This is a genomic window from Enterococcus sp. ZQ21, from assembly GCF_030053755.1.
In the GTDB taxonomy this organism is placed as follows: Bacteria; Bacillota; Bacilli; order Lactobacillales; family Enterococcaceae; genus Enterococcus_B; species Enterococcus_B lactis.
In genome coordinates, this window is record NZ_CP125658.1 from 2,162,844 (window position 1) to 2,278,186 (window position 115,343).

Below are 115,343 nucleotides of genomic sequence, written 5' to 3' on the forward strand. Positions count from 1 at the left end.
ATCAATCAAGAAAAACGTACCTGTATAACCAGTATGAAAAAGAATCGCATGACCGTCTCCTACATCTTTTTTTAGATCCCACCCTAGAGAACGATAGCCATTTCTTTCTGGAGTTTGATCTTGTAGCAAAGAATCAATCGTTTCTTCTTCTAAAAACCGACCATTACTGATTTTTCCCTTGTTCAAATACATTTGGACAAAAGTAATGCTGTCGTTCAAATCGATAAAGAGCCCAGCATTTCCTGCATGTTCAGCTAAAACTCTTGCTTTCGGATCATGAGTTTGTCCACACAAAACCTCACCCGAAGGCAGTTGTTCTGTGGGAACGATTTTTTTGGAAGGAAAAGGAAGAAATAAGCTGTTCATCATTCCTAATGGTTCCAATACTTGTTCTTGAAAGATTTCCACTGCAGTTTCTTGGTAAATTTTTTCCAGCATCAATCCAAGAAGAATCGTTCCGGCATCTGTATATTTCACTTCTTTTCCTAGTTGCTCACCTGGTTCTAGCTTCAAATAAGCGGCAATCAATTCTTCCTGAGATAGCTCATCTCTGTTTGGTATCCATGTTTTGATATCAGAAGTATGTGTCAGTAAATGACGCAAAGTGATTGTCTGATTTTCAAATTCAGAAAGATATTTATGCAGTGGTTGATCGAGTTCTATTTTTCCATCTTCTAATAGACGCAAAACTAATGAAGTGGTTGCAACGACTTTCGTCAGTGATGCTGCATCAAACAACAGATCTTCTGTCATCGGCTGTTTTTCAGGAACGACTTGGGCAAAGCCAGCTGTAAATGATTCTACTTGATTTTCTTTGATGAAGGCGGCTGCTACACCTGGATAAAATCCTTCTTCCATTTTTTTCAAAATAAGCTGTTTCGTTTGTGGGTACATCTTCTTCTCCTGCTTTTCTGTCAAATTCTTACAGTCCAAGCTTAAAGCTTAATCTATGAGGAATCAACCTTTTTACACAAAAAAAACTGCGCGGAAAACCACGCAGTTTCATTCGGTATACCGTTTGCTCTTTCTATCTCTAGAACAAGTAATAGTATGACCGTTCATAAAATGACGAGACATGCGACAATCGTTAAGAAAGAAAAAGTTAAGCGTCGCATCGAATGTCAGTTTTATTCTTTTCTTTTGGCTCACTGACGAACCACCATTCGATTCCTATGGCATCATAGATTGTGAGTACTGTATGCTTTTTGTCCAAGAAGAAATTGACTGATAATTGCTGCAAGTGAGCAATCAGTCCTTCCATGCTTTCAGTATCAATCATGAATTTCAGAAAATCAAGGCCAATCACTTCATCTGTAGGCAAATCGATGGCACCACCACTTGCTTCTGTCAATCCAACATGGAAGTCTCCTTCATTCAATACATGGATGCCCTCTTCTTCATTATGTACCTTCAAACCAAGGACACGATTAAGAAATTGGCGTTCTTTTGCTAAATCAGTAACATTTAAATGGATTTTCTCAAAAAAAGATCCTGCTGATAGTTTACTGAATTTTTCTTCAGATTTTCTTAACAACGCTTCTTGATCCATCGTCTCTGGAACTTCTCTTTGGTCACTCTTATTCTCTTCATGGTAAATTTCTAATTCATTCTCTTCTGGGTCTACGAGTAAAATCCCCATACGACCATGATCTTCTAAAGCTTCTTTGATTGGATAATTCATTTTACGAATACGGCAAAGAATATCTGCCATTTCTTCTGTGCTAGGGATAATCAATGAGAAACGGTTCAGCTTTTTGATCTCCCCCATGTGATCATTCGCTCTAGGACTTTCTTCCAGCAGCAACATTTCACTTCCAGCTTCTTCTGTTCCTAAAATGGCTAATTCGTTTTCTTCTCTTTTCAAATCAAAGCCAACAACGTTCTTGTAAAAATCAATCATTTTATCTCGGTCTTTCACCCGAATGGCTACACTTTTTAAATAGGTGGCAGCCCCCAATTGAAAATCTCTCATATTTCTTGCTCCCCTCTACGTCAAGCTTTATTTTAACGATGGATTCTTCTTCTTTCAAGCAATAACTTTGATTTTGTTAAAAAAAGTGTGAGAAACTTCGCATTTTACTTGTTTTTTATAAATAAATGAGTAAAAAACCACATGAAACTCATTTTCTTGAAATGTGCTTCATGCGGTAAAGAAAAATAATAAATTTGTACGTTTCTATGAAGCTTCTTCTTCAGAAAACTGACTGTTATAAAGATCTGCATAGAATCCGTCTTTTTCCATCAATGTATCGTGGTTTCCAGTTTCTACGATCGAACCATGATTCATCACAATAATGTTGTCTGCATCGCGTATTGTAGACAAGCGGTGAGCGACAACAAAACTTGTTCGGTTTTCCAATAGGCGATTCATCGCTTTTTGAATCAGTATTTCTGTTCGTGTATCTACACTAGATGTTGCTTCATCAAGGATCAGGACATCCGGATTTGCTAAGAATGCTCGCGCAATAGTGATCAGCTGACGCTGCCCTTGCGAAATATTGCTTGCATCCTCGTTTAATACAGTGTTATATCCTTCTGGCAATTTACGAACAAAATCATCTACGTGAGCGGCTTTAGCAGCTTCAATGACTTGTTCATCTGTTGCATCGTCGTTCCCATATTTGATATTGTCATAGATACTTCCTGTAAACAGCCAAGTATCTTGCAGTACCATTGAAAACTGTGCGCGCAATTCATCACGTGAAAGGTCACGGGTATCTACACCATCGTAACGAATACTGCCTCCAGAAACATCGTAAAACCGTTCAAGAAGGTTGATCAGTGTCGTCTTTCCTGCACCGGTTGGCCCTACAATAGCGACCATCTCACCAGGTTTGACATCCAAGTTGAAATCAGTCATTAGCAAGTTATCTGGTGTGTAGCCGAATTGAACATTTTCAAAACGAACTTTGTATGGTGTATCTTTTTCTTCTGGAAGGCCAGATTTTTCATTGGACATCTCTTCTTCATCCAACACTTCAAATACCCGTTCGGCTGAAGCAACTGTTGATTGGATAGTGTTCATCAAACTTGCAAGTTGAGTGATTGGTTGAGAGAACTGTGTCGTATATTGTAAGAATGCTTGAACATCCCCTAATGTCATGTTCCCATTTGCAACTTTTACTCCGCCTAGTACAGCGACGAACACATAGCCTAGATTTTTAACGAAATTCATCAACGGCATGATGATTGCCGAAATAAATTGAGCTTTCCAACCAGCGGCATACAGATTCTGATTTTCTTTTTCAAATACTTCCTGATCTTTTTCAGTATGATTGAATGTTTTAACAATCGTATGACCACCATATGTTTCTTCTACTTGGTTATTCAATAAACCTAAACTTTTTTGCTGATCTGCGAAAAACACTTGTGATTTTGGCGCAACGACCATAACGATGATCAAGCTTAAAGGAATCATCAATAACGCGACTAACGTTAATTGCCAGCTGATTGAAAGCATCATCACGATGACCCCGATCAATGTGACTGCACTAGTTACAAATTGAGTCAAATTTTGTTGCAGCGTGCTTGCGATGTTATCCATATCATTGATTGCTCGAGACATGATATCGCCATTTGTATGTGTATCATAATAGGAAATCGGTACACGATTCATTTTGGCTTCCAAGTCATGACGCAACTCATAAACTGTCCGCTGTGAAACACGTGTCATAATAAACTGCTGTAAAAAGTTGAATACAGCTGAGATCAAATACATCACGATTACTGTTGCAATGATTTGCGCAATTTTATCAAAATCTATCGGAAATTTTGTTACTTGTTGCCCTTGTTGCATCTGTTGCGCGCCAGCCATTACACCTTTGAATATTTCTGTAGTTGCTTTCCCCAAAACTTTTGGTGTTTGGATTTGGAAAATCACGGCTGCTATTGCTAGTACAAATACAGCGATGATTGCAACCATACGTTTAGACATATAGCCAAACAATCGGCGTACTGTTCCCCAGAAATTTTTAGGCTTTTCCCCTTTTACACCGAGATTCCTGCCAGGTCCGCCGTGTCCTGGACCGCCTGCTGGTCCGTGAGAGGGACGTGTGTTTGTTTTACTCATGCTAAGTCCTCCTCTCTTAGTTGTGAATGAACGATTTCTTGATAAGTTTCATTTGTTGCCAATAGTTCTTCATGTGTTCCTTTGCCAACTAGTTTTCCTTCATCTAGTACAAGGATCATATCTGCATCCATTACTGTACTTACTCGTTGAGCAACTAAAACCGTGATACTTTCTTTCATATTCGTTTTCAACGCTTGGCGAAGATTGGCATCCGTTTTGAAATCCAATGCTGAGAAGGAATCATCAAACACATAAATGTCTGCTGTTTTGACTAATGCCCGTGCAATTGCTAGACGCTGTCTTTGTCCGCCGGAGAAGTTTCCTCCTCCTTGTTCCACATGGCTGTCTAAGCCATCTTCCATCTCTGAAACAAAATCTTTAGCTTGTGCGATTTCTAATGCTTCCCAAATCATTTCATCTGTTGCATCCGGCTTACCATACTGCATATTGTCTCGGATCGTTCCAGAGAAAAGAACTGCTTTTTGAGGAACAAAGCCCATTAGCTCCCGCAAATTATATTGAGTCATTTCACTGACGTCCGTTCCGTTTATTTGGATCGAACCAGATTCGATGTCATATAATCGGGGGATCAAATTGACTAAGGTCGTTTTACCTGAACCAGTTCCTCCTATGATTGCGACAATCTCGCCCGACTTAGCTTGAAAATCAATATCTTCCAATGCAAGTTTTTCTGCTCCATGATATCGATAATTGACATGATTGAAGGCCAATGTTGCTTCTTTTCCAGCAAAAGAAACGGTTTTAGGATTTTCAGGGTCATGGATACCGATTTTTTCATCCAACACCTCATTGATACGGTCAGCTGAAGCTTGTGCACGAGGTACCATGATGAAAATAGCGGAAAGCATCATAAAGCTGATCAAGATCTGCATCGCATAAGTCATAAATGCAATCAGATTACCGACTTCTAAGGTCATATCTGCTATGTAGTGTCCACCAAACCAAGTGATTGCTACGTTTGTACCGCTCATGATCAATGTCATCATCGGCATCATCAATGCGACGATCGTATTCACTTTGATTGCCGTATTTGTATAGTCTTTATTCACTAAATCAAAACGATTTTCTTCAAAGCGCGTCTTATCGAATGCGCGGATGACTCTGACACCTGTCAACCCTTCTCGAAATACCAGGTTCAAACGGTCAGTTTTCTTTTGCATGCTTTTGAATAATGGAACAGCAAAATACATGATTCCGCCAATCAAAATAATCATTACTGGGATGACGACTAAGAAGATTTTTGTCAACTGATGATCTTTTTGATAAGCAAGTATACTCGCGCCAATCAACGTGATTGGTGCATTGATCATCATACGTAAAAACATTTGTGTGACCATTTGGATTTGAGTCACATCATTGGTTGTTCTTGTGATCAAAGAGGCCGTTCCGTATTTGTCAAACGCATCTTTTGTCAGGCTCTCTGATTTTTTATAGACATCCGTACGCAATTGCTTACCCAGTTTCTGTGATTCTCGAGTAGCAAAAAATGTATTTGCAATAGCGGCTAAGATACTGATCAAAGAAAAACCGATCATCACAAAACCTGTATGCCAAATATAATCGACATCTCCTTGCGCTACCCCTTTATCAATGATATTGGAGGTAAGTGTCGGCAAATATAAATCTGCCAGTACTTGGATCACCATGAAAACTGCAGCTGCAATTGCTGAAGTCAAGGAGATCCGTTTTACGATTTTTAGCATCTAGTTCCCTTCTTTCTATTTATATACTCCGTTTTTCAGCCAAGAAAGTTTCAAATTGAATTCACTGATTGCTTGCTCTGCTGAGTAATCTTCGGATGTTGAAAATAAGCGATACGAATGCGCAATTGTTGTAAATACAGTATTCATGACTAATTGGATCAGTAACTCCAATTCATGATCATTTTTTACTTTCAACTTCGTCCGATCAATCAATTCAAGCAACTCTTTTGCATCTTGTTTGTGTTCTTTATGTGGATCATGAGGCGTTTTTTGGCGACTCGTATGAGGAGCGACTTTTCTTGAGGCACGGTAATCCATGTTCATAAACAAGTTACGATAAAAAGAAGCATTCTCACCTTCCAAAATCTCATAAATCATTTTAGAAAAATAGGATTCGAATCCTTTGAATAGATCACCATCGGATTCTTTTATTAGTTGCAACATATCTTTAGAGCTGTCACGTCTCATTGTCTCAAAGTAATAAAAATAAAGATCCTCTTTATCTTCAAAATACTGATAGAAACTGCCTCTAGGGATATCCGCTAATTTGACGATATTAGCAATCGAGGCTTCTTTCAAAGGTACTCTAGAAAACTCGATTCTCGCCGCTTCAATTAACCTTTTTTGTTTTTCTTTCGGCAAATGGAAAAATGTCTGTGTCGGCATATGGTTCCTCCTTTCTTCTAAGATGACACATTGTCATATGACGCTATGTCATTATAACACCTCCCACCTGTTTTGCAAGACATTTGCATAGTTTTTTTCATTATTATCCGATACATAAAAAAAATGATAAGAGGAATCCTTCCATTTGAATTAATGAGAGCTGCCCATTAAAATAGCCACATACTAAACAAAGGATGAGATAAATGGCCCAATCAATTAGTGTCCAAGACTTCAATAAATTGCCTCTCGATGCTGACAGCATCGTTTTAGATACAAGAAATACTTTAGATTACACAAAAAAACACTTAAGCCACTCGCTTTCTATCCCCGCTGCTATCTTGCCAAGACAATTAAAAAATCTAGATCCAAAAAAACTTTATTATATTCTAAGCTACACAGGCAGACGATCAGAAGCATTAGCCGATCAACTTACTGCTAGCGGATTTCGTGCTGTTTATATCATTGGTGGGATGGAAGCTCTTCAGTCAAGCGTTGCTTGAACATTGCTTGTTAGATTCAAAGGGGGCTGTGACAAAAATCGTGTCACAGCTTCTTTTATATCCTGTCTTTTTTTAGTTATTTATTTTTCAACCTTATCAATATGACTTGATAGCCTTTTCTTTTTCGAGTAAACTGATTTTGTTAGTCATAGTTATAACAATCATAGCAAAAAAAGGAGAAGGTAAGCATATGGCATCTGTTTTAGTAGTCAAAGGTCATCCCCTAACTGCAGAAGAATCACGTACAGTTAAGGCATTGACGTCTTTTTTAACAAGTTATAAAGAAAATCATCCAGATGATGAAGTGACTGTTTTGGAACTTTATCGCGATGATATTCCAGAAATCGATGAAGAATTATTATCAGGTTGGGAGGCATTACGTGCTGGTGCAGAATTCACTTCCTTATCAGAAAGTCAACAACAAAAAATCGCTCGTTTCAATGAATTGACTGAGCAGTTCCTTGCTGCTGATAAAATCGTTATCGCAAACGCCTTATGGAATCTAAATATCCCAACAAAATTAAAAGCTTGGTTCGATACTGTCAATGTAGCTGGAAAAACGTTCCGCTATACAGAAAACGGGCCAGAAGGATTAGTGACAGGTAAAAAAGCACTGCACATCCAATCTAATGGCGGTGTATACAACGGACAAGACTTTGCCTCTCAATATGTAAAAGGTATTTTGAACTTTGTAGGCATCGATCAAGTAGAACAGCTATTCATCGAAGGAATCGATTATGACCCTGACCGTGCAGATGAGTTGATGCAAAATGCATTAGATAAAGCTACTGCTTTAGGTAAATCATTTTAAAATTGAGGTAAATGTATATAAAAGAGACAGAGGGAAAAATCTTCAAAGTAACATTTGTGCTTTGGATATTTTCCTCTGTCTCTTTTTGTTATTCTTTCTGCTTTTTCAACGGATTTTCTTCATAAAGAGAAGAAATCGTTGTATACCATTCAAAAACATGAGTGATCACTACTTTAGCTGCTGCATAAACAGGAATCCCCAAGATCACACCAACGATCCCGAACAATTTCCCTGACGTCAGCAGCACTAATAAGATCGTTACTGGATGAATTGCTAACTGATTTCCCAATACTAACGGAGAGATCAAGCGTCCTTCTATTGTCTGTTCTACTGCAAAAACGATCAGTACCTTGATGATCATGAATGGACCTGCCACAATAGCTAAAAAGATGGCTGGAATCATTGCTAAAAATGAGCCTAAGTATGGGATCAGATTCAAGAACCCTGCAATGATTCCCAACGTGACAGCATATTCTAAACCAATGATTGCAAAACCAATCATAAACATGATTGCCACAGCAAAAGCCACAGTTAATTGCCCTCTTATATATGAGGAAACTTGACTATTCATTTCACTCAGCACATTCAACGTCGGTTTTTGCATGCGTGTTGGTAAAAACTTGACGAAATAAGGGGCTAATCGCTTACCATCTTTCAATAAATAAAATAAGATAAACGGCATCGTCAGCAAAGCTACTAAAATAGTCGCTACCGCACCAACAAAACTCCCAAGACTCTGAACTGTACTCTTAGATATGTCTTGGATCATATCACCTGCTGAATTCATGAACTTATCACCTGCTGTTTCCAACTGTTCTCGAAATTGGTTGAACAGCGGGTCTCTCAAGATCTCGGTCAATTTATTATCGATCGTATCAACGTATTGAGGAAAGTTACTGATAAAGCTGACTGTTTGTTCCTGGATCTTAGGTATGATCACTACGCTTCCCCATACGATTAATGCAACGACCAAAACAAACAGCCCAATGATACTATAGAGCCTTGGTACTTTTCGCTTCTCAAAGTAATCAACTACTGGATTCATCAAGTAATACAAGATGCCTGCTAGAATGATAGGTAGTCCTACGATTGCTAAAAATTGCCAGATCGGTGCAAACAAATAAGAAACTTTTGTAAATAAAAAGACGATCAGCAATATTAACAATACAACAAGTAAAGCTGTGACCACTTGATTATTTAAAAACCAGCGCCAAAACCAAGACACCGGTCTGTTCTTCTTATTTTTCCCTTCCATAAGTCCTCCCGTTAGTTATAAATAATTTGGCTTCCCAAACCAATAGCAGGCAGTTCATGCGGATGGAGATAGATTCCGTTTGCAATTTGTCCTTCTTCTGGACAGGTATCAAAAATCAATGATACGTGAGCTACCGTCTCTAAATTTCCATTGGCCATCGGACCGACATAATCGATCGTATACGACTGATCATCAAAAGTAATCGTTCCGCCTGCTTTCAAAGAAAAAGGTTCATCTTTCGACACCTCTTGAATCACCGAATATTTTCGCAAGGCAGCTGTTGCTGTTTTATCGAACAAAATCAGCATCGGTTCTTCCTTGTTTATTGCTTCTGTTCCAATTTCTGTAATCGTTGCCTGAATCATCGCACTCTCTCCTTTACTTGCTTTCAAAAACAGTATAACACATTCTCATTCTTTAGCCGTGGGGAATAATTATGTGATAGAATAAAAACGAAAACTATTTCATTACCATTAGGAGGAATCAGCTCATATGATCGAAAAGATAATTTTAGGAACCTATACGCGTCGCGAAAGCAAAGGAATCTATACGATCGATCTTGATACAGAAAAAGAAGAATTATCCAGTCTTTCATTGGCTGTTGAAGAGAACAGCCCTACCTACCTAGCAAAAAGCAAAGCTGGCAATCTTTACACGGTTACCAGTGTAGACGGATTAGGTGGTGCCGGTGCGTACGATAAGGATTTTCATTTTTTGAATGCGGTAACAGAGTCTGGGGCTCCTTTATGTTATGTAGCGGTTGATGAAACACGGCAATTGCTCTATGGGGCCAACTACCATAAAGGCGAAGTAAATGTCTATCACATATTAGGAGATGGCGAGCTGAAAGCAGCGGATTCAGTATTCCATCAAGAAGCGACAGGCCCTCATAAAAACCAAGATCATGCGCATGTCCATTATACGGATCTGACTCCTGACCAACGATTAGTCGTATGTGATCTTGGTACAGATCGTGTGTATACTTATGATGTGTCCGAAAACGGCAAATTGAATCTTGTAACTACCTTCACTGCAGAGCCAGGAACAGGCCCTCGCCATCTCGTCTTTCATCCGAATGGACAATTCGCCTATTTATTTGGTGAATTAGACAGCACAGTCCGAGTGCTTTCTTATGATAAAGAAACAGGTGATTTTGAAGAATTACAGAAAATATCGACCTTGCCAGAAGAATTCGACGGTGAAAATGGAGGGGCTGCTATTCGCATTTCCAATGATGGCAAGTTCCTTTACGCTTCTAATCGGGGACACAACTCGATTGCCGTATTCGCAGTTTCCGAAGATGGTTCTTACATCCAAAATAAACAAATCATCTCAACAGAAGGCGATTTTCCTCGCGATTTCGCACTAGATCCAAGCAATGATTTTGTCGTATGTGCTAATCAGAATACCGATAATCTGACATTATACCGCCGTCATCCTGAAACAGGATTACTGGAATTATTGCAAAAAGATGTCTATGCACCAGAATGTGTCTGTGTTTATTTTGATCGTTAGCAAGAAAAGGAGAATAAAATGAATCAGCAAGACGTATTAGACAGGCTGCGGGAAGAACTGAATATTCCTTTCTTTGATGGAAAAACCGAAGATAAAGAGTATAGCGAAGAGGAATATCAGAAACTCAAAGCCGATTTACAGAACTACTTTGAACAATATGTACGGAATGTAGAAAACTAATCAACCTTCCATACTATCTGAAAAGGACATCAGCGCAAGACTTTTTCATCTGTTCTGATGTCCTTTTCTATAAATAAAAAAACCGCCGAGTTGGTTAGACTCTGCGGAAAAGGAGTATTTACTCAATTTTGAGTAAGTACAAGGTTGTTGGTTATAGGTATGTTCTTATCATAAAGGATTTTGTTCACTCTATCATAAAGACAATATTACATTTATATTAGATAACTCTAGTTTTTATTATCATCAAATTTTTCTTTTATTTTTTCAATAACAAATTAGTCATTTTTTGGATGGCAGCTGTCAATTGGTCAGTCGCTTGGTCTTGTTTTGCTTCAGATGTATTGAATAAATCTTTATCTACTCCTGACTCAAGATCAATACTTTGAATCATTTCTTCACAGCCTGCTACATATGAAAGATAAGCTTTTTCAAAATTTTTATGAATGCCCATTGCTTTTGCTGGTGGGCGCAATGTACTGACTTTCTTAAGCATTGCCCGATATTTTTTTGTTCCTTCTTCAAATAACTGTACGGTCTCTTCAAGGATCGATCTGTCCAGTTCACTTGTTTTTCCTTCATCGATTGCGTTTCTGATCACTTCATATTTCGGATGCATTCCTTCTCCGATTGCTTCGGTTTCCTTGACGATTTGATCGATGGACTGCACATAATAGCCAATATTCGGTAACATGTTTGTTTTCCTACTTTCTCCATTATTGTTATTATTTATTCTACTTGTTTTTATCCTCAAATGACAAGTACTTGAAAAAATTTAATGGTTTCTATACAGCTCGCCATTTTTATTCGTGCTCAAAGAAACCATCTGCTAAACTATATTGTTTCCCTGCGACAATGTCATATTGAATCAATTGATATTCGTCGTAAATCTCTTGTTGCGAGCGATTGAATTGCGCTTCTTTATACCACTGTCCGTTTTGATAGTACAGTTCTCGTTCAAACGCCGGAAGTTCTTGTTCTAATGATAAAAGCAGCTGATAAAAACCATTCGTTGTCTGATTCGTCTGTTCCATTAGATTCGCTGCAAAATAAAAAGGACTGGTGATTGCATCTTGAGTCGTTTGCTTTTCTAATTTCCCTTTACTGTCGAACATCAAGAATTGTGTTTCATGTAATGTTTGTTTATCATTTTTGGCTTGGATGGTATCTGAATAGATTCCTGGCAGATGATCCCCCCAAAAAACAACTAGAGTCCTTCTAGAAAGATTCTTCAATTCTTCCGTGAACTGCTTCAGTGCCGCGCTGCTATAGGAAATATCTTGCAGATAATTCTCTAAGTCAAGCGTCCCACTTCCATCTGAAATTTCTGCAGAATAGCCCAGTCTATCATACTTTCCATTGTAAGGCATATGTGTCTGCATCGTGACTAAATGAATGAACTGAGGTGCTTTTTCTTCCTTGAGAAGTGTCATTACTTCTTTGTAAGCTGACTCATCAGAAATATATGGATTATTCTCTATCGTATCCGTATAGGTCATCGTACGCTCGCTGATGAACTGGTCAAATCCTAATGTCTGATAAACATCCTCTCTTTTATACATCGAAGTATTGTATGGATGGATCGCTGTCGTCTGGTATGATTGTGCGTTTAACGCTGAAACGATAGAAGGAAGCTGATCCATTTTTGGTACAAGCATCGTGTAAGGGGTGGTGAGTTGCGCATTAAATAACGCCATAGAAAAACCAGTCAATGCTTCGAATTCGATATTTGCTGTTCCACCGCCATAGTTTTGAGAAAGCATATTGCCACTATATGTTTGATCAGCTACTTCATAATAATCTGCCAATGGCTCACCAGATACTTCTACGCCGTTTAATCGACTAGGATCTGAGAAACTTTCACTCATCACGAACACGATGTTCGGCGACTCTTCCTCTACAGCTTTATTTTTTTCATCTGCTAGCTTCTGGTATTTTTCAGTGATTTCTTTGATCTTTGCTTTCGAATATCCTTCAGGTTCATCCATTGGTTCTACCTTCAGATTGTACAAAAACCCACCGATAAAACCAGTGTTATAGTAGTTCATTTTCTGACTGTAAGGTATCCATAGTGCCGTTTTATTATATGCTTTTCGCAACAAATTATCGGGATTGTTGAAATTACTGATATATCCTAGTAGTCCAATTGCCACAAGCAGTGTCGTTAATCGGATCAATTGGAATCGCCTTCCTTTTTTCAGGCTTCGAAACATGTACCAGCAAAACAATCCTAGCACTGTTCCTGCGGCAGCTAAGATCACTGTAAACAGCATAGTGCCGGTCATATCTTTCAGCAATCCGATTTCAGTGATCATCTTCAAATCGTCTGGATAAATCGGTTCTTGCCGATAACTCATTTTCATATAATTTGCAAAACCTAACACACCGATGGTTACGACATACGTAAGGGAACCTAAAGGGACAGATCCTGCTAGTGCAATCAGAAAAATAAGAATGATCAGCAAGACGAGACAGGCTAAGAAGAATTTTTCCGTATGCCAAGAAAAAGCAAATTTCAACGCAAGGTCTACGGATAGATCATTTTGACACCATTGCAAAAACAAATTACTAAAAACAACAAGAAAAAAGATACTGATGATCGTTGCTGTTCCTTTTAAAATCTTTTTCTGTTTGGTTGAAAGTCTGCTTATATATCTTTTCAAATGCTTGCTCCTTCATTTCTATCAACAAAAGAATGTTGTTTCTCTTATTTTAGTTGTACGAAATTCGAAAGTAAAGAACGGAAAGAAGAATTAATGAAATCCAAATATTCTCTTGCTTTATGACCTTTCTGGTTTCTTTAATAAGCGGACTTTTCGTACTCCAGAAATTTTTTCTAGCTGTTGTTTCACTTGATTGAGCTGTTCAAAATCAGTACTGTCTATGTCAATCAATATGTAGACATGCTCATTCTTATGGTTACGCGATATATCTGCGATCGCTAGCTCGTTCTCATTCAGCAGAGAAAATATCTCTGCTAATATATTGGTTTTCTTTTGATAAAATATAGTGAATCGAAACGGCGCTTGGAAAAACATTCGTGCGGATGGATAATTGACCGCTTCTCTAACCGTACCGAACAAAAGATAATCTTTTAAGGCTTCAACTGCCAAACGTCCGCTGTCTGCCAAAGCTTCCTGAGTCGATCCCCCTAGATGAGGCAACATAAGTATACGGTCATTTTCTAAGAACTCTTCTTCTGGGAAATCAGTCACGTATTTGGCCAGATGTTGTTTTTCCAATGCTTGCATAACAGCATATTTATCAACGATTTCACTTCTTCCTACATTGATAAGTACAGCATCTTTTTTCATTTTTTCTATATTCACCTGATCGATCAATCCTTTTGTATCTTCTGTCAATGGCAGCATGACTACGATGTAATCCGAGGCAGAAAGAACTGTTTCTAAATCTGCTTGCCGAACATAATCCAACTGGGCATCGCGGATAGAATAACCCAAGACATCCATCCCTAAGCCATAGCAACTTAGCGCTACTTTTGTACCTACCGCGCCAAGACCAAGAAGGCCAATGGTTTTGCCTTGCAACTCTCGTCCCACATAAGCACTTCTTTTGTTTTCTGCCTGTTCTAAAATATTAGGACCTGTTAGTGTTTGTACCATACGACTTGCTTCGATTATCGGACGGGAAGATAAGAGCAAACAGCACAAAACAAGCTCTTTTACTGCATTAGCATTTACACCTGGTGTATTCATGACGATCGTTCCGTTTTCAGAAGCTTTTTCAACGTTGATCGTGTTCACCCCAACACCAGCTCTTGAAATTGCTAGCAAATCTGGTGTAAGCCATTCGTCTTTCACTTTCGTACTACGAATGACTATTCCTTCGGCTGGCAAATCATCTATTATTTTGAAATATTCCCCTTGTAACTTTTCTATCTCTTGTTCTGGAATAGCATCAATCAAATGAACGTGATACATAAAACCCCCTCCTTACTAACAAGTATCTCGAAATTTTTGCAATTAGACAACTGTTTACCATTTGACTTCCTAGAAGCAAAAATAGCAGTTAGAGCAGAGTAGGCTTAGTGATAAAAATAAGGCCATGACAAGTTACTGCCATAAGCCTTATTTTTGAGAGCAAAATATTGTGGGTGAGATTTCTTGATAAATGGTGTTCAGTTAGCTGACATTGATGATAAGCCAAAATTTCAAAAATAGTTGAAAAGCAAATTTCGTCAATCTCTACTTATTTCTTAAAACTAAGTGGCTTTTTCACAACCTCTTTTTATCTAATAACAACTGTTTCCAACTCAACTAATTTTGCCCATGTTTCAATTTGATCTGTTGTTAGATTTAGCGAGACAACGGTATGATGACCGCCACCTGCCTGAATCCATGAATGGACACCTTCATGGAAATTCGGTTTAGTTTTCCATAACACACGTGCAACAGGCAAATTAGGTGCTTCAGTCGTTGGTTCAAAGGCTTCTACTTCATTGATCAGCAGTTTATAATGCGTACCGAAATCTGCCATTGATACGACTACCCCTTCTCCTGCTTTCCCATCAAATACAAGACGCGCCGGATCTTCTCTATCTCCCATTGATAAAGGAGAAACAACGATTCTTGGTTTCGTCGCAGCAAGCGTCGGATCTACTTCCATCATATGGGATTCCAAGATTGCTTCTTGGCCACTAGCTAGCTCGTAAGTATAATCTTCCATGAATCCTGTATCTTTTCCTCGAGCCATGATTTTCAGCAACCGATCAATCGCTGCAGTTTTCCAGTCGCCTTCCCCAGCAAAACCGTATCCTTCTGCCATCAAACGTTGTACAGCTAGTCCAGGCAGTTGTTTCATTCCATAAAGGTCTTCAAAATTAGTCGTAAAAGCGTTATAGCCTCCTTCTTCTAAGAAACGGCGAATACCGATTTCCTGCTGAGCTTGTACTTTTACATGTTCTTCCCATGTCTTTTCTTCATAATCACCATAGTCGAAGGTATACAATTCCTTGTACTCTTCAAATAATTGTTCGACTTCTTCGTCTGACACGCGATCGATTACTTGTACAAGATCTCCGATACCAAAATAATCAACAGTCCAACCAAATTGAATCTGTGCTTCCACTTTGTCTCCTTCTGTGACACCCACGTTTCTCATGTTGTCACCAAAACGAGCCACTTTTATTCCAAAACTTTCATTATAGGCTACTGCAACATCCATCCAATCAGCAATCTCTTTTTGGATCTCAGGTCGTTTCCAGTAGCCAACGACGATTTTATTTTGTTTATTTAATCGAGCATTGATGAACCCATATTCGCGGTCGCCATGAGCGGATTGATTTAAATTCATGAAATCCATATCGATCGTTTTCCAAGGAATGCTTTCGTTATATTGCGTAGCTAAATGAAGCAATGGTTTTTGTAGAAGCTTTGTCCCACGGATCCACATTTTTGCTGGTGAGAAAGTATGCATCCAAGTGATCACACCTGCTACTTCTTCTCGATAATTGACCTCTTTCATGATTTTTGTGATCGTATCAGCAGTAACTGCTAATTCTTGAAGGCGGATAGGATAAGGCAATTGGCCATTTTCATTCAGTTCATCGACCATTTCTTGTGCATGTTTCTTTACTTCTCGCAGTGCTTCTTCCCCATATAAATGCTGTGATCCTACAACAAACCAAAATTCTTTTTCTCCAATATTCAACATAATTAGCCACTCCTTTTATTTGTTTTGTCCGTAATACGCATTTTTTCCGTGTTTTCGTAAATAATGTTTATCTAAAATCCGTTGAGGCAGCTCTTCTGAAAATGAATTGAGCTGTCTGGTAAATAAATTCATCTTGCATACTTCATCTAGTACGACTGCGTTCATTACCGCACTTTGCGCATCTTTCCCCCAAGTAAATGGACCGTGTCCGTGTAAAAGTACCCCTGGAATTGCTAAGGGATCAATTTTGCGTTCTTTGAATGTTTCTATGATAACTTTTCCTGTTTCATATTCGTATCCGCTGTCGATTTCCTGTTGTGTCAAAAATCGAGCACAAGGTACCGATCCATAAAAAGTATCTGCATGCGTCGTCCCCATCGCAGGAACATCCAATCCTGCTTGTGCCCAGATCGTCGCCCATGTCGAGTGAGTATGGACGATTCCTCCGATTTGAGGAAATGAACGATATAAAACAGCATGAGTAGGCGTATCCGAAGAGGGATTGAGTTTGCCTTCAATGATATGATTGTCCAAGTCCACAACGACCATGTCGTCTGCTGTCATCTCTTCATAGCTGACCCCGCTAGGTTTGATAACGAAATATTGTGTATCAGGATCAAAAGCGCTCACATTTCCCCATGTATATTTGACAAGTCCGTGTTTAGGCAAGTCAAGATTTGCTTGATACACTTCTTCTTTCAGTTGTTCCAGCATTTTCTATCACTCCTTTTTCTTGCAATTGATGAATCGCTGTTTTTTCAATGTCGATCCCCTCACGGTAACGACTCATAAATATCTGATAGCCTGCTATTTCTTCTGCTGAAGGTGTGATGGTGATTCCTTGGTCTTGTCCAAACACGTCTTCTGCCAAGAAGTTTTCTAAAGATTTCCCATGTCGATCCATCATATAGGCTGCTAATAACGCGATCCCCCACGCTCCACCTTCTCCGGCTGTGTCCATCACTGTAACTGGCGCCTCCATAGCAGATGCTAGAATCCGCTGGCCAACTTCTGGTGTTTTAAAAATCCCCCCATGCCCCACTAAACGATCAATTTGGACATCCTCAGATTTCAATATATCCATTCCGATTCTCATTGCGCCAAAAGCACTGGCTAAATGGATCCGCATGAAATTCGCTAAATCAAAACGGCTACCTGGTGTACGTACAAATAATGGCCTTCCTTCATTTACTCCTGTAATGTTTTCACCGGAAAAATAACCATAAGAAAGTAATCCCCCGCAATCCGTATCGCCTTCTAGCGCTTTGTTGAATAATACCGTGAATAATTTATCTCTGCTTATCTCCATACCCAAAGAATTGGTAAATTCTTCAAAAATATTGACCCAAGCATTGATATCCGAAGAGCAGTTATTCGTATGAACCATACCTACTAGTTCTCCTGAAGGTGTAGTGACCATGTCGATTTCCGGATGGACATTTTCTAGTTCTTTTTCTAATACGATCATAGCGAAGGCGGAAGTACCAGCCGAAATGTTCCCTGTCCGTTTGGCTACACTGTTCGTAGCGACCATACCGGTTCCTGCATCTCCTTCTGGCGGACAAATCGGGATTCCTGGCTTCAGGTTTCCCGTAGGGTCGATCAGATAAGCCCCTGATTCGCTCAACTTGCCAGCTTCTTCTCCTGCTACTAGAACTTTAGGCAAAATGTGATCCAAATCAATCGCTATACGCTCTTTTTCGATTAATTGACCAAAAATATTTTTCATTTCTTGATGGTAGGTTTTCGTTGAAGGATCGATAGGAAACATGCCTGATGCATCTCCTACGCCTAGTACTTTCTCACCAGTAAGCTGCCAATGAACATACCCTGCAAGCGTTGTCAAAAAATCAATTTCTCTCACATGTTCTTCTTTATTCAAGATAGCTTGATACAAATGAGCGATACTCCATCTCTGCGGAATATTGTATTGAAATTTTTCCGTTAATATTCGTTCTGCTTCTTCAGTGATTGTATTTCGCCAAGTACGAAATGGTACTAGTAACTGTTCCTTGCTATCAAATGCTAGATAACCGTGCATCATTGCACTGAACCCAATCGACCCGATCGTTGTAAGATTCTCGCCATAGATTTCGAATACTTCTGCTGCCATTTTTCGGTAACTGACGCGCAGTCCTTTCCAAATATCTTCTAATGAATAGGTCCAGATACCATTTTCTAGTTTGTTTTCCCACTCATAACTACCAGCGGCAATAGGAGTAAAAGATGAATCAATCAATACAGCTTTGATCCTAGTTGATCCAAACTCAATTCCTAAAGATGTACGACCATCTATGACATCTAACATACTTTGCGCATTTACTTCCTTCATAATGATCTAACTCCCTCCTTCTCGTCAAACCTGATCAAACCGTCTTTTTTAGTAGCGCTTACAATGATTATTGTATACTTTTGTACGTACATGTCAAGCGGTTATTTTCAAGAATATAATAAAAAACACTTGTTTTGTACGTACATAAGTTATAGAATGAAATTGCTTACAAAATCTGATCAACCGCCTTCTCGAAATTCTAGAAGGAGAGAATACTTATGAAAAAAGAAAAAAAAGTTTCCTCATCGTTTATTTATTTTTTTGGCGCATTTGGCGGCATTCTATTTGGATATGATATTGGTGTTATGACCGGCGCTTTACCTTTTTTACAACATGATTGGGGTTTGGCAGGTAAGGCTTCTTTGATAGGATGGATCACGTCTTCGGTCATGTTAGGTGCGATCCTTGGTGGCTCTTTATCTGGTCTTCTTTCTGATAAGCTTGGACGACGAAAAATGATTCTTCTTTCTGCACTTATTTTTATGGCTGGTTCTGTCCTTTCTGCATCTGCCCCTCACAATGGTTCTTATTTTCTGATTGCAGCAAGGATTCTTCTAGGTTTAGCTGTTGGCGCTGCATCTGCCCTAGTTCCTGCTTATATGTCTGAAATGGCTCCTGCTAGACTAAGGGGAAGATTGTCAGGGATCAATCAAGTGATGATTGCTTCTGGCATGCTCCTTTCCTATGTTGCAGATTATTTGCTAAAAGGGTTACCTGAAACGATGGCTTGGCGCGTGATGTTAGGACTCGCTGCTGTCCCTGCACTGATTTTATTTTTCGGCGTTTTAGCTCTACCAGAGTCACCGCGTTTTCTTGTGCAATCTGGTCGCTTGGAAGAGGCAAAAAGAGTATTGAACTATATTCGGACACCAAACGAAGCTGAACAGGAATTTGAACAAATCCAGCTGAATGTCAAACAAGAAAAGACAACCGTAACTTCTTGGCATACTTTATTTTTAGAAAAGTATCGTTCGTTAGTTATTGCCGGTATTGGTGTAGCAGTATTCCAGCAATTTCAAGGAGCTAATGCTATTTTTTACTATATTCCACTGATCGTAGAAAAAGCGACTGGGCATGCAGCGAGCGATGCATTGATGTGGCCGATCATCCAAGGAATCATTTTAGTTGCTGGTTCTTTGCTCTTTTTGGTTATTGCAGACAAGTTCAATCGGCGAACTTTATTGAAAATAGGCGGTAGCGTGATGGGACTTTCTTTCATCCTACCAGCTGTTTTAGGAACTGTACTGGATGCTCATACAAATTCGTTGTTGATTCTCTTGTTTTTATGTCTTTATGTCGCATTTTATTCTTGCACATGGGCTCCACTGACATGGGTAATCGTAGGCGAAATATTCCCACTAGCTGTCCGCGGGCGAGCATCTGGCCTGGCCTCTTCTTTCAATTGGATTGGTTCTTTCCTAGTCGGCTTGCTTTTTCCTGTGATGACTGCTTCTATGTCTCAAGAAATCGTTTTCGGTATTTTTGGGATCATCTGCTTTTTAGGGGTTTTATTTATTCAAGAGATCGTACCAGAGACTCGTGGGAAATCTTTAGAGGAAATCGAACAAAGTGCATCTAAAAAAACTTATCCTAAACGTATTTCTATCCATCATTCTTAAAGAGGTTGTGACAGAAGTAGGCAACTTCAAGAAACAAGAGGAGCCGCTTAGTTCCGAGTCACAAGGAACAAGTTCAAAACACAGTTTCTCATGTTTGATGATTTTTGCCACAGTCTCAAATTGATATAAAAAATAAGAGGCGGTAAAAACCCGTCTCTTATTTTTCGTTTTCTTTTACTGTTTCCCGTTCAACTAGTACAGGCTCATAAAGAATATTCGGCTGTGCCTGTCCTTTTTCAATCGTTGTGACGATCCACCGTGCGGCATCTTGTCCCAACTTTTCTTTTGGATGCGTCAATGTTGTCAATTTTTTATTTCCTAAATGGCTTAAAGAAGAATCGTCTGTTCCTACGATCGATAGGTCATCTGGAATTTGATAGCCATTTTCTGTCAGCTTATCTAGCAATAAACTAGCTATTTGATCGTTATAGCAAATGATGCCATCTAAAGCTTGTTCTTCTTTCAACCGTTGTACTGTTTTTTCAGCAATCGTTTCTCGTGTTTCCGTGGTGAAAGTAATGATATCTTCTGTCAAAAATCGCACATTATACTGTTCACACGCGCTGATAAAACCTTTCATCCTGTATTTTCCTTGAAGATCGTCGATTTTTGTAATGAACAACAGACGCTGATGTCCTTTTTTTATCAAATATTCTGCTGCCATAAAACCGACTTTCACATCATCTAAACAAATATAAGAGGCATTTAACTCTTCATAAGCAGCATTGATCATCACCATCGGAATACCTTGTTCTCTTAAAGCAACATAAAGTGCTAAGTTTGGATTATACTGATTACTTTTCGTAGGCTCAACGATCAAACCATCTACCCCATAAGCAATCATTTTCTTCAAACACTCTTTCTCCAATTCGTGATCGTTATTCGTACTGGCTAAAAGCAATGAATACCCAGATTTTCGTAATTCATTTTCGATTCCTCGGATAATCGACGGAAAAATATAATCAGAGAGATATGTGGTGATGACACCGATCGTTTTTGTTCTGTTCAATGGTGCTTTTTCTGTCTTATAGCTGTCATCTACATATGTGCCCGATCCTTTTTCTTTACGCAGATAGCCCTCATTTACCAACACAGCGATTGCTTGCCGAATCGTATGTCTGCTGACGTCATATATTTCTTGCAGCTTGAATTCTGAGGGAATGGTTGTATTTACTTCGTATTCCTCATGAAGGATCTTTTGTTTTATCTCTTCTGCAATATCTTGATATTTTGCCATTTACCTTGCCCCTTTTTATTTGTACGTACATATGTATCCATTATACACAAGAAAGAGACAACTTGGAAATATCCAGTTGTCTCTTTCTAATTATTTCTTTCTCCTGTTTTTAGGAAACTATATTCCTTTTTCTAAACCAACTGGTGTTATTCTTTTATCTGGATTCTTTAGTCCAATCGCACCAACAACCGTCACTACGAGCACCAATACTGCTAGAAAAATATATGTTTCTTTAAATCCTATGCTATCATACATTTTTCCAGCAATAGTAGAGAATGCAAAAACTGAGATTTGCTTGGAGAAATTAAACCCTAGAAGATAAACAGTTGCTGACAATCGCCAATCGAATGCGCCAGAAATATATTTCATAACGGAAACAAGAAGCAGTGGCATTTCTACGGCTGCAATCAATCGGGCACCTGACAATACGATCCAGTTGGGAGCCAATGCACTAAGCATCACTCTTATAAAAATCAAACAGCCAAACAGGATCATCCCTTTTTTCGCACCGATTTTATTGATAAGGCTCGGCATTGGGATCATGATCATCGCCTCCAATGCTACTTGGATTGAAAGCAATCGACTGTAGATGATTGTTCCCTGAGATACCTCATGGAAAAAAGTCCGATAGTAGATAGCAAATTGCTGATCTACTACATCATAGATAGCGGCTGTCCCAACAAAGAATAGACACAAGAGCCAAAAGTTTTTATTTTTAAACAAAGTGAAAATCTCTTTTCTGGTCACTTCATTTTTTTCCTCTACTGGTACTTCACTGCTTTTAAGATTTACTTTATCTCCAAAAATCACTAATCCAGTTAAGATTGTCGCCATAAATGAGCAAAGCCAAAAAATAGAATTAGGATTTTGCGTAAAGATAATTCCGCCTACGAATGCCGCAACAGCGCCAGCAATCGAACCGCCTAAACGCGAATGTCCGTATTCGAATTTATTCACTAAACTTGCCCGTTCAACGTAAGTCTCAACTACTCCTACGCCACCATTTAAAACAAAAGCTAGATAAATACTGCCGATGATCGCTCCAAAAAAAGTATTGATTGATAAAAGAGGAATAAAGAGCCATTGGAAAAATGGGCCAATGAACATTCCAGCTATCGTGATAGTTATCAATAGATTCTTTTTGAATGCTAATTTATCCGACAATATCCCAAATATCGGCTGGTAAAACAAAGAAACGAATGCCATGAACGAAAAGATGATACCTGCTTGCGTTCCGTCAAGATCTGCTACTTGCTGCAGCCATAACGACAAAAATCCGAAAACTGTTGCCCAGATAAAGAAATACGTAAAATGGGTTCCCGCAAAGCTCCAAAAATGATTCGATTCGTTTTTCATGATTCTCCCTCTTTCTCTTAGTCATTCAAATATGGAAGCGGCTTGCCAAAAATTGGGAAACCATCGTTACCCCAACCAAAAGCTTGTACTTTTGTGTGTCTGTTCGGGTCGTATAGCGGATCACCTTTGATTTCCGTATAGTCCCGACAGTGATAAACCAGGATATCTGTTTCTCCATCTTCTGCAATAGTAAAAGAATTATGTCCAGGTCCGTATTGTTGTGTAGAAAGGTCGCTCTGGAAAACAGGTTCTGTCACCTTTGTCCAATTTTCTCTTTTCAATAAGTCAGATTCCAAATCAGCATAAATCATTCCCATACAATAATTTTCGTCGGTAGCGCTTGCAGAATAAGTGATGAAAATTTTTCCATTCCGCATCAATACTGCAGGCCCCTCATTCACTTTAAAGCCCTTACATTCCCACGCAAATTCTGGTTTTGTCAGCATAACTGGTTCTGTTTTCAATGTCCACGGATTAGTCATTTCTGCTATATATAAATTAGAATTTCCTTCAATAGCATTGTCTTTTTGTGCCCAAACATAATATAAATGATTATTATGTTCAAACACTGTGGCATCTAAACAAAAAGTATCTAAGTGCGACACCACTTGACCCTTTTCGTGCCAATTTTCGTCTACCATCGGATCTTGCGCTTCACACTCTAAACAATACATTCGATGAGTGAACAATCCATCAATAATCTCTTCTGTATGCGTTGCAGCAAAATAGATATACCATTTTCCAGCAATATAATGGATCTCTGGAGCCCAGATTAGTTTGCTCATCTCGCCCGTCTCATGTTTTCGCCAGATTGTACGGGGTGTTGCATAAGCTAGACCAGCAATCGTTCTTGAACGGCGTAATTCAATACGATCGTATGAAGGTACAGAAGCAATGAAATAATAATATCCGTCCTCATGTTTATAGATAAATGGATCTGCCCTTTGAATAATCAGCGGTTTTCGATAATTCTCATTCATCTCTTTGATTTTTACTTCTTCTTGTACTTCAACTGTCATTGTGTCTCCTCCTTAATTAATTTATAAATGAATGTTAACTCTTTGAGAAAGCGTTGTCAATAATATTTTTGTTAATTAAAAAATAAAAATTAGATATAATTAATATAAAAGTTAATAATAAAAGCTTTAATTTATAAAACGATTGACTATATTAATGTTAGTGTTAATATATAGTTAACAGAAAAATAAGCGAGGAAAATTATGCAACTACAAATAAACGAGGAATCCTTACCGGTATATGAAGCATTAGCTAGCAAGACAAGAATCAGGATCATTCAGCTGCTTTCCAAAAAGAAGATGAATGTCAAAGATTTGGCAAAAGAACTTGGAGTAAGCAGCGCGATCACGACGATGCACGTGAAAAAGTTAGAAGAAGCGAACATCATCAAAACAGAGAAAATAGGACAACAAAAAATTTCGAGCCTTCGTGTCGATAAAATAGATATCAGTTTCCCAGAAAAAATATTCAATGCTTTTGACACGAAAGAAACATCGATACCTATTGGTCACTATACGAATTATGCAATTGAACCGACATGTGGTTTAGCGACGATCCATGACTTTATTGGAAAAGTGGATGAACCACGCTATTTTGTGGATCCTCGAAGGATGGATGCTCGTATCCTCTGGTTTACCAGCGGGTTTGTCGAGTATCAGTCACCTAATTTTTTGAATGCAGAGGATACATTAGAAATGTTGGAAGTTTCTGTGGAAATTTCTTCTGAATTTCCTTTTTCAAATGACAATTGGCCTTCCGATATCACTTTCAGCCTAAATGGCGTAGAGCTAGGAACATGGACGAGCCCTGGAGATTTTGCTGATATCCGCGGGAAATATACGCCTGATTGGTATCCAGATAATCTTAATCAATACGGCTTGCTGAAGACGATCCGAATCACCAAACATTTGACAAATATGAATGGGGAACCTTTGTCAAACATCACGATCAACGACATTCCTAAAGATCAAGACACTTGGCATTTGCGAATTGAAGTAAAAGAAGATGCCGAACATGTAGGTGGCTGTACTTTATTTGGTAAAGGATTCGGTAATTACGACCAGGATATCAAATTAAAAGTTTACTACAGCTGATAGTTTTCTTTTCTATTTTATAAAGAAAAAACAGCCAATCCCTATGAAGGGACGGCTGTTTTTTTATTTTATTGTTATTTCCAAAAATCATCCAAAACAGAAATTGGCAAATGACGTTTATGCTGCGTCTTGTTCCACCACGCTTCGATTTTTTCTTGTGCTTGAGCGGGAACTTCTTTTCCTTCTAGATAATCATCGATTTCGTTATACGTAACACCTAGTGCGACTTCATCCGCAATCATTGGTTTTCCATCTTCAAGATCTGCAGTCGGAATTTTTGTGTATAGCTTTTCCGGTGCATTCAATGCTTGAAGCAATTGTTTCCCTTGCCGTTTGTTCAAACGGAACAATGGTAAGATATCGGCTCCTCCATCACCAAATTTCGTGAAAAAACCAGTGATGTTTTCTGCAGCATGATCTGTCCCTAATACAGCTCCTGCTCTTTCTCCGGCTACGGCATATTGTGTAATCATTCGTTGTCGTGCTTTGATATTACCTTTGTTAAAATCGCTGATTACCACACCTGCTTCACTTAATACTTGTACTTGTGCATCAACAGCAGGTTTGATATTTACTCGCAGACTGACATCAGGCTGGATAAAGTCAAGGGCAGCTTTTGCATCTTCTTCATCTGCTTGTTCACCATAAGGAAGACGAACAGCGATAAATTGATAGCTTTCATCTTTCGTTTCTTCACGCATTTCTTCCATCGTTAGTTGCGCCAAACGACCGGCTAAAGTAGAATCTTGACCTCCGCTAATACCTAATACGAAGGTTTTAAGAAACGGATATTTTTTCAAATAAGCTTTCATAAAATCAATACTTTTACGAATTTCTTCTGTTGGATCAATTGTTGGTTTGACACCTAATTCATGGATGATTTCTGTTTGCAGGCTCATTTATTCTCCTCCTATGCTTCTGTATGAAGTTCTGCTACGCTTTTTTTCATTCGTTCCATCGTAGCCATTTTATGGTTCCAGCATTCAGTAGATAGATCGACCGGATATTTTTGCGGATTCAAGTCTCGTTTGTACTCTTCCCATAGTGAATCTAGATTTTCTTTTGTATATTCTTTGATTTCGTTTAGCACGGGTAGTTCGTATACTCTTTTTCCTTCGATAAAGATATCTTGTAAAACGGGACGAGCGGTAAAATCCCGAACAGTTTTATTGATAAACGTATGCACTGGATGAAACATAAAGATAGCTTCTTCTTCTCGAGGATCTTCATCCCATAATGTGACATAATCTCCTTCAGATTTCCCATCAGAGTTTCGAGTAATACGCCATACTTGTTTTTTTCCTGGAGTTGTCACTTTTTCCGCATTGCTTGATAACTTGATCGTATCCACCATATTTCCTTCGCTATCTTCAATTGATACTAGTTTGAATACTGCACCAAGGGCTGGCTGATCATAAGCAGTGATCAGTTTTGTTCCGACACCCCATACATCAATTTTAGCTTTTTGCATCTTTAAATTCAAAATCGTTGCTTCATCTAAGTCATTTGAAGCATAGATTTTTGCTTCCGTAAATCCAGCTGCATCTAATTGTTCCCGAACACGCTTAGATATATAGGCCATATCTCCACTGTCGATACGTACGCCTTGGAAGTTGATTTTATCACCTAATTCTTTTGCTACGCGGATTGCACTTGGCACACCTGATTTCAACGTATCATAAGTATCGACTAAGAACACACAGTCTTTATGGGTTTTAGCGTACGCCATAAATGCTTCATAATCATTTCCATAAGATTGGACTAACGAATGCGCATGAGTCCCGCTAGCTGGTATCCCAAATATCTTTCCAGCACGTACATTGCTTGTAGCATCTGCTCCGCCGATATATGCCGCTCTAGTTCCCCAGACTGCCGCATCCAATTCTTGTGCTCGTCTAGTCCCAAATTCCAAGAGCGGATCTTCTCCGATCACAGATTTGATGCGAGCTGCTTTTGTCGCGATCAACGTTTGGAAATTGACCATATTCAACAGTGCTGTTTCTACTAATTGACAATGTGCCAAAGGACCTTCCACTTGGATCAATGGTTCATTTGCAAAAACTAATTCACCTTCACGAGCAGAACGAACCGTTGCTTTAAATTCAAAATTTTGTAAATACTCCAAAAACCCTTCAGGATAGACTTCTAAGCCACGTAAGTAAGCAATATCAGAATCACTAAACGTCAGATTCTCTAAATAATTGACTAACCGTTCCAATCCTGCAAAAACCGCGTACCCGTGGTTAAAAGGCATTTCTCGAAAATAACATTCAAAAACAGCATGTAAATCAGCTCGACCTAATTCCCAGTATGTCTGCATCATATTGATTTGATATAGATCCGTATGCAGCGTCAAACTGTCGTCTGGGTAAGTATTATTCATCTTGTATTACTCCTCTTGGCAAGTTTTCATTTCCTACCTATTATAACAAAAAAAATTGATAGGAAAAGAAATCTTCATTATTTTCTGAAAAAGAGGTTGTGAAAAAGCCGCTTAGTTTCGAGTATTAAGAAAAATTTTGTGAAAATGGCTTTCCACATTTTGCATAAATTGGACTTAATACCGAGAAACTGGCTTTTGAACACCGTTTAAGAAAGAGGTTGTGAAATCAGCGTTTTGACCTGAGTATTAGAGAAACAAACGGAAAAATAGTTCCTCATATTTTGCCGTTTGTTGAGCTAATACCGAAGGACAGCTGATTGAACACCGTTTATCCGGAAAAAAGGGCTGCAACAAGACTTTTGTCACAGCACCTACTCTTATCTTTACTACTTCTTATAAACCAGATTTCACTTAATATTCGATATGAATCACCTTCTGCGGAATTTCTTTCCTCTGCGATATACATAGAAACCACCGACTAAAAGAACTGCTGCTAGGGCCCCGATAATGATATACAACAAAGAATTTGTATTATTTTCTACAGTAAAAACCTCATGATTGACTGAGTTTGCTTGTTCTTTCGTAATCGTAAAGTCTTTTGTCAGCAACCACTTTTGCCCTGTCTCATCTTGTGCTTCGACTAAAAGTTGATAATCCCCCGATTCTAAAGGTTTCGTATTTCCAGCTTCCCCATGATAAATAGGCATAGCAAAAACTGATTCAGGAGCAATACCACCATTTTCGATTTTTCGTGTCATTATCGGTTCTTCCCGTCCTTTTGAATGAACAGTTGCTTCAACGGTCACTCCCTTGATATTGATTGGTTGAGGATTTTCTAGCACAGCAACCACACCAGCATTGTTGGTGATCACTTCGGAACGTACCTCATTCAACTTCAGATCCGGCACAACTTCCTTGTCATTTGCGCTCATCATCAACCCAACCACATAAGCGTATTCGCTAAAAAAAGGCTGATTACTTTCTTCTTTTTCAGCTGAAAAATCTTTTTTCACTTGGATCCCGCCTAATAAGATTCCATCAAAGGAAGTATCAGGTGCTTGTACTTCTAAAGTAACGACTCCTGCTTTATTCCCTGGGATCACTGCTTCTTTTGGATAATCGACCAATGCGCAGATGGGTTGCTGAACGATTGACTCCTCTGGTAATTCATTTTGTCCGTAGTCAATCACTATGTTTCCGTTTGTCTGAGCTGTATTGACATTGATAAAATACGTTTGCTCCTGATCAGAAAAATTATTGATCTGGATCTGTAGTGTCTGTTTTGTTCCAGGTTCTACTCGTAAATCAAAGAATGAACGTCCTTCTCGCTGATTGTCCGGTAAAATAGGATGGACGCTATAGTCTGCTCCATGATTTTCATCAGCAAAAACGACGATTCCAGGAAAAACTAGCGGTATTAACAAAGTTATCAAAACCAATACTAAATGTCGTCTCACTTTTCATCCCTCCATTTTATGTAAAAAGGATGGAGTTAGCTTATCCGCTCCATCCTTTTGCGGTTGTTTTCAAGTAAAACAAATTATTTTACTTGAAATACTGCTGTTAGATCGAATCCACTGCTGTGTAAGTAACTGTCCCAGTATACTCTCCAACCGGTGTATTCGCTTTGATTGTTAGTGTTGGCGCTTCTGATGTGAGTTCATTTATATGATCAAAAGTACCGGAAACATAAGATATCGGAAGAGTTGTTGCAGATTCTAATATATTTTCTCCATTGATCGTAAGAGCAGAAGCAATATCATCTGTTAAGTTTGTTGCACTGACTGTCAATACCCAGTCTCCCGCAACTACAGCATTCTCCCAAGCTGCTGCCAGCTCTGTTGTATCTTCAACACCAGTGTATTCGCTAATCAATTCTAAAGCTTCTGTTTTGCTGGCTTCTAGCGGACGAAAATCGGAAGCTTGCAATGCGCCATCAAAAGTACCATTGACAGTTGTGTTTGCGCTGATTTGCGCAACCGTATGTTCACCAAAATCGATATCAGGAACAGAATCTAGTATAAAAATCCCTGGATAAGTTGGAAGTCCATCCTCTACTAAAAAGTCAGTAATCTCCACTCTGGTCGTTCCATCCATTGGTTCATCAAATTCTGCTGCCATGACTGTTGGTGCAAAACATGTAAATAACATCGCACTTGTACTTAAAACCCCTGCTAATTTTTTCATTTTTTGTCCTCCTTTTTTTCTCATCAAAATTCTGCATTCACAAATCGCCAATAATGTTTCGAGTAGTAATGACCACTAGATGTCCCCTCAGGAAAAGAGAGTGTTGACTGCTCGCCAGGAATCGTATATGTAACGATTCCACGTTCTTTGTTTCCTGTTGACTGGATGATCGTACGATACTCTTTTCCTGCATCTTGGTGATCATATTCGAAAGCTTCCAATCCTTCGACTGCTTCTTCGTTCTTTCCGCTGAACATTCCTCTGCCTAATTGATAATCGGCAGTCAAAAGATGGCCATCTTTTTTACAACGGAAGTCTTCTGTTTTCAGTTGTAGTTGCCATTTTGTGCTCTCTTTTCGAGAATCAAGAAAGGTAATCGATAAATCGTTGCTCTCTCGATGGATTTGATTGTGTTCATCTGTATAGCGCGATACGAACAGTAAATCATCAATGTATAGCATCCGTGGAAATTGTTCATTCAAAGGAACGATTTTCAGAGAAGTCGTGCCCTCGGTCTGTCCGTGAACAGCAGAAGAACAGCTAAACATTCCTATGAATAATGCACTCCATAACGCTAGCGAAAATCTATTTTTCATGTTTTTCGCCTCCACGTATTTGATGACGATAGACTAAAATAACGCCGATAATCAACAGCGTCCCAACAAATGAAATCAATCCTGCCTTTGCTTCATTTGCCTCTGGAAAACTGCTTTTCTGTTTTTCTTCTCCCTTTTCAGTCTGCTTTCCTATCTCCCGTTCATTGATTTCTATGACTGCATGCGTTTCACCAGCTTGGGTAGCAGCATTCACCACTGGCATCGATAACGAGAACAGGAGTAGAAGAAGAACAGAAATCATCCAGTATCGGGTTTTTGATTTCATTGTTTTCTCCTTTCCACTTTTTTTCTAGTATCTAGCCAGCCATACGATCCCCCCTTTCAAAGCTAGCTTCTTGCTATAACACATCTTCAATTTTCCACGTGATCGTTCCAGAATATACGCCTAACGCCTCTTGATTGTTTAGCCGCAGCAATAGCCCTTCTTCCTCCGAAAATTCATACTTTTTGTCAATCTCAAGCGTTAAAGCAGAAAGTGCGATTTCTCCCCATTCATTTTTGAACACAAGATACTCTTCACTAATCGCATGTTGCATATCCACATGATTTAGTTCTTCAGCGGATACGGTCACTCTATATGAATCCGATGTATTCAACGTGTTTCTAGTAACAACACGCATCCCTTCTTCACGAGCTTGTGCTTGTCTGTTCATTGGCAATTGTGATCGAGCATACTTCCAGCTGTATTCTTCTGTCACGAATTCAAATCCGATAAATCCTTCAACAGTGAAGGTTCCATTTAGCTCTAGATAAGTGATCTCATCATTGATAGGTCGATTATCAGTAAGGGTGAGCTTGATTGTATTTTCTCCTAGTTCGAAAACACCTTCTGAATCTTTTAGATCGATTTTGAACCCTCGTGATTGATGCATTTTGAATTCTTCTTCTGCATCTGTGATTATCTGATTTTCAATCAATAACTCATCATTGATCCATACGCTGTAATACAAACGATCTAAGTCTGGATCAAGATAATCAAATGTAAAATGGAACGGATCTTGAAAATCAATAAATGTATTTTTTTCGCCAAACGTTTCATTTGCCGTTCGTAAGTTGTCAATTTCTGGTGGGTGGTTAGGTTCACGCTGGATCTCGTATTCAACTGCATGTTCGACTTGAGCATGATAATACTCACCGGTTGTAGTGCCTGTTCTCCCAATAAACTCTACCCGCTCATAGACGTTATGATATTCAAGCCCTTGAAACTCTGATTTTACTTTTGTTTTGTAATGCAACGTCACTTCTGTTCCTATAGGAATCTCGATAGCTTCCTCTGGATAAAAGCGCTGGGTGGATGAATCATAAAAAGCATTTACATCTATTCTTGTAGCATTTTCACCGTTACTATCTAGTTCTTGATACGTAAAATATGGTTGATAGCCATCTTCTGATAAGATTAATTCAGTAAACTCAAAAGGATTGGATTTGCTTTCTTCTTCATCAGAAGTCAAGATAGTGATGCCATTATCTTCACTAGGATTAAGGAAGATACTACCATCGCCTTCTTCGTTGTAAAATGTAACTGCGTGTTCCAATTCTGTATTGATAGGGATTTTTTTGCCATTCACATTCACCATCACGCCTTGCTCTTGCGTTGTAATTTCATGCACCAATTCCCCTTGGACCTCAAATCGTGGATTGGTTAAAAAGATTGCTGCATCTGCACGAGGACTAAGAAGAGAAAATTCAGCAGTCGCAGTGAATCCCCAGTATAGTTTCTTCGATGGAAGATTGGTAAAATAGTCATTGATATTGATGGTGCCTTCTGTTATGCCATATCCTCCTGTTTGGCGCAGATCCTCCATTGTAAAGGTAAGCATCCCTGCTGGGGTAATGTTGATATCCAATTTCCACCAGCTGTTAGTCGAAAATTCACTGTTTATGCCAAAGTCTTTTTTAAAAGATTTAGTAATCGGACTACCTGAAGGCGCTGCTGCAATATGGGCACCAGAGAATTCTCGATCTCCTAATGCATTGATATTTAGAAGAGGGCCAGTAGAAATTTTATTATCGAATTCAAGAATCATTCCATTCGCTATATACTTATCAATAGGAGCTATACCTGTCAAAAGGTCTGGGTGATAATACGCTCCTAATGACTTAGGTGAATGCCCTGCTGTAGGATCATACATATTGTAGATACCCCGTCTGCTGAAAAACAAATTAGTAGGATTCCCATCATGAAGAAAGAACGTGATTCCCTCTGTATCTTCATCAAAATAGAGATAACTTGTAAATCCGATATCCGTAGACATGTTCGTAAAATCAATCCTATTAGAACTTGTTGAAACCATATGCCCTCTGTTATATAGCAATGAACTCAAATTTGAAGGCGTCATATAACTTAATCGGTAGTCTTGATCTAATGTTGCGACATTAGGTGCAAGTGTGAAAATATGACTTGGTCTTGCAAACAAGTGATTTAAAGGAATAGCATCTGCAAAAGCACCATTCAAATTGGGATCTAATATACTGGGAGCGGCATAGTTTTCAACTTCTTCCGCTTCTGTTTGAGCTTCTTCCACTGGTTCTTCTCTTGATGCTTCTGGCTTATCAGAAATCTCAGTAGGCTCCCCATTTATTTCAGGTACGGCAGTATTTTCCGATAAATCGACTGCGACTACGTACTCTGTCTGGTCACCGATGAATATCTCTTCTAATTCATCTCCTGTTTGTTTCATTAGTCTTGGCGTAATTTTTAGATGGTATTGATTGTATTCTTCTACTATGAGGGTTTTAAAAACGATTTCAATTCTCTCATTCTCTGAAGAAAAATCACCTGCGTAGTACCATTCCTCATCAACTGGTCCTACTTTTCCAAAGGTTCGTTCGATTTCCTGAATGCTTTCTCTCAGTAATAATCCTTCGTGTTCAACTATTTCCAGCTTAAATTGCATTTGATATTCAGCTTCATCTTTTGCATGCTTCTCATATGTCATACTCCATTGTATCTGCTTCAGTTCCTCATCCATTTCGTAATCGATCACAATATTCGCATGTTCATCAGCTACTACTTTTTCAGACTCAGTCTTGGCAAAAGCGATTTGCGACAGTCCCGTAAGTTGCGATAAAAATAGGACAGCAACCATAAAAACTACACTGCCATAATGTGAGACAGTTTTCGTTTTTTTCATTTCCTCTCTTCCCCTTCTTGAATATTAGTGAGATTTTTTCAAAAAGCTCCGATATAGTCGTTCTCATCTTTTATCCGACAACTAAAATTTAACTTAATTAAAATAAGATTGCAGATAGATTAAAAAGAGGTTGTTAAAAAATATAATAACAAAAAAATACCGTAAACAGCCATTAAATCCATAATAAAAGGTAGCAACCAACTTAATAAAAAACATTAACTCATAAAAAATGGAAGTGTTTTCTCAAATAAATTGTATTTATCGATCAAATTTGAGACAATAAAATGGGAATAAAACCAAAAAAATGAGAAAAATATAATTTAAGCGGATATAAAGAAAAATGAAGAGGTATCTAGAAATGATCTAGAGTTGAATAATAGTTTATAAAATATTTGTATTTTTAATTATTTAAAGAAATAAGCAATCAAAAAGGAGGTCCTATGTTTTTCAATATTGTGTTTACCCAGAAAGAACGCCGCAAGTTAGCAATTTTTCATCTATTGGAGGAGCAACATGAATTAACTATCAAAGAAATCAGTAAAAAACTTGATTTATCTTCTAGTGTCGTAAAAAATATATTGAATGAAATGGAGAATGAATTTGATGACTTTTGCTTTTCTGGATTCAAATTATTGTCAAAAAACAAGATCAATCAGAATCTGCCAATCGATTTAAACTATGATTATTATTATTCCTATCTTATCCAGCAGAGCCTCCCTTATCGCGCGATGAAATCTTCTCTTTTCTATCCAGAGAAAAATCTGATGGAATTCTGCCAAGAAAATTTCATTAGTCGTGCTTCTGCTATGCGGCATCTGCAGTCATTAGCCGATTATGTACAGGAATTCGATGTCATTTTTAATCGCAGCCAATTATCTTTCAAAGGAGACGAACGCTTGATTCGCTTGATATTATTCAATATTCTTTGGGCAGCTTCTCGCGGAAATGAAGATTATGCTTTTTACGTCTCAAAATCTGAGTTATTAAAAAAATTGGCTGAACTTACTAAGCATACATCTTTAAATTGGAGTTTCGTAGGAAAAAAAGAAGTTTGTCTTTTTGCTGGGATTACCACTCAGCGGATTGCACAAGGTCACTATGTAGAGGATGACCCTCGCTATAGCGAAGCAGTTTTTAGTAATGATCATCGAATAAAATGCCTTTTTGGTGAACATTTTTCTATTCCCGCCTCTCATCAAGATAGTGAATTTCGTTTTGCACAATTTATGGTGTTTTATGCACCGACCTTTCAATATGAGAATCCTACTCTTAATGAAGCTTTAGACATATTCGACAAAAAAGGACAGCTGCTTTCTTCCTTATTGAAAGAACTTGACAATTATTGGCAAACTGAGATTTTTCCTGATGACCGTGTTTTTCAACACAATCAAATTGTTCACCTCCATTTATTTAATATTCTTTTTTGTTATTATCTTTTTCCAAAGCGTGTACCGACACTCTTCTTTCTAATGAATTACTTTCATAAAAAGAAGTCTTCAAGTTATTACTATTTAAAAGAGCATTTTACCTTTTTCTTGAATAAGTTGGGGCGTCGACATAATTATCAATGGCTTTCTATTTGCTGTAACGATTTAGCTGAAATATTTGCATGGCTGACTTTGCAATGTTGCGAGGACAATGAAAATTCAACTAAGTTACAAGTTTCTTTAGTGATGGAAACAAATTATTTTTTTACCCAAGATATCAAGAATTTTTTAAAAGACTTGTCCTTTATCGAACTGAAGGAATTATCCTATGAAGAAATACAACCCATTGATTTTCTAATCGTCTCTTCTGTACATCTTATGCCCAAAGAAACGGATACAAGTTATTATGTAGTGAATTTTTTGGAAGGAAAGACAGATTATGTCAAGTTATACCTTGAATTGAAAAAAGCTCATGAAAATAAGAAATTTCACTTGCTTTTAAAAAGACCTGAAAGAAAAAAGCTGCCGTCAATTAAACCACAACTGTTCGTATAATTGGACACCAAAAAAAGGGCTGCGACAAAAGTCTGTCACATTCCCTTTTTTCCGAATAAACGGTGTTCTCCTGCCAACTCCTCGGTCACAAGTCACAATATCCATAAAACATAAGAAACTGTTTTTTGAAATTGTTTCTTGTGACTCGGAGCTGAACGGCAGGCTTACGACCTCTTTTTTACTGTATACATCATAAGTATGGAGCGGTTTAGCATAAATTAGGACATCAATCCATCGGATTCTTTTGCTCAACAACTACAATATCTTTATTTGGACGTTTGAATTGTATTCCGGCACGTTCCAGCTCCTGTTTCACTCCTATATGGACTTTGACATCTTCCCGTGTCATTTTTAAAACGTGATGAATCGCATAGTCGATTTCTTGCCTTGTGATTTTTTTCTTCGTATTGATCATCACAACTTGCTTTTTGTCATATGTGTCCACTAGCAGCAACTGTGTCCGATCTAACGAAAATAATTTGTAATAATTAATGGCCGTATTCCCAAAAAAAAATTCTACTACTTTAGGATAAAATGTCTTAATATTTAAATTACTATTCACAGGTGTTTCGATTAGCTTCATCTCATTCCTCTTTTCTATATAGTCGATTTAGATTCAATCCCATATATATTCCCCGTCGTCCCCAACATGAAGGAATCGGTTACAATTGAACCTTAAAAAACAAAAGGATTTACCTTTTATCACTTAATAGTATAACATAATTTTATGAGAAAAAAATACACTTTTTTCTTGACCTTCTCGTTACGTAAAGGATTATGCTTACATTTGTCAGGAGGAAAAATAATGGAATACACAATAAAGAAAATGTCAGAGATATCGGGAGTCAGTCCGAGAACCTTGCGCTTTTATGATGAGATTGGACTGCTAAAGCCAGCTAGGATCAATTCCTCAGGCTATCGGATTTATGGCAAAAAAGAAGTCGATCGTCTGCAACATATCTTATTTTATCGAACGTTGGCATTCAAGTTGGAGGATATTCAAGAAATCTTAGATAATCCGCATTTTGACCACCAGAAAGCTTTAATCGAACATCAGCAGATGCTTCTAGAAAAACGGGCACAAATCGACATCCTCTTGGCAACTGTCCAACAAACACTTGATAGGTACGAAGGAGGAAGAAAAATGAGTGATAAAGAAAAATTTGAAGGGTTCAAACAACAAAAATTGAAAGAAAATGAAGAAACTTATGGACAAGAGATTCGACAAAAATACGGGGAAGAAAAGGTTACAGCATCCAACGAAAAATGGATGAATATGGATAAAGAAACGTATGAAGAAATGCAAACTGTTGAAAAGCATATGTTAGCTGATCTCACTCTTTATTTACAAGCCTCTGCAGATGAAAACTTAGCAGATCGCATCTTTCAAGCTCATAAGAAGTGGTTATCTTACAGCTGGTCTGAATATCAGCCAGAAGCGCATAAAGGATTAGGGATGATGTACGAAGCCGATGAACGATTCACTGCATATTATGACGAACGAAGTGGTCAAGGTGCAGCGAAAGCATTAAATGAAATCATCCAAAAAAAGGCATAATAGTTTACATGATCCGACAAAAACGACCGAACAACAAAACATCAGACACCAAAGTTAGATTTTTTATACTAACATTTGGTGTCTGATTCATTTTTTACAAGTGTTTTGCCAAAATTCAGCGTTGAATAAACGTATAAGGTATTTTCACTTTATCCTTTTTTTCTGTAAGAAACAATTGAAAAGCCATTTCTCCGCAAGCTTCCAGATGGTGATCGATCGTTGGAAAGCCAAGAAGCTCGCTGATCAGCAAATTATCGCGTCCAATCACCACTGGTGTCTTATCTTGCAGATAGCTTTGCAAGATGCCTGCTGCGACCATATCCGAATTTGTAAAGACCCCATCAACTCTATGATCTTTAAAAAAGATACCTGCTTGTTTTCCTTTCTCTGCATCTATGCAATCCCAAAAAACAAGTGACTCATCAAAAAATGGAAAAAGTCGACGACATAGTTGCAAAGTGATCTTTGAATTATAACTCAGCCTGCCACTTCGCCCCAATGTGATGCCCAATCGTTTTACCCCTTGCTGCTTCAAATAAGAAAGACCTTCTGTAATCGATTGTTCTCGATCAATAAAGACGCAACTTGCCTGTTTTTCCTTGATTTCTTCACAAAAAACTAGAGGACCATATTTTTGATAATCCAGCAAATCTTCTAGTGTATTGGCACGAGATGTGATGATCAAACCATCGAACGCTTTAGCTGCAAATTCTTCAAGATAGCTTCGCTCTTTTTCTTTCTGATAACCCGTCGGTAAAAGCGTCACTTTGTAATCATAGTCAAACGCCTCTTCAATGATCCCACTGATCAGCTGATCAAAGTACGGATGGTTGGTATAAGGCAAGATTACTCCGATACTTTTCGTTTTTCCATAACTCAACTGTCTGGCTTTTGCATTAGGGATATAATCGACTTCTTTCATGACCGCAAGTATTTCTTTCCTTTTTTCCTCATCTACATATGGATGTCCATTGATCACACGTGAAATAGTAGAAACTGAATAACCTGTGAGCTTTGCGATATCTCGAATATTTGCCACTGCTGCTTCGCCACCTATACAAAAAGATTTTCTTGTAAATAGTCTACCACAGCTGGACCGCATTCAAAAAACTGATACATTTTTCCATCATGAGAAAAACTGATCCGCTGGCCACCCCAATATATATCTTTTGTCAACGTTTCGATTTCATTCATCGGTATTTCTTTTACTATATTCTTATTCAGCCCTTGAAAACTGTACAACGTTAATATGGAACCCTTAAACTCGACAAACGCATAAAAATAATTGTTCGTTGTGCCATCTGTTATCTCTACATAGGTATTCATTGCAAGCCCTCCTTTTGATACTTTGAGTATAGTGTATGAAACGCGTCTCATATCAAGGAGTTTGTTTTGCAATAGAAAAGTTCTATTCCTCTGGTTCACCTAAATTTAGATCTAAGCGGTTTGCTGCTAAAATAAATGGCGCCCAGATCAAAGCAGCTACTATTAAATTAATGGTTGTTAAAACGATGGCTCGCCAATCTCCCGCAGTAGCTAAAAATCCACTGATGATCGTTGGCATGACCCAGATCACATTTACTACAACCGGACGAACAAGCCCAGCCATCGTGGCAAAATAGGCGATCGTTGCAGTCGCAAGAGGTGCCAAGATGAACGGAATCATCAACAGCGGATTCAACACAACAGGAAGACCAAACATCACTGGTTCATTGATATTGAAGATTCCTGGTGCAAGCCCCAACTTTCCTACCGTTTTATAATCTGCCCGTTTAGATAAAAATAAAATCATAACGATCAACACCAGCGTGACTCCAGCTCCCCCCGGCCAGACAAAAGCTTCAAAAGAACCTGCCACCCATTTGAAAGGAATGGGTTCATTATTTTGAAAGGCATTCGTGTTTTCGACCATCGCGGTACCATATAAGGTCTGCAAAACAGGTGACATGATATTTGTGCCGTGAAGACCAAAAAACCAAAGAACATGCACAAGAAGAACAATGATAAAGACCGCTCCGTAACCTTGTGACAAGTTCATCAAAGGAGATTGGATGGCTTCAGAAATCCAGTCAATCAGCGGCTCACCAGCTGTTTGTCTAAAGATATAATTAATCACTCCAACGACGTATAAAGAAACTAATGCAGGAATAATTGCCGCAAAAGCTCTTGCTACAGCAGGTGGCACAGAATCCGGCATCCGTATGATGATCTTTTTCTTGATCAGAATCGCAAAAATAATGACAGAAATAAATCCAAAGATCATAGCAGTGAACAAACCAGACCCACCCATATATTTACCAAAATTAAAATAGCCCCATGCGCCTACTGATAACGTTTGTCCTCCGTCTGGCGTTCCAGCAATCACACCACCTGCAGAAGTAATCAAATCTGCTGCGTCTTGCGAAAGCTTCTCGGGCAACGTCAACACCGCTGTTGCTGCATCGGGTAAGCCGATAATAAAAGCAACCAGAGAAACAATACTTCCTGAGACAGGATCGACCTCATAGGCTTTCGCTAGATTCGCTCCTAGTGATAAGACAAAGACCACTGCCATAATAGCTAAAGTACCATTCCAGATCAATCCATTTACGCCAATGACTGGGGTAAAAAATGTCGTGATTGCATTCCCTTCACCTAGATACGTATTCGGAAAATCCCGCATAAATGCGTTCAGTAAAACAGCAATTGCTCCTGCCATCGTAGCTGGCATCGTACCAATAAAAGCATCTCTCAATGCAACCAAGTGTTTCTCCGACCCGATTTTCGTTGCAACTGGCAAAATATACTTCTCCATCCAACTCATTAATCCATTCATTTTTTCTCCTCCTGTTTTTATTGTTACCAAAGCTCCTTTTTTGAATACGCATACATTATAATGATATTATAAATATAGCATAGTTATTCCTATCTGGCTATCTGTTTTTATCAGATAAAATAAATAACTATGCGAATGCAAAAAATATGCATAATCCTTTATAAATAGTATAGTTTCCAACTACTCGCAAAAGCAAATGATACCATTTAAATAACACTTATTATGAATAAGTATACAAAAAAAGTAGAAAAGGAAGTATTTCGCTTCCTTTTCTACTTTTTATCTATCTTTCTCAAATAATGGGCTACGCTAGATAAGCAAGGTGCTTTTCTTACATCATACCGCCCATCATTGATGGATCCATTGCAGGAGCTGCTGGTGCTGCTGGTTCTGGTTTATCTGCAACGACTGCTTCTGTTGTTAATAACAAGGCAGAAACGGAAGCGGCATTTTGCAAGGCAGAACGTGTTACTTTAGTTGGGTCTACGATACCTGCTTCAACCATGTTTACCCATTCTCCAGTAGCAGCGTTGAAACCAGTACCTAGTTCTACGTTCTTCAATTTATCAACAATCACTGATCCTTCATAACCAGCGTTTTCAGCGATTTGACGAATTGGTTCTTCTAAGGCACGAACAACAATCTTGATACCTGTTGCCACGTCTCCTTCTGCTTCTACAGCAGAAACTTTGCTGATAACGTTCACTAGAGCTGTACCACCACCTGAGACCATTCCTTCTTCTACTGCGGCACGTGTAGCATTCAATGCATCTTCAATGCGTAATTTCAATTCTTTCAATTCTGTTTCAGTAGCTGCACCGACTTTAACAACAGCTACACCGCCTGCTAATTTAGCTAAGCGTTCTTGTAATTTTTCGCGGTCAAAATCAGAAGTTGTTTCAGCAATTTGGTTTTTGATTAATTGCACACGCGCTTCGATGGCTTCTTTTTCTCCTGAACCTTCTACGATCGTTGTATTGTCTTTATCTACAACGACTTTAGACGCATTTCCTAAGTTTTCGATTGTTGCATCTTTTAATTCTAGACCTAGATCGTCAGTAATTACTGTACCACCTGTCAAAATAGCGATATCTTCAAGCATTGCTTTACGACGATCACCGAAGCCAGGAGCTTTTACAGCTACTACATTGAATGTTCCGCGGATTTTGTTCAAAACAAGCGTTGGTAATGCTTCGCCATCTACATCGTCAGCAATGATCAATAATGGACGTGATTGTTGCAAGATTTGTTCTAACAATGGCAGAATGTCTTGGATGTTAGAGATTTTTTTGTCTGTAATCAAGATATATGGGTTTTCTAGAACAGCTTCCATTTTGTCGTTATCTGTTACCATATATTGTGATAAGTAACCACGATCAAATTGCATACCTTCTACAACATCTAGTTCTGTTTCGATTCCTTTTGATTCTTCAATTGTGATGACACCGTCGTTTCCAACTTTTTCCATTGCATCAGCAATCAAATGTCCAACTTTATCAGAACCTGAAGAAACAGCTGCTACTTGTGCAATGGCTTCTTTTGAATCAACAACAGTTGAGATATTATGCAACTCTTCCACTGCGGCTTTTGTTGCCAATTCGATCCCGCGGCGAATGCCTAGAGGATTAGCACCTGCAGTTACGTTTTTTAAACCTTCGCGAACGATTGCTTGTGTCAAAACAGTTGCTGTCGTTGTTCCGTCACCGGCAATATCATTTGTTTTTGATGCTACTTCTGATACAAGTTTTGCACCCATGTTTTCAAAATGATCTTCTAACTCGATTTCTTTTGCGATCGTCACACCATCATTTGTGATCAATGGAGAGCCGTAAGATTTTTCTAGTACGACATTTCGGCCTTTAGGTCCTAATGTTACTTTCACTGTATCTGCTAATTTATCTACCCCGCGTAACATAGCTGCGCGTGCGTCTTCTGCAAATTTCAATTCTTTTGCCATGATTGATTCACCTCATCGATTATTTTTGATTATTTTTTCTATCTTCAAAATTTACTCAACAATCGCCATGATATCTTTTCCTGCGACGATCAGATATTCTTTTCCTTCGTATTTTACTTCTGTACCGGCGTATTTTTCGAACATAACTTGGTCGCCTGCTTTCACAGCGGCAGGAACTTTTTCACCGTTTTCCAACAAACGGCCCTCACCGACTGCAACAACTGTCCCAGTTTGGGGTTTCTCTTTAGCTGCAGAAGCTAAAACGATTCCTCCGACAGTTTTTTCTTCTTCTTTTGCGACTTCGATAATGACGCGATCACCTAATGGTTTTAACACGATAAATCCCTCCGATAACTCTTTTTTTAATTCGTTAGCACTCTTAACCTTCGAGTGCTAACCTACATTTTTAATAATACTCATTCTCCCTCTTTTTTGCAAGCTTTTAAATCAAAGAAAAGAAATTTTATTCTGACAGTTGCTTATTGAAATTATGATATAATTGAAATCAATCGATAAAAGCTTGCCTTGCATGCTTGTTATCCCTTAAAAGGAGGAATTACATGTCTTTAAAAAAATATAGTTTCCTCAGCATTTTTTGCTATGGTTTAATTTTTATCTCACCCTTGATCCTCGCTTCGATAGGACTTGTAAAATCTACGTCTGAATTGATCACAGCAACTGCAGTCATGTATATATTGGGCGCGGTTGTCCTAGCTATTTTTTATTTTAAGCAACGTGAGCCTTTAGCGATCGAATCAGCAGTAAAAAAAGCTTCTGTTCCAAAGATCGTTATTTATGGATTAGTTGGGATCTTTGTCGCATTGCTTCTGCAAAGCATCGCTGTCATGCTGGAATCTGTATTGTTTGGCGAAGCAACCCCTTCTGAGAATACACAAAATATCATCCAGATGATCATGGAAGCACCTGCTTTTATTTTGGCGACAACTATTGCAGGCCCCATCATGGAAGAGTTCGTATTCCGCCGCAGCATACTGGGGATCATCAGCCGGTATTCAAATTTTTGGGTCGGGGCAGTGATCAGCTCTTTGCTGTTTGCGTTTGCTCATAATGATGGTCATTTGCTGATTTACTTTTTCTTAGGTTTCTTCTTCAGCCTAGAGTACAAAGCTACTGGTCGGATCTGGACATCAATGATCACACACGTAGGAATGAACACATTAGTTGTTCTTGTTCAATTAGCTGTCCAAAAAGGACTGGTATAAACATGATTAGAAATACTCCTGTCATCCTAGATTGGTGATTTTTCCAATCTAAAGCGACAGGAGTATTTTTGTTTTTTTAGTCGATGATCTTTTCTGCTGTTCCAGCATTTTTTGTCTGTCTTTCCTTTTTGAAGTTTGCAGAATCTATTTTTTTCAAAAATGGGAAATAAATAAAAAAACTAATTGCCAGCACGATACCTTGTAAAATCGCTGCAGGCACTCCGCCTACTAAAAAACCCGAGAGGATCGGCGGTGTTGTCCAAGGAACTTGGACCGCTGTAAATAAAGGAACAAATCCAAAATATAAAGCGGAATAGGTAATCAATCCTGAGAGGATCGGCGCGAAAATAAAAGGAACAGCCATCATCGGGTTCATCACAATCGGTGTGGAAAAAATAATCGATTCATTGATATTGAAAAAGGCTGGTAAAAGAGAAAGTTTTCCTAATTCTCGGTATTTCCTCGATTTCGCAAAAAACATCATAAAAAATACAGCCCCTAACGTCAAACCTGCTCCGGTAACAGTCATGAATTGATCAAGAAATTGCTGAGTAACGATATGCCCGCCATTTGCCACAGTCAATTCTTTTCCAGAGGCTAAGATTTCTGCATTTGCTAATGAGTTTGCTTGTAAGATCGGACTAACCAACCCATTGACCATCGCAGATCCATGAAGACCAAATAGCCATAAAAACGGGACAAAAAAACCTAATAAAAGCACACCGAATAACGTGTCTATCAACGATTGGATCGGAAGCTGGACGTACGTCCATATTCCTTGAATAACAGTCATCCCGAACAACTGTTGAAAAACAGCTGAACCTATAAGCGTAAAAATGACTATAGCAAGTATTGGAATCAATGAAGTAAAAGACTGCCAAACATTTTCAGGAATCTTCCCTCTTTGCCTCCACCCTTTCGCAAATCTTGCTAAACGTGCATAGCCCCATCCGATGAGGAGCCCGGTTGCAACTGCTCCTAGTATCCCTTCACCGCCTGTCCAGATATTATCTATCTCTCCCTGAACATTAAGTGGCTGAATAAGTAGTAGGTAAGCAGACAAGGCTGTCATGCCGACTGGCAAGCGATCGATGTTTTCTTCTTTTGCATAAGCATACGCAATAGCAAAAACGATCCAAAAGGCTATCACGTCAAACGTAGCCTGGTATACTTGTGTAAAATACATAGAAAATCCTGTTTTGTCTATCCACTGAGCGATGTAATCTACAGGAAAATGAGCAAATAAGAAAAACAGCGAGCCAGCTATAATTATCGGGATCGTATAAGTCATTCCATTACGCAAAGCAGTTAAGGGTCTAAGATTCACAACAGATGTTATCATTGGTAAAAAGGCACGATCTAACCACTCTTTCATTTCTTATCTCCTTCATCTTCTATTTGATTAACTAGTTTTCTTAATTTAACTATACCTAATGAACACGAACCATGAAAGGAATGCGCACTAAGCTTTTCAAAAAACGGATTCTTTGACGAATATCCAGTAACTGCTTACAATGGACAGGAATAAAAAAGGAGGTTTTTTATGAAAATCGCAATCATTGGCGCTACTGGTCATGCAGGTTCATTTATTTTAGACGAAGCATTGTCCAGAGAGTTAGATGTGACGGCAATCGTGCGTCATCCAGAAAAATTACCATCAGATGTTCCGTTTATACAAAAGGATTTATTTGAGTTGACAGCTACTGACCTTGTATCTTTTGATGTTGTCGTTGATGCTTTCAACGCTCCTAAAGGAAAAGAAGAAATGCATCAAACTTCTTTGTCCCATTTGATTGAGATACTTGAAGGAACCGATACACGCTTAATCGTCGTTGGGGGTGCCTCTTCGTTATTCTTGGATACAGAAAAGACGACTCGTATGATTGACCAAGTACCTAAAAATGCACCCTTCTATCCAACAGCTTTCAATATGTACGAAGGATTGCTAAAATTGAAACAATCTAAAAATCTACAGTGGACTTATATCAGTCCAGCTTCTTTATTTGATCCACACGGCAAGCGTACAGGCACTTATTTATTAAGTGATGATTATCTACAAAGAAACGCTGCTGGCGACAGTACGATCAGCATGGCAGATTACGCGATTGCATTAGTAGATGAGATACTGGATAAACAACATGAAAAACAGCATATCAGTGTAGTCAGCCGATAACACGGTTGTTTTGTCAATGTTCTGAAAAATAAAAACAGAAGATAAAACCAACACTAATTGATTTTATCTTCTGTTTTTATTTTTTTATTGACTGAACTATTTAAATTGAAAATAGCTCAGTTGCTTCATCTGGATCTGTGTCATAGATTTCAAAATCATGTCCAACGCCAAAATCTTTTTCTTTCAAAACATTTTCCATCGTTAAATGAGCAAGTTCTTTCATATTGTTTTCCTTGCTAAGATGACCAAGATAGATCCGTTTGGTCCGATTACCGATCACATCAGTCATGACAAGTGCACCATCTTCGTTGGAAAGATGCCCTCTATCTCCTAAAATACGCTGTTTTAGATTCCACGGATAGGGTCCCATGCGTAACATCTCAAGATCATGGTTACTTTCCATCAAATAACCATCGGCATTTTCAATGACACCTCGCATGTAATCACTGCAGTATCCGGTATCCGTCAACATGACGAATGAACGGTTTTCTTTATGGAAACGATAAAATTGCGGAGCTGCTGCGTCATGGGAGACGCCGAAACTCTCAATATCGATATCGCCGAATGTTCTTACTTTTCCCATCTCAAATAGATGTTTTTGTTCCACTGGTACATTCCCAATCAGCGGCTCCATCGCTTCCCAAGTCTGCTGATTGGCAAAAACATCCAAATGATACTTACGAGCCAAGACACCCACACCATGTATATGGTCTCGATGTTCATGCGTCACAAGTATTCCATCTAATTGGTCCGGTGTCCGATCAATTTGAGCCATCAAGGAAGTGATTTTTTTACCGCTAAGTCCTGCATCGACCAAAAGCCGTTTTTTTTCACTTTCGATATAAAGTGAATTACCCGAACTTCCACTTGCTAGGATACTGATTTTAAAAGCTGGTTTTTCTTCAGCCATTTGACTCCTACTTCCCTTCTTACTTTGTAAACTTTTTTCATTATACTCGCTTTTTTATTGATCTTCCACTTTTGGTACAGTGTTGTTTGTCACGATCGTATTGCTGAAAGCGTTGACACTCTCGATTTGAACCACTTTATCACTTGTTTCGATCGCTACATGCCAAACAGGAACATACACATTTTTTTCCCGGACTTTCAGAATACAGGAATAAGCTAGTTGACGCCATAAGATTTTTGATCCTCTTGGTATTTTGTTATTGATGTACAATGTATTGATTGCTTCCTCTTCTGTATACAGTTCCGTCTTTTCACGCAGCTGCTCGATATCAGATAAATGCGTCTGCATGTATTTCGTGATACTATAATCGTTATCGTTTTTTTCTAAAGAAAGAACGATTTTTGCTGTATCATCATTGAACGGAATACCTTCATACTCTTGGCTTGCTTGGATTTCTAGTGGTTCTTCTTCTAAATGAGAAAAGTTTTTCGTATACACATACTCATTACCGAACAAAATATTGTCTTTGTTAGCTAAAAAATCTTCCAAAGAACTGCTGATCTTATCTGGATCAATCACGTTCTTTTCAGATTCTGAGCTGGATAAGGATTTTGTCAAAACATCGCCGTCTAAAAACACGCCACTTTCCAACAATCCGCTTTTACCAGCCTTGCGATAATTTGCTAATGAAGTGCTAAGATTGGTCTGTTCCGCGCTAAGATAATAGCCTTGCTTGCTCTCAGAAGAAATCTTCCCCGTATAAGTGATATCGTCACTAGCCAGACGTTGTTGGATGGATTCAGTCTGATCAGAACGAATAACATTGTTTTCTTGGTATACCGCATCATGATAACTGCTGAATAAAAACACATTCAACCCTAAAAAAGCGACGAAAAATATCCATTCGATTTTTTTAAAATCCAATTAATTCGCCTCCAATCCAGGTAATTTTTCCAGAAGGTCGTTAGCTGAATACCAGTTATCTTCATATTTCACATACCATTCAGGTAAGAGATCAACGACGCGATTCGTTTCTTTAACATTTTGCCATGTATAGCCAACGATTACTGAACCAATCTTGTTGCTATCTGCTCCCTTAGCTTCCAGCTGCTGGATGATTTCATTCGTACTTGCAAGTTCTACTTCTTCATCTGAAGGTATCGGTACTTGAATCGTATTCAAACTGGTTTGAATATTCACTTGCACCGAACCGTTCGTTTCACCGCCAACTTCCACACCGATCTGTCCTCTGCTGTCCGTCCCAAAAACCGGGAAGCCTTCCACGAAGATCCGGTAATCGATGGTATTGTCACTGCGGTCAAAATATCTAAGATTCCCTAAAGAACTGCCTAATTTGCTAATATAGGGAAAACTTTCAGAAAATACACTAGCATTTTCTTTTTTCTCTGGCAGCTCTCCTCGAAAATCAACTACTTGCGTTTCCGAATGGATAGACATCGTTTCATTCCCACCGTAAAAAATCAATTCATTGCTTTCATCATTATTCTTCACGCTATCTGGTTTCTGGAAAAAAGCATTTCTAAAAAGTGTATAGGGTTGCTGCGAAAGGATATAGCTGTACTTTTTCAACTTGATTGAATGTTTCGTAGCATATTGGGTGTCGATCGTCGACGGTTCTGTTGACATTTCTGTCCATTTCGTGTCGTTTGCTGTTAATTCTTTGTTGATATCCTCCCAATTCAACGAAATATTCGCTTCATATACAAGGTGGTTCGAATAATTCAAAAATCGGATTTTTTTGTTTTCTTGATCGAATTGTATTCTAGTAAAATACATATTTTCGCTTTCTTTTGCCAAATTCGAGACGTCTACATCTAAATCAAATGCTTCCTTATATTCTCTTAGCAAAAAAGGCGCATTATAGGCCAACTCGAAACCAGATGTCAGGTTTTTCACTTGTTCGAATTGTGATTCATCTCCCGAAACGACTTCAGAAAGTTTCCCGAATCTTGCTTTATCGATGATCAATTGCAATCGGTACACGAGATTTTCACTGTTGGTTTCTTGGATCGTTCCCGAATGGTGCCACGTGACATGAAGCGGAAGAAAAACTTCAGAAGTTTTCCGATTGCTTTGAGACTCGATCATTTGAGTGTTTGTCTCATCGACGCTGATCGAACTTTTCCCTGCTGGACTCAGCCAGATGTCATAAGAGAAATATAAACTTAATGCAACCATCAAAATAAGTCCTACGCGAACGACTTTTTCAGAAATTCTCATTCCCACCATTCCTCCTCATAAGGTTCGTATGGCAGCGAGATATAAAAAGTCGATCCTTTTCCTTCCTTGCTCTCTGCCCAAATCGCGCCTCGGTGCGCCTTGATTACTTCTCTAGAAATAGCTAATCCAAGTCCTGTCCCACCTTGTGCTCTAGCACGTGCTTTATCTACTCGATAAAATCGTTCGAACACTCGGTTCAGATCTTTTTTAGGAATCCCCAATCCTTGGTCGGTAATACTTAAAATCACGTTATTATGCGTTTCTAATAAGCGACAGGTGATCGTTCCCCCATCTGGTGAATACTTGATCGCGTTATTCATGATATTATCGACTACTTGGATGATTTTATCTGTATCTACTTCGACCCAAAGATCTCTTTGTGTGAATTCGCGACGGATCTTATAATTTTTTTCTTGGTTTCCCACCATCATATCAAAACGGTCAAGAACAAAATTCACTAACTCGTTAAAATTGACATACTCTAATTGAAGCTGGGTATTTCCTGTATCCATGCGAGATAGATTCAGGAGATCATTGATCATTCGAATCATCCGATCTGTTTCATCCAATGTTACTTTCAAAAAATTTGGTGCTACTTCTTCGTCTTTCCATGCACCTTCGCTCAATGCTTCGATATAACTGCGCATGCTTGTCAGTGGTGTACGAAGCTCATGGGAAACATTAGAAACGAATTCACGGCGTTCCCGTTCTGTTTTTTCTTGTTCTGTCACATCATGCAAGACAGCTACTAATCCGCTGATAAAACCTGATTCGCGACGGATCATGGAAAAGTCTACTCGTAAGATCATCTGATCGCTCTCCAATGTACTGGTTGAACGGTCAAGTACCATTTCGTTTGGATCTTCTAATAATTTCCGCAAGGTATATTCTTCTTCGATATCCAAAAGTGTCAAAATCGATTGTCCAATTGCTTCCTCATTCTTGACATCTAGCAAGGAAACAGCCATATCATTGATCGTAATGACTTTCCCCCTGCGGTCTGTCGCGATGACGCCGTCTGTCATATGAGACAGCACGCTATCCAACCGATTGCGTTCAGCTTCCATTGTATCTTGAGCTTCTTCGATACGTTCAGCTAACTGATTGAAGGTATCAGCCAACTGCCCTAGTTCATCTTGTCCATGCACTTTGACTTTCCGGCTGTAGTCTCCTCTGGCGATTCGAATGGCTTGTTCTCTCATTTCACCGATTGGCTGAGTAATCGAACGAGCAACTAAAACGGAGACGATCATTGAGATAAACGCAGCAATCAGTGAGGCAGTAAAGAAAATGACTGCTGTATTATTGATCTCCGAATATTTTTGTTCGATATTACTTTTGACGTAAAGAGCCCCGATAACGGCATCGCCGGTCGGGGACAGGATCGGTTGAACATTGATATTCACCCGTTTATCGTCGTTATCTAAAGCAACATACCGTTTAGTTGTGAAATCATTGATATCGACATAATCATTTTTCTTTCCCACAGCGCTTTGTTCATTGACATCAGTTGTTCCTCGGATGATCCCTTTTTCGTCAACGACCCGTATTTCGATGATATCACTAGTCGCACTGTTTTCAATGAATCTCTTGATATTCGCATTTACCTCTTCGTCATCTGCGTTATCTTTGCGATTTAATTCCGGACTGATTGTCGTCGCTAATGATTCCACCGTTTGATTCATATCTTTAATAAATGTATTGATCGTGGAACGTTCCAATCCACGTATAAAATAGGCGCCAATAATTTCGATTGAGATCAATAAAATCAAAATAAAAGTAATAGCGATCTTAAAATTGACTGATCGAAAAAAGCGGACTTTTCTTTTCATCCAATTACTCCTGTTCTGGGTTACGCAAATAGTAACCGACACCACGACGTGTCACTAAATAATTTGGATGGCTTGGATTATCTTCGATCTTCTCGCGCAACCGACGTACAGTTACATCCACTGTTCGTACATCTCCAAAATAATCATAGCCCCAAACCGTTTGTAATAAATGTTCTCTTGTCATCACTTGCCCAAGGTGCTTCGCCAAGTAAAAGAGTAGTTCGAATTCACGATGTGTCAACTCGATTGTTTCTCCTCGTTTCGTCACCATGTAAGCTTCTGGATGGATGGTCAAATCACCAATCGTCAATTCCGCAGGAGCTGCATCTTCTGGTTCCCTCGTAGCCGTGGCACCACGACGAAGATTCGCTTTGACCCTTGCCACTAATTCTCGATTGGAAAATGGCTTAGTCACGTAGTCATCCGCGCCTAATTCTAAGCCTAGGACTTTATCAATTTCAGAATCTTTGGCTGTTACCATAATGATTGGCATGTCATACGTTTTGCGTACCTCACGAGCCACTTCTAAGCCGTCCATTTTAGGTAGCATCAAATCAAGTAAAATCAAATCAGGTTCTACCTCAGCAACTTTTTCCAAGGCTTCTTCCCCATCATATGCAGTATAAACATCATAGCCTTCTTTGGCTAAATTGAATTTGACGATATCCGAAATCGGCTTCTCATCATCGACAACTAAAACTTTTTTCATAAAGAGCCACCTCTTATATATTATTGTCACACCTTTTCATTATACCGTATTTCTGGTTTTGTTTCATCTTTGCCTATAAAACAAAAGAGAAAATTAACATGGGAGTGCAAAATACTTTCTTTTTTTGTTCTAACTTCAATAAAAAAAGGAAAACACTGATTTTCACCTCATTGTCTTCCTTTTTTTGATTTATCCTTCTAAAGCTTGGACGCCGACACCTAATAATCCCGGACCAGTATGGACTACTAATGCCGGAGAAATTTGACCAAAGTAGATTTGGTTTGCTTGCGGGAACTCTCTTTTGAGCCTCGCTTCCATTTCAATCGCTTCTTCTTTCGCATCACCGTGGGCAACGGCTAAGTTAAAAACCTTAGCATTGCCGATTTTTTCTTTGACATAAGCAACCGTCTTATCCAAACTTTTTTTACGCCCTCTAGCTTTTCCTACTGTGTAATAGATTCCTTCATCATTACAGGAGATGATTGGGTTAAGCTTTAAAGCGGTTCCTAAAATAGAAGCAACCAAACCAATCCGTCCACCTTTTTGGAGATATTCCAATGTCGCAACATTAAAGAAAACTTTTGTTCTTTCGACTAATTCATTCAAATTACTGATCAGCTGATTCCACTCGACACCGTCTTCTAGCCATTTCGCTGCTTGTATTGCAGAAAAACCCGCACCAATACCGATATTTTTCGTATCTAGTACATACGCTTCTAGTTCTTCTTGCTGTTCTGCAATCAAACGAACCACGTTATACGTCCCGCTCAATCCGCTGGAAATCGTTACCGCAAGTACTTTTTCATAACCATCTTTTTTGATTTGCTCAAAGATTTCTGTGATCGACTCACCATCAGGCAAAGATGTACCTGGAATTTCCTCTGGCAAACGTTGATAGATTTCTTCAGGTGTAATATCTATTTTATCTGTATATACCTGATCTTTATAAATAATTTTCAAAGGAATCATGTACATCTCATATTTTTTTATCAATTCTTCTGGCACGTCCGTACCAGAATCTACTAAAATCGCGATTTTATCATTTTTCATTTGTTTTCTCCTCTTTTAAGTATTCGGTTTCTAGAACAATCGTTTTTTCCGCAAGAAGTTTCATTGCAAACGATAAAGTTGCTGCTCTTACAGCAATATATTCTACAGGGGTCGCCTGATCGAATTTTTGGGGATGGGATTTGCCTTGTGCTAATTGGCTGACCATCCATACAGCTGCTTCTTGTTCATCACAGAATAGATTATAAGCTTCACGAATCCCCACTGTTTTTCCTTGGAACAATATTCCTTCTTTGATTTCAGGAATAGTCAATACTTGTTTCAATGTAGTGATTGCAAGTAAAAATGCTACATGTTCTTTGTTGTATCTTTTTTTAACTGGTGCTGGTATCAAACCCAGTTTAACGTAGTTGTTTACCATAGAGGAGGTTAGCAATGGATGCTTTTCTCCTTGTATCACAGGTGAAAGATAACGATCAACTAACGTTCTGACTTGATCCATATAAAGTTCTAGGTCGGGGAGCTCTTCCCAGTGAGGCAGACGGAATGTTTCCAGTTCTTTTCCCCACTCCATTAATTGCTGACGCATTTTTTCCATCGTAATCGCTCCTTTTTTCATTTCATTAACATGATACCAAAGTTACCATAAACATTCAATCTAGTTATTTGAACTAGATGATTTAATTAATGGAATTTTATAAAAGCAAAAAAACAAGAAGGCCAAGCCTTCTTGTCTTTTATCGTTAAGAACAGGAGACCCGCCGGGGAGACGGCGGGAAAGGAGTAAAAAATGAAAAAAGTGTTAGGGTTTGTTCTCTTGCAAGAACTTTGTTTGTTGGTATGCTTATATAATAACGAGCAAATGTGAATAATCTATGAATGATTTCCTATAAGGAAGTAAAGATTTTTCTGATTTTCTTTAAATGTAGTCTTGCATTTTAAAATTCTTAGTGCTACTATTATTAAGTACTTTTTGTATGGGCCGTTAGCTCAGTTGGTAGAGCAGCTGACTCTTAATCAGCGGGTCGCGGGTTCGAGCCCCTCACGGCCCATTGGGTGCCAAACCCACGAGAATGGTAGTTTGTCGGCGTCTTCGGACGTTTCGAAGACGAACTGCGCATTCTCTTTTTTTATAGGCAAAAAAAGAGACAGACGAATATGGAGCTTCCAAAACTGGATTTTTGATCCAATTTTGGAAGCTCCATTTATTTTGTTTCCGTCTTTTTTATTTTTTCCAGCTTTCGACTAATTCTTGGTTCTCTTTGATCCATTCTTTTGCCGCTTGCTGTGGATCTTTTCCATTGTTGATTTCCAACATGACTTTTTCCATATCTTTTTCTGACCAATGGAAATTGTCTAATACTTTATAAGCTTCTGGCTGGTCTTCTTTCAATCCTTTTCGAACCATCGTATGGATCTGCTCTTCGCTTCCCATTCCGTTTTCAGGATCTTCCAAGTATTTCAGATCATATTTGGCAAACATCCAATGAGGTGTCCATCCTGTAACTACAATTGGTTCGTGTTTTTTGATTGCTTGTCCTAGTGCAACGGTCATTGCTCCTGAAGAAGATGTCTCGACTTTCCAGTCTTTCAAGTTGTCATATTTTTGGATCGTGTTTTCAGCAGCCGTAACTACACCAGCTCCTGGCTCAATTCCTATAATTTTCTTACCTGCCTGATCGGTTAACTCATCGATCGAATTTACATCCATGTAGGCTGGTACTGCTAAACCGACTTTTGCTCCTGTCAAATTGGCACCTAGGTCTTCGACTTGATCTTTATATTGTGCATACTGTGAACCATGAGTTTTAGGTAGCCAAGCTGAAACCATGGCATCTGACTCGCCATTTGAAACAGATTTCCACATGATTGAATTATCTAGCGGTGTCATCGTTACATCATAGCCCATTTGTTTCAATACTTCACCGACTACATTTGTTGAAGCAACTTCTGTATCCCATTCGACATAAGACAAGTTGATACGTTTTGTTTCTTTGGCAGAAGAAAAACTTCCTATACCAATCGCACCTAAGATCACTACTACTACAGCACCAATGATCAATCCTTGACGTTTTTTACTTTTTTGTGTTGCAGCTCCTGCAACTTTCTTATTGTTCGGCTGATTCAAATGCTGGGTAAAACGGTCAATGATGATTGCTAAGATAACTAATGCAACCCCGTTGACAAATCCATTCCCGACTTGTGCTCTTTGTAAAGCGGACAATACTCCCCGTCCTAAGCCGGGTGCACCGATCATAGAGGCAATAACGACCATTGAAAGTGACAGCATCGTTGTTTGATTGATCCCTGCCATGATCGTACTTTTAGCTAAAGGCAATTCTAGTTTGAATAGTTTTTGACGACTTGTGCTCCCGAATGAATCAGAAGCTTCTACTAACTCTTTCGGTACTTGTCGAATCCCTAAATTCGTAAAACGAACGGTTGGTGGCAAAGCAAAGATGACTGAGGCAAATACCCCTGGCACCATCCCGATACCGAAAAATGCAACTGCTGGAATCAAATAAACGAATCCTGGCATCGTCTGCATAAAGTCAAGAATTGGCTTGATGATGCTTTGAGCTTTACTGCTTTTTGCCATCAAGATCCCTAACGGTACACCTATGATGATGGAGATCACACTAGATAAAAGAACAAGTGTGACAGTATTCATCAAGTCATTCCATAGACCTTGGTTATAAATAAACCATAGACCAATCAATGTGAACAACGTAAGTCCTGGACGTTTCTTAGAAATAAAGAAAGCTGCTATCGTCAATAACAAGATAAACAAAGGCGCTGGGATCACTAACAGTAAATTTGTAATCCCCGACATCACTGCCTGTCCGATCGTTTGTAAAAATGAAAATAGGCCAGAAAAAGTTGTCGTAAACCATTCTGTGATATTTTCTACCCAGTTTGCCACTGGTAATTGATAGTTTAATAGATTATTCATGTTCACTCACCTCGCTTGTTTCTGCTAATGCTTCAATCACACTACCTCGGATGACGACACCTTTTAATTTTCCATCCTCTACAACTGCAAGCGGAGTCGGTGAATCATAAATAATATTGAAAATATCACTTACAACCATGTCTTTTCCGATCACCGTCACATTTTCATCTAAGAAGTCGATCAATGGACGTTTTTGCTTCCTAGCTTCTAACGCCTGATCTGCAGTAATGATTCCTTTCAGGTTTCTCTTTCGGTCAACAGCCATCAGCATGCTGACTTCTTCATTACGCATCCTTGTCAATGCGACATTTGGTCCATCAGATTCGATATTCGTCGTCAATGCAGGTACCATGATGTTTTGAGCAGTAAGCACTTTGGAACGATCGACTTCTTCCACAAATTCACGTACGTAATCATTTGCTGGATTGGTCAATATTTCTTCACCTGTTCCGATCTGCATGATTTCGCCGTCTTTCATTAATGCGATTCTGTCCCCGATCCGTAAAGCTTCATTCAAATCATGGGTAATGAAAATAATCGTTTTTTGAACATTGGCTTGCAGGTCCAGTAATTCGTCTTGCATTTCTCGTCGGATCAGCGGATCAAGAGCCGAGAACGCTTCGTCCATCAGCAAGATCTCAGGATCATTCGCTAAAGCTCTGGCTAAGCCGACCCGTTGCTGCATCCCACCAGATAACTGACTAGGATATTGGTCTTTAAATGAAAGCAGACTAGAATTTTCTAATGCTTTTTCTGCTTTTTCTTGTCGTTCTTCTTTAGGTACACCACGGACTTCTAACCCGTATTCTGTATTTTCCAAGATCGTTCGGTGTGGAAACAGACCGAAGTTTTGGAAAACCATATTGATTTTATGACGACGGACTTCTCGCAATTCTTCTTTGCTTAACTTCGATACATCTTCTCCATCAATATAGATACTGCCTGAAGTTGGCTCGATCAGACGATTCAATAGACGGATCAATGTGGATTTCCCGCTCCCGGAAAGCCCCATGATCACGAAGATTTCTCCTTCTTTTACGTCAAAATTCACGTCATACACACCAACCGTCGCACCGGTTTTCTTTAAAATCTCCGTTTTCGGCTGGTGATCATTCATCATATCTAAAGCGGCTTGTGTCTTTTTACCAAATATCTTTGTTAAATGTTTTACTTCTACTTTTACCAAACAAATTCTCCTTTTTTATGTAAATTCATTTTTCTTTCTGAAAAAAAGTGACCACACTATGTTAACATCATGTAGTCACTTTGTCAAAAATGAAAGAAATTTGCTTGTCCAAACAGAAAAAAACTTGGTTAAATCTTTATAAATAAAAGGTTTAGCCAAGTTAATATTTTTATAATATTTCACACAATCATTCTGCAAGCTGATGTTCCGGGTAAAAAAAGTTTGTCATACGCTGTAGCGTATACTCATTTCCAATAAAATGAACGATATCCCCTGCCGTAAATTTAGCATAAGGTCCAGGTGAAACAAGTAGTTCTTCGTTATGAGAAATTGCGATAACTGTAGCACCAGTCGCCTGCCAGATATTCAACTCGCTAATCGAACGGTCCAGATGCATTGCTTTTTCTGATAAAGACAATTCAAACGGAAGTAAAGGGTTCATCTTATGTATTCGCTTCGTTTGATTGACCAGCTGATCCAATAATTGAGAAAAATGATTCAGCTCATCTTGTTGCTTCTCCACACTCGCCATGATTTCTGCTTTTGTATCTTGGATAGATTGTACATCTTGATACTGCAATAGGAAATCTTTTGCTTTTTCTTTCGAAGCAACAAATGCCCCACTCCCATGCCGTACTTCCATGATCCCAAGATCTACCAGCACATTGATAGCCTTTCGGGTAGTCTCAGGAGAAGCATTGTACGTACTGGCAAGCGTTGAGCGAGCATGGATCTTCTCACCCACTTTATATCGGTTTTCAACGATACGTTCGGCTAAATCAACAGCAATCTGCTGATAGCGCGGGCGGACGATTTTTTTCTTTCCAGACATTTTCTTTCCTCTTTCTTTTTTTACTTTCCCTCATCTTACTATGCTCTAGCAAAATAAGCAAAAAAGGGGAGAACAGACTCTTACAACGACTGATCATCGCTTGATCTGTTCCTTTTTTACTGGGCAAGCTGTTTGACAGTCATCACAATTCTTTCCGGATTTTAAACGAGTATAGACAATCGCCCCTGCACTTCCAAAGATTAATACACTTAATAAGAATGTCGCCATCCTATTCCTCTCCTTCTAATGACAATATAGCATAAAACTGGTTCTTGGATTTTGGCTGACGGAACAAAACATAAACGAGTCCTATCATCAATAAAATAGCAAGATACGTCCCTAACGCTACCTGTCCACCTTCCAATAAGTGTCCCAACTGATAGATCACAAAACTAACTAAATAAGCTAAACCGCATTGATAGCCTATGGCGATCCAAGTCCATTTCTTGGCATTCATTTCCCGATGGATAGCCCCAATTGCCGCAAAACAAGGCGCACAAAGTAAATTGAAGGCTAACAATGAATAAGCTGCTGCGGGAGTATATGTGTGTTGTAGCACTTGCCAGATTTCTCTGCCATTTTCGGATACTTCCGCATGTCCAAACAAAATACCGAATGTGCCAATAATATTTTCTTTAGCAACTAATCCTGTAATCGCTGCGACAGTTCCTTGCCAATTCCCCCAACCAAGCGGCTGAAAAACAACAGCTAGGATTCGTCCGAAAAAGGCTAGGATACTTTGGTCTTCAGGAACAGGTTGAGCATAAAAATTATAAGAAGAGCTAAACCAGATCACGATACTAGAAACAAAGATAATCGTTCCTGCTTTTTTTACAAAAGACTTGCTGCGGTCATAGGTTTGTCTTAGGATCGTCGACCATTGAGGAAAATGATATGCGGGCAATTCCATGATAAACGGAGCTGTTTCTCCAGCAAACAAACGCGTTTTTTTCAAGCTGATTCCAGAGAAAATAATTGCAGTCATACCAAGAAAATAGGCAGAAGGAGCTACCAAAGATTGGTGAGGAAAAAAGGCCCCTGCCACTAAGGCAATAATCGGCAATTTTGCAGAACAAGGCATGAATGTCGTGACCATGATCGTCAACCGACGATCTTGCTCGTTTTCAATCGTGCGAGTAGCCATGACGCCTGGTACGCCACATCCTGTGGCAATCAGCATAGGAATAAAGGATTTTCCTGAAAGCCCGAATTTCCGGAAAAGTCGATCCATGACAAAAGCGATCCTCGCCATATATCCGCAGTCTTCTAGAAAGCTCAAGCATAAAAACAATACGATCAATTGCGGTAAAAATCCTAATACTGCTCCCACGCCTGCGATGATGCCGTTCAAGATCAGCTCCTGCATCCATCCGGCTACTTGCCATTCAGCTAGCAGTCTGCCAACATGTTCTGGTAGCCACGTTCCAAACAATGTATCATTGATCCAATCTGTCCCCATTGTTCCTACTGTTTGAATAGCCAAGTAATAAATCAGCCACATCACAAATGCAAAGATTGGCAAGGCTAACCAACGATTCGTTGCAATCTGATCGATTTTGTCACTCATCGATAATTGGAAAGAATCATTTGACACGACAGATAGTGCACATAATTGGGTAATAAATTCATAACGTTCATTGACTAGAATCGTTTCACTATCGTCATCCAATAGTTTCTCTGTCAACTGGATCAGTTGTTCGATTTCTTTTTGCTGAGAAATTGTTATCTCATCATCCTCATTCACCTTCTGATCTCTTTCAAAATATTTCATTGCATACCAGCGTTTCTTGCTGCTTTTTTCTCCTAGTACATCTTCAATTTCATGTAAAGCTGCTTCTAAACGCGGATCGTATGTACAGGGAACAGGAATAGAAGGCCGTTTTTTTGCAGACTCCTGAATCTTTTCGATTAATTTTTCGATTCCTTGCTTTTTCAATACGCTGATTGGTAAAACTGGTACACCAAGACCATAGGAAAGCTTTTCTAGGTTGATTTTTTTTCCTTCTTTTTTGATGACATCCATCATATTCAGACCAATGATCATAGGAATGTCTAAGTCCAATAACTGCGTAGTTAAATATAGATTCCGCTCTAAATTGGTAGCATCAATGATGTTGATGATCAGTTCAGGCTGTTCATGAACCAAATAATCTCTTGCAATCACTTCTTCGGGTGTATAAGGAGACAAAGAATAGATACCGGGTAGGTCTTGAATGTGAATGTTCGGATTTTTTTTCAACGATCCTTCTTTTTTTTCTACTGTTACACCCGGCCAATTCCCTACATATTGATTCGAACCAGTCAAGAGATTGAACAAGCTCGTTTTCCCGCTGTTTGGATTTCCGACTAACGCGATATTCATTCGTTTTCCTCCCTTTGTACCAAGATTAGTTCAGCCTCTGACTTTCGTAACGTCAATTCATATCCTCGCACTGTCAGTTCGATTGGATCTCCTAGAGGGGCTAGTTTTCGGATGACTATTTTTACATTTCGCGTCAATCCCATATCCATCAACCGCCGCTTCACTGCGCCTTGTCCGTGGATGGCTACGACGATCCCCGTCTCTCCTGCTTTTAATTGATCAAGAGAAGTCCAGCTTTCAGAGGAAGCAGTCTTTTTATTGACAAAGATCTGACTTAGTATTTCCCGACTTACTGCCACTCGATGACTTTTTATCAGTAAAATGGCATTGTTGCCTGATAAATTGACGACGACGATTTTACTTCCGACAACGACCCCAATATTTTGCAAATGGCGTTTTGTTTTTTCTTCTGTTTCAATTCGTTCGACTTGATAAACGAAGTTTTGCTTTGCCTGCGCTAAGGTCTGCATATTGATTCCTCTCTTGTGAAATAAATCATGTGTTGAAACCATTCATTCTATGTTCTAGTTTTCTTACGTATTACGCAAATAAATGAGAATCATTCTCACATAGAATACTCTCGGTAATTGAGAATGTCAATTACACTTGTGATATTATGAGCGAATCTTTAGTATTGATAGATAAAAATGAGAAAAAAATATTTTTTCATAGTTTTCCACAATTTTTTCTCTATTAGATTTGCTATTTTCCCACACGATACTTGTTTTCAGCTCTTTTTTCAAAAACACAAAACTTAGTATTCCACAGTTTCCACAACACAATATGTAGTGTTTGTTGTTTGACTTTTTTACTAAGAGTTTTATACTATCTATTATAGATAATAAGAATGTGTTTAGAGGAGGCACTCATCATGAACGTAAAAATCTTTTCTAAAAATAATTGTATGCAATGCAAGATGGTCAAGCGTTTTTTAACAGAAAATCAAATCGCTTTTGAAGAAGTCAATATCGATGAACAACCGGAAGCAGTAGACTGGTTGAAAGCACAAGGATTCCAAAGTGTTCCTGTCATTACTTCCGATGCAGAAACAGTTATCGGATTCCGTCCTGATCAGTTGCGTAAACTTGCCAGCTAACATGACTAAAAGAATCAAAACAAGATACATGGATTTGAAGGGCTTGAGACAGCACCAGTTTTTGTCGCAAACTTCCAAATCCTTTTTTAAAGCTTAAAAACAATGCAATGATTTGCAATCAAGCATCATCAAATACGAAATGAAGGTTGGGCGTACGTATGAGTCTTAAAAATTTACAAGATGTCAGTTATTTCAAGCTGAATAATGAAATCAATCGACCAGTCAATGGTCAAATCCCTTTGAATAAGGATAAAGAAGCTTTGGCTGCCTTTTTTGAAGAAAATGTCAAACCAAATACGATGACTTTTCCATCTATTATGGAAAAAATCAATTACTTGATCGATCAAGAATATATAGAAGCAGAATTCATCCAATTATATTCACCATCATTTATTGAAAAGCTATATCAATTTTTGGACGAACAACATTTTTCTTTCAAATCTTTTATGGCTGCTTACAAATTTTATTCTCAATATGCGTTGAAAACCAACGACGGTTCCGCTTATCTGGAAACTTATGAAGATCGAGTAGCCTTCAATGCGCTTTACTTTGCGAACGGAGATGAAGAATTAGCACTTGCTCTTGCAGATGAAATGATCCATCAACGTTATCAGCCAGCTACACCTTCTTTCTTGAATGCTGGACGTAAACGTCGGGGCGAATTGGTGTCTTGTTTCTTGACTCAAGTCACTGACGATATGAACTCTATCGGGCGCTCAATCAACTCTGCTTTGCAATTGTCCCGTATTGGCGGCGGCGTGGGGATTACTTTATCAAATCTTCGTGAAGCCGGCGCTCCTATCAAAGGATACGAGGGTGCTGCGAGTGGTGTCGTTCCAGTCATGAAATTATTCGAAGATAGTTTCAGCTATTCTAATCAATTAGGTCAGCGTCAAGGAGCTGGTGTGGTTTATTTGAATGTGTTCCATCCAGACATTATTGCTTTCCTTTCAGCAAAAAAAGAAAATGCAGATGAAAAGATTCGCGTAAAAACTCTTTCTCTTGGTGTGATTGTACCTGATAAATTTTATGAATTGACACGTAAAAACGAAGACATGTATTTATTTAGTCCGTATAGTGTCGAAAAAGAATATGGTGTCCCATTCTCTTATGTAGATATTACAGCTGAGTATGATCATCTAGTTGCAAATCCAAACATTCGCAAACAAAAAATCAAAGCGCGTGATCTTGAAAATGAAATCTCAAAATTACAACAAGAATCTGGCTATCCTTACGTAATCAATATTGATACAGCGAACCGCGAGAATCCAATCGACGGCAAGATTATCATGAGTAATTTATGCTCAGAGATTTTACAAGTTCAAACGCCTTCTGTGATCAACGGTAAACAGGAGTATGAAGTATTAGGAACAGATATCTCATGTAACTTAGGTTCGACAAATATCGTGAATTTGATGCAAAGCCCTAACTTTGGTCAATCTGTGCGTACGATGACTCGTGCATTGACATTTATTACAGATGCATCTGATATCGATGTCGTACCGCCGATCCAAAACGGAAATAAGCTGAATCATACGATTGGATTAGGTGCCATGGGCTTACACACTTATCTTGCAAAAGAACAAATGGAATATGGCTCAGAGGATTCATTAGACTTTACAAATATTTATTTCATGCTGTTGAATTATTGGACACTTGTTGAAAGCAATAATATCGCTCGTGAAAGAAAACAAGTTTTCCATAATTTTGAAAAATCAGCTTATGCTGATGGCACTTATTTCGAAAAATACGTAACTGGAGAATTCCAGCCAAAATCAGAAAAAGTCAAAGCATTGTTTGAAGGGATTTTTATTCCAACTGCTGAAGATTGGAATGCCTTGAAACAAGCAGTAATGAAAGATGGGCTATATCACCAAAATCGCTTGGCAGTAGCACCCAATGGCTCAATTTCATATATCAATGATACGAGTGCAAGCATTCATCCTATCACTCGCATGATTGAAGAACGCCAAGAGAAGAAAATCGGTAAAATTTATTACCCAGCGCCTTATTTATCCAATGAGACGATTCCATATTACACTTCTGCTTATGATATGGACATGCGTAAAGTGATCGATGTTTATGCAACAGCACAACAACACGTCGATCAAGGCATGAGTTTGACTTTATTCATGCGTTCTGAAATCCCAGAAGGTATTTATGAATGGAAGACAACAACGAAGCAAACGACACGTGATTTGAATATTTTAAGACATTACGCTTTCCATAAAGGAATCAAATCCATTTATTATGTACGTACCTTTACTGATGATGCAGAAGAAATCGGAAGCAATCAATGTGAAAGCTGCGTGATCTAATATCATAGATAGATTCGCTTATTCATATTTTAATTAAAGGAGCATTCTCATGTCAGAAACATATTATGAAGCAATAAACTGGAATGAAATTGAAGATATCATTGATAAATCCACTTGGGAGAAGCTGACGGAGCAATTTTGGCTAGATACACGTATCCCACTTTCAAATGACCTAGATGATTGGCGCACATTGTCTCAATTGGAAAAAGATACAGTAGGACATGTATTCGGCGGTTTGACACTGCTGGATACTGTCCAATCTGAAAGCGGCATGGATCAGTTGCGTAAAGATGTCCGCACTCCCCATGAAGAAGCCGTTTTGAACAATATCCAATTCATGGAATCCGTTCATGCCAAAAGTTATTCTTCTATTTTTAGTACACTGAACACGAAAAAAGAAATCGAAGAAATTTTTGACTGGACGAATACGAATCCTTATCTGCAAAAAAAAGCTGAGCGTATCAATGAAATCTACAAACACGGTACACCGCTAGAAAAGAAAATTGCCAGCGTCTTTTTAGAAACATTCTTGTTCTATTCAGGTTTTTATACTCCTCTTTATTATTTAGGAAACAACAAATTGGCAAACGTAGCAGAGATCATCAAACTGATCATCCGAGATGAATCGGTACATGGAACCTACATCGGTTACAAGTTCCAATTAGGTTTCAACGAATTGCCTGAAGCAGAACAAGAAACGTTGAAAGACTGGATGTACAACCTGCTTTATGAACTTTATGAAAACGAAGAACGTTATACAGAAGAATTATACGATCCAATCGGTTGGACAGAAGAAGTCAAAACATTCCTACGCTATAATGCCAACAAAGCATTGATGAACCTAGGGATGGATCCACTCTTCCCAGATACTGCCAATGATGTCAACCCAATCGTAATGAACGGGATTTCAACAGGCACAAGCAACCATGACTTCTTCTCACAAGTCGGAAACGGCTATTTGTTAGGTCATGTAGAAGCGATGAAAGATGACGATTATTTGATTGGATTGGAATAAGGAAAAAAAAATTACGCACAAGAATATTCTATTCTTGTGCGCTTTTTTTATTCCACAACAATTTGTTTTTGTGTATCCGATGTTTGCGAAAAATCAATAGTAAAGCGACCCATCTGCTCATCATAGGTAATTCCTTCACTCATGCTTCGAACAGCTTCAAAATCATTTGGTAATTCAATCGTTATTTTCGTCTTTGTATGAGCAAGATCAGCAAACGTATAACTTTTTTCTTGTTCGTTTATTTTCTTTAATACAGAAAGTGGTTTATCTGTTTTTAATCCATCTAATTCTCCACCAGTATTATCCCAAAAATTGATACCCAAATAACCGGATTCTTTTACTTTTACCGCTTGAATTTTTGGAGTATTTTGAAGAATAGTAACTGGTTCTTTTTCTGCATATTCTTTTAATCCTTTTTCGTTCACTCCTGGTAATATCACATATGCATAAGCTTCATTGATTGGATGTTTTCCATGATTGATCAAAAACTTCCGATAACTTCCATGATAAACTTCATCACTGGGAAATGATTCGTTGATTTCCCTATAAGTACCTTGCCGTTCTTCACTTATCACTTTTACTGTTTCTTTCTCAGGAAAATAATAACCGATCGATGTTTCTGGTTGACTTGATTGTAACAATAACCATTCTTTTTCACTTTGTTCGGTTGGCTGGGTAACTTCTCCTGTTTCTGTTACAACTTTATAAGTAAACTGATCGTTTAATAAACGATTATCTATAACCGTTTCAATAGACGCATTTGTGTTACCGGTAATTCCCGAACCAAGCGCAATCAATTGATCGTCAAGCACAAACCACGATTTTTTCCCTTTGACATCCATTGGCAAAACTGCTCCATTATTCTTTGTTCCAGTTTTATTTAGAGCCATACCTACCACTGCCTGACCTTCATTTGATACACCGCCAACGGCTTTTTCATTTGATCGCACAGTCGTAAAAGAAGAGATTTCATCTTTTAAAGGGACTGTATCGACCGTTGTTCCTGGCAATCGATAAGGATCGACAGTCGGCCAATAGCTTTTACCGAATTGTACATCATCCTCATTATATAAGTAGACCATCCCATCCGATGTATGCCAGCCACGTTTGTTTTCTTTATTTCCTGCTTCAAAGAAGAGATACGGTTCGAATACATACTGATTCCTACCATATACTTACTGGTACGCTGAACAAAACGATCCATTTTATGATACATTTTTGTCCCTATGAATGGTAAATCCTTCCCTAAAATCGTCTGGTCTTCTAATAAGGATAGTGTCATGACCAGGTCATTATAATCTCTTACATTCGTTATATAATACGAAGGGTTCAATTGCATCCAATATTTGACTGCTTCTTTTAGTTCCTTTTGCTTATCTTCTGGTGCAAATTTTGAAACAATCAATAAATTATACATCGTTGAAGACCCGTATCCTACCTTCGTCTTTGAAGGCGCACGTGAAATAGCGCGTCCATTCACCATGGGAAGCATTTCACCTTGGTAAATCAAAGGAATAAAGGCCTTCTCTACATTTTCTACGAAAGCGTGAATGGCATCAGAAGCTGCTGTATAAGAAGTCCCATCCACAATCGTAAAAATCTGTCCGACTCCTTTGATTAGTACATTCCCGTAAGAACCTGTATAAGGAATATCATTATGCTGGATAAAGGAACCATCTGCGTAAAACCCATCTCCACTTGTCACGAGTTGAAAAACATCTTTGATCCCATTCACTGCTTGATGGATTTTTGTGGCATCTTTTTGTAAAATACCTACTCCTAAAACAGTCAATGATAAGTCTGTTCGATTAGCACCGGTCGTTGAAAAGTTAGGGATAAATGCAAGGTCTACAAATGAATCTTGTGGTTTAGTATATAATTGCTGGAATGGATCAGGTACATATTGACTCAAAATAGCTGTATATTGTTGGATTTTTTCACTGGATAGCTCTTGGTGCAACAGTAGAAGGATATTCACAAATTTTTGTGGGATACCAATTTGCCAATCCCACCAATTTCCATAATACTTTTTCCCATCATATCCTTTTTTGGTAATCATAAAATCGATTCCCTCTTTAATTGCTGCAGCAACCTCTGGCTGTTGATAAAGTGTTGTCCCTTTTGTTTTATAGGCATAAGTAAGTTTTTGGAGTTTCGTAAATTGTGTCGTCAAATCTGCTGAAGAAGTATTTCCCGATTCAAGTGGCCATAGATAGGTCCGGTCAGGTGATTGATCCAATGTTTGATATAAATTTTCCGCTTCTTTTGATAACGCTTCTATATATGCTCTTAATGACTCATTTTCCGGACTTTCTTTTTCAAAGACAAGTTGACTTTTCCATCGTTCTTCCATCTTTTGAAATTCATCTTCCTCGGCAAAGGTTGATATACTCATTCCAAATAAACTAATTAAACTAAGCATACTCATCAAAAGAAGCCTTTTACCCAAACCTTTTTTCTCCATCTTTGCTCCCTCTTTCTCATCAGATTGTATGAATATACAGAGGCTAAAATCACATTTATCTTAGTGAATGAGAAAACCGCTTAGCCTCTACTTTTTAGACAAATGTGTGAACGGACGTATCTCACTTTTCCTTTTTTAAGCTAAAATACCAAACGCACTTAATGCAATGGAAAGAATCAAAATGATCCAGATTACTCGTGTGGAATTCAATTTCTTTTGTCCCAACATCCAATAAGTTAATAAAACAAGTAACACTGGAACAAGAGAGGGTAAAATAGCGTCTAATGTATCTTGGATAACTAATTCCACCCCATCTTTTTTATAAACAAATGGGACCGCTGCCTTTACCACGGAAGGAATCAAAGCACCAATTACCGTGACACCTAAAACTGTTGCGGCATTAGTGAATGCAGATAATTTGTTTTTCAAAGTTGTGACAAGTTTGACTCCTTGTTTGTATCCTAATGGTAATAATGCAGCCCGTCCAAATAATAAAGCGATATTCGCGATGACCCAAATCACACACCCAACAATTGAGCCACTTTGAGCTAATGTTCCTGCGATCGATCCAAAAATCGTTCCCCAAATCACATGGAACAATGAATCACCTACGCCAGCAAGAGAACCCATTAAAGCTGTTTTTAAGGCAATGATTGTGTCTTTTGCTTTGTAACCATCTTCTTCTTCGATTGCCACATCAATCCCCATGATCAAATTTCCGAAAATCGCGTTGATATTGAAGAATTGATTATGTGTACGCATCATATCCTGTAATTGTGATTCGTCATTACCATAGAATTTTTTCAATACTGGTAATATCCCATATAAATAGCCAGAACTCATCATTCGTTCATAGTTCCAGTTCAGCTGACTTCCTAAAATATAGCGCCAACTAATCGCATTCAGCTCTTGCTTTGTTAATTTCTGGTTATTCATCCCCATCATATCCTCCTTCAAATGTTCCATTATTTGTGGCTGTCACTGTCGGATGTTCTGCTTTTTCACTATCTTTTTTAAATACAATAATTGCAGCAATCACACTGACGATTGAGATACCAAGCATTGGCACTTGTAAATAAGCGGCTAAAAAGAAACCCAATAGTAAATAAGGAATATATTGTTTTGTTGGAAGGTAATGCAACAAGATTCCTACACCAACGACTGGTAACACCCCACCAGCAGTTTTTAGTCCATTCATCAACCATTCTGGTGTATTTTCTGTGATCGTTGAAACAGCAGCATCACCGACTAAAAGCATCAATAAAATCGGAATGGCTCGTGATAATCCCCAAAGAAAAGAGCCAGATAAGACTAATCGCGGTATACGATTGATTTTCATATCATCAATTGCTCTATCTACACGATGCAAGAGATAAACATTACAAAAGCGAGCGACTACATCAAGTTGCAACATCAATAAAGATACTGGAACAGCCAATCCTATACCATACTCTGCACCTTTCCCAGAGATAACCGCAAATACTGTTCCCAAGACGGCTCCTGTGAAATAATCAGGAACTGATGCCCCACCGAAAGCCGCAATCCCTAGTTTCATTAGTTGCAATGTACCTCCAACCATCAAGCCTGTTTTCAAGTCTCCCATGATCATTCCAGAAATCATACCTGCGATGGCTGGTTGTGTTAATGTATTTGAAATAAGCGAATCATTGATTGCAATAAAAGCATAAACCGTAATAAGAATAATTTGATACGCTGCTAAGTGCATACTTTCTTCCTCCTCATTTTTGTTTAATTTCTCAGTTTATCCATGAAGTCAATAACTGGATCATTTGGTACCAATTGAGCGGTTACATTTATATCCATTGCTGCAATTGATTCGAACACATCAATTTCTTCATCTAATACTTTGATACTTTTTGTTATATCTTTTGATCCCTCTTTATAACTCATATTTCCAACATTTACGTGTGTTAGCTTTCCTCCGGCTTTCAAATAACGTAAGACATCTGTTGGATTTTTGAATACTAGGAATAGACGCTGTTTTCCATACTTTCCTGAACGTATATTTTTCGCAGCAGATTCAACCGGCAAAACTGAAAGTCTCATCGATGTAGGCGCTGCCATTCTTAAGGAAGATTTTTGTAACGTATCTGCTGCTGCTTCATCGTTGATCACAATGATTCGCTGTGTGTGCAAACTGGGCGCCCAGATGCCCGCAACTTGTCCATGGATCAAACGCTCGTCCATCCTGACATTCACGATATTTTCTTTTCCTTTATATGCCTCATACAATTGGCTATTATCCATTGGAAGGCTTGGTTCTTTTTCGATTTCTGTTTGTTTCATTTTTTGCTTCACATCAACAATGCCAGTTGTTGCTGCTTGGATCAATTCTTTTACCGTAGCAGTTGAATTCAACGTTGCTTCTATAACTAATGGTAAAGACATCCCTGCAATAATTTCTACATTTTCTGATTCTAGATAGTTGCTTAATGCTACATTACATGGCGTACCACCTAAAAGATCTGCAATAATCAAAGATGAGCCGTTAAGGGCTTTCATTTTTTTTAATAATTCTTCTTCGAATTGCCGATTGTCTCCATCAGGCGTCAACGCAACGACATGAACATGATCTTGCTTTCCGACGATCATTTCTAGACTTGCCTTAACACCTTCAGCCATACTGCCATGACTAATCAATATAATATTCTGCATCACTTTTCCTCCCTAAAAATAAAATTCTACTTAACATATTATCTTTTGTACAAACACACTATAACATAGTTTATCTCATTCGCAAACCTAACATCTTAACATGTTATGTTTTTTTATTTCTGTACAATTATCTAAAAAGTATCAGCATACAAAAAAGGTGAGAGGCAAAAGTAGCTCTTAAACTTTTGCCTCTCACCTTTTTAACTATTTCCTTATTCTATACTTTTTCCAGTTGTTTCCTCATAGTCTCTTTTCATGATGGCCCATGATTTCTCAATGTCTTCGTCTAAACCAAATAATCCACTACGGCCGATGATATAGATATCTGGCCCGGCATGATCAATTCGCTTAAATGATTTTCGATTCGAAGATCCGTCCATTTCGATCAAATAATGATATCCCTTTTCTTGACGAAGTTTTCTTAAATCAACGATTTTATCTAATGTGCTTTCGATGAAGCGCTGTCCAGCAAAACCGGGATCGACTGTCATGATAGTGATTTTATCCACTAAATCAATATAAGGGAAAATAGTTTCAATAGGTGTTTCAGGATTTAATACGACTCCTGCTTTTAGCCCTGCAGCATGGATCTGATCGATCAATCGAAAGGCTAGCCCGTCTAAACATTCGACATGCATACAAATCCATTCGCATTTTTGTGCAATCAATTGATTCACCCAAAAACTTTGGTCTGTGACCATTAAATGGGCAGACATTGGTAAATGACTGATTTTTCGTGCTTCCTCAATGAACCATGGAGACAATGTCAGATTAGGTACATAATGTCCATCCATGATATCGATATGATAAGAATCGACATGCTGATTCAAAAACTCAATTTGTTCCTTAAATTTATCTAGATCCATCGTCATTAAAGATGGTGAGAACAAAACTTTACTCATATATAAGACTCCTTTATTTAAAAATCAATGATTGAATCCCCGACTAAATGAAGGACTTAGAAAATCTGAATGTCTCCCAAGTCAATATCTTCTTCTTCCTTTTCCACTACGGATTCGACTTCTTTCCCCACATCTTTTTTGATAATTGCCAAAACAACGGCTGTCACAAGAACATTCACTAAGATTGCTATCACGCCTGCCCAAGGTCTGGACATCGTCGGAATCATCAATACGCCGCCAAAGGGTACTGTTGCATCGGCGCCTAGGATCATTGTCGTTGCACCACCAGCAAATCCGCCAATAGCCGTAGCAACCACACCTCGGACGATATCATTCATCACTAGTGGGATCACACCTTCGACGATATTGATCACACCCATTGGAACAGCTGATTTCAATGTTTCGACTTCCACTTTTGTATAGATGTTTTTCCGAAATATTTTTGCGACAAAGTAAGCTAATCCAAAACCAATAGGCGTCGCCGTATTTACCAATTGGAGGGCTGTAATTGGCCCATTGATTCCTTCTGCTTGCATTGTGAGAACAAAGGCAAAAACAGTTTTGTTAATTGGTCCACCATAATCAACGCCACTTAGTAAGCCGATTACACCGCCAAAAATCAACAAGGACGAATTACCTAATCCATCTAAGAAATTCGTAAGAAAAGACGTAAACAAGGCAACAGGTGTTCCAATGATATAGACCATGATTAACCCACCTAGGATAGAAGCAACAAATGGAATAATCAATGTTGGCATCAGTCCTTTTGCCCAATTTGGGACTTTCACATGGTTTAAAATAGCTAACACGAGGAATCCAGAAAGATAGCCACCTAATATCCCCCCAATAAAACCAGCCCCAATAGCATTCGCTGTCAATCCGATGATGAACCCTGGAGCAATCCCTGGTTTTGCTGCAATAGAATAAGAAATCCCTGTTGCAATGACTACAGGAAGTAACCCTAAACCAGCGCCTCCCATTGTTGCTAAAGCATCAAAAAAAGAAAATTTACCTTGTACCAGTGTCCCTTGACTTGTTCCACCGAACGCCATCCCGATAGCAATCAAGAACCCTGCTCCACAAACGATTGGAATCAAATAAGAAATCGCTGTCAATAAATGTCCCTTTAAATTTAACTTTTTTATCTTTTCCATCTTTTTTCCCTCCTTATGATCAAACAAGTTGTTTTTCAATTATTTCTTGTGCTTTTTCGATCAGTTTATTGGGTGACTTTACGGCTATTTCACTGGGGACTTGAATGATACGTTTTCCTTCAAATCGTTCTCTGCCGCTTATTTTCACATCAATCGCCAGAATCACGAGATCTGCTTCTTTTATTTGCTCTGGGGTTAATTCATTCTCGATTCCAATCGTTCCTTGCGTTTCGATATGCATCTCGTGTCCTGCTTTTTTGGCTGCATTTTCTAATTTTTCTTGTGCAATATACGTATGGGCAATCCCAACTGTACATGCAGCTACTCCTATGATCTTCATGTTTTCTTCCTCCTTTTTATGATGCAAATGCTGCGATAACCTCTTTTGTCTCTTTTGCTTTGATCAATTGCTCAACAACTTCATCATTTCCTAGTTTCCTTGCAAATAAAGATAACAACTTCAAGTGAGTTTTAGCCCCTTCATTATCATTGCCCACAGCAAACAAAATAATTCCTTTTACCCCTTTACCATCTAATGTTTCCCAAGGGATTTCTCGAGCTGTCACTCCAATTGCTACCCCGATCTTTTTGACAGATGCACTTTTTCCATGAGGAATTGCAATGTAGTTCCCAATACCTGTCTGCCCTTCTTTCTCACGAGCATATATATCTTTCATAAATTCTTTTACATCGGTGATATACGCATTTTCCAACAATATAGTTGCTAATTCTTCAAGTACTTCTTCTTTTGTCGTTCCTGCTAAGTTTGTTTTGATCGTATTCGGATCGATAATGTTTGTTACTTCCATGGCATTTCCACTCCTTCACGCTTGTTTTACGACTTCAACGCCTTTTTCGATTAGTTTATTGGGTGATTTGATGGCGATTTCTGTTGGTACTTGAATGATACGTTTTCCTTCAAATCGTTCTCTGCCACTTATTTTTACATCAATTGCCAGAATCACGAAATCTGCTTCTTTTATTTGTTCTGGGGTTAATTCATTTTCGATACCAATCGTTCCTTGCGTTTCGATATGCATCTCGTATCCTGCTTTTTTGGCTGCATTTTCTAATTTTTCTTGTGCAATATACGTATGGGCAATCCCAACTGTGCATGCGGCTACTCCTACGATTTTCATCTTTTATCTCTCCTTATTTTCTTTAATGTTTGCATAAATGTTTCGTCCGCTAAACATCTCATAAAATTTGCTATTTTCTTCTTTTTTTCCGTATTTTCGTTTGGTGAAAGCAATACAAAAAGAATCAAATCGACTTGTTCGATTGCTTCGTTCCATTGAATAATGGTTTTTTTGGGATACAAAATGATGATTTTTGATTCAGTGATCAACTCATGTTCAATATGAGGAAGAATGATCCCCTCTTCGATTTGAATATTTCCATTTTGTTCACGCATAAGAAAAGCTTCCATCAATATGCTTATTTTCTCTTCTTCTCCAGGGTAAAGTGAACTTGCTAACCAATGATATGCCTCTCGTTGAGAAGTAACGGATACTTCGATTCTTTCGATGAACTCATCTTTCATTATAGATTTCCCCAATCTTTTTCTGGATTCGTGATTGATCATCTGATGTTAGCATCGCACTAACAAGTAATGTATGGACTCCTAATCGTGAGCGGATTCCAACAGTTGTCAAAATCAATTCGATGTTCGGATTTTTTTCTAAAGCCGTACGATAGTTTTTTGTCGCAATGACATCTACTATATTTAAGTCTGGAAATTTTTTGATGATTTTTGCTTTCAACAATTCAGAAGTTCCAATACCTGTCGTACACATAATCAATGTCTGAATCGGTAATTGTTGTGTTTCTAACATCCGTGCGAAATACAACGTTATGAAGCCAATCTCATCTGCATTGATTAGAGGTAATTTGAAGTGTTGACTGACTTCTTTAGATACTTCAGACACACTGTTATAGATTTTTTCATAGGTCAGCTGAATTTGGTCTAACAAGCCATTTTTTACGTGGATACGATTTTTTAAGCGATTGATCATTGGTTTGATATGATTGGCTAGATCAATAAAAATACTTTCATTTGTCACTTTCATATTGATTCGTTTGCCTACTTCTTCTAAATAGTAAGTAGTGATTTTTTCTACCTCTTCTGGAAATTTTTTTATTTCTTTTGTTGTTTTTTCCATTCTTGAGGAAACTAGATACTGATAGAGATAGTAAGATTCATTCACAGATAACGAAGTTGCCAGATATTTTTCAACATTTTGTATAACGATTTCGGCTGTTTTTTTAATTTGGTTATCTTTTTCAAAGAATTCAATTTGTTGCGTGGTTAGTTCCTCTTCTCTGGCGGGAGCACTCCTTTTCCTTGAGCGACTGATCAAGATATACAGATGTGAAAAAATATTGACATTGTAAGGATAAGGAAGTCCACCTTCTAATATTTTTTCGATTAGCTTTAATTGATCTGAAACGAACAAGACATCGTAACGATTGAAGTTGAACGTTTTCGAAGCATTTATTTCATCGATATCAAGGATATTCATGCGCCAAATAACTTCTGCAAGCCCTCTACGTATATCTTCTTCTAAACCTTTGATGGCTAATGTCCGATTTTTTCGAATCAATTGAAGATCAAACTTCCTCAACTTTTGTGCGATACTTTTCTCATCATTGGAAATTGCCGAATCACCCACCTCGTAGGCATTAAAAAGCTCAGATATCCTGATTGCTCTTGGTGAAGACAGTAAAAGTTCCTCCATTACACGATTCTGACGTTCATTTGGCGATAGACTAATCGATAGATTATTTGTTTCTTTGTTTCGTTCAATAAATTTTTCGTAGTCTAATTTATACCCTTTCCCCTTTTCTGATAAAATCAAGTGACCATTTTGAAATTCTGTATTTATTTTTTTTACTAAGCGGTAGACCGTTTTAGTCGAGGTATCTAATAAATCAGCTAATTCTTCTGAAGTCATGTAATGATTTTGTTTTGACAAGAGCAACACTAATTTATTTTCTCGATTCATTTGACTAGTCATGATCCTTCCCCCTTTGCATCTTTATCATAACCATTTTTATTCCATCTGTTTCACTGAAATTTGTCCATTGCATCAGACATTTTTGTATCCGCTTTCTAAAGTGTGATGTTTTATCCCAATTTTACTTCTATTATTTTTATAAAGTTCCACTAATTTCATCTACCATCATAATTTTATTTACTTCTGCAATAGCAGAATTCATGGGTTTTAATTGATTTGGATATGTTAACATGTTATCCTATTAGATAATGATGTTGTAAGAAAGGAAGACTTCTAGTATGATTCCTAAATACGAGCAAATCAAGCAAGACTTACTTGAAGAAATCAAAAACCACCACTTTATTCCTGGTGATAAATTTTACTCAGAAGCAGATATCAAACGGAAATATTCTGTTAGTTCAATTACTGCAGTCAAGGCTCTCAATGAACTAACTGCTGCAGGCTATCTCTATCGTATCCAAGGAAAAGGAACATTCGTTTCAAAATCAAAAGTTTCTCAAAGTGTGAAATTCTCTGATATCGAACTACATTCTTTAGATAAAGAAAAAGTTAAAGTACTCTCGATTGAGGAAGAAAATGAAATGGATATTTTAAAGGAATTAGGCTTACCAGCAAATGCTTCTTACTATAAAATTAAACGTGTTCGTTTCTTTGAAGACACACCCTTTTTGGTCCACATCACTCACTTACCAAAAAAATTAGTGAAAGAACCAATAGCAAAAGATATTTCTGTCTATTCAAGTATATACGAAAAAGTTCGTAAAGATTTTGGGATTGATCTTTTTTCCCTTGCTTCTGTGGAAACAAATGAAATTGTTTTCCCAGAGCATGCAGAACTACTTAATCTATTAAATCTAAGTTTCCGAGAACCTGTTGTCCAACAAATCAAACACTCTTACTTAGCAGATCAAAGTGTAGCAGAATATATCATCAGTTATAAACATTGGAAATACTTTAAAACAAAAATTGAAGTGGAAGCGGAATAGCTTTCACTTTTTTGTTTGCTCTCTTCTAATAAACTTTTTTAAATCCTCTTCAATACTCGCTTTTTTTCTAAATACGGTATACTACTTTTAAGTTAATATGTTAACATTTTAAGAGGAGGTAACTATGAATATTCAACAAAAAAAGGAAATGTTGATTGAATTGGGAACATTTGTAGATAAAAATTGGTTGGATGAACAATTTGAATGGTGCATGATGCGTATCAAAAAAAATATGGTTCGTTTCGGGTTAGATTTCCCTTCAGCTTGTGCAACAAACGGAAAATATCGAATCAAAAAAAATGATGATTGGACAAATGGTTTTTGGACGGGAATGCTTTGGTTATCTTATGAATGGACAAAAGAAGAGAAATTTCTAGTACGTGCAATGGAAAATATCCATAGCTTTCAAAAACGCTTAGACCAACACTTCGTCCTTGATCATCATGATATCGGTTTTCTTTATAGTTTATCTGCTGGAGCCGGGTATAAAGTCGTGGATAGTCAGTTGTGTAAAGAATCGTTTTTACAAGCTGCAAATATTTTAGTGGCAAGATTTCAGAACAAAGGGAATTTTATCCAAGCTTGGGGAGCATACGGTGATCCTCTCGAATACCGTTTGATTATTGATTCTTTGATCAATCTTCCTTTGTTGTTCCAAGCATGTACGCTTTCTAATGACCCACATTATAAAGAAGTGGCTTTCAAGCATTACCAGACATTGTTGCATACCGTGATTCGTGAAGATGCCACCACTTTCCATACCTATTACTTTGACTCAAACACAGGAGTTCCAACACATGGTGCAACGCATCAAGGTCATAGTGATGAGTCGATCTGGGCTAGAGGGCAAAGTTGGGCGATTTTAGGGATTCCACTAAACGAGCGATACTTGCATTCTGTTCCTTTTCCATTGAACTACAAAGCGATCGTCGATGTTTTCTTAGAACATTTACCTCAAGATCTTGTACCTTACTGGGATTTTGATTTCAATGATGATTTTCCATCAGATAAAGACAGTTCTTCTCTAGCGATTGCTGCATGTGGATTATTAGAAGCAGAAAAAATGGAAGCGTATCCTAAAGCAAAAGAAATAGCAAAAGGAATGATTTATCAATTAGGAACACACTATACTGCTAAAAATGATCCAGAAAATGAAGGATTGCTTTTACATGGCGTTTATGCTCATGCGGAAGGAAAAGGAGTCGATGAGCCAAATCTATGGGGCGACTACTTTTATTTAGAAGCACTTATGCGTTTAGCAAAACCTGAATGGAACACTTACTGGTAAGGAGAATGAATAGACATGCAAACATTTAAAATAAAAGACGAATTTTTAGTCGACGGTATTCCTACAAAAATCATTAGTGGGGCAATCCATTATTTCAGAATACCCCCTTCTCAATGGGAGCACAGTTTATATAATTTAAAAGCACTAGGAGCAAATACGGTTGAAACTTATATTCCGTGGAATCTTCACGAACCACAAGAAGGTTCCTTTGATTTTTCCGGATTCAAAAATGTCGTTCGCTTTGTAAAAATTGCACAAGAATTAGACTTGATGGTAATTTTACGTCCTTGCGCCTACATTTGCGCTGAATGGGAATTTGGTGGATTACCTGCTTGGTTATTGAAAGAACCTGATATAAGAGTACGTTCTACCGATCCTCGATTTATGGAAAAATTGAAAAATTATTATCAAGTACTTCTACCAAAACTTGCACCTCTTCAGATCACACAAGGTGGTCCAGTCATCATGATGCAGCTCGAAAATGAATACGGTTCTTACGGAATGGAAAAATCTTATTTACGCCAAACAAAAGAATTGATGCTTGCACATTCGATTGATGTTCCTTTATTTACCTCCGATGGTGCTTGGCTAGAGGTGTTAGATGCTGGTACATTAATTGATGAAGACATTTTTGTGACTGGTAATTTTGGAAGCCACTCAAAAGAAAATGCGCAGGTCTTAAAAGAATTTATGCAGAATCATCAAAAAAATTGGCCGATCATGTGTATGGAGTATTGGGATGGATGGTTTAATCGATGGGGAGAACCTATCATTACGCGTGATCCCGAAGAATTAGCAACTGAAGTAAAAGAGATGTTAGAAATTGGTTCCTTGAATCTTTATATGTTCCACGGGGGAACAAATTTTGGTTTTTATAATGGGTGTTCTGCTCGAGGCAATACAGATCTTCCGCAAATCACAAGCTATGATTACGATGCACTATTAAACGAAGCTGGACAACCTACTGAGAAATATTATGCAGTTCAAAGGGTCATCAAAGAAGTTTGTCCATCTGTTTGGCAAGCAGAGCCCCGAACAAAAACGTTAAAAAATCTAGGGACTTATCCGGTAAATAAAAGCGTTTCTCTATTTCATATAAAAGAACAGATTTGTGAAGAAATCAAAACAGATTACCCTTTGACAATGGAACAAGCAAGCAATGGCTACGGCTATTTATTATATTCACTTACCTTAAAAAACTACGGACATAAAAATAAATTACGTTTAATCGAAACAAACGATCGTGCACAAATATATATTGACGGCAAATACAATCAAACGCAAACACAAGAAACACTGGGTGATGAAATGATGCTTGAAGGACAAAAAAATCAGCCCACTATCGCATTAGATGTTCTAGTTGAGAATTTAGGAAGAGTCAATTACGGTGCAAAATTGAATAGTCCCTCCCAATCAAAAGGGATTCGCAATGGTGTTATGCAAGATATCCATTTCCATCTTGGATACCGCCATTACCCATTGACTTTCGAACAAGCTCAACTAGATAAAATCGACTATTCCGCTGGCAAAGACCCGTCACAGCCTTCTTTTTATCAATTTGAGTTTGATCTTGCTGAAGAAGCAGATACTTATATCGATTGTTCTTTATATGGTAAGGGGGTCGTCATCATCAATGGATTCAATCTTGGGAGGTACTGGAATCATGGGCCTGTTTTATCACTATATTGTCCAAAAGATGTACTAAAAAAAGGCAGAAATGAAGTGATTATTTTTGAAACAGAAGGTATATCGATTGATACATTGATTTTTTCAGATCAACCAATAAAAAAAGATTTGTCATGAACGATTCAAAATAATCATCCTGTAAATTAGCTTATACAAAAAGGGAGTCCTACGAAAATCATTATTCGATTTTCAAAACGGATTCCCTTTTATAGTGAATAGCTTTTCTATCATTATTTCTCTTAATCAAGTACAAGTGATTACTTCTCGTCCGAAAATCTCAATTTGTGTTAATGCTGGGAATGGTGACGTATCTTCTGCTTTTTTCAAATTTTTCAAAGTAACTGAACTCGTCATTTTTTCAGGAAAGTAAAACGATTGAAATTCAAGCGTATCTGTTGTTGCTACTTTTATTGTTTCTCCATCAGAAAAACAAATCGAAACTTCTGTCCAATAGCTATCATGTGGATAATCTCCTCGAAACAAAAGATTTACTCGATCGGTTTGGATTGAGCGTCCAAAGTCGATCGTCAAAGTTGCATCTTTTTGCTGATTGATTCCCCAAGAAGTAAATGGATAGGATCCATGTGAGCGATTACCAAACTTTCCGTCAATCGCATTTTTAGCAAAAAAAGTCACATCATTTCTCGTCTCTACATTAGCATATGCATGTGGATATGCTCCACTGAACAATTTTTGATCATGAGGGTTTGTAGATACATTCCGATAGCTTTCCACTTCAAAATCATAGGCTTTACGAACATATATGTGATGTCTTTTTGAACGAAATCCCGTCTCTACTGAAGCTTTCGTTTCTTCTAGCGGAATCACATATTCCCATTTCTTCTCTGGAATATAAAGAAGTGTCGGTGCCAATGTTTCATCTAATTGCACAACAAAATAGTGATCATTTTTCTCTTTCGTTATGACCAGTTTGTCTCCTACTTCATATGTGTGATTTTTGATTGCTAAAACTGCTATTTCTTCTCCATTTGCAGAAAATGCGGTTTCTTTTTTCTCGTGATCGATTTTGCCAATAACTACTTGATTATTTTTATTTTTTAGATCAATTTGGATCATTTTTTTCTCCTCCATTTATTATTCCGCCAACTAAACAAATAAAGCGATGGGTACCAGGTTCGATTTTCTTTTTAAAATAGGGAAGATTGGTTCTTGGAAAGAATACAGAAGTATTTGGTTCTAGCACCTGAATCCCTGCTTCTTCATACCCCTCGATTGCAATGATTTGAGACACATGCGTTTCTTTTATTTTTGCACAGTCTTTCGCCAAAGTTATTTCTGGTTCTTTTACCAAAAGACTAAATCCGCCTTCTCTTATCTCTAAAGGAATCGTCGTATATATCTCATGGAATCGAACATGCCATTCACCAAATGGGTAAATTTCTGTTTGGATCAGCACTTCTTGGAATGGTTGCCATTCATACATAACAGAAGTCTCTGTTGCTTCACTACTTCGTACCTTTTTCTTTGTCCTGAAATATTCACCGTCTCTTGAAAGAGCTAATGTATTATCAAATGCCCCTTCTCCATATGTGATTCCCGCTTTTGGCACACTAAAGCCGAATTTAGTAGAGTAGACAAACTTACTATACTTCGCTGGGGCATGCGCTTGGCCATCAATCATCAAACCATATGGATAACCAAGTACATGTTTTCCTTCTTTTGCCTGACACAAAAGCATATTTCCATTATCAATCAATCTTTTCTCTTTGGTATTGACTGGTTCAGGTTTGGCTTTCCAATACGGATGTTCTTTTTTTGTTGCTAGTAATAAAAATACTTTTAATGCCCAATAGGGAGACCCCGGTGCGTTATAACCTTCTGCCATCACAAGGTTCTCATAATGATACCCAATGGATAGCCGTCCGTCATAAGTAAAGATATCGTGTGTCATCCACTGCTTCATATGGTTGGAAAGAAGCGTCTTTATCTGACCCCAAGGGATTGCTTCCACTTCTGCAAAAATCAATGCAGAAAAAAAAGCACCTTGTGCAAATCGATAGATGAGACTTCGTCCATAAGGTAACGCTTCTCCATCGGAATCGAAATAATAAATATAGTCCTTCGTAAACTCTTTTGCACGATAGATGAATTTTTCTGACCATTCAGGAAAGTCATCTTTCATTAATTTGGCAAAAATCAATCCATAATAATGAAAAGCAAAAGGAACATAGTAATCTTTTTGCGAAGATTTACCGTCGATATACCAGCCTTTTCCTACATACATCGTGTCAATAAAGCGTAATTCTGCTTCCATTTTTTCTTTATCTAATGATTCACCACAATGTTTTAAAGCGATTCGGATCAAAATTTTGAAAAATGTCCAATTATTTTTAGGTATTTTTTTATCTAAGGCTTGTTTTAGCCAATGAATCAACTGTTGTTTGGAAGTGACTGACAGTTCATCAAAGAAATAGTTTCGATTCAATAACAGATTCAAAGATAACGCTGCCATTTCTACGATATATTGATCATAATCGTTAATATCTCCCCAATAAAATGAATCTTTTGGATTCATCCCTTTCAAGATTTTCTTTCGATAGACGTCTTTCAACTCATCTTTCGTCCCATTATTCATCCAATAAGGTGCCAGTCCCCATAATGGACGAATAAATGCCTCCATTTCTGCTCTCTTCTCGTCATAAACAGCGCCGCTACTCCCTAGACGTACTCCTGGTTTTTCACTATTGAATAGTCCCTGTTTTAAAGGCAGAATCATCTCCTCTAGTGCTTCTTCGAAATCGCGCCGCGTCAAAAATAGATTTTGTTTTAACTGATTCATGACAACCTTCCGAATTCTTTTTCTTTAGGATACCATGGTAGAAAATCGGTTTCAGGAGAGACTTCTGAGTGAGATGAAAATGAAATGAGTGAGAAAGCAGGATAATCAAAACTTAATATGTTAGCACACTTAGTATTGTTTTCTCTTGGAAGCATTTCTTGTGATTTCTTCGTTTTACTTACTCTATCTAAAATGAAAGAAATCTAATATACCTTTGAGCCATTTCCAGTAAACAATATTTACCCCATGATTTGTTAATTCGTCCACCCTAAACAGGACGGAACAGTTAGGTTATAAAAAAGCATCCACTGGATCATATAAATAAGAATCTCAGCATACATCTAAATAAAATGAACGCTAAGATCCCCTTTTAAATAGGCTTATTCACTTGTTTCTTCCAGCACTTTTGGACTATCTAACTTTTCAGAAACATGTTCCATTCTTCTCAATAAATAGATTTTCCGGATATTTAATATTATCGTCTTAATGACTGCATAGACAGGTATACAAATCAGCATGCCTAATATTCCTGCGACACTTCCTGCTCCAATCAATACCAAGATGATCGTCAGTGGATGGATATTCATTGATTTCCCAAACAACAACGGCTTGATCAAATTTCCATCTAATTGTTGGATCACTAGAATCGACAACGCCATGTACAAAGCTTGAAATGGAGAGATAAACAAACCGACAATGATTGCTGGTACTGCTCCAATAAAAGGGCCGACATATGGGATAATATTCGTGATGCCGCAAATGACCGCAAGCAATAAGCTATAAGGCTGATTGAATATTCTCATTGCCAAAAAGCTCATCACACCAATAATCAAAGCATCTAAGATCGTACTGCTGATATAGGCAGACAATGTTTCATTTAATTCTTTCACTGTTTGGCGCAACTCTTTACGAATCGCTTTCGGAAAAAAATGAGACAACGCATCAATAAATTTGTGTCCATCCTTAAACATAAACAGCAAGATAAATGGAACGGTAAATAACAAAATAAAAAATTGCATCATGAATGAAATGATTTTAGTGACACTTGCAGATAAGCTGACCAATATGATATTGAACAAATTACTGAGAGATAAATTCGCTGATGCTAATTGTTCTTCCAAATTGAAATTTTTAAACTCTTCTCGCTGCGCCAATTCATTTAACCATTTGCTTGTTTCATCTGCATAGATTGGCAGGCTCTGAGTCAATTGAATCGTCTGCTCCACTAACTGAGGCACTACATTCATGACAGTCAAAACAACTAAAATGATCACGACCAAAAATGTCAATAAAAAACCGAACACTCTCGGAATCCGATGCTTTTCGAGAAAAACAACGATTGGATCGAACATATAATAGATAAAACCAGCCACAAGCAACGGCAAAAAAATAGCCGAAAGCATTTTCAATATTGGACTAAAAATATTCGGCATTTGTAAAATAAAATACACGCCGACGATCGTGAGTACTAGCTCCACTGTCCAGAAAAATAATTTTGATTGTTTAAAACGTGATTGCATACCTCTCCTCCAAATTCCTTTGATACTTCTATTTTATCATTTAACAAAGAATTACGCGCTGAGATTTTCATTTGCTTAAAAAAAACAAAATAAAAAAGGAAAGGTATTTGACTGATCAGAAGAGTACTTCAACAAAAACACGATCCGCCCAAAATAAAAATCGTTTTGGGCAGATCGTTTATTGCGCAATACTGACTAAATGCAGCTTTGTGATATTTTTGTGCACGGACAATTCCTCGATCACATCGGCATAAGTGAGTCCTTTAGGAAGATCGATCGTATATATATTTTTATATACACGATAGTCATCAACGAATTTCACATCAAAATTCACATCTTCGATCACGATATTTTTCTCTTCAAAATAATCGGTAAGAAAATCTTTGGTTTCTTTTCTATGGATAAATTGGATTTCTAACTTTTTAGTCGTAGGTACATGGATCACGCGTTTCACTACTGTGAGTGCAATAGCAATCCCGATAAAACTGATGATCGCAATGGAATAGTAACCCATGCCGATGGCGATCCCTAATCCGGCAATAGCCCATAAAGAAGCGGCAGTCGTAAGTCCCGTCACTGATTGTTTCGTGACGATGATCGTTCCAGCACCTAAGAAACCGACGCCACTCACTACTTGAGCAATCAGCCTTGCTTCATCTGAACGGATCGTTCCAGCAAGCTGTGGATACGCTAAAGCATCTCTTAATGCTCCACTAGCGATCTCGACTTGGATCAATGCAATGATACATGCTCCCATACAAACTAAAATATGTGTACGCATCCCTGCTGGGCGATTTTTATATTGTCGCTCAAAGCCAATTGCTCCGCCAAATAGCATAGCGATCCCTAAACGTAAAATAATCTCTGGAATTGTCAATACCATATCATTCATCTAAACACCCTCCTGTCCAATATATCATGTCTGAAAGGAGCAGACAAAAAAAGTGCAATTTTTACCTCTTACGAAAAAGAGCGTGGGACAAAAGTAAAGAAAAACTTTTGTCTCACGCTCTAAACATGTGTAAACGGCGGAAGCAGAAGCAACTCCTTCGGAAATAAGCTGAAATTCACAAAAATTTGAAAAGCAATTTTCGTGAATTCCTTCTTATTTCTTGGAGTTAAACGCTTCTGTCCCAGCCTCTTTTGTAAATTACAATTTACTTGCTGCTTCTTCATCGATGATCACAACGACATTGTCGTGGTTTTGCAATACACTTGCTGGTAAATGATTCGTTACAGGTCCTTCAATCATCCCTTTGATTGCATCAGCTTTGCTTTCGCCAAACGCCATCAAGACGATTTCTTTACTTTTCATGATCGAGCCAATTCCCATTGAAACAGCTTTTGTTGGTACATCTTCTGCTTTATCAAAGAATCGTTTGTTTGCATTGATCGTTGATTCTGTCAAATCAACTACTGAAGTTGTTCCGTCAAATGAAGCACCAGGTTCATTGAAACCGATATGTCCATTTTGCCCGATTCCTAAAATTTGGATATCGATTGGATGAGCATCGATGATTTGATCATACTTTTTGCATGCTGCTTCCAGATCTTCTGCTTTCCCATCTGGTACAAATGTTTCTTTGAATGGTTTTTTATCAAATAATTGGACATCCATGAAATGGCGGTAGCTTTGTTCATCTGAACCACCTAGTCCAACGTACTCATCTAAGTTTACAGAAGTCATTTCACTGAAATCCAAATCGCTTGAAGTCATTTCTTTATATAAAGTAACTGGTGTGCTTCCTGTTGCCAATCCTAATACTTTTGCACCTTTGTTCATACCTTCTTTGATGATTTCAAATGCTTTTTTTCCGCCTTCTTCAGCGTTTTTTACACGAATGATTTCCATAGTGATTGCTCCTTTGTGTTTTGGTATAGCCCAATTATAGCATTCTTTTTTTCTTTTTACAATAATCAGTATAGACCAAATTCTATTTTTTTCATTTTCTTGACAACAAAAGGGCATCCGTGTTAGGTTTCATAAGATGGTTCAATCAAACAATCCATGTTGCATGAAAACCAAGCAATTGATTCACTGTGGACGCTTTATGTCTGCAGTTTTTTTATGAAAAAGGAGTTATTATGAGTATACTGACATTAAACAACATCACCCAGCAGTTCGGCGATAAAATCCTCTATGAAGGAGTCGATCTGCAATTAAACGCTGGCGAACATCTTGGGCTGATCGGACAAAACGGAGCCGGCAAAAGTACATTGATTAAAATCATCACTGGTGAGATCCTGCCAGATGACGGACAGATCCATTGGCAAAAAAATATTCATAAAGGTTACCTCGATCAATATGTAGAAGTCGATGAAACATTAACGATCGAAGAATTTCTAAAAACTGCGTACGCAAAAGAATACGAAAAGGAAGAAAAAATTGCTTTTCTTTACCAAACATATAGCGAGACCTTCGATGATTCCTTGCTGGAAAAAGCTGGGAAACTCCAAACGGAATTAGACCAAGGAGTGTTTTATCAAATCGACACCTTAGTTGCTGAGATGAGCAGCGGGTTGGGAATCGATGTCTTAGGTTTAGATTCACTGTTGAAAAATCTAAGTGGTGGACAACGTTCAAAGGTGATTTTAGCAAAACTACTTTTAGAAAACCCAGATGTTCTGATCTTAGATGAACCAACCAATCACTTAGATGATCAGCATATCCAATGGCTGACGCAGTTTCTTCAGGATTTTGACGGTGCGTATATCGTGATTTCCCATGACCAAGAATTTCTTGATCAGATCACCACCCATATCGCAGACATCGAGTTTGGAAAGATTACTAAGTATACTGGCCATCTAAAACAAGCATTGAAACAAAAGGAACAAAATCGCGAAAGCTATTTGCGCCAATATCATGCTCAACAAAAACAAATCGAAAAGACCGAAGCTTATATTCGGAAATACAAAGCCGGTTCCCGATCAACGATGGCAAAAAGCCGACAAAAACAATTAGATAAAATCGAACGGCTGACACCTCCCGCTTCAGCAAGTAAAGCTGTCTTTGATTTTCCATTCTCTCCTATTGTCACGACGTTGGCAGTGGAAACAACTGATTTAGTCATCGGCTATGATCGACCGCTACTTGCACCCATCAATTTGACCATCCGGTTTGGTGAAAATATTGCCATTCGAGGCTTCAACGGGATTGGGAAATCTACTTTGTTAAAAACATTGATTGGTGAGATCGAAAAAATAAGTGGCGATTTCCACTTCCCAGATAACACAAAAATCAATTACTTTTCACAAGATCTGTACTGGGAAAATCCATTAGAAACACCACTACAATACTTAAGTAGTCAATTTCCAAAAGCAACTATCAAAGAATTACGTCGCCAATTAGCTAAAGCTGGACTAGTCAATCAATTAGCAAGCGAACCTCTCACTACATTAAGTGGTGGAGAACAAACCAAGGTGAAACTTGCACAGTTGACAATGAACCAAGGTAATTTACTGATTCTCGATGAACCGACGAACCATATTGATCAAGAAACGAAAGAAAGCTTACAAGATGGCATTCAGAAATTTCCAGGAACGGTGATCATCGTCTCTCATGAACAAGAATTTTATCAAGATCTTGTTCAACGAGTTATTGAGATCGAGCCAAAATAATGAGACAAAAAGACAAAAAAACTGATGATAGCATGATCATCAGTTTTTTTGTTGTTCAGTTTTCTTTTTTCTCTCGAAAAACAACGAATTGAAAGAAAAACGCACATCCCTGAAAAACAAGTCCGCTAACCGTTACACCTAACCAACCATACTGCTGCCACATGGTCGTCCCTAGCAATGAACCAGCCGCACCTCCAATAAAGTACATAAACATAAATACAGTATTATTTCGGTTGCTTGCTGCTTCACCTAGTCCTTGTACTCGTGTTTGATTGGCGACTTGACCAAATTGATTCCCGACGTCTAATAAAATAATAGCTAAAAGCAAAATGGCCAAATGGCTTCCGCCAACCAATAAAGCAATAAAACTTATTGTTTGCATAACAAGTCCCATATATACAATTTTTCTTTCAGAATAAGAATCTGCCAGTCGTCCCACGATAGGTGCAGCGACTGCTCCAGACAACCCAAAAATCGCTAATATCCCTGCTTCAAAAGTCCCCCAATTGTAAGCGGGACTGCTGATATAAAAAATCAACGTAGACCAAAAGATCGAAAATGTGCCAAACATAAAAAATCCGCTGACTGCCGCTTCTCTTAATAAACGTTGAGAGGCAACTAAATGCGGCAAACTTTTGAGTGAATCAAGGTATGAAACAAATGTACTACTTTGCTGGACAGAACGCGGCATCTTCCAGTAAAGCAGAAGTGTAAGAATCCCGACGGCACATAAAGCAAATAAATAGATCATCCGCCAAGAAAAAAGACTGGCAACAATACCAGATACCGTCCGAGAAAGCAAAATCCCCACGAGTAAACCGCTAAGCAATGTTCCCATGACTTTTCCTCTTGCTTTTGGTCCCGCTAGTACCGCACCGTAAGGAATGATGATTTGCGGCACGATCGAAAGTAATCCTATTAAAAAAGAAGCGCATGCAAATAACGTAAACGAAGGCGCAAAAAAAGCGGCCAACAGCGAGATAGCAGATAACGCTGCCATTCGTATAATTAATTTTGGACGATCCACCACGTCTCCTAAAGGAACTAAAAACAGTAGCCCTAGTGCATAGCCTAACTGGGTCAGCATTGTCAATATCCCGACTGCACTTGTGCTAACAGATAAACTAGCTGCTACTTTTGTTCCAATCGGCTGGATATAATACATATTAGCAACAACGACGCCGCAAGTGATTGATAATAATAAAATAAGCGATGTTGTTAAAGATGTTTTTTCTTTACTCTCCATTGATTTCCCCCATTTCCTATCTTAGTTTACAACTTATGGAAAAGATTGGAAATAGAAAAATACAACTATTCGCCATACTTATTATTTTTGTCTTTGTTTTCCTTGTTTTTTCTTGCGATCTTTATAAATGAAGACAACTAACCCTACTAACACAGTAACACTTGCAACCAACGTGACTGCAGTTTTGTTATATCCGTGAAACAGAGCTTCTCCACCACACGCATACAACACAGATGAAGGGATGACTCCAATCACGATCGACATTACGATTTGCTGAAGAGGCAGTTTCATCGCATCTGCAGCAAAATTGACCATAGAAGATGGGATCACCGGTATCATGTAACCTAACATTACGCCTATTTTTGGATGTCTCATTTGCCGAATGGATCGCACCCAATGATTTTTTTCAGTTTTCTTGTCTAAAAACTTCAATCGGTGCATCAAAAACACAGCGGAGATATTGCCCAGAGCATTCCCTAAAACATTGATACCTGCCCCAATGAACGGACCAAAGCTCAATCCGGCAATGACACCAATAACCGAAGTAGGGATACCGGGAACAGCACACATCACTGCCGTTAATACGACTAAAAGAAGCCCTGCGAAAAATCCGTGAGAACGGATATGAGCCAGTAGCTGTGCTTTACTTGCTTTCGGGTTCAAAAATAATTGTATATCTGTCTGGTATTCCAAATACAACCGATAGCCCACCATCAGTATCAGAACGATTCCCAACGTGATCAAAATCAATCGGATTTTTTTCTTTTTCATATTACCTCCTGAAAAAAACTATATTCATTAAATAATAGTTTAACATAAAAACAAAAAAGCACCGAAATCCAAGATAGGATCTCAGTGCTTTTAAATAGTTAAAAAATTATTTAACAGTTACAGATGCGCCAACTTCTTCAAGTTTAGCTTTCAATTCGTCAGCTTCTTCTTTAGATACGCCTTCTTTAACTGGTGCAGGAGCGCCATCAACTACAGCTTTAGCTTCTTTCAAGCCTAAGCCAGTTGCTTCACGAACTGCTTTGATAACTTTAACTTTTTGGTCTCCAGCTGCAGTTAATTCTACAGTGAATTCTGTTTGTTCTTCAGCAGCAGCAGCGCCACCAGCAGCAGCTACAGCTACAGGAGCAGCAGCAGATACGCCAAATTCTTCTTCAATAGCTTTAACTAGGTCGTTAAGTTCTAGGATAGTTGCTTCTTTTAACTCAGCAACGATGTTTTCAATGTTCAATGCCATTATAATTTCCTCCGTTTAAATGTTCTTTTTTATTTAATACTTTATGCGGCAATTAAGCTGCATCTCCATCTTCTTTGTCTGCCACTGCTTTGACAGCGTAAGCCACGTTGCGGACTGGCGCTTGTAGTACAGATAGCAACATAGATAGAAGTCCTTCGCGATTTGGCAATTTTGCCAATGCTGTGATTTCTTCCAATGAAGATACTTTACCTTCGATGATACCGCCTTTGATTTCTAATGCTTTTGCTTCTTTAGCAAATTCGTCCATGATTTTCGCTGGTGCAACTACATCTTCGTTACTGAATGCAACGGCTGTAGGTCCAGTGAATACTTCGTCCATGCCTTCAAGGCCAGCTTTTTTAGCTGCACGTGAAAGGATTGAGTTTTTGATAACTTTCATTTCTACGTTAGCATCACGAAGTTGTTTACGTAAACGTGTTACTTCATCAACTGTTAATCCGCGGTAGTCAACGACTACTACTGATGCAGCTGCTGTAAATTTTTCGCTTACTTCATCAACGATTGCTGCTTTTTTTGCGATAATTGCTTCACTCATTTTTGAGTTTCACCTCCTGAATTTTGATGGAAGAGTTTTTTGAACTGAAAAGGCAAATCACTTGTATAGTTTCTTTGCTCAACCAGTATTGTTCATCATCTATTCACTTCGTTCATAGTGATTCACAATAAAAAACTCTATGCCACCGCAGACATAGAGGGACTATTGAATATATTCAATAAACGTCCTCGGTAGGAAATTAAGGCTTGGAGCCACCTACTGTCTTCGGTACAAGTTAATTATTAACCTCAACTAGCTTAGCATGCTAAACTAGTTGAGTCAAGAATTATTTTTCAGTTGGATCAATCAACGTTCTAATATTTGATTAGAAAGAAGCTTGGTCAACATGGATACCAGGTCCAAATGTTGTTGTGATCGTTACATTTTTCATGTATTGACCTTTAGCTGCTGATGGTTTAGCTTTTAGCAATACATCATGGATTGTTGCAAAGTTTTCAACTAATTTTTCATCATCAAATGAAACTTTTCCGATTGGTACATGGATGTTTCCAGCTTTGTCTACACGGTAAGTTACTTTACCAGCTTTCACTTCGTTTACTGCTTTTGTTACATCCATTGTAACTGTACCAGTTTTAGGGTTTGGCATTAAGCCTTTTGGTCCTAATACACGTCCTAGACGACCTACAGTAGCCATCATATCAGGTGTTGCAACAACTACGTCAAAGTCAAACCATCCGTTTTGGATTTTTTGAACCATGTCGTCGTCACCTACGAAATCTGCACCAGCTGCTTCAGCTTCTTTTGCTTTGTCTCCTTTAGCAAAAACTAAAACAGTTTGTGTTTTACCAGTTCCGTTTGGTAATACAACAGCACCACGGATTTGTTGGTCTGCTTTTTTAGGGTCTACGTTCAAACGGTATGCAACTTCAACTGTTGCATCAAATTTTGCAATGTTTGTTTCTTTTGCTAAAGCTACTGCTTCGGCAACAGGATAAACTTTACTTGAATCAACTTTTTTTAATGCATCTTGCATTTTTTTGCTCTTTTTAGCCATTTTGGTTCCTCCTTGATTGTGGTTATAACGGTTGTACCTCCCACGTGTTCTATATCTTTCAATATAGAGCCAACTGAGAAGCTGCTGTCTTAGGGTGTAGAGATTATTCTACAGTGATCCCCATGCTTCGTGCAGTTCCTTCAACCATGCGCATTGCTGCTTCAACGTTAGCTGCGTTTAGGTCTTCCATTTTTAATTCAGCGATTTCTCTTACTTGATCGCTAGAAACTTTCGCAACTTTATTTTTGTTTGGTTCACCTGAACCTTTTTCGATTTTAGCTGCTTTTTTCAATAGAACAGCAGCTGGCGGTGTTTTTGTAACGAATGTGAATGAACGGTCTTCGTATACAGAAATAACAACCGGAATGATCAAACCTGCTTGATCAGCTGTACGAGCGTTGAATTCTTTTGTGAATCCCATGATATTGATACCCGCTTGACCTAGTGCAGGACCTACTGGTGGAGCTGGAGTTGCTTTCCCTGCAGGAATTTGCAATTTAACGATTTTTTCTACTTTCTTTGCCACGAGACATACCTCCTTAAGTCCGTGATGTGGTTAATTGGAGATGCATATTTCTCCTCCCACGTTTTATCTGATCTGAAAAAATCCAGACAAATAATGTGCAAAACAATGCACACTGGTACAGTATAGCAAATTTATTTGTTTTTTCAAGATTTTTTTCTGCTATTTTTACATTTTGCTTGAATAAACGCTAAATTTATTCTAAAAAAACAACAATTTTTCGTTCCCATTTCTTCTTTTATGTTACACTTGCGCTAGCATGGTTCAACAGATGAAAGCAAACAATAACGCGGTTTTTTTAGACCCTTGTACAAAGATTCCTACATAACAAAATGAGGTGGAGAAAATGAAAGATTTAAGGTATAGAAGTGTCTTTGATATTATTGGACCTGTGATGATTGGTCCAAGTAGCTCCCACACAGCTGGAGCAGCTAGAATTGGGAAGATCGTACGCAGTATATTTGGCGAGCAACCTGATTCTGTAGATATTTATCTATATGAATCATTTGCAAAAACCTATCGGGGGCACGGAACAGACATTGCATTAGTTGGCGGTCTATTAGGAATGGAACCTGATGATGAACGTTTAGCTGATTCTTTGAAATTGGCATATGAAGCAGGCATGGAAGTCTTGTTTGTTCCTAAGAGTGAAAAAGCCGAACATCCGAATTCTGTAAAGATGCTTCTAAAAAAAGGAACACGAAAGCTTTCAGTTACTGGCATTTCGATCGGCGGTGGCAATATCCAGATTTCTGAATTGAATGGATTCAAAATTTCTTTAAGCATGGGAACACCTACCTTGATCGTTGTTCACCAAGATGTTCCAGGGATGATCGCTAAAGTGACTGGTATACTTTCTGAAACCAATACGAATATCGGTACTATGACAGTGACACGGGAATCAAAAGGCGAAAGTGCCATCATGATCATTGAAGTAGATAATCCTCAAGTTGAAGAAACAGTAAGAAGACTCAAACATCTGCCAAATATCGACAGCGTAAACTATTTCGATTAAGGAGCTGAAAAAATGTTTTTATCGATTGAAGAATTAGTAGACCAAGCGAAAGCTTATTCAAGTGTAGCAGAATTGATGATTGCAGTTGAAATGGAAATGAGCGGTCGTTCCCGTAGTCAGATCATTGCGATTATGGAAAAAAATCTTTCAGTAATGGAACAATCGATCAACGAGGGAAAAGAAGGTGTCACCTCCGTCACAGGGATTACCGGTGGCGATGCAAAAAAATTAGATGATTATTTGAACGATGCAGATTTTTTGAGCGGAGAAACGATCTTAAAGGCTGTACGCAACGCTGTAGCTGTTAACGAAGTCAATGCAAAAATGGGATTGATTTGTGCTACACCGACTGCTGGAAGTGCGGGGGTTGTTCCTGGTGTGTTAATGGCTGTCCGAGATCGGCTTGGTTTGTCACATGAACAGCAATTGGAATTTTTGTTTACTGCTGGCGCTTTCGGGTTAGTAATCGCGAACAACGCTTCTATTAGTGGCGCAGAAGGGGGTTGTCAAGCAGAAGTTGGTTCTGCAAGTGCAATGGCGGCGGCAGCTTTGGTTTGCGCAAAAAATGGGACTCCTCATCAAGCAGCTCAAGCAGTAGCCATCACATTGAAAAATATGATGGGACTGATTTGCGATCCTGTTGCAGGTTTAGTTGAAGTACCTTGTGTCAAACGTAATGCTTTAGGGTCTTCTCAAGCTTTCATCTCTGCTGACATGGCATTAGCGGGTATCGAAAGTGTCATTCCACCGGATGAAGTCGTTGCTGCGATGTATCAAGTCGGACGACAAATGCCATCGATTTTCAAAGAGACAGCAGAAGGCGGCTTAGCTGTTACGCCAACTGCTAAGCGACTTACAGAAGAGATTTTAAATAAGAGGTCGTAAAAAAGCTGCCTAGTTTCGAGTATTAAGAGATTAGTTATTTCCATCACAAAAAAACGAAGAGACGCACAGTTAGGCCTCTCTTCGTTTTTTTATTAATCCATCAATTTCGTATTTTTTACTTCATCAATCGTTTTTGTTCCTGCAAGTTGCATCGTGATCGACAATTCTTTGTTCAGGTGTTCAAAAACAGAAGTTACCCCTTCTGCCCCACCTAGATTCAATCCATAGATCACTGGTCGGCCAATCGCAACTAAGTCAGCACCACTTGCCAAAGCTTTAAAGACATGTTCTCCTCGACGGACGCCAGAGTCGAAAATCACTGGTACACGTTTATTGACTACTTCGGCAATTTTTGGCAATACTTCAAAGGAAGCAGGACCTCCGTCTAATTGTCGACCACCATGATTAGATACCCAGATACCATCTGCCCCTGCAGAGATAGCGATGACTGCATCTTCTGGCGATTGTATTCCTTTTACGATGACTGGAAGATTGGTGATTTCTTTGATTGTTTTGATGTCATCTGGTGTCAAGCCTTGCTTTGCAGCTGCATAAATTTCTGCAATTCCTTTTCCTTCGCCATTCCCACTTGCACTTTGTTCGCTATAAGCAGCTAAATTAGGCATTGGTAATGGAAATTGGAATTGATTGATCACATCTTCTTCACGGTAACCACCAAGCGTTGAATCTGCCGTTAAAATGATGGCTTTAGCCCCTGCTTCTACTGCTTTTTTCAAAATGAACTCATTGAATCCATCGTCTTTACTCATATATAATTGGAAAAACTGCGGTGCACCTGGCGCTGCATCTGCTGCATCTTTGATTGTCGTGTTTGCATAAGTGCTGATGGAAAAGATTGATCCAGCAGCAGCTACCCCTTTAGCTGTATCAGCTTCCCCTTTTTCATGTGCCAATCCTTGGGCCGCTGATGGCGCTTGGATAATCGGTGTGTCTAATTCAATTCCAAAAACTGATGTATGCAAATCCGCTGAGTCGATTCCGCGTAATATCCGTGGCATGATTTTTTTTGTATTAAAAGAAGTCGTATTTTCTTTCATCGTCCACTCATCTTCAGAACCACCGCGAATATAGCCAAAAGCTCCTGCTTCCATGCGCTCTTTTACACGACCTTCTAGTGAGGCAATGTTTACGATATCGATTGGATGTTCTTCATTACTTGTATGATAAGTCATAGTAGATCCTTCTTTCATCTTCTTGATTACATATAAATCATACTATCCTTACAAAAAGTAAGCAAAAATTTACTCTCGGATCCTTTTCTTGCTATTCGTTCCAAACAAATCGACTAACAAGCTGATCTACTTCTTGGTTTTCATGAAGCATACTATGAGCGGCATTTTCGCCTTTTACTATTTTTTCTTCTACTTCATTTCCGTGTTGTTTCAACAACGCATAGACAGCTAATGCACTGTTTAACGGTACTGTCCCATCACTCAAGTCTGCTTCATCTAATTGTCCGGCAATCAGGAAAAATCGAGTAGTTGTAGGCAAATTTCCGATCATTTGCTGATAATCTTGATAGCGGCTAGAAACAACAGCAGGCCCCTTTGCTAACTCCTCTGTCAGAGATTGCCCACTGTCATCGACAAAATCATTAAAAGGTGCACCAATTGCCGTAAATGTCTGAACTTGCGGCAATGACGTATCCTGTCCATATGTTCCTAAATAGCGTAATGCACTAACCCCTCCCATGGAATGCCCCACTATGTTGACTTTGTCTATGCCCTCGTTTTCTTTCAGATACAAAAGACAAGATTTGATCCATTCTGCTTGGTTCCACTCGTTGTTTTTATTATCTTCAAACAATACTTGGACCATCGGATTGTCTGCTTTTCCAGACAAGTCCCCTTCTGCTTGTATTTGTCCATCTGCTCCTACTATTAAAACTAATTCTTTTACTGCTTTTTGATTTTTTTCCAAACGTTGCAACATCCCTTTAAAGGAATTTTCTGTCCCGCTGTAGCCATGGAAAAAAAGTGTTGGAATAGTGGTTTTTTCTATCAATTTACTGGATTCTACCGTTTTTTCTTTATCAGAAACTGCAGTAGTATTCGTCTTCGTCGTCTGGCAACCACTTATCGCAAACAAGCTGATAAGCACTAAAGCTGCTGTAGCCGCATGTTTGCATACATTTTTGATTTGATTTGTCATTCTCCTCTTCCTTTCCATATAGAAAAAAGAAAGACTTGAAAGGTCAATCGTATGATCGACATTTCAAGTCTTTTTATTAATCATTAATCGATTTTATCTACTTGATCGAAATCAAGTTCTGTACTTGTTTCACGACCAAACATATCGATGTTGACTTTCAATTTTTCTTTTTCTCCGTCAACTTCTGTTACTTGTCCTTCTAATCCAGCAAATGCGCCTTCGATGATTTTCACAACTTCGCCAACTTCTACTTCTAGATCATTTTGTCGTAGACTCATGCCGATAGAACGCAAGATATGATTGACTTCTTCTGGAAGTAGTGGTGCTGGTTTGCTTCCAGCTCCGTGTGAACCAACGAATCCTGTCACGCCTGGTGTGTTACGGACAACATACCAGGAAGCGTCTGTCATGATCATTTCAACAAGAACATATCCTGGAAATGTTTTATGAACGATTTCTTTTTCTTTCCCATTTTTGACTTCTGTTTCTTTTTCTTCAGGAACAACGACACGGAAAATAAAGTCGGCCATTTTCATACTTTGCGCACGAGATTCGATATTTGCTTTTACTTTGTTTTCATATCCTGAATATGTATGCAAGACATACCAGTTTTTTTCAAAAGATTCCATTGAAGGCTCCTCATTTCATTGTAAAATAAAAAAACCTCAGTACACCCGAAGTTTTTCTTTCGCTTCATTATAGCACTAAAAGCACATTGTGGCCAGCGAGTTATTTTAAGATCCAGCCAAATAAACTTTGGATTGCTGTATCCATTACGTAAAACATCAACCCGAAAAGAATAGAAGTTTCGATAACTACCAACGTATCTTTACGAAGTTGTTTTCTGTTTGGCCAAGTTACTTGTTTGATTTCATCTTTTACGCTTTTTAGAAATTTCATGAGACATCCTCCTTTGCTGTTTATTTCGTTTCTTTATGTAATGTATATTGATTACAATATTTACAAAATTTGTTGATTTCTAAACGTTCGCCGCTTTTTCCTTCACTGACTGATTTTGTGTAGTTACGAGACCCACAAACGGAACAAGCGAGTGCTGCTTTTTTCTTTGCCATTTACTTCTGCCCCCCTTGCTGAGAATCAGACTTATACTTAATAACAGTATCACGTAACTTTTTACTTGTCAATTTGTGAAATAAACTATCTATTGTTTTAGATAAAATTATGATATGATTAATTTGAAATTAAGCTAAAATGAGACAATTGGAGGTATAGCGATGCTATTAAAAACACTTGTATATAAGAAAAAAGATCTGACAACCGTTACAGAGACTAGTACATTAGAAGAAGCATTAAAAATTTTAGAAACTTCCGGATACCGTTGTGTGCCGATCTTAGATTCTTCAGGGAATATTTTCCGTGGAAATATTTACAAAATGCACATCTATCGTCATAAAGCAAACGGCGGTGATATGACGCTTCCTGTCACTCATCTTTTGAAAAATGCCACAAAGTTCATTTATCTGGATACTTCTTTCTTCAAAGTATTCTTTACGATCAAAGAGCTACCTTATATTGCTGTCCTTGACAGTGAAAATCATTTTTATGGTATTTTGACACATAGCACATTACTTAATATGCTCTCCCAATCTTGGAGCGTAGAACAAGGAAGCTATGTGCTGACAATTGCTTCTACAGGAAAGCAAGGAGATCTGGCTGCTATCGCAAAAATCATTTCAAAACACAGTAGCATTGCCAGCTGCATTACTCTTGATATTGAAAAAGACGAATATATCCGACGTACATTGATTACGCTGCCGGCGAACACTGAACCAAAAGTATGTGAAACGATCGTCAACCACTTAGAGAAAAAGAATTATAAAGTGGTAGAAATCGAAAATTTGCAAAACCAAGAAGCATAATAAAAACGACAAAAGAAATACAGCTCAGCTGCTTTCTTTTGTCGTTTTTTTACAATTAGACACGCTTTTCAAAATCAAGCGAACGATCTAAATAATACATCAGTGGTGCTGAAACAGCCATGATGATGAACTCGCTTAATGCAAGTGTACCATAGGTTGTCCAAAATGCTTGGCCACCTGTCGGAACTAGCATATAAGCAATCAATCCCATGCTGATGGTAAAGAAGATCGTGTTCAATACTAAACGCATCTTTACATTTTTCACTTTGTTTTGCAACAAAGCTGTCAGACCTAAAGAAAGCAATGTTTGGCCACCACCGAAAACCACATCCATGATACCAAATCCAAAGAAGGCATTATAGACGATGACCCCGCCCAAAACTCCCCAAAGTAATTTACGGTTAAAGACAACTAAATGATTCAAACTTTCTGAAATACGAAACTGGATCGGCCCTGAGGATACAGGCGCAACTAAAATAGTTAACGCTAGATAAAGAGCCATGACGATACCATTTACAACGATTACGGACAACCGTTGTCTGCTTTTCGTTTTTTGCATTTTCTCTCCTCGTTTCTCCTAGTTTTTTTAACGCGGGATGGTTGATGAACCGCGATTATGTGAAACAAACAATAATTATAACAGACTTTTCATTTATTTCAATCTGTCTTATCTACTTTTGAAAAAAGTAAATAAGCAAAAATGTAAACGTTTGCCAAAAGTCTCGAAATATGGTATAAGATAAGTGTAAGGGGTCATAAGAATTCCCAGTAAAGCAGACGAAGTAGGTTCTGCACGAACAGAATTGTTGTGAAACTTAAATAAATAAAAAAGGATGTGGGAATTTGAGCAACCTCTTACTAGAGAGTAGTCTAGCAGGCAGCTGAAGGTCTAAGTGGACATACCGAACCTTGGAACTTCTCCTTACGTAAGTAATGGATGATGCGCTTGCTAGGCTTTTTTGTGTTTTTCGGTCTCCAGACCTTTTTCATTCTCCTAGTCTTCTGCTATAATAACCAAGAATTAATTTTGTAACAGGCGTTTTTTTGTAAAAAAACAAGTTTCTTTCATTCCAAAAATAGAAAAAGCTTGCTAATTATTGGTTAACCAGCAAACAGGATGATTAAAATATCTTGTTTTATTGAATAGCAGGAGGAAAATATGAAATTCCATTATCATTTATTGATCAATCCATCGGCAGGCAGTGGAAACGGACATAAAGTAGCAGAAAAAATCTTGCCGGTATTAAAAAACAAACATGTCAACTATACCCTTCATTACAGTGAATACAAAGGACATGATGCGGAGATTGCTGAAATTCTGGCAAAAGAAACATTAGTACCTTGGACAGAAGAACAGGAAACAATCGAAACTTTCCCTCTTTTGATCATCGTAGGAGGAGACGGAACCTTGCATCAGGTACTTGATACTTTCTATCAGATGGAAGTTGAATTTCCTGTCGCTTATATTCCAGCAGGCTCTGGAAATGATTTTGCTCGAGGAGCGGGACTTCCTAAGAATCCTAAAAAAGCACTTCAGCTGATTTTAGCAGCTCAATCACCAGATAAAGTCCATATAATGGCTTATGAAGAAAAAATAAGTGAAAAAAAAGGAATAGCTGTTAATAATTTTGGTATTGGATTAGATGCAGCTATCGTCCACGCGACAAATCATTCTTCTACAAAAGAACGATTGAACAAATACAACTTAGGTTCTTTTTCGTATTTGTTCTCTATTCTCCGGACTTTATTTACTCAAAAAGGATTTCCAATTCTAGTGGATGCAGGAGGAAAGCAGTTAAGTTTTTCAAATGCATTTTTATGTACAGCAACGAAGCATCCTTTTTTTGGAGGAGGAATCGCAATTGCTCCAACTGCAGATGCGTCTAAACCAGTCATTGATTTTGTCATGGTCGAACGAATCAATATTTTTAAAATCATATGGCTTATCCTTTTACTTATGCAGAAAAAACAATTGAAATCGAAATATTTCCATCACTACACAACAAACAGATTACGAATCGTTTCAACAACGCCGCAATATGGTCAAGAAGATGGAGAAGATGTCGCTCCTCGTCCTTTTGATCTGCAATTTTCTACAAAAAACCAGTTATTTTTCAAGTAATTTCGAGTATAAAGAAAAATTTTGCGGAAACGGTTGCTCGCATTTTTGCAAAAGTTTGTCTTCATACCGAGAAACTGGCTTTTGAACACCATTTACCAAGAAGAGCCTATAATTTCACTCCAAGTCACCAAGAATAATTTCAAAAAGCGGATGAGGCACAAGTCGTGTCACATCCGCTTTTTAAGTGATCAATATTGCCAATAAATAGCGCATCCGTATCGTCAGATTCTTTTATAATGTATACGGTGTAATGTTTTCCATACCAATCATTGGATCTACTAATTTCTGATTAATCGCTTCTGCAGTAAGAACGAACTCCTTAGGAACAGCAGATTCTATCTCTTCTTTCTTTTCTTCCACAATCGATGAAGAAAACAGATCTGGTTCCACTGTTTCCATTACTTGGTTTTTCGATTCATTCGTTCCACTGTCGTCTTTTATAGGTAACTGTTCTTTTATGTCCTGCGACTCTTTCGTATAGGTCCCATCTTCAAATGGATCATTTCCAATCAAAGAATCTTCATAAGCTGCTAATTTTGTCCGCAGAGTGATAGTCATTTTTTCATTATCGATGATTCTTGATTTCAACGTAGTCATTCGGCTTGCCGATTCATTCGCTACACAAGTGGCATACGCGTGCTCTTCCCCTAACAAAATCAACAGTTCCTTACTCCGAGTAACCGCCGTGTAGAGTAGATTACGCTGAAGCATGCGCTGATATTGATGAACCATGGGCAAAATGACCATTTTGAATTCACTGCCCTGTGATTTATGGATCGAGCAACAATAAGAAAGAGTAATTTTATTCCACTCGTTTCTTTTATAAGTGACCTCATTTGCATCAAACTGGATAACTAATTCATCCACTTTATCTTCCGAATCTTTTGCCAAGATAATCCCCGTGATTTCTCCCATATCCCCATTGAATACATTCAATTCGGGAGTATTGACTAACTGGAGTACTTTGTCTCCTATCCGATAAACGGTGTCGTTCCAATGCACTTCCTTTTTCCCAGGTCTCCCTGGATTGAATATCTCCTGCATCATTTTATTTAACGCATCGATCCCTGCAGGTCCCCGATACATTGGTGCTAATACTTGGATATCTTGTGCACGGAATCCCTTATTTTTCGCCTTTTCCACAATTTTAGAGATCAAGGGTTCAATTTGATATGCGTCGCTTCGGAAATAGGAACGATCTTTTTGATTCTTTGTGAAATCTTTTGGTAGACGCCCTTCTTTGATTTCATGGGCAAGAGGAATAATACTAGAACCATCACCTTGTCGATAAATCTGATTGAGTTCCATTTTAGGAATTTGTTCGATTTCCAAAAGGTCATGTAGCACTTGTCCAGGACCGACAGAAGGAAGCTGATCTTTATCTCCTACTAGGATAACCTGCATATTCGTCGGAATCGCTTTGAATAATGTGTTAGCCAGCCATGTATCGACCATAGACATCTCATCAACGATCAAAAGTCCGCCTTCTAATTCTTTCGTGCTGACTGAAGGTGTTTTTTCTCGTCCATTCAGCCCAAGTAAACGATGGATTGTACTGGCAGGCAGACCTGTTGTCTCGTTCATTCGTTTAGCTGCCCGGCCAGTTGGTGCTGCAAGCAGAATAGGAAAAATTTCTTGGGTATATTTTGACGGGTCCAATTCCAGACCATTCAACTCTGCAAAAAGATTAACGATCCCATTGATCACAGTAGTTTTCCCCGTACCTGGTCCTCCTGTTAAAATAAATAGAGGAGAACGGATGGCTTCAGCGATTGCTTGTTCTTGCGAGGGGCCATACTGTATACCGAATATTTTTTCGATACGCCGAATATTTTTCTGCACTTCTTTTTCAGGATAATGGATTTCTTTTTTACGGCTGAGCAGACGTTGGATGGAATTGCCGATTCCCCATTCAGAAAAATACAAACTGTTTTCGTAAAGATTCGTTTCTTCTTGTTGGATTTTTCCTTCTTCAACAAGCTGGATAATCACAGTAGCAACCTGATCAGGCAGAATTTCGATTGGACGACTTGTTTCTAAAATACGGATGGTTTGCTGAAGCAATGTTTCCGCCGGTACGTATGTATCTCCTGTTTGAACAGCATGCTGAAAAATCTGATGCAAGATGGCTGCTCGGATTCTTCTAGGTGAATCTGCTGCAATACCGACTTGTTCGGCTAGATTATCTGCACGTTTGAACCCGATTCCTTCTATGTCTTCGACTAGCTGATACGGATTTTCTTCGATGATCTCCAAAGACTCGTTCTTATAGGTCTGATAAATACTGAAGGCTAACTGACTACCGAATCCATAACGATTCAATCCCATGATTACTTGATCCATCCCGTGATTTAGACGAATCGTTTCAGCAAGCATTTCTCTTTTTGGCTTCGTTAAACCAGAGACTTGTTTTAATACCGAAGGATCAGCAATGATTTTTTCGATAGCATCTTCTCCCAGCAACTCGACGATTTTCTCTGCTGTTTTCTTACCGATCCCAGGGAATTTTTCGCTGGAAAGATAAGCTACGATCCCATTCGCAGTTGTTGGTTTTTCTTGCTCATATCTTTCGACTTTAAGCTGTCTTCCGTATTTAGGGTGATCCACTAGTTCTCCATAAAAACGATAGGTCTCATTTTCTTGAATATCGCCAAAGCTTCCGGTAACTACAATTTCTTTTTCACGGTAATCAGCTGTGGTTTCGCTGATGTGTACCAAAAGCACTTTGTAAAAATTACTAGGATTTTGAAAAAAAATCGCGGCAACTGTACCAACGAAATAAGGCATTTCTTCTGGCTGCATCGGAAGCCGCCTCCTTCTTCTATAGTAAAGGTTCTGGTGCTGTTTCAGTTCCTAAAAAATCTGTTTGGTTCCATACTTTCAGTTCATACGACAATAATTTGCAAGGCTCTTCAGTCTCTAAAATCGTCAGGCTGCTATTGAACAAACCGCCCATTTCCCGCAACTCACTTAGCTCTTTCCCTGTCATCCATTGAATGGCAGCAGTTAATGAGGCCCCATGACCTACGAATAAAAGAGGTCCGTTTTTATGTTGAGCAACCGCATCCGCTACAACAGTTTCAATACGTGTGATTGCTGATTCAATCGTTTCTCCATGAAAAGGAGAAGGATCATATAGATCTAAGTGATTACGCAAATTCGGCAGATTCTCTGGGTATTTCTGATACATTTCATCGATTGATTGTCCTTCTAAAGTACCTAGCCCTAGTTCTCGCAGTTTATCTGTATAAAAAATCTCTACCGGACGAGCAAGCTCTTTATTGATACCTTCTGCTGTATCTCGTGCTCGTTTTGCTGTACTGGAATAAATTGCTTTAAAAGGAACATATTTTACTTTTTTCCCAAATGCTTTGATTTCTTCATAACTTTGAGGCAAAAGCGGAGAATCGCCATTGCTCCCTTGAAAACGTCTTTCCTGATTCCATTGTGTCTTCCCATGTCGGGTAAAATATAGTTCCATACGCAGCAAACTCCTGTCTTTCTTTTATTTTACTCTATAATAAACTGTCTAATCCAGCTTGTCATTTTCATAATGGTGCGTTAATTCTAAATTAGGGAATCCTTGCTGACGAAGTGCTTCGTACACAATCATTGCAGCTGTATTCGATAAATTCAATGAACGAACATGCTCATCATTCATAGGGATGCGCAAACACTTTTCCTCGTTTTCGCGCATAAACGCTTCTGGCAAGCCAGTTGTTTCCTTTCCAAATAAAAAGAAGTGCTCTTCTCCATCAGCAAAATTTTCTTCACTGTATACCTTATGGGCAAATTTTGAGATCAAGTGTAGTTTACGATCACCTAAAAATGCTAAAAAAGCTTCTAAATCACTGTGATAAGTAATATTTACATCATTCCAATAATCTAACCCTGCTCGTTTCAGATGTTTGTCATCCGTTGAAAAACCTAGGGGCTCAATTAAATGAAGCGGCGTATTCGTGGCCGCACACGTACGGGCAATATTTCCGGTGTTTGCAGGTATTAACGGTTCGAATAAAACGATATGATTCATCAGGATCATTCCTCTCATATTTATGTTCGTTTCTATTTTCTGACAATTTGATTTTTGCATAAAAAAAAACGTATCAACTCGGTGTCAGTCACTGCGAGTCGTTACGTTAGTGAAGCTCTTCTCACTAACTTTTATCAGAACAGGAACCTGATAAAAACCAATGAAAAAACAACTTGTTGCTACTATAACACCCTCAACTTACTTTTGCAACCTCTACTCTTTAAAAACTACTAGAAAACCGTTTTCTCTTAGTTCCTTTTAATAATTCTATGTCAATTGTAATCTTATTCAAAGGATTCTTGTACAAGTCTGCTTTGATTCCTTCCTCCACTTGCCACTCTAAGGGCGACATTGCTAAAAGATCTTTTCGATTTTCTTCTGGTATCTCAAATTCATAGGTCACACGCTGACGTTCAGTTAGTTTCATCGATTCAGTAAACTTTGCGACTACACGATCATTGGAATAACTTTGCTTTTCAGGTTGATTCGGATAAAAAGCCTGGCGCAGTTCTTTTAAATAATTTTCTTGCGGCACTACTTTCAGCACCTCTCCATCTTCTGACAGTACACGTTGAAATTCTTGGTAATGAGAAGGCGAAAAGATATTTAAGATCGTGTTAAATGTCTGATCAGCAAATGGCAAATTGGTCAAATCCGCTACACACCAAAATGCCTCGACAGATTGTTCCGTAGCTGCATAGACCCCTTCTTTTGAAATATCAAATCCAACAGCAGTTTGAATCTTTTTCAATTTTGAAAGTTCATTCAAGAAGCTTCCTTCTCCGCAGCCGACATCTAATAGCGAGACTTCATTAGGCAGATGCTGTGCGATAGTCTCAATAACAGGCTGATACATGCCTGATTGGATCATTCTACGCCTTGGAACGAACATTTCTTGATCATATTCTGTTTTAACCGCGTGGGATAAAAAGTAAAGTGTTCCTTTTTTGGACAGATCAAAACGGTGATTATTTTTGCATATCAAGCCATTATCAGACTTTTCTACCTCTTCTTGGCAAACTGGACAGCGGAACAGCTGATGTTTTTCTGCCAAAAACTGGCGTCCTCGGTCAATTTTTTTTAACATAGTTCCCCCTCATTTCTGTTTTATCTTACCGTTAGATGCTCACTTTGGCAACTGGTAAAAATATGATACAATGCCTAGAAGAAAGCGAAAGACAAAGGAGAAGATCAGATGATCAAAGAATTTTGTGCTGAAAACTACACATCTATTCCTCTGGCAATTGCCAGAGGAGCTAACCGAATCGAATTATGTGACAACTTAGCGGTCGGCGGAACGACCCCAAGTACTGGTGTGATCGAAGAAACATTAAGTTACGCAGGGGAAAAAAATATCCCTGTAATGACGATTATCCGTCCTAGAGGGGGTGATTTTGTCTATAACGATATCGAATTGAAAATTATGCATACTGATTTGATTGAAGCAAAGAAATTAGGGACGGATGGCGTAGTTTTTGGTTGTCTTACTCCCTCAGGATGGCTAGACGAAGAAGCATTGGAACTATTGATCGAAACCGCAGAAGGCGTACAGATCACCTTCCATATGGCTTTTGACAGTATTCCTGAAGAACGGCAATTTGAAGCAATCGATTGGCTGGCAGCGCACGGTGTTGACCGTATCTTGACGCATGGCGGCCCTGCTGATCAAACGATTGAAGAACATTTCCCACGGCTCAAAGAATTGATTGACTATGCAGATGGCCGTTTGATCATTTTGCCCGGTGGTGGCGTAACAGCAGCGAATGCAGCACATGTAGCTAAAGAATTAAACGTGAGTGAAGTCCACGGAACTAAAATCGTTGAACTTCAGCCATAATCTTATAAACAAAAAACATTGGCAACAAGCAGTATACTTGTTGCCAATGTTTTTGCTTTTTACATAAAATAGCCCATAAATAAAGAGGCAATATTGAAATAAATCAGTACACTTGTCAAATCACTCAAGGTCGTGATAAATGGACCGCTTGCTACCGCTGGATCAAATCCTAGACGATCCATCAGCATCGGAATCAAACTACCTGCAAGATTCGCCACTGTTATCGCAAACAGCATGGCCATCCCTATCACAAATCCTAAGATAAAATTATGTTTCCAAAAGCCCACGATCAGAAAAATCGTAATCCCTGTAACAGCTCCTGTTACGACGCCGGTCAAGACTTCAGCCAAAACAAGTCGGACAAACCCGTGATCTTTGTCATCAGAGATTGCAAGTCGACGGACAGCCACAGCCAGCGACTGGGTTCCAGCATTACCAGCTGTTCCTGTGATCAGTGAAATGAAGACCGCTAAAATGCTCGCTTCACTTACCAAGTCTTCATAATGACTGATCAAAGAAGCAGTAGACATACCTAAAAACAACAGAGTGATTAGCCAAGGCAAACGTCGAGATGCTGCCTTTACTGGATTTTCATTGATTTCTTCCACATTGACCCCGGCAAGTCCTGAATAATCGCTGGCAGCTTCATCATCAATAACGTCAATGATGTCATCGACTGTGACGATTCCCAACAAATGATCATCATAATCGGTGACAGGAAGAGCTAAGAAGTCATAATCCCTGAATGTTTGTGCCACATCTTCTTGGTCGTCGCCTACATGAACTGAAAGCACCCGCTCGCTCATCAGATCAGAAATCATAGCATCATCATCATTCACGATTAGGTCGCGTAGAGAAATAACCCCCACTAGTTGACCTTCTTGATTAACGACATAGATGTAATAGATTGTTTCAGCAACATCTGCTTCATTCTTCAGCACATACATCGCAGAGCGAACGGTTTGATTTGCTACGATCGAAACAAATTCAGTAGTCATGATTGCACCAGCTGTTTCGTCTTCGTAATGGAGCAATTCCTTGATTTCACTGGCATCGTCTGCAGACATCAAACTTAAATATTTAGCAATTTGCTTTTTATCTAACGTATTAAGCAAATCGACAGCATTATCTGTATACATCTCAGAAAGCATATCTGCGGCATAGCTAGGACGCATCTCATCCAGATATTCTTTCATATGTTCGTTATCTTCTTCAATCACATCGAACATATCCGCTAATTCTTTAGGCGACAGATAGGAATAGATCAGCTGCCTGTTCTCTTCTGTAAGAGATTGGTAGAATTGCCCCTGCTCATAGATATGCATCTCTAAAAAACTGTTTCTGAATGCCTGAATATTATTTTCCCTTAAATCTTGAGTCAACTGGGCAAATCTTTCCTCTAATTCTTGATTTTCATCCAAACCAATCTCACCTCGCCTTATTCTTCAAACCGTCTCACAACTGCCTCCATGTCTGCGGCTAAAGGCTGCTTGAACTCTAGCAGCTCTTCTGTAAATGGGTGGTAAAAACGCAGATCATAACAATGAAGGGCTTGTCTTTTTATTCCCAGATCCATTCGTCCGCTATACATATCATCACCGAGCAGTGCACAGCCAATGGCGGAAAAATGAACTCTTATTTGATGTGTCCTTCCTGTATGCAGCTGGATATCAACTAACGCGATTTCTGTTAGTCGCTTCTCTATCCAGTACTCCGTCTGTGCAGAACGTCCTTCATTAGAGACCATTCGCTTCAGTAGCGAAGAATAATCTCGGGCAATCGGCAAATCGATATGTCCATGTGCCGATAAATTGGAAAGCATTCCACTGACTAATGCTTGATATTTTTTTACAAACTTCTTTTCACGAAGTTGCGTGTCTAATTTTGCGTGCGCAAACCCATGCTTGGCAAAAAGCATCAAGCCAGACGTATCACGGTCTAGTCGTGTAACTACATGAATTACTTGGTTTTCGTACCCTTGTTTTTTGTAATAAGCTTTTACACGATTTGCCATTGTCCCATTTGGATGGTATTGGGCAGGAATGGACGAAACGCCTGCTGGTTTGTTTACTACCAGAACATGTTCATCTTCATACACGATATCGATCGGCGTTTCGTCCAAAAGTACGGTTTCATGTTCTCCTTCAGCAGGAATCACAATGGTTACCTTATCATCCTTGGCTAGAGAAAACAAGACATTTTCTACTTGATCATTGACTTTGATTTGACCGCCTTGAAATTTTATTTTCGCTAACAGACCTTTTGAGATCCCTTTTTCTTTTAAAAAATATTTTACCTGCTGAGAATGATCTTTCTCATAATCCCATGTAAACTGCATATTAATCCTCACCAATAAAGGCATCTTTCACGCGATGCCAAAAATGCATATGTCGATAAGAAGCAAAATGGATCCGTTCTTCTGCTATTCGATAATAAATAGAACGGATATCGGCTTTTGCGACATTCAATTGATCAACCGTTACAAGATAATCTTCTGTATTTTCCAATTTTATTTCCAACCACTCATCATGGGCAATCACGATCGGAGAACCCAAAGTACGAAACACTCGATTATTCAGCGAAGCAATCTCAGCCAATTGAAAGGCATTGATACTAGGATGGATCACTGCACCGCCGACACTTTTATTATAGGCAGTCGAACCAGTGGGTGTAGAAATCGTCAACCCATCTCCTCTGAAACTTTCAAACAATTCATTTTTAATGTATACATCGGCTACCATCGTACGATTGGCCCGTTTAATCGTTGATTCATTTAGTGCTAAAAAATGCTGATCAGGCGTTTCATCCAAATAACTGATCCGAACATCCAACAAGGGATAGCTGACACTTTGTTCCCGATTTGTTCGCAAGCTGTCTACTAGTTCTTCCAACTCGTAATCTCGCCAATCAGTATAAAACCCTAAATGACCTGTATGCACGCCTAAGAAACGCACGTCATTCAGACAATGACTGTAGTGATGAAATGCCGATAATAATGTGCCATCTCCACCAATTGAGATGACCAACTCTGGTTCATGATCATCTCGCTGGATCCCAGCTTGTTCTAATAGTGTGTTCAAGCGCTCAGCCACTTCTATGGTCTTTGCTTCTTTATTGTGAACGATCGCTACTTTCATCCCCTGCCTCCTCTCTTTCGCTTTCTTTCTTCAAAAGCGTTCGATAGTAGACATCATCTGATTTTCCTCTTCCATGGGAGAACAATCGCTGTGCTTCTTGGATTTCTTCACGGATACTAGACATCTCTTCATCCAGCTGATACGCAGCTTCTGCCGCACGCTGAAGTCGTTCACTCATTTCTTCTGGAAAAACGCCTTGATATTTATAATTCAATGAATGCTCGATCGTTGCCCAGAAATTCATCGCAAGGGTCCGTATTTGGATTTCCGCCAAAATTTTCTTCTCACCACTGATCAACTGTACAGGATACTCGATCACCAGATGATACGAACGGTAGCCACTTGCTTTCTTATTAGTGATGTAATCCCGTTCTTGAAGAACTTTCATGTCTTTTCTTTTACGGATAATCTCAACAACTTGATGGATATCTTCTACAAACTGACACATGATCCTTAAGCCGGCAATATCAGACATTTCTTCTTCTAAGCGTCCCATCGGAATATGACGTAACTGTGACTTTGTTACGATGCTGTCAACTGGTTTGACTCTCCCAGTGACAAATTCAATTGGAACATGACGATTTTGTTCACGAAACTGTTTACGGATTCCCCGCAGTTTCACTTTCAATTCTGATACAGTTTGTTCATATGGTGCTAAAAATGCTTCCCAATCTCGTTCCATAGCTGATACCTCTACTTCATTAACATTCATTGTTTATTCTACCATATATGCAAAGTTTTTTCGTACTCTTGATTTATGCATTGACCAAAAAAAGAAAATTAGGCAGAATAGACAAAAAGGAGTCGATCAAATGACGCAAATGCTTGAAATCGAATATAAATCTATGCTGACAAAGCAAGAGTACGAGATATTCATCGCTCACTATCAATTAACAGATAAAGATTTCCGTGTACAGACTAATATTTACTTCGATACCGTTGATGAACAGCTGAAGAAACAAAATTGTGGCCTACGAATCCGTTTCGTTGGTCATCAAGCTGAATATACATTAAAAACACCTGCTGAGGAAGGACGTCTCGAAACGACGGATACCTTTGTAACAGAAGAAGCAGAAGCATTCATCTTTCAAAAACGTTTGCCTCGCTCGGGCGCAGTTTTTCAAAAACTTTCTGATTTGAATATCGATCCTGCTTCATTGATCCAAACAGGAAAGCTTACAACAAAACGGGCTGAGTTCCCTATTGAAGAAGGACTTTTAGCTATCGATGAAAGCTGGGGAGACAATCTTCATGATTTTGAACTAGAACTAGAGGTAGGGGATGCATCTGCAGGAAAAATTGCTTTTATAAATTTTTTAAAACGTTTTTCTTTGCCTTATCGTCCTGCTAAGAACAAGATCCAACGTATGCTTGAGGCTAAAAATTAGAAACCTTTCATTTTCACAAGGCACTTGAGTTCATTTTTTTACTTTTTTCTGTTAAGTTATAGGATGTGAAAGAATCTAGTCACTAGTTGTATAGAATCTATTTTGGGGGAGATTCATATGATCGAAATCTATTTATTTGTTAATCCTTTAGGGGAATATTGTTTCGAAATGGAGCAACAGTTATTACAATTTATTGAAGAAGAGTACGGAACACCATCAAAAGAAAAGATGCAAATTCGCTTTCTTCCTTTGGTCAATTTGCAGACAATTGGGGATGTCATGCAACAAAAAGGAATTTCTCAAAACAATCTTGAGAAACGTAACCACTTATTCTCAACGACTTATTCTGCCGCATTAGACTGCAAAGCGGCTCAATTCCAAGGAAAGAAAAAAGGCCGCCGTTTTTTGATCAAACTGCAAGAAGCAGTCGGCTGCAATAACATACCATATTCTCGTGCACTTGCTGAATCGATATTTGAAGAGATTGGCGGCGATTTGAATATGTTTAAAGAAGATCGGCAATCTGACTTTGTTAAAGAAGTATTCTTTTCCGATCAAAAAATTGCTCGGGAAATGGGCATCACGAAACATCCTTCCGCAGTCGTTTACAATTACGCTTGCGATCGTGATTTTGGTGTTTTAGTAGAAGTAGAAGGCACCAGCAGCCTTTGGAGAATCAAAGAGCTGTGTAAAACAACAGATAACTCGTATCAAGTTTTTAATGGTGAACATTTACATACAAATGATTCTCAGTTCCATTCACGAACTAGCCATTTACACTTGCTTTCTAATTAAAAAAATGCGTCGACTCCCTTACAAGAGAGCCGACGTATTTTTTTCGTTTCTATTCGAAAAAATCAAAAATCTTATAAACGATCAATCAATTCTTCTAATTCGTTTAGTCGTTGTTCAAACATCGACATTGCATCTTCGATATACGCAGCCTGTGTCATATCTACTCCTGCTTTTTTCATCACTTCAACAGGATAATCACTGTTACCAGCTTTTAGATAAGCCAAATAGTTCTCTAGCGCATCTGGTTCCTGACTGAGTATTCTTTTCGCCAACGCTGAAGCAGCAGAAAAACCAGTCGAGTATTGGAAGACATAGTAATTATAGTAAAAATGCGGGATCCGTGACCATTCAAATTTGATTTCTGGATCTTCTTCGACTGCCGGACCATAATATTTTGCATTCAATTTACCATAACTATCACTTAGATATTCACTAGTCAATGGCACACCTTTTTCATCTTCCGTATGCATGAAGTGCTCGAATTCAGCAAATTGTGTCTGGCGGAAAACTGTTCCTTTAAATCCATCCAAGTAATGGTTGAGCACATAAGCCCGGACACGAGGGTCTTTTTCTGTTTCCAATAAATATTCTGTTAGGATATTTTCGTTCGTTGTCGAAGCAATTTCTGCTAAAAAGATAGAGTAGTCACCGTATACATAAGGCTGGTTCGACCGTGTGAAATAACTGTGGACACTATGTCCCATTTCGTGGACAAGCGTAAACAGCTGATCCAATGTATCATGCCAATTCAATAAAATATATGGATTTGTGTCATAGCTTCCCGAAGAATAGGCACCACTTCGTTTTCCTTTATTTTCGACAACATCGATCCAACGTTCAGAGAATGCTTTTTCTACAATAGTCATGTACTCTTCACCCATTGGCTTCAGTGCTTCCAAAGCTTTCTCTTTTGCTTCTTCATACGTAAAGGTGATTGGAGCTTCTCCTAAGACCGGTGTATAAAGATCGTACATGTGCAGTTTTTCCACTTCTAATAAACGTTTCCGTAATTCCATATATCGATGCAGCAAAGGCAAATGCTTGTTTACCACGGCTACCAAAGTGTCGTATACACTTTCAGGAATATGATTATTGCTCAAAGATGCTTCTCTGGCAGAGCTGTAATTACGAACTTTTGCTTTAAAATTATGTCCTTTTATATGCGTACTTAAAGTAGAAGCAAACGTATTTCTAAATTGTTCATAAACACTGTACAACCCTTTAAATGCGGCTTCGCGAACACTTCGATCCGTGCTTTCTAGCAACTGACCGTACACGCCATGAGATAATTGGACTTTTTCACCATTCTCTCCTTCGATCGTTGGGAAAACTAAATCTGCATTATTCAAAACAGCAAATGTATCACTTGAAGCCTCAAAGATTTCACCTGCTCCTGCAAGAAGCGATTCCTGATCGGCAGATAAAACATGGGCACGATTATCTACTATTTGCTGGATATAGTGACGATAGACTTCTAACTTCGGTTCTTCTTTGAAATATTGCCAAATCCGTTCATCTGATAACTGCAATATTTCTGGTTCAAACCAGGAAACAGCTTCACTAACCTTTGAAAACAAACTACTTGCTCTTGCATAAAGCGCTTGATATTCTGTATTCCCAGTATCTTGATCGTTTTTAAGGTGCGCATAGACATAAATGATTTCAGTTTGGCGATAAACACTCAACACAAATTCAATCGCATCAAGAAATTGAGAAGCCCCTTGATCAAGTGTTCCTTTGTATTTTTCAGATTTTTTTAACTTTTCTGATAATTCTAGATATTTCTCATCAAATTCTTGGTCGCTTGAAAAGATCTTGGTCAAGTCCCAAGTTAAATTTTCAGGCAATTCTTCGCGTTTTGGCAACTGCTTTACTTCCATGAAATCCACTCCTTTTTATATCCTTTTGTCTCGGTCTATCAAAATAGATCCTCGTCTAACATCCACATGTTACAGCATCTGATTTTTCTACTAATCTATGTGTCTGCTTCTATCAATTTTAGCACAACTGAAACTTGTTTTACATAGAAAACCGATTCCTGTTCTATTTTTATACTTACTATATTTTCCAAGAGGATAAATGTGTGCATTCATCAAAAAATTGCCGATAGACCCTCTCTTCCTCAATCATAGGGAAAAGCCACTGCATTTTATATTCTTTTACTTGGCAAAACCATGAGCTGAAATCAGGTACTTTCTGTTGTTTTAAGGATTCTTCGTACAACATTCGATAAAGAAAAACCTGTTCTCGTAAATAAAAGAAAAACCGACTGTTTTGATAGATCCACGGTGATAGATACAAAAGGTGCTTGTGACGCAAGTAGCACTGTTCTTGTATGGATACTGTATTTTTTTGTTTGTAAATCAGCTGGCGCGCCAGCCACTTCTTCCCATCCTCGCTTAACCTTTCTGTTTTCTTCATCTGATTTATTTTGATCTCACTATTAGTAAATATTTTTTTAAGATCATTACCAGAAAAAGTCCAGCAGCTACTGAAAAAAGAAATGTGACCTGATACAGTCTCTGTAATATGATGATATAAATAAAGTTTTTGGTTCTTAAGGTCAGCTTTCCAGCAATGTACCCCCCTTTTTCTATTATAATAGCAGCAACTTTTTTCTATCAATGAAAATTGCCGCTGTCCAAGAAAAGAATGACCAAGTATCCACCATACTTGATAACCGTTGTTCAAATAACTTTTGGTTCTTTCAACAAATCTCTGATGAGACAATCTAGAACATTGGATTTCTAATGCTAGATTAGCCAATAAAATATCTGGTCTCTGCCTCAATCTTGGCAAATAGGCTTCCAAAAATGCAGGTTCTGCTGACTGTCCCAGCCAATCCATGAAATATTCCTTTAACTGCAAGTGTTCTTCTGATTCCCCCTCACTAAAAACCGAACAGTTGTCGGTTTTTCGATGGGCAAAATGAGCACATTTTTTCTTTCCCCTTTTCAAAACCACTCTTTTCCGACAACTACGACAATAATACGTTTTCTCTTTTTCTGCATATTTAGCAGAACAGCATTCATGATATTCATTCATCGCAAGCAGCATTTTTCTCCCTCTGAACTTATTTACGTCTAACAATTTATTTACACGAAAAAGAGCCATATCGATATATGATCGATATGGCTCTTACTATAATGATGATTTATACAAAATAAAATTTCGTACGCTCGATAGCATTACGCGCCATCAGACACTTTCCATATTCATTCAATGTTTCTGGTGTACGATCGCTCTTTTCTGCAAACTCCAAAATTCGAGCAATCTGATTCTCTACATCCGCTTGGTTGAGATTCTCCATCCAGAAATGAACGACTAGGTAATAACGCTCTTCGAATAAGTACAAATCAGTCCAAGCAGACTCTAGTTCAACATCTGTTGCCAGCTGGATCACTTGCTCAAAATCTTCAAAAGCAAAAATTGCTTGTCTTTCCTGTTCTTCTAGGACGCTTCCAGATAATTCTTCTTCCGGATCGCTACCAATAATTTGCTGACGGAGAAATTCGCTCACGTCTTCTGAATCCACAGCAGAATCTTCTGATTGAGAAACTTCTTCATCTGGCAGGTTTTTACTGATAAACAGTTCTAATCCGTCTCCTTTTGGCAAAACTTGGAAAGTGACAGCTTCGCTTCCTCGGAACTCCTCTTCGATATCAACTTCTTCCAGAATACTATAAAAGAAATTTTCGATTTCTTTGTGATTGCCAAGTAAATCCAAAAATGAAACGCCCCGTTCTTCTAAATCTTCATGACCTATCAGTACACGGATCGTATTTTCATTGATATGTTCCATTTCCATTTTGCTACACCTCACTTTGCCGCAATGTTCAATATAGATTCATTGTAGCGAAATCAGCTTAAATGTAAAGAAAAAAAATCCCGCTGTTAAGTGAATTTAATAAAACCAGCAGATTTTTCCAATAGTTCAAGCTATCTTATTTAACTATAACATTTTTGGGAGATGAATACTATATAGCCGACTTTTTAGCTAATCAATCACTTCTGTTTTTCATACCATGATCACTCTCACACCCTTTTTTGTGCCCACAATAAAGAAGCTATTTATAAAAACAAAAAAACTTGGAAAAACTATCCTCGTAATAGTTTTTCCAAGTTTCATTTTATCTTCTATAATCCAGCCATCAATTGTGCTTGACGCAATTCTAATTGTCGTACATCGCGCGGCAGGAATCGACGAATCTCGTCTTCATTAAAACCAACTTGTAGACGTTTATCATCAATCATGATTGGACGGCGAAGCAATCCAGGATTGTTTTGCACAAGTTCCAATAGTTCTTGTAACGGCAGATCATCTAAATCCATGTTCAGTTTTTGGAATACTTTGGAACGTGTCGAGATGATTTCTTCTGTTCCGTCTTCTGTCATTTGTAAAATCGCTTTTAATTCAGAACTGTTCAATGGTTCTGAAAAAATATTACGTTCAACAAATGGAATCTGATGTTCTTGCAACCACGCACGAGCCTTTCTGCAGGAAGTACAACTTGGAGAAGTATATAATGTTAACAACGTGCACCACTCCTTTTCGTGATAAGAATCACTTTTTTGTAACAGAAGATCATAATAATCTCCCATCTGTTTCTATTATACATAATCAACTTTTAAATAGCTACCTTTTTTTCATAATTTTTTTAAAAAAATGAAAGTTATCTAAGGTTAATATACAGTAAAACCAGCGTTCTTGCTTTTTTCATCATTTAAAAATTAGAGTTTTCAAATCTAATTCAAATTTTAGAAGACAATGAAACAGCAAACAAAACTGTACTATTATTTTATCTAAAAACACAGATGAAACCGACTTCTTAAGATTTTTTATGTTTTTTATTTCTTTGATAGTAATGTTTCTTGTCATTTTAGATAATATTGTTCTTTATTATAACGCTTATTTTCTCTGTTATATAAGCGCAATATTTTAAAGCAATGATTACTAGATAAAATTTACTATAAACAAATAAACTAAATAACGTTATTTTATGTTTGAATAGTTATACTGAGACTGTATTAAAAAAATAAACCTTTCGAAAATTCCTCAGAGATTGCATTAAAATAAACCAACCGAGTTACACAATAATGATTAATTTGTTCATCAAACCTATTGACGTGTTTCATGATTTTTAGTGAAAAAAACTGAAATATAAAAACCTTATTCTGTCAAGGAAACAGAAATATAGTAAGAAAAACCTTTATTTATCAGCTTTTTTAGATGATTTTTTCTGTTACAATAGTCAAGGATTTGTGAAAAAATCAATGAAAACCGAAAGGCGTGTAAAATTTTGATTAAATCAGTTGTGTTTGATGTTGATGATACAATGTATGATCAGCAGCAGCCATTTCGAAATGCGGTAAAAAGAGTCGTGCCGCTTGTTTCAGATGAAGATATGCATCCACTATATATCCGATTCCGTCATCATAGTGATGAAAACTTTCCAAAAGTAATGGCAGGAGAGTGGACGCTAGAATATATGCGAGCACATCGAATCAGCCAATCACTAAAAGATTTAGACTACCCTCACATCACAGAAGAAGAAGGTCTCCTATTTCAAAAAATTTACGAGGAAGAACTTGATAATATCTGTTTGCATGAGGAGGTCAAAAAAACACTTGACTTCTTGAAGGAAAAAAATGTCCCATTAGGAATTATCACAAATGGACCGACTGACCATCAGACAAAAAAATTAAAACAACTTCAATTGAACAATTGGATTCCTTCCCACAACATGCTGGTTTCTCAAGCAACAGGTTTCCAAAAGCCAGAAAAAGAGATTTTTCAGCTTGCTGAGAAAGAATTTCATATGCTTCCAGGAGAGACTCTATATGTT

At 38.3% G+C, this 115,343-nt stretch carries 109 protein-coding genes, 1 tRNA gene, 1 pseudogene, 1 riboswitch and 1 other annotated feature (2 of these 113 cut by a window edge); of the genes and pseudogenes, 27 read left to right on the forward strand and 84 right to left on the reverse strand.

The annotated features are described in order from the left end of the window. The 5 genes from QK255_RS10500 to QK255_RS10520 all read right to left on the reverse strand — a co-directional run. A protein-coding gene (locus QK255_RS10500) for a serine hydrolase domain-containing protein (RefSeq protein ID WP_002291488.1) crosses the window boundary here: on the reverse strand, nucleotides 1-894 show its 5' portion. The gene continues 132 nt to the left of window position 1, outside the view; 894 of the gene's 1,026 nt are visible here — the first part of the coding sequence; it begins with the start codon at nucleotides 892-894; the stop codon falls past the left edge of the window. 208 nt (nucleotides 895-1,102) lie between these two features. Next, complete coding sequence (locus QK255_RS10505) at nucleotides 1,103-1,972, reverse strand: VOC family protein (RefSeq protein ID WP_002291486.1); 870 nt, start codon at nucleotides 1,970-1,972, stop codon at nucleotides 1,103-1,105. 204 nt (nucleotides 1,973-2,176) lie between these two features. Next, nucleotides 2,177-4,069 (reverse strand): ABC transporter ATP-binding protein, encoded by a 1,893-nt coding sequence (locus QK255_RS10510; RefSeq protein ID WP_002291484.1) that lies wholly within the window; start codon nucleotides 4,067-4,069, stop codon nucleotides 2,177-2,179. After that, nucleotides 4,066-5,793, reverse strand: coding sequence for an ABC transporter ATP-binding protein (locus QK255_RS10515; RefSeq protein WP_002291482.1), 1,728 nt, complete (start codon nucleotides 5,791-5,793; stop codon nucleotides 4,066-4,068). Before QK255_RS10515 ends, QK255_RS10510 begins: the two co-directional genes overlap by 4 nt. 15 nt (nucleotides 5,794-5,808) lie before the next feature. Continuing rightward, entirely contained in the window at nucleotides 5,809-6,459 is a 651-nt protein-coding gene (locus QK255_RS10520; RefSeq protein WP_002291481.1) for a TetR/AcrR family transcriptional regulator, read from the reverse strand. Nucleotides 6,460-6,662: 203 nt separating this feature from the next. Here QK255_RS10520 and QK255_RS10525 point away from each other — a divergent pair, with 203 nt between their 5' ends. After that, entirely contained in the window at nucleotides 6,663-6,959 is a 297-nt protein-coding gene (locus QK255_RS10525; RefSeq protein WP_002291478.1) for a rhodanese-like domain-containing protein, read from the forward strand. Nucleotides 6,960-7,149: 190 nt separating this feature from the next. Continuing rightward, nucleotides 7,150-7,770: an NAD(P)H-dependent oxidoreductase gene (locus tag QK255_RS10530; RefSeq protein WP_002291477.1), complete on the forward strand. Its 621-nt coding sequence runs from the start codon at nucleotides 7,150-7,152 to the stop codon at nucleotides 7,768-7,770. Between the two features lie 88 nt (nucleotides 7,771-7,858). On the opposite strand, the gene QK255_RS10535 is transcribed toward QK255_RS10530, so the two are convergent. Both QK255_RS10535 and QK255_RS10540 read right to left on the reverse strand, forming a co-directional pair. Next, nucleotides 7,859-9,025, reverse strand: a complete 1,167-nt coding sequence (locus QK255_RS10535) for an AI-2E family transporter (protein ID WP_002291475.1) — start codon at nucleotides 9,023-9,025, stop codon at nucleotides 7,859-7,861. A gap of 11 nt (nucleotides 9,026-9,036) precedes the next feature. Then, nucleotides 9,037-9,390 (reverse strand): PTS glucitol/sorbitol transporter subunit IIA, encoded by a 354-nt coding sequence (locus tag QK255_RS10540; RefSeq protein ID WP_002291472.1) that lies wholly within the window; start codon nucleotides 9,388-9,390, stop codon nucleotides 9,037-9,039. A 127-nt stretch (nucleotides 9,391-9,517) separates the two neighbouring features. Between QK255_RS10540 and QK255_RS10545 the strand changes: the two genes are divergently transcribed. Both QK255_RS10545 and QK255_RS10550 read left to right on the forward strand, forming a co-directional pair. Then, a complete protein-coding gene (locus QK255_RS10545) occupies nucleotides 9,518-10,540 on the forward strand; it encodes a lactonase family protein (protein WP_002291468.1) in 1,023 nt (340 codons plus the stop codon). A gap of 18 nt (nucleotides 10,541-10,558) precedes the next feature. Then, nucleotides 10,559-10,720, forward strand: coding sequence for a hypothetical protein (locus QK255_RS10550; protein ID WP_002291467.1), 162 nt, complete (start codon nucleotides 10,559-10,561; stop codon nucleotides 10,718-10,720). 256 nt (nucleotides 10,721-10,976) lie between these two features. On the opposite strand, the gene QK255_RS10555 is transcribed toward QK255_RS10550, so the two are convergent. Together QK255_RS10555 and QK255_RS10560 are read right to left on the reverse strand one after the other, a co-directional pair. Next, complete coding sequence (locus QK255_RS10555; protein ID WP_002291466.1) at nucleotides 10,977-11,411, reverse strand: hypothetical protein; 435 nt, start codon at nucleotides 11,409-11,411, stop codon at nucleotides 10,977-10,979. A 109-nt stretch (nucleotides 11,412-11,520) separates the two neighbouring features. Next, nucleotides 11,521-13,380 (reverse strand): LTA synthase family protein, encoded by a 1,860-nt coding sequence (locus QK255_RS10560; RefSeq protein ID WP_002291465.1) that lies wholly within the window; start codon nucleotides 13,378-13,380, stop codon nucleotides 11,521-11,523. Between QK255_RS10560 and QK255_RS10565 the strand changes: the two genes are divergently transcribed. Continuing rightward, complete coding sequence (locus tag QK255_RS10565) at nucleotides 13,381-13,503, forward strand: hypothetical protein (protein ID WP_002291464.1); 123 nt, start codon at nucleotides 13,381-13,383, stop codon at nucleotides 13,501-13,503. Here the strand turns inward: QK255_RS10565 and QK255_RS10570 are convergent. The 4 genes from QK255_RS10570 to QK255_RS10585 form a co-directional block, all read right to left on the reverse strand. Then, nucleotides 13,498-14,658 carry an NAD(P)-dependent oxidoreductase gene (locus QK255_RS10570; protein WP_002291463.1) on the reverse strand — a complete coding sequence of 387 codons (1,161 nt, stop codon included), beginning with the start codon at nucleotides 14,656-14,658 and terminating at the stop codon, nucleotides 13,498-13,500. The genes QK255_RS10565 and QK255_RS10570 overlap by 6 nt on opposite strands. A 307-nt stretch (nucleotides 14,659-14,965) precedes the next feature. Then, complete coding sequence (gene araA, locus QK255_RS10575; protein ID WP_002291462.1) at nucleotides 14,966-16,390, reverse strand: L-arabinose isomerase; 1,425 nt, start codon at nucleotides 16,388-16,390, stop codon at nucleotides 14,966-14,968. A 15-nt stretch (nucleotides 16,391-16,405) separates the two neighbouring features. Then, a complete protein-coding gene (locus tag QK255_RS10580) occupies nucleotides 16,406-17,104 on the reverse strand; it encodes an L-ribulose-5-phosphate 4-epimerase (protein ID WP_002291461.1) in 699 nt (232 codons plus the stop codon). After that, on the reverse strand, nucleotides 17,061-18,722 hold the full coding sequence (locus tag QK255_RS10585; protein WP_002291460.1) for a xylulokinase: 1,662 nt from the start codon (nucleotides 18,720-18,722) through the stop codon (nucleotides 17,061-17,063). Before QK255_RS10585 ends, QK255_RS10580 begins: the two co-directional genes overlap by 44 nt. A 218-nt stretch (nucleotides 18,723-18,940) precedes the next feature. Between QK255_RS10585 and QK255_RS10590 the strand changes: the two genes are divergently transcribed. After that, a complete protein-coding gene (locus tag QK255_RS10590) occupies nucleotides 18,941-20,341 on the forward strand; it encodes a sugar porter family MFS transporter (RefSeq protein ID WP_283341544.1) in 1,401 nt (466 codons plus the stop codon). Nucleotides 20,342-20,498: 157 nt separating this feature from the next. On the opposite strand, the gene QK255_RS10595 is transcribed toward QK255_RS10590, so the two are convergent. The 3 genes from QK255_RS10595 to QK255_RS10605 all read right to left on the reverse strand — a co-directional run bounded on the left by QK255_RS10595 (nucleotide 20,499) and on the right by QK255_RS10605 (nucleotide 23,953). Beyond that, nucleotides 20,499-21,578: a GntR family transcriptional regulator gene (locus tag QK255_RS10595; RefSeq protein WP_002291458.1), complete on the reverse strand. Its 1,080-nt coding sequence runs from the start codon at nucleotides 21,576-21,578 to the stop codon at nucleotides 20,499-20,501. Between the two features lie 117 nt (nucleotides 21,579-21,695). Further along, entirely contained in the window at nucleotides 21,696-22,934 is a 1,239-nt protein-coding gene (locus QK255_RS10600; protein ID WP_002328937.1) for an oligosaccharide MFS transporter, read from the reverse strand. A 17-nt stretch (nucleotides 22,935-22,951) separates the two neighbouring features. Then, on the reverse strand, nucleotides 22,952-23,953 hold the full coding sequence (locus QK255_RS10605; protein ID WP_002291456.1) for a glycoside hydrolase family 43 protein: 1,002 nt from the start codon (nucleotides 23,951-23,953) through the stop codon (nucleotides 22,952-22,954). Nucleotides 23,954-24,154: 201 nt separating this feature from the next. Between QK255_RS10605 and QK255_RS10610 the strand changes: the two genes are divergently transcribed. Then, nucleotides 24,155-25,045 (forward strand): ArsR/SmtB family transcription factor, encoded by an 891-nt coding sequence (locus QK255_RS10610; protein WP_002291455.1) that lies wholly within the window; start codon nucleotides 24,155-24,157, stop codon nucleotides 25,043-25,045. Nucleotides 25,046-25,119: 74 nt separating this feature from the next. Here QK255_RS10610 and nadE read toward each other — a convergent pair whose 3' ends face one another. The 7 genes from nadE to QK255_RS10645 form a co-directional block, all read right to left on the reverse strand. Next, the gene (nadE, locus tag QK255_RS10615) at nucleotides 25,120-25,944 is read right to left on the reverse strand and encodes an NAD(+) synthase (RefSeq protein WP_002291454.1); all 825 of its coding nucleotides are present in this window, start codon (nucleotides 25,942-25,944) and stop codon (nucleotides 25,120-25,122) included. A gap of 11 nt (nucleotides 25,945-25,955) precedes the next feature. Next, nucleotides 25,956-27,428, reverse strand: a complete 1,473-nt coding sequence (locus tag QK255_RS10620) for a nicotinate phosphoribosyltransferase (RefSeq protein ID WP_002291453.1) — start codon at nucleotides 27,426-27,428, stop codon at nucleotides 25,956-25,958. A 428-nt stretch (nucleotides 27,429-27,856) separates the two neighbouring features. Then, nucleotides 27,857-28,885 (reverse strand): WxLIP family cell surface protein, encoded by a 1,029-nt coding sequence (locus tag QK255_RS10625; RefSeq protein ID WP_002293637.1) that lies wholly within the window; start codon nucleotides 28,883-28,885, stop codon nucleotides 27,857-27,859. Nucleotides 28,886-28,991: 106 nt separating this feature from the next. Further along, complete coding sequence (locus QK255_RS10630) at nucleotides 28,992-29,615, reverse strand: hypothetical protein (protein WP_002293636.1); 624 nt, start codon at nucleotides 29,613-29,615, stop codon at nucleotides 28,992-28,994. Between the two features lie 23 nt (nucleotides 29,616-29,638). Next, entirely contained in the window at nucleotides 29,639-30,211 is a 573-nt protein-coding gene (locus QK255_RS10635; protein WP_002293635.1) for a hypothetical protein, read from the reverse strand. Continuing rightward, the gene (locus tag QK255_RS10640; protein WP_002293634.1) at nucleotides 30,201-30,497 is read right to left on the reverse strand and encodes a hypothetical protein; all 297 of its coding nucleotides are present in this window, start codon (nucleotides 30,495-30,497) and stop codon (nucleotides 30,201-30,203) included. Before QK255_RS10640 ends, QK255_RS10635 begins: the two co-directional genes overlap by 11 nt. Before the next feature lie 73 nt (nucleotides 30,498-30,570). Then, the gene (locus QK255_RS10645; RefSeq protein ID WP_283341545.1) at nucleotides 30,571-33,366 is read right to left on the reverse strand and encodes an L-type lectin family protein; all 2,796 of its coding nucleotides are present in this window, start codon (nucleotides 33,364-33,366) and stop codon (nucleotides 30,571-30,573) included. A 440-nt stretch (nucleotides 33,367-33,806) separates the two neighbouring features. On the opposite strand from QK255_RS10645, the gene QK255_RS10650 reads away from it, so the two are divergent. Beyond that, nucleotides 33,807-35,348 (forward strand): helix-turn-helix domain-containing protein, encoded by a 1,542-nt coding sequence (locus tag QK255_RS10650; protein ID WP_002293631.1) that lies wholly within the window; start codon nucleotides 33,807-33,809, stop codon nucleotides 35,346-35,348. Between the two features lie 226 nt (nucleotides 35,349-35,574). Here the strand turns inward: QK255_RS10650 and QK255_RS10655 are convergent, their stop codons facing one another. After that, a complete protein-coding gene (locus tag QK255_RS10655; RefSeq protein WP_002293629.1) occupies nucleotides 35,575-35,931 on the reverse strand; it encodes a DUF1827 family protein in 357 nt (118 codons plus the stop codon). A gap of 222 nt (nucleotides 35,932-36,153) precedes the next feature. Here QK255_RS10655 and QK255_RS10660 point away from each other — a divergent pair, with 222 nt between their 5' ends. Further along, nucleotides 36,154-36,906 (forward strand): MerR family transcriptional regulator, encoded by a 753-nt coding sequence (locus tag QK255_RS10660; RefSeq protein ID WP_002293628.1) that lies wholly within the window; start codon nucleotides 36,154-36,156, stop codon nucleotides 36,904-36,906. A 115-nt stretch (nucleotides 36,907-37,021) separates the two neighbouring features. Here the strand turns inward: QK255_RS10660 and QK255_RS10665 are convergent, their stop codons facing one another. The 5 genes from QK255_RS10665 to groES form a co-directional block, all read right to left on the reverse strand. Continuing rightward, on the reverse strand, nucleotides 37,022-37,945 hold the full coding sequence (locus QK255_RS10665) for a LacI family DNA-binding transcriptional regulator (RefSeq protein ID WP_002293627.1): 924 nt from the start codon (nucleotides 37,943-37,945) through the stop codon (nucleotides 37,022-37,024). 14 nt (nucleotides 37,946-37,959) lie between these two features. Continuing rightward, nucleotides 37,960-38,232 (reverse strand): hypothetical protein, encoded by a 273-nt coding sequence (locus QK255_RS10670; RefSeq protein WP_002293626.1) that lies wholly within the window; start codon nucleotides 38,230-38,232, stop codon nucleotides 37,960-37,962. A gap of 82 nt (nucleotides 38,233-38,314) precedes the next feature. Further along, nucleotides 38,315-39,721: a PTS sugar transporter subunit IIC gene (locus QK255_RS10675; protein ID WP_002293624.1), complete on the reverse strand. Its 1,407-nt coding sequence runs from the start codon at nucleotides 39,719-39,721 to the stop codon at nucleotides 38,315-38,317. 331 nt (nucleotides 39,722-40,052) lie between these two features. Then, complete coding sequence (groL, locus tag QK255_RS10680; protein WP_002290607.1) at nucleotides 40,053-41,678, reverse strand: chaperonin GroEL; 1,626 nt, start codon at nucleotides 41,676-41,678, stop codon at nucleotides 40,053-40,055. Between the two features lie 51 nt (nucleotides 41,679-41,729). Beyond that, nucleotides 41,730-42,014, reverse strand: coding sequence for a co-chaperone GroES (groES, locus tag QK255_RS10685; RefSeq protein WP_002288862.1), 285 nt, complete (start codon nucleotides 42,012-42,014; stop codon nucleotides 41,730-41,732). A 224-nt stretch (nucleotides 42,015-42,238) separates the two neighbouring features. Here groES and QK255_RS10690 point away from each other — a divergent pair, with 224 nt between their 5' ends. Continuing rightward, the gene (locus QK255_RS10690) at nucleotides 42,239-42,901 is read left to right on the forward strand and encodes a CPBP family intramembrane glutamic endopeptidase (RefSeq protein WP_002290604.1); all 663 of its coding nucleotides are present in this window, start codon (nucleotides 42,239-42,241) and stop codon (nucleotides 42,899-42,901) included. A 76-nt stretch (nucleotides 42,902-42,977) separates the two neighbouring features. Here the strand turns inward: QK255_RS10690 and QK255_RS10695 are convergent, their stop codons facing one another. After that, nucleotides 42,978-44,276 carry a PTS sugar transporter subunit IIC gene (locus QK255_RS10695; RefSeq protein WP_002328931.1) on the reverse strand — a complete coding sequence of 433 codons (1,299 nt, stop codon included), beginning with the start codon at nucleotides 44,274-44,276 and terminating at the stop codon, nucleotides 42,978-42,980. A gap of 168 nt (nucleotides 44,277-44,444) precedes the next feature. Between QK255_RS10695 and QK255_RS10700 the strand changes: the two genes are divergently transcribed. Next, nucleotides 44,445-45,074, forward strand: coding sequence for an NAD(P)-dependent oxidoreductase (locus tag QK255_RS10700; RefSeq protein ID WP_002290597.1), 630 nt, complete (start codon nucleotides 44,445-44,447; stop codon nucleotides 45,072-45,074). A 100-nt stretch (nucleotides 45,075-45,174) separates the two neighbouring features. Here the strand turns inward: QK255_RS10700 and walJ are convergent, their stop codons facing one another. From walJ to QK255_RS10735, 7 genes are all read right to left on the reverse strand, one after another. Next, nucleotides 45,175-45,984, reverse strand: a complete 810-nt coding sequence (gene walJ, locus QK255_RS10705; protein WP_002288854.1) for an exodeoxyribonuclease WalJ — start codon at nucleotides 45,982-45,984, stop codon at nucleotides 45,175-45,177. A 54-nt stretch (nucleotides 45,985-46,038) separates the two neighbouring features. After that, nucleotides 46,039-46,908, reverse strand: coding sequence for a two-component system regulatory protein YycI (locus tag QK255_RS10710; RefSeq protein ID WP_002290596.1), 870 nt, complete (start codon nucleotides 46,906-46,908; stop codon nucleotides 46,039-46,041). Further along, nucleotides 46,909-48,225 carry a YycH family regulatory protein gene (locus QK255_RS10715; RefSeq protein WP_002290594.1) on the reverse strand — a complete coding sequence of 439 codons (1,317 nt, stop codon included), beginning with the start codon at nucleotides 48,223-48,225 and terminating at the stop codon, nucleotides 46,909-46,911. It abuts the gene before it with no gap. After that, complete coding sequence (gene walK / locus QK255_RS10720) at nucleotides 48,222-50,057, reverse strand: cell wall metabolism sensor histidine kinase WalK (RefSeq protein ID WP_002310033.1); 1,836 nt, start codon at nucleotides 50,055-50,057, stop codon at nucleotides 48,222-48,224. The genes QK255_RS10715 and walK overlap by 4 nt, the downstream gene beginning before the upstream one ends. A 4-nt stretch (nucleotides 50,058-50,061) precedes the next feature. Then, entirely contained in the window at nucleotides 50,062-50,766 is a 705-nt protein-coding gene (gene yycF / locus QK255_RS10725; RefSeq protein WP_002290592.1) for a response regulator YycF, read from the reverse strand. A 189-nt stretch (nucleotides 50,767-50,955) separates the two neighbouring features. Continuing rightward, the gene (locus QK255_RS10730; protein ID WP_002290591.1) at nucleotides 50,956-51,816 is read right to left on the reverse strand and encodes a DegV family protein; all 861 of its coding nucleotides are present in this window, start codon (nucleotides 51,814-51,816) and stop codon (nucleotides 50,956-50,958) included. Continuing rightward, a complete protein-coding gene (locus QK255_RS10735) occupies nucleotides 51,806-52,372 on the reverse strand; it encodes a DUF1836 domain-containing protein (RefSeq protein ID WP_002290590.1) in 567 nt (188 codons plus the stop codon). Before QK255_RS10735 ends, QK255_RS10730 begins: the two co-directional genes overlap by 11 nt. A gap of 381 nt (nucleotides 52,373-52,753) precedes the next feature. Here QK255_RS10735 and QK255_RS10740 point away from each other — a divergent pair. Next, nucleotides 52,754-52,826, forward strand: a tRNA-Lys gene (locus QK255_RS10740). Nucleotides 52,827-52,999: 173 nt separating this feature from the next. Here QK255_RS10740 and QK255_RS10745 read toward each other — a convergent pair. From QK255_RS10745 to QK255_RS10770, 6 genes are all read right to left on the reverse strand, one after another. Beyond that, nucleotides 53,000-54,727, reverse strand: a complete 1,728-nt coding sequence (locus QK255_RS10745) for an ABC transporter permease/substrate binding protein (protein ID WP_002290589.1) — start codon at nucleotides 54,725-54,727, stop codon at nucleotides 53,000-53,002. Beyond that, entirely contained in the window at nucleotides 54,720-55,913 is a 1,194-nt protein-coding gene (locus QK255_RS10750) for a quaternary amine ABC transporter ATP-binding protein (protein ID WP_002290588.1), read from the reverse strand. Before QK255_RS10750 ends, QK255_RS10745 begins: the two co-directional genes overlap by 8 nt. Nucleotides 55,914-56,100: 187 nt before the next feature. Next, nucleotides 56,101-56,745 carry a GntR family transcriptional regulator gene (locus QK255_RS10755; RefSeq protein WP_002287801.1) on the reverse strand — a complete coding sequence of 215 codons (645 nt, stop codon included), beginning with the start codon at nucleotides 56,743-56,745 and terminating at the stop codon, nucleotides 56,101-56,103. Nucleotides 56,746-56,838: 93 nt separating this feature from the next. After that, a complete protein-coding gene (locus QK255_RS10760) occupies nucleotides 56,839-56,973 on the reverse strand; it encodes a hypothetical protein (protein WP_002290587.1) in 135 nt (44 codons plus the stop codon). A gap of 1 nt (nucleotide 56,974) precedes the next feature. Next, nucleotides 56,975-59,107, reverse strand: a complete 2,133-nt coding sequence (gene feoB / locus QK255_RS10765; protein WP_002290586.1) for a ferrous iron transport protein B — start codon at nucleotides 59,105-59,107, stop codon at nucleotides 56,975-56,977. After that, nucleotides 59,104-59,577: a FeoA family protein gene (locus tag QK255_RS10770; protein WP_002290585.1), complete on the reverse strand. Its 474-nt coding sequence runs from the start codon at nucleotides 59,575-59,577 to the stop codon at nucleotides 59,104-59,106. The genes feoB and QK255_RS10770 overlap by 4 nt, the downstream gene beginning before the upstream one ends. A 401-nt stretch (nucleotides 59,578-59,978) precedes the next feature. On the opposite strand from QK255_RS10770, the gene nrdH reads away from it, so the two are divergent. The 3 genes from nrdH (at nucleotide 59,979) to nrdF (ending at nucleotide 63,536) form a co-directional block, all read left to right on the forward strand. Continuing rightward, nucleotides 59,979-60,203 carry a glutaredoxin-like protein NrdH gene (gene nrdH / locus QK255_RS10775; RefSeq protein ID WP_002287795.1) on the forward strand — a complete coding sequence of 75 codons (225 nt, stop codon included), beginning with the start codon at nucleotides 59,979-59,981 and terminating at the stop codon, nucleotides 60,201-60,203. A gap of 158 nt (nucleotides 60,204-60,361) precedes the next feature. Next, on the forward strand, nucleotides 60,362-62,521 hold the full coding sequence (gene nrdE, locus QK255_RS10780) for a class 1b ribonucleoside-diphosphate reductase subunit alpha (RefSeq protein ID WP_002290582.1): 2,160 nt from the start codon (nucleotides 60,362-60,364) through the stop codon (nucleotides 62,519-62,521). Between the two features lie 49 nt (nucleotides 62,522-62,570). Continuing rightward, nucleotides 62,571-63,536 carry a class 1b ribonucleoside-diphosphate reductase subunit beta gene (gene nrdF, locus QK255_RS10785; RefSeq protein WP_002287792.1) on the forward strand — a complete coding sequence of 322 codons (966 nt, stop codon included), beginning with the start codon at nucleotides 62,571-62,573 and terminating at the stop codon, nucleotides 63,534-63,536. A gap of 47 nt (nucleotides 63,537-63,583) precedes the next feature. Here the strand turns inward: nrdF and QK255_RS13435 are convergent, their stop codons facing one another. From QK255_RS13435 to QK255_RS10845, 12 genes and pseudogenes are all read right to left on the reverse strand, one after another. Next, the gene (locus tag QK255_RS13435; RefSeq protein ID WP_223493890.1) at nucleotides 63,584-63,976 is read right to left on the reverse strand and encodes a polysaccharide lyase beta-sandwich domain-containing protein; all 393 of its coding nucleotides are present in this window, start codon (nucleotides 63,974-63,976) and stop codon (nucleotides 63,584-63,586) included. An 18-nt stretch (nucleotides 63,977-63,994) separates the two neighbouring features. Further along, nucleotides 63,995-66,000, reverse strand: a pseudogene (locus tag QK255_RS10795) (polysaccharide lyase 8 family protein); the annotation flags it as partial. Between the two features lie 135 nt (nucleotides 66,001-66,135). Then, entirely contained in the window at nucleotides 66,136-66,942 is an 807-nt protein-coding gene (locus QK255_RS10800) for a PTS system mannose/fructose/sorbose family transporter subunit IID (RefSeq protein WP_002290579.1), read from the reverse strand. Further along, nucleotides 66,929-67,726, reverse strand: coding sequence for a PTS mannose/fructose/sorbose/N-acetylgalactosamine transporter subunit IIC (locus tag QK255_RS10805; RefSeq protein ID WP_283341546.1), 798 nt, complete (start codon nucleotides 67,724-67,726; stop codon nucleotides 66,929-66,931). The genes QK255_RS10800 and QK255_RS10805 overlap by 14 nt, the downstream gene beginning before the upstream one ends. Nucleotides 67,727-67,749: 23 nt before the next feature. Beyond that, nucleotides 67,750-68,676, reverse strand: a complete 927-nt coding sequence (locus QK255_RS10810; protein WP_002290575.1) for a PTS sugar transporter subunit IIAB — start codon at nucleotides 68,674-68,676, stop codon at nucleotides 67,750-67,752. 212 nt (nucleotides 68,677-68,888) lie between these two features. Continuing rightward, a complete protein-coding gene (gene alsE / locus QK255_RS10815) occupies nucleotides 68,889-69,578 on the reverse strand; it encodes a D-allulose 6-phosphate 3-epimerase (protein WP_283341547.1) in 690 nt (229 codons plus the stop codon). A 56-nt stretch (nucleotides 69,579-69,634) separates the two neighbouring features. Beyond that, a complete protein-coding gene (locus tag QK255_RS10820; RefSeq protein ID WP_002315682.1) occupies nucleotides 69,635-70,732 on the reverse strand; it encodes a PTS fructose transporter subunit IIC in 1,098 nt (365 codons plus the stop codon). Nucleotides 70,733-70,751: 19 nt separating this feature from the next. After that, on the reverse strand, nucleotides 70,752-71,072 hold the full coding sequence (locus QK255_RS10825) for a PTS fructose transporter subunit IIB (RefSeq protein WP_002290572.1): 321 nt from the start codon (nucleotides 71,070-71,072) through the stop codon (nucleotides 70,752-70,754). A gap of 16 nt (nucleotides 71,073-71,088) precedes the next feature. Continuing rightward, nucleotides 71,089-71,541: a PTS sugar transporter subunit IIA gene (locus QK255_RS10830; protein ID WP_002290571.1), complete on the reverse strand. Its 453-nt coding sequence runs from the start codon at nucleotides 71,539-71,541 to the stop codon at nucleotides 71,089-71,091. 15 nt (nucleotides 71,542-71,556) lie between these two features. After that, nucleotides 71,557-71,871, reverse strand: a complete 315-nt coding sequence (locus QK255_RS10835; RefSeq protein WP_002290570.1) for a PTS fructose transporter subunit IIB — start codon at nucleotides 71,869-71,871, stop codon at nucleotides 71,557-71,559. Continuing rightward, nucleotides 71,868-72,275 carry a PTS sugar transporter subunit IIA gene (locus QK255_RS10840; RefSeq protein ID WP_002290569.1) on the reverse strand — a complete coding sequence of 136 codons (408 nt, stop codon included), beginning with the start codon at nucleotides 72,273-72,275 and terminating at the stop codon, nucleotides 71,868-71,870. The genes QK255_RS10835 and QK255_RS10840 overlap by 4 nt, the downstream gene beginning before the upstream one ends. Continuing rightward, a complete protein-coding gene (locus QK255_RS10845; protein ID WP_283341548.1) occupies nucleotides 72,265-73,749 on the reverse strand; it encodes a BglG family transcription antiterminator in 1,485 nt (494 codons plus the stop codon). The genes QK255_RS10840 and QK255_RS10845 overlap by 11 nt, the downstream gene beginning before the upstream one ends. Nucleotides 73,750-74,027: 278 nt before the next feature. On the opposite strand from QK255_RS10845, the gene QK255_RS10850 reads away from it, so the two are divergent. The 3 genes from QK255_RS10850 to QK255_RS10860 all read left to right on the forward strand — a co-directional run bounded on the left by QK255_RS10850 (nucleotide 74,028) and on the right by QK255_RS10860 (nucleotide 77,826). Continuing rightward, the gene (locus QK255_RS10850) at nucleotides 74,028-74,735 is read left to right on the forward strand and encodes a GntR family transcriptional regulator (protein WP_002290565.1); all 708 of its coding nucleotides are present in this window, start codon (nucleotides 74,028-74,030) and stop codon (nucleotides 74,733-74,735) included. 124 nt (nucleotides 74,736-74,859) lie between these two features. Next, the gene (locus QK255_RS10855) at nucleotides 74,860-76,023 is read left to right on the forward strand and encodes a glycoside hydrolase family 88 protein (RefSeq protein ID WP_002290564.1); all 1,164 of its coding nucleotides are present in this window, start codon (nucleotides 74,860-74,862) and stop codon (nucleotides 76,021-76,023) included. A 15-nt stretch (nucleotides 76,024-76,038) separates the two neighbouring features. Beyond that, the gene (locus tag QK255_RS10860) at nucleotides 76,039-77,826 is read left to right on the forward strand and encodes a glycoside hydrolase family 35 protein (RefSeq protein WP_002290563.1); all 1,788 of its coding nucleotides are present in this window, start codon (nucleotides 76,039-76,041) and stop codon (nucleotides 77,824-77,826) included. 126 nt (nucleotides 77,827-77,952) lie between these two features. Here the strand turns inward: QK255_RS10860 and QK255_RS10865 are convergent, their stop codons facing one another. The 5 genes from QK255_RS10865 to nagB all read right to left on the reverse strand — a co-directional run bounded on the left by QK255_RS10865 (nucleotide 77,953) and on the right by nagB (nucleotide 83,881). Next, nucleotides 77,953-78,786, reverse strand: coding sequence for a hypothetical protein (locus QK255_RS10865; protein ID WP_002290562.1), 834 nt, complete (start codon nucleotides 78,784-78,786; stop codon nucleotides 77,953-77,955). Beyond that, a complete protein-coding gene (locus QK255_RS10870) occupies nucleotides 78,773-80,509 on the reverse strand; it encodes a DUF2264 domain-containing protein (RefSeq protein ID WP_002335459.1) in 1,737 nt (578 codons plus the stop codon). Before QK255_RS10870 ends, QK255_RS10865 begins: the two co-directional genes overlap by 14 nt. A 380-nt stretch (nucleotides 80,510-80,889) precedes the next feature. Continuing rightward, complete coding sequence (locus QK255_RS10875) at nucleotides 80,890-82,029, reverse strand: AI-2E family transporter (RefSeq protein WP_002290560.1); 1,140 nt, start codon at nucleotides 82,027-82,029, stop codon at nucleotides 80,890-80,892. Nucleotides 82,030-82,207: 178 nt separating this feature from the next. Beyond that, a complete protein-coding gene (locus tag QK255_RS10880) occupies nucleotides 82,208-82,921 on the reverse strand; it encodes an MgtC/SapB family protein (RefSeq protein WP_002290559.1) in 714 nt (237 codons plus the stop codon). 258 nt (nucleotides 82,922-83,179) lie between these two features. Further along, entirely contained in the window at nucleotides 83,180-83,881 is a 702-nt protein-coding gene (gene nagB, locus QK255_RS10885) for a glucosamine-6-phosphate deaminase (protein ID WP_002287787.1), read from the reverse strand. A gap of 233 nt (nucleotides 83,882-84,114) precedes the next feature. On the opposite strand from nagB, the gene QK255_RS10890 reads away from it, so the two are divergent. Continuing rightward, on the forward strand, nucleotides 84,115-85,647 hold the full coding sequence (locus QK255_RS10890) for an ABC-F family ATP-binding cassette domain-containing protein (RefSeq protein WP_002290558.1): 1,533 nt from the start codon (nucleotides 84,115-84,117) through the stop codon (nucleotides 85,645-85,647). 55 nt (nucleotides 85,648-85,702) lie between these two features. Here QK255_RS10890 and QK255_RS10895 read toward each other — a convergent pair whose 3' ends face one another. From QK255_RS10895 to rplK, 6 genes are all read right to left on the reverse strand, one after another. Further along, nucleotides 85,703-86,893 (reverse strand): MFS transporter, encoded by a 1,191-nt coding sequence (locus tag QK255_RS10895; protein ID WP_002291631.1) that lies wholly within the window; start codon nucleotides 86,891-86,893, stop codon nucleotides 85,703-85,705. A gap of 81 nt (nucleotides 86,894-86,974) precedes the next feature. Beyond that, nucleotides 86,975-87,664 (reverse strand): TVP38/TMEM64 family protein, encoded by a 690-nt coding sequence (locus QK255_RS10900; protein WP_002291632.1) that lies wholly within the window; start codon nucleotides 87,662-87,664, stop codon nucleotides 86,975-86,977. A gap of 106 nt (nucleotides 87,665-87,770) precedes the next feature. Continuing rightward, on the reverse strand, nucleotides 87,771-88,139 hold the full coding sequence (gene rplL, locus QK255_RS10905; RefSeq protein WP_002291633.1) for a 50S ribosomal protein L7/L12: 369 nt from the start codon (nucleotides 88,137-88,139) through the stop codon (nucleotides 87,771-87,773). Between the two features lie 52 nt (nucleotides 88,140-88,191). Next, complete coding sequence (gene rplJ, locus QK255_RS10910; RefSeq protein ID WP_002291634.1) at nucleotides 88,192-88,695, reverse strand: 50S ribosomal protein L10; 504 nt, start codon at nucleotides 88,693-88,695, stop codon at nucleotides 88,192-88,194. Between the two features lie 119 nt (nucleotides 88,696-88,814). Continuing rightward, nucleotides 88,815-88,942: a sequence feature (ribosomal protein L10 leader region), on the reverse strand. Between the two features lie 78 nt (nucleotides 88,943-89,020). Next, a complete protein-coding gene (gene rplA / locus QK255_RS10915; protein WP_002291636.1) occupies nucleotides 89,021-89,710 on the reverse strand; it encodes a 50S ribosomal protein L1 in 690 nt (229 codons plus the stop codon). A 103-nt stretch (nucleotides 89,711-89,813) separates the two neighbouring features. Then, nucleotides 89,814-90,236 carry a 50S ribosomal protein L11 gene (gene rplK, locus QK255_RS10920; RefSeq protein ID WP_002291638.1) on the reverse strand — a complete coding sequence of 141 codons (423 nt, stop codon included), beginning with the start codon at nucleotides 90,234-90,236 and terminating at the stop codon, nucleotides 89,814-89,816. Nucleotides 90,237-90,579: 343 nt separating this feature from the next. Here rplK and sdaAB point away from each other — a divergent pair, with 343 nt between their 5' ends. After that, nucleotides 90,580-91,248 (forward strand): L-serine ammonia-lyase, iron-sulfur-dependent subunit beta, encoded by a 669-nt coding sequence (sdaAB, locus tag QK255_RS10925; protein ID WP_002315670.1) that lies wholly within the window; start codon nucleotides 90,580-90,582, stop codon nucleotides 91,246-91,248. 12 nt (nucleotides 91,249-91,260) lie between these two features. Beyond that, nucleotides 91,261-92,133, forward strand: a complete 873-nt coding sequence (gene sdaAA / locus QK255_RS10930) for an L-serine ammonia-lyase, iron-sulfur-dependent, subunit alpha (RefSeq protein WP_002291640.1) — start codon at nucleotides 91,261-91,263, stop codon at nucleotides 92,131-92,133. 92 nt (nucleotides 92,134-92,225) lie between these two features. Here the strand turns inward: sdaAA and QK255_RS10935 are convergent, their stop codons facing one another. From QK255_RS10935 to rpmG, 5 genes are all read right to left on the reverse strand, one after another. Further along, the gene (locus QK255_RS10935) at nucleotides 92,226-93,326 is read right to left on the reverse strand and encodes a lactate oxidase (RefSeq protein ID WP_002315669.1); all 1,101 of its coding nucleotides are present in this window, start codon (nucleotides 93,324-93,326) and stop codon (nucleotides 92,226-92,228) included. Nucleotides 93,327-93,417: 91 nt separating this feature from the next. Further along, complete coding sequence (locus QK255_RS10940; protein WP_016628786.1) at nucleotides 93,418-94,323, reverse strand: alpha/beta fold hydrolase; 906 nt, start codon at nucleotides 94,321-94,323, stop codon at nucleotides 93,418-93,420. Between the two features lie 65 nt (nucleotides 94,324-94,388). Continuing rightward, the gene (gene nusG / locus QK255_RS10945; RefSeq protein WP_002294580.1) at nucleotides 94,389-94,934 is read right to left on the reverse strand and encodes a transcription termination/antitermination protein NusG; all 546 of its coding nucleotides are present in this window, start codon (nucleotides 94,932-94,934) and stop codon (nucleotides 94,389-94,391) included. Nucleotides 94,935-95,034: 100 nt separating this feature from the next. Continuing rightward, a complete protein-coding gene (gene secE / locus QK255_RS10950; protein ID WP_002309994.1) occupies nucleotides 95,035-95,205 on the reverse strand; it encodes a preprotein translocase subunit SecE in 171 nt (56 codons plus the stop codon). 20 nt (nucleotides 95,206-95,225) lie between these two features. Further along, nucleotides 95,226-95,378: a 50S ribosomal protein L33 gene (rpmG, locus tag QK255_RS10955; RefSeq protein ID WP_002294578.1), complete on the reverse strand. Its 153-nt coding sequence runs from the start codon at nucleotides 95,376-95,378 to the stop codon at nucleotides 95,226-95,228. 162 nt (nucleotides 95,379-95,540) lie between these two features. Between rpmG and cbpA the strand changes: the two genes are divergently transcribed. Further along, nucleotides 95,541-96,185: a cyclic di-AMP binding protein CbpA gene (gene cbpA, locus QK255_RS10960; protein WP_002315667.1), complete on the forward strand. Its 645-nt coding sequence runs from the start codon at nucleotides 95,541-95,543 to the stop codon at nucleotides 96,183-96,185. Nucleotides 96,186-96,240: 55 nt separating this feature from the next. Here the strand turns inward: cbpA and QK255_RS10965 are convergent, their stop codons facing one another. Continuing rightward, on the reverse strand, nucleotides 96,241-96,744 hold the full coding sequence (locus tag QK255_RS10965) for a QueT transporter family protein (protein WP_002315666.1): 504 nt from the start codon (nucleotides 96,742-96,744) through the stop codon (nucleotides 96,241-96,243). A gap of 12 nt (nucleotides 96,745-96,756) precedes the next feature. Then, a riboswitch (PreQ1 riboswitch) is annotated at nucleotides 96,757-96,803 on the reverse strand. Nucleotides 96,804-97,344: 541 nt separating this feature from the next. Here QK255_RS10965 and QK255_RS10970 point away from each other — a divergent pair. Then, the gene (locus QK255_RS10970; RefSeq protein ID WP_002328919.1) at nucleotides 97,345-98,307 is read left to right on the forward strand and encodes a diacylglycerol/lipid kinase family protein; all 963 of its coding nucleotides are present in this window, start codon (nucleotides 97,345-97,347) and stop codon (nucleotides 98,305-98,307) included. A 231-nt stretch (nucleotides 98,308-98,538) separates the two neighbouring features. Here the strand turns inward: QK255_RS10970 and recD2 are convergent, their stop codons facing one another. The 4 genes from recD2 to QK255_RS10990 all read right to left on the reverse strand — a co-directional run bounded on the left by recD2 (nucleotide 98,539) and on the right by QK255_RS10990 (nucleotide 103,427). Beyond that, nucleotides 98,539-101,109 carry an SF1B family DNA helicase RecD2 gene (recD2, locus tag QK255_RS10975; protein WP_002335458.1) on the reverse strand — a complete coding sequence of 857 codons (2,571 nt, stop codon included), beginning with the start codon at nucleotides 101,107-101,109 and terminating at the stop codon, nucleotides 98,539-98,541. A 19-nt stretch (nucleotides 101,110-101,128) separates the two neighbouring features. Then, nucleotides 101,129-101,788: a histidine phosphatase family protein gene (locus QK255_RS10980; protein WP_002328917.1), complete on the reverse strand. Its 660-nt coding sequence runs from the start codon at nucleotides 101,786-101,788 to the stop codon at nucleotides 101,129-101,131. Between the two features lie 48 nt (nucleotides 101,789-101,836). Further along, nucleotides 101,837-102,340, reverse strand: coding sequence for a tRNA (uridine(34)/cytosine(34)/5-carboxymethylaminomethyluridine(34)-2'-O)-methyltransferase TrmL (gene trmL / locus QK255_RS10985; protein WP_002328916.1), 504 nt, complete (start codon nucleotides 102,338-102,340; stop codon nucleotides 101,837-101,839). 220 nt (nucleotides 102,341-102,560) lie between these two features. Further along, nucleotides 102,561-103,427: a methyltransferase domain-containing protein gene (locus QK255_RS10990; RefSeq protein WP_002328915.1), complete on the reverse strand. Its 867-nt coding sequence runs from the start codon at nucleotides 103,425-103,427 to the stop codon at nucleotides 102,561-102,563. Between the two features lie 108 nt (nucleotides 103,428-103,535). Between QK255_RS10990 and QK255_RS10995 the strand changes: the two genes are divergently transcribed. Then, nucleotides 103,536-104,177 carry a copper homeostasis protein CutC gene (locus tag QK255_RS10995; RefSeq protein ID WP_002309986.1) on the forward strand — a complete coding sequence of 214 codons (642 nt, stop codon included), beginning with the start codon at nucleotides 103,536-103,538 and terminating at the stop codon, nucleotides 104,175-104,177. Between the two features lie 59 nt (nucleotides 104,178-104,236). Here the strand turns inward: QK255_RS10995 and mgtE are convergent, their stop codons facing one another. Genes mgtE through yjbM form a run of 4 tightly spaced genes read right to left on the reverse strand, consistent with a single transcriptional unit; the run spans nucleotide 104,237 to nucleotide 107,996 of the window. Next, nucleotides 104,237-105,598 (reverse strand): magnesium transporter, encoded by a 1,362-nt coding sequence (gene mgtE / locus QK255_RS11000; RefSeq protein ID WP_002315660.1) that lies wholly within the window; start codon nucleotides 105,596-105,598, stop codon nucleotides 104,237-104,239. A 17-nt stretch (nucleotides 105,599-105,615) separates the two neighbouring features. Next, a complete protein-coding gene (locus tag QK255_RS11005) occupies nucleotides 105,616-106,515 on the reverse strand; it encodes an RluA family pseudouridine synthase (protein ID WP_002315659.1) in 900 nt (299 codons plus the stop codon). Nucleotide 106,516: 1 nt separating this feature from the next. Then, the gene (locus QK255_RS11010; RefSeq protein WP_002315658.1) at nucleotides 106,517-107,314 is read right to left on the reverse strand and encodes an NAD kinase; all 798 of its coding nucleotides are present in this window, start codon (nucleotides 107,312-107,314) and stop codon (nucleotides 106,517-106,519) included. After that, nucleotides 107,289-107,996, reverse strand: a complete 708-nt coding sequence (gene yjbM / locus QK255_RS11015) for a GTP diphosphokinase (protein ID WP_002309982.1) — start codon at nucleotides 107,994-107,996, stop codon at nucleotides 107,289-107,291. Before yjbM ends, QK255_RS11010 begins: the two co-directional genes overlap by 26 nt. A gap of 130 nt (nucleotides 107,997-108,126) precedes the next feature. Between yjbM and QK255_RS11020 the strand changes: the two genes are divergently transcribed. Continuing rightward, nucleotides 108,127-108,702 carry a CYTH domain-containing protein gene (locus QK255_RS11020; protein ID WP_002315657.1) on the forward strand — a complete coding sequence of 192 codons (576 nt, stop codon included), beginning with the start codon at nucleotides 108,127-108,129 and terminating at the stop codon, nucleotides 108,700-108,702. Between the two features lie 117 nt (nucleotides 108,703-108,819). Next, nucleotides 108,820-109,497 (forward strand): ClpXP adapter SpxH family protein, encoded by a 678-nt coding sequence (locus QK255_RS11025; protein ID WP_002328914.1) that lies wholly within the window; start codon nucleotides 108,820-108,822, stop codon nucleotides 109,495-109,497. A 71-nt stretch (nucleotides 109,498-109,568) separates the two neighbouring features. On the opposite strand, the gene pepF is transcribed toward QK255_RS11025, so the two are convergent. From pepF to spxA, 4 genes are all read right to left on the reverse strand, one after another. Beyond that, nucleotides 109,569-111,377 carry an oligoendopeptidase F gene (gene pepF, locus QK255_RS11030; RefSeq protein ID WP_002315655.1) on the reverse strand — a complete coding sequence of 603 codons (1,809 nt, stop codon included), beginning with the start codon at nucleotides 111,375-111,377 and terminating at the stop codon, nucleotides 109,569-109,571. A gap of 178 nt (nucleotides 111,378-111,555) precedes the next feature. After that, complete coding sequence (locus QK255_RS11035) at nucleotides 111,556-112,554, reverse strand: competence protein CoiA (RefSeq protein WP_002342266.1); 999 nt, start codon at nucleotides 112,552-112,554, stop codon at nucleotides 111,556-111,558. Between the two features lie 97 nt (nucleotides 112,555-112,651). Then, nucleotides 112,652-113,305: an adaptor protein MecA gene (locus tag QK255_RS11040; protein WP_002328912.1), complete on the reverse strand. Its 654-nt coding sequence runs from the start codon at nucleotides 113,303-113,305 to the stop codon at nucleotides 112,652-112,654. Between the two features lie 329 nt (nucleotides 113,306-113,634). Beyond that, nucleotides 113,635-114,033, reverse strand: a complete 399-nt coding sequence (gene spxA, locus QK255_RS11045) for a transcriptional regulator SpxA (protein ID WP_002296384.1) — start codon at nucleotides 114,031-114,033, stop codon at nucleotides 113,635-113,637. A 764-nt stretch (nucleotides 114,034-114,797) separates the two neighbouring features. Here spxA and QK255_RS11050 point away from each other — a divergent pair. Further along, nucleotides 114,798-115,343: the 5' portion of an HAD family hydrolase gene (locus QK255_RS11050; RefSeq protein WP_002309968.1), read on the forward strand. The gene runs 162 nt beyond the window's last position; only the first 546 of its 708 coding nucleotides appear in the window; the start codon lies at nucleotides 114,798-114,800; the stop codon falls past the right edge of the window.

What these genes read in the sequence shown, in the direction of transcription:
- QK255_RS10715 (WP_002290594.1), bottom strand. Translation starts at nt 48,225, where the DNA reads ATGAGAATTTCTGAAAAAGTCGTTCGCGTAGGACTTATTTTGATGGTT.
- QK255_RS10585 (WP_002291460.1), bottom strand. Translation starts at nt 18,722, where the DNA reads ATGAAGGAAGTAAATGCGCAAAGTATGTTAGATGTCATAGATGGTCGT.
- nrdH (WP_002287795.1), top strand. Translation starts at nt 59,979, where the DNA reads ATGAACGTAAAAATCTTTTCTAAAAATAATTGTATGCAATGCAAGATG.
- QK255_RS10600 (WP_002328937.1), bottom strand. Translation starts at nt 22,934, where the DNA reads ATGAAAAACGAATCGAATCATTTTTGGAGCTTTGCGGGAACCCATTTT.
- QK255_RS10675 (WP_002293624.1), bottom strand. Translation starts at nt 39,721, where the DNA reads ATGAATGGATTAATGAGTTGGATGGAGAAGTATATTTTGCCAGTTGCA.
- walJ (WP_002288854.1), bottom strand. Translation starts at nt 45,984, where the DNA reads ATGGCTGAAGAAAAACCAGCTTTTAAAATCAGTATCCTAGCAAGTGGA.
- QK255_RS10895 (WP_002291631.1), bottom strand. Translation starts at nt 86,893, where the DNA reads ATGGAGAGTAAAGAAAAAACATCTTTAACAACATCGCTTATTTTATTA.
- recD2 (WP_002335458.1), bottom strand. Translation starts at nt 101,109, where the DNA reads ATGCAGCCAGAAGAAATGCCTTATTTCGTTGGTACAGTTGCCGCGATT.
- QK255_RS10990 (WP_002328915.1), bottom strand. Translation starts at nt 103,427, where the DNA reads ATGTTAAAAAAAATTGACCGAGGACGCCAGTTTTTGGCAGAAAAACAT.
- QK255_RS11025 (WP_002328914.1), top strand. Translation starts at nt 108,820, where the DNA reads ATGATCGAAATCTATTTATTTGTTAATCCTTTAGGGGAATATTGTTTC.
- QK255_RS10840 (WP_002290569.1), bottom strand. Translation starts at nt 72,275, where the DNA reads ATGAAAGATGAGTTCATCGAAAGAATCGAAGTATCCGTTACTTCTCAA.
- QK255_RS10700 (WP_002290597.1), top strand. Translation starts at nt 44,445, where the DNA reads ATGAAAATCGCAATCATTGGCGCTACTGGTCATGCAGGTTCATTTATT.
- nadE (WP_002291454.1), bottom strand. Translation starts at nt 25,944, where the DNA reads ATGAGCCTGCAAACAGAAATCATCCATGAATTAGGTGTCAAACCAACA.
- araA (WP_002291462.1), bottom strand. Translation starts at nt 16,390, where the DNA reads ATGTTGAATATTGGAGAAAAAGAATTTTGGTTTGTTGTAGGATCACAG.
- QK255_RS10565 (WP_002291464.1), top strand. Translation starts at nt 13,381, where the DNA reads ATGCTTGCTCCTTCATTTCTATCAACAAAAGAATGTTGTTTCTCTTAT.
- QK255_RS10745 (WP_002290589.1), bottom strand. Translation starts at nt 54,727, where the DNA reads ATGAATAATCTATTAAACTATCAATTACCAGTGGCAAACTGGGTAGAA.
- rplL (WP_002291633.1), bottom strand. Translation starts at nt 88,139, where the DNA reads ATGGCATTGAACATTGAAAACATCGTTGCTGAGTTAAAAGAAGCAACT.
- QK255_RS11010 (WP_002315658.1), bottom strand. Translation starts at nt 107,314, where the DNA reads ATGAAAGTAGCGATCGTTCACAATAAAGAAGCAAAGACCATAGAAGTG.
- QK255_RS10865 (WP_002290562.1), bottom strand. Translation starts at nt 78,786, where the DNA reads ATGATCCAAATTGATCTAAAAAATAAAAATAATCAAGTAGTTATTGGC.
- QK255_RS10535 (WP_002291475.1), bottom strand. Translation starts at nt 9,025, where the DNA reads ATGGAAGGGAAAAATAAGAAGAACAGACCGGTGTCTTGGTTTTGGCGC.
- QK255_RS10875 (WP_002290560.1), bottom strand. Translation starts at nt 82,029, where the DNA reads ATGCAATCACGTTTTAAACAATCAAAATTATTTTTCTGGACAGTGGAG.
- nagB (WP_002287787.1), bottom strand. Translation starts at nt 83,881, where the DNA reads ATGGAAATCATTCGTGTAAAAAACGCTGAAGAAGGCGGAAAAAAAGCA.
- QK255_RS10610 (WP_002291455.1), top strand. Translation starts at nt 24,155, where the DNA reads ATGCAACTACAAATAAACGAGGAATCCTTACCGGTATATGAAGCATTA.
- yycF (WP_002290592.1), bottom strand. Translation starts at nt 50,766, where the DNA reads ATGAAAAAAGTTTTAGTTGTCGATGATGAGAAGCCGATTTCGGATATC.
- QK255_RS10800 (WP_002290579.1), bottom strand. Translation starts at nt 66,942, where the DNA reads ATGGGGATGAATAACCAGAAATTAACAAAGCAAGAGCTGAATGCGATT.
- nrdE (WP_002290582.1), top strand. Translation starts at nt 60,362, where the DNA reads ATGAGTCTTAAAAATTTACAAGATGTCAGTTATTTCAAGCTGAATAAT.
- QK255_RS10890 (WP_002290558.1), top strand. Translation starts at nt 84,115, where the DNA reads ATGAGTATACTGACATTAAACAACATCACCCAGCAGTTCGGCGATAAA.
- QK255_RS11035 (WP_002342266.1), bottom strand. Translation starts at nt 112,554, where the DNA reads ATGCTGCTTGCGATGAATGAATATCATGAATGCTGTTCTGCTAAATAT.
- QK255_RS10855 (WP_002290564.1), top strand. Translation starts at nt 74,860, where the DNA reads ATGAATATTCAACAAAAAAAGGAAATGTTGATTGAATTGGGAACATTT.
- QK255_RS11040 (WP_002328912.1), bottom strand. Translation starts at nt 113,305, where the DNA reads ATGGAAATGGAACATATCAATGAAAATACGATCCGTGTACTGATAGGT.
- QK255_RS10580 (WP_002291461.1), bottom strand. Translation starts at nt 17,104, where the DNA reads ATGCTGGAACAACTGAAAGAAGAAGTGTATCAAGCAAATCTTGACTTG.
- rplA (WP_002291636.1), bottom strand. Translation starts at nt 89,710, where the DNA reads ATGGCTAAAAAGAGCAAAAAAATGCAAGATGCATTAAAAAAAGTTGAT.
- QK255_RS10550 (WP_002291467.1), top strand. Translation starts at nt 10,559, where the DNA reads ATGAATCAGCAAGACGTATTAGACAGGCTGCGGGAAGAACTGAATATT.
- QK255_RS11020 (WP_002315657.1), top strand. Translation starts at nt 108,127, where the DNA reads ATGACGCAAATGCTTGAAATCGAATATAAATCTATGCTGACAAAGCAA.
- QK255_RS10590 (WP_283341544.1), top strand. Translation starts at nt 18,941, where the DNA reads ATGAAAAAAGAAAAAAAAGTTTCCTCATCGTTTATTTATTTTTTTGGC.
- QK255_RS10510 (WP_002291484.1), bottom strand. Translation starts at nt 4,069, where the DNA reads ATGAGTAAAACAAACACACGTCCCTCTCACGGACCAGCAGGCGGTCCA.
- pepF (WP_002315655.1), bottom strand. Translation starts at nt 111,377, where the DNA reads ATGGAAGTAAAGCAGTTGCCAAAACGCGAAGAATTGCCTGAAAATTTA.
- QK255_RS10515 (WP_002291482.1), bottom strand. Translation starts at nt 5,793, where the DNA reads ATGCTAAAAATCGTAAAACGGATCTCCTTGACTTCAGCAATTGCAGCT.
- QK255_RS10735 (WP_002290590.1), bottom strand. Translation starts at nt 52,372, where the DNA reads ATGGAAAAAATGCGTCAGCAATTAATGGAGTGGGGAAAAGAACTGGAA.
- QK255_RS10870 (WP_002335459.1), bottom strand. Translation starts at nt 80,509, where the DNA reads ATGAATCAGTTAAAACAAAATCTATTTTTGACGCGGCGCGATTTCGAA.
- QK255_RS10635 (WP_002293635.1), bottom strand. Translation starts at nt 30,211, where the DNA reads ATGAAAAATAGATTTTCGCTAGCGTTATGGAGTGCATTATTCATAGGA.
- QK255_RS10520 (WP_002291481.1), bottom strand. Translation starts at nt 6,459, where the DNA reads ATGCCGACACAGACATTTTTCCATTTGCCGAAAGAAAAACAAAAAAGG.
- QK255_RS10605 (WP_002291456.1), bottom strand. Translation starts at nt 23,953, where the DNA reads ATGACAGTTGAAGTACAAGAAGAAGTAAAAATCAAAGAGATGAATGAG.
- QK255_RS10620 (WP_002291453.1), bottom strand. Translation starts at nt 27,428, where the DNA reads ATGAATAATACTTACCCAGACGACAGTTTGACGCTGCATACGGATCTA.
- trmL (WP_002328916.1), bottom strand. Translation starts at nt 102,340, where the DNA reads ATGAATCATATCGTTTTATTCGAACCGTTAATACCTGCAAACACCGGA.
- QK255_RS10970 (WP_002328919.1), top strand. Translation starts at nt 97,345, where the DNA reads ATGAAATTCCATTATCATTTATTGATCAATCCATCGGCAGGCAGTGGA.
- rpmG (WP_002294578.1), bottom strand. Translation starts at nt 95,378, where the DNA reads ATGGCAAAGAAAAAAGCAGCACTCGCTTGTTCCGTTTGTGGGTCTCGT.
- QK255_RS10660 (WP_002293628.1), top strand. Translation starts at nt 36,154, where the DNA reads ATGGAATACACAATAAAGAAAATGTCAGAGATATCGGGAGTCAGTCCG.
- QK255_RS10630 (WP_002293636.1), bottom strand. Translation starts at nt 29,615, where the DNA reads ATGAAAAAATTAGCAGGGGTTTTAAGTACAAGTGCGATGTTATTTACA.
- QK255_RS10650 (WP_002293631.1), top strand. Translation starts at nt 33,807, where the DNA reads ATGTTTTTCAATATTGTGTTTACCCAGAAAGAACGCCGCAAGTTAGCA.
- QK255_RS10820 (WP_002315682.1), bottom strand. Translation starts at nt 70,732, where the DNA reads ATGGAAAAGATAAAAAAGTTAAATTTAAAGGGACATTTATTGACAGCG.
- alsE (WP_283341547.1), bottom strand. Translation starts at nt 69,578, where the DNA reads ATGAGTAAAGTTTTGTTCTCACCATCTTTAATGACGATGGATCTAGAT.
- walK (WP_002310033.1), bottom strand. Translation starts at nt 50,057, where the DNA reads ATGAAAAGAAAAGTCCGCTTTTTTCGATCAGTCAATTTTAAGATCGCT.
- QK255_RS10830 (WP_002290571.1), bottom strand. Translation starts at nt 71,541, where the DNA reads ATGGAAGTAACAAACATTATCGATCCGAATACGATCAAAACAAACTTA.
- QK255_RS10810 (WP_002290575.1), bottom strand. Translation starts at nt 68,676, where the DNA reads ATGCAGAATATTATATTGATTAGTCATGGCAGTATGGCTGAAGGTGTT.
- nusG (WP_002294580.1), bottom strand. Translation starts at nt 94,934, where the DNA reads ATGGAATCTTTTGAAAAAAACTGGTATGTCTTGCATACATATTCAGGA.
- QK255_RS10540 (WP_002291472.1), bottom strand. Translation starts at nt 9,390, where the DNA reads ATGATTCAGGCAACGATTACAGAAATTGGAACAGAAGCAATAAACAAG.
- QK255_RS10900 (WP_002291632.1), bottom strand. Translation starts at nt 87,664, where the DNA reads ATGAAAAAGAAAAAAATCCGATTGATTTTGATCACGTTGGGAATCGTT.
- QK255_RS10755 (WP_002287801.1), bottom strand. Translation starts at nt 56,745, where the DNA reads ATGTCTGGAAAGAAAAAAATCGTCCGCCCGCGCTATCAGCAGATTGCT.
- QK255_RS10835 (WP_002290570.1), bottom strand. Translation starts at nt 71,871, where the DNA reads ATGAAAATCGTAGGAGTAGCCGCATGCACAGTTGGGATTGCCCATACG.
- yjbM (WP_002309982.1), bottom strand. Translation starts at nt 107,996, where the DNA reads ATGGAACGAGATTGGGAAGCATTTTTAGCACCATATGAACAAACTGTA.
- QK255_RS10965 (WP_002315666.1), bottom strand. Translation starts at nt 96,744, where the DNA reads ATGCAAAAAACGAAAAGCAGACAACGGTTGTCCGTAATCGTTGTAAAT.
- feoB (WP_002290586.1), bottom strand. Translation starts at nt 59,107, where the DNA reads ATGAATATCGCGTTAGTCGGAAATCCAAACAGCGGGAAAACGAGCTTG.
- groL (WP_002290607.1), bottom strand. Translation starts at nt 41,678, where the DNA reads ATGGCAAAAGAATTGAAATTTGCAGAAGACGCACGCGCAGCTATGTTA.
- QK255_RS10845 (WP_283341548.1), bottom strand. Translation starts at nt 73,749, where the DNA reads ATGACTAGTCAAATGAATCGAGAAAATAAATTAGTGTTGCTCTTGTCA.
- QK255_RS10825 (WP_002290572.1), bottom strand. Translation starts at nt 71,072, where the DNA reads ATGAAGATCATAGGAGTAGCTGCATGTACAGTTGGGATTGCCCATACG.
- QK255_RS10940 (WP_016628786.1), bottom strand. Translation starts at nt 94,323, where the DNA reads ATGGAAAGGAAGAGGAGAATGACAAATCAAATCAAAAATGTATGCAAA.
- QK255_RS10595 (WP_002291458.1), bottom strand. Translation starts at nt 21,578, where the DNA reads ATGGCAAAATATCAAGATATTGCAGAAGAGATAAAACAAAAGATCCTT.
- rplJ (WP_002291634.1), bottom strand. Translation starts at nt 88,695, where the DNA reads ATGAGTGAAGCAATTATCGCAAAAAAAGCAGCAATCGTTGATGAAGTA.
- QK255_RS10645 (WP_283341545.1), bottom strand. Translation starts at nt 33,366, where the DNA reads ATGAAAAAAACGAAAACTGTCTCACATTATGGCAGTGTAGTTTTTATG.
- QK255_RS10850 (WP_002290565.1), top strand. Translation starts at nt 74,028, where the DNA reads ATGATTCCTAAATACGAGCAAATCAAGCAAGACTTACTTGAAGAAATC.
- QK255_RS10760 (WP_002290587.1), bottom strand. Translation starts at nt 56,973, where the DNA reads ATGGCGACATTCTTATTAAGTGTATTAATCTTTGGAAGTGCAGGGGCG.
- QK255_RS10695 (WP_002328931.1), bottom strand. Translation starts at nt 44,276, where the DNA reads ATGAAAGAGTGGTTAGATCGTGCCTTTTTACCAATGATAACATCTGTT.
- QK255_RS10730 (WP_002290591.1), bottom strand. Translation starts at nt 51,816, where the DNA reads ATGAAAAATGATAAAATCGCGATTTTAGTAGATTCTGGTACGGACGTG.
- QK255_RS10690 (WP_002290604.1), top strand. Translation starts at nt 42,239, where the DNA reads ATGTCTTTAAAAAAATATAGTTTCCTCAGCATTTTTTGCTATGGTTTA.
- QK255_RS10525 (WP_002291478.1), top strand. Translation starts at nt 6,663, where the DNA reads ATGGCCCAATCAATTAGTGTCCAAGACTTCAATAAATTGCCTCTCGAT.
- cbpA (WP_002315667.1), top strand. Translation starts at nt 95,541, where the DNA reads ATGCTATTAAAAACACTTGTATATAAGAAAAAAGATCTGACAACCGTT.
- QK255_RS10670 (WP_002293626.1), bottom strand. Translation starts at nt 38,232, where the DNA reads ATGAATACCTATGTAGAGATAACAGATGGCACAACGAACAATTATTTT.
- QK255_RS10935 (WP_002315669.1), bottom strand. Translation starts at nt 93,326, where the DNA reads ATGACTTATCATACAAGTAATGAAGAACATCCAATCGATATCGTAAAC.
- QK255_RS10505 (WP_002291486.1), bottom strand. Translation starts at nt 1,972, where the DNA reads ATGAGAGATTTTCAATTGGGGGCTGCCACCTATTTAAAAAGTGTAGCC.
- QK255_RS10640 (WP_002293634.1), bottom strand. Translation starts at nt 30,497, where the DNA reads ATGAAATCAAAAACCCGATACTGGATGATTTCTGTTCTTCTTCTACTC.
- QK255_RS10805 (WP_283341546.1), bottom strand. Translation starts at nt 67,726, where the DNA reads ATGCACTTAGCAGCGTATCAAATTATTCTTATTACGGTTTATGCTTTT.
- QK255_RS10570 (WP_002291463.1), bottom strand. Translation starts at nt 14,658, where the DNA reads ATGTATCACGTTCATTTGATTGATGCTATTCCAGAACAAGAGATAGAA.
- QK255_RS11005 (WP_002315659.1), bottom strand. Translation starts at nt 106,515, where the DNA reads ATGCAGTTTACATGGGATTATGAGAAAGATCATTCTCAGCAGGTAAAA.
- QK255_RS10655 (WP_002293629.1), bottom strand. Translation starts at nt 35,931, where the DNA reads ATGAAGCTAATCGAAACACCTGTGAATAGTAATTTAAATATTAAGACA.
- secE (WP_002309994.1), bottom strand. Translation starts at nt 95,205, where the DNA reads ATGAAATTTCTAAAAAGCGTAAAAGATGAAATCAAACAAGTAACTTGG.
- sdaAB (WP_002315670.1), top strand. Translation starts at nt 90,580, where the DNA reads ATGAAAGATTTAAGGTATAGAAGTGTCTTTGATATTATTGGACCTGTG.
- QK255_RS10860 (WP_002290563.1), top strand. Translation starts at nt 76,039, where the DNA reads ATGCAAACATTTAAAATAAAAGACGAATTTTTAGTCGACGGTATTCCT.
- QK255_RS10770 (WP_002290585.1), bottom strand. Translation starts at nt 59,577, where the DNA reads ATGCAGACCTTAGCGCAGGCAAAGCAAAACTTCGTTTATCAAGTCGAA.
- QK255_RS10530 (WP_002291477.1), top strand. Translation starts at nt 7,150, where the DNA reads ATGGCATCTGTTTTAGTAGTCAAAGGTCATCCCCTAACTGCAGAAGAA.
- QK255_RS10980 (WP_002328917.1), bottom strand. Translation starts at nt 101,788, where the DNA reads ATGGAACTATATTTTACCCGACATGGGAAGACACAATGGAATCAGGAA.
- nrdF (WP_002287792.1), top strand. Translation starts at nt 62,571, where the DNA reads ATGTCAGAAACATATTATGAAGCAATAAACTGGAATGAAATTGAAGAT.
- sdaAA (WP_002291640.1), top strand. Translation starts at nt 91,261, where the DNA reads ATGTTTTTATCGATTGAAGAATTAGTAGACCAAGCGAAAGCTTATTCA.
- QK255_RS10545 (WP_002291468.1), top strand. Translation starts at nt 9,518, where the DNA reads ATGATCGAAAAGATAATTTTAGGAACCTATACGCGTCGCGAAAGCAAA.
- QK255_RS10880 (WP_002290559.1), bottom strand. Translation starts at nt 82,921, where the DNA reads ATGAATGATATGGTATTGACAATTCCAGAGATTATTTTACGTTTAGGG.
- QK255_RS10555 (WP_002291466.1), bottom strand. Translation starts at nt 11,411, where the DNA reads ATGTTACCGAATATTGGCTATTATGTGCAGTCCATCGATCAAATCGTC.
- QK255_RS10995 (WP_002309986.1), top strand. Translation starts at nt 103,536, where the DNA reads ATGATCAAAGAATTTTGTGCTGAAAACTACACATCTATTCCTCTGGCA.